The organism is Photorhabdus akhurstii (assembly GCF_018448925.1).
Lineage (GTDB): Bacteria > Pseudomonadota > Gammaproteobacteria > Enterobacterales > Enterobacteriaceae > Photorhabdus > Photorhabdus akhurstii.
Window position 1 is genome coordinate 440,997 of sequence record NZ_RCWE01000001.1, and the last position, 115,343, is coordinate 556,339.

Below are 115,343 nucleotides of genomic sequence, written 5' to 3' on the forward strand. Positions count from 1 at the left end.
TATGCCTTTTGTGATATTAAAACCAATGGCGTAACGGGAATGGATAACCGAGATTCAGCCCGTGAAGGCCGGGGACTTGGTACCGCCAGTACAGCTTCCATGCTATTAATGGCAAATGGTGAAAATGAAGTCAGTCTGGAATTTGGCGCATTGGGTTGGTTTTCCTCAGATGCGTTATCAGATAAAGACCGCAATCACTTTAGCCCTGAGGCCAAATGCACTCTGGAACTGACGGCTATGCGTGGTAAAAAGAGTGAGGTGTTGACAGCGATAGAAGTGGCAATTGATAAAAATGGTCAGCCTGTGGCAATAACACCCGCGAATGAAGCTAAATATGCTGCAATTAGCACACCGGTGGTACGCCATGTGGTACAGGCTCAAAATGTAGAAGATGGGCATGTAGAGAAAAAGTATTTTAATCCGAAAGAATTTCCTCCTAATATGACTTTGTACCGATTTAGCCGTAGTGTAAAAATCAGTGGCTTACCTGATTGGGAATGGGTGAAAGCAACCCCTTACACGGATACACTTGAACAGCGTCAGCAATTGCAACAGGCTTATATGGCGGTCTGGCAGGCTTATAATGCTAAAGATATAAATACTCTTAGGAAACAACAAAAAATTGCGCTTAAAGCTTGGGCTTGGGCGACTGATGAAAGTGAAGAAAGTATTTTTGCTGATCAATCTGCTTACAGTGATATCAATGAAAAAGGTTTCAAGATGAAACCAATTAATTGGAATGACTACACTGTTAAAATAATGAACCAGGGAAGAATGGTCAGGTTGGTGAATAAATCAGACCCAGAAAGTTCCCCAATATCCTACTATTACGTTGATGAGGAAGATGGAGATACGATTTTGGCTACTGTTGCGCCGATTTTCTCATTAATTAATGGCCGTTTTGTTCAGGTAATTTAATGGGTAGCAATATCGGGTTATTTGACCCGATATTTTTACTTGATGGGAAATGCAATAAAAGTCGGTAATATCGATACGGCATTTTGTGATTGTAAAACGACACTGGGATTGTGGGTTTGGTTAATATTAAAGTTGAATAATATTCCACTTATCACCGGGTTACCCGGAATGTGAGGATAAAATGAAATTAAAATGGGTATTGCTATTATTAGGCGTAATTACTATATCAGGGTTAGGTGTGGTAGTAATGCAAGGTGCTAACGCAAATGAACCGAGGTTGTATATTCGTAGCTTATTCGATATTCAATATGCCTTTTGTGATATTAAAACCAATGGCGTAACGGGAATGGATAACCGTAATTCGGCTCGGGAAGGCCGGGGATTTGGTACCGGTAGTACAGCATCTATGTTATTAATGGCTAATGGTGAAAATGAAATCAGTCTGGAGTTCGGGGCACTAGGCTGGTTTTCTCGGGATACTTTGTCAGATAAAGTCCGCAGCCATTTCAATCCTGAAGCGAAGTGCAAGTTAGAACTGACAGCCATGCTCGGTAAAAAGAGTGAGGTACTGACGGCTATTGAAGTAGAGGTGGATAAAAATGGTCAACCCGTAGCAACGGTATCTGCGGATGAACCTAAATATGCCGCTATTAGTACACTAGTTGTACTTCGTGTGGTACAAGCAGACAGTATAGAGGCTGGACATAAAGACGAAAACTATTTTGATATTCGAACATTTCCACCCAATATGATCTTATACCGGTTTAGTCGTAATGTGAAAATCAGTGGCTTACCTGAATGGGAATGGACGAAGGCAACACCTTATACGGATACACCTGAACAGCGCCAGCAATTGCAACAGGCTTATATGGCTGTTTGGCAGGCTTATAATGCAAAAGATGTGAATACTATCCGTAATCAACAAAAAATCGCCCTCAAAGCCTGGGCTAGGGCTACTAATGAAAGTGAAGGGAATATCTTTGCTGACAAAGATTTTCATAATGATTTCAAAGAAAAAAGTTTCAAAATGAAACCGATTAATTGGAATGACTACCGGGTTAAAATAATGAATCAGGGTAGAATGGTCAGACTGGTGAATAAATCAGACCCGGGGAGTTCCCCAATATCTTATTACGTTAATGATGAAGATGGTGATACGGTTCTAGTTACCACTGCACCAATCTTTTCATTGATTAATGGCCGTTTTGTTCAGGTAATTTAATGGGTAGCAATATCGGGTTATTTGACCCGATATTTTTTCTGGATGGGAAATGCAATAAAAGTCGGTAATATCGATACAGCATTTGGTGATTGTAAAACAACACTGGGATTGTGGATTTGATTAATATTAAAGTTGAATAATACTCCACTTATCACCGGGTTACCCGGAATGTGAGGATAAAATGAGATTAAAATGGTTATTGCTATTATTAGGCGTGATTACTATGTCAGGTTTAGGTGTGGTGGTAATGCAAGGTGCTAACGCAAATGAACCGAGGTTGTATATTCGTAGCTTATTCGATATTCAATATGCCTTTTGTGACATCAAAACCAATGGCGTAACGGGCATGGATAACCGTAATTCGGCTCGGGAAGGCCGGGGATTTGGTACCGGCAGTACAGCATCTATGTTATTAATGGCTAATGGTGAAAATGAAATCAGTCTGGAGTTTGGTGCGCTGGGTTGGTTTTCTCCAAGTGAAATGCCAGATAAAACTCGCAATCACTTTAATCCTGAAGCTAAATGCACGCTGGAACTAACTGCTATGCGTGGTAAAAAGAGTGAGGTGTTGACAGCGATGGAAGTGGCAATTGATAAAAATGGTCAACCTGTGGCAATGACACCCGCAAATGAAGTGAAATATGCTGCTATTAGTACACCAGTGGTGCGTCATGTGATACAGGCAGAAAATGTGGAAGCTGGGCATAAAGATAAAAAATTCTTTAAGAGCCGGAAATTTCCACCCAATATGACCTTATATCGATTTAGCAGGAATGTAAAAATTAGTGGCTTACCTGAATGGGAATGGGAGAAAGCAACCCCTTACACGGATACACTTGAACAGCGTCAGCAATTGCAACAGGCTTATATGGCGGTCTGGCAGGCTTATAATGCCAAAGATATAAATACTCTTATGGAACAACAAAAAGTTGCGCTCAAAGCTTGGGCTTGGGCTACTAATGAAAGTGAAGAGAGTATTTTTGCTGATCAATCTGCTTACAGTGATATCAACGAAAAAGGTTTCAAAATGAAGCCAATTAATTGGGATGACTATACCGTTAAAATAATGAATCAGGGCAGAATGGTCAGATTGGTGAATAAATCAGATCCAGAAAATTCCCCAATATCCTACTATTATGTTGATGAAGATGGCGATACTATTCTGGCTACCGTCGCACCAATCTTTTCATTAATTAATGGTCGTTTTGTTCAGGTAATTTAATGGGTAGCAATATCGGGTTATTTGACCCGATATTTTTCCTAAGGATGGGAAATGCAATAAAAGTCGGTAATATCGATACAGCATTTGGTGATTGTAAAACGACACTGGGATTGTGGATTTGATTAATATTAAAGTTGAGTAATATTCCACTTATCACCGGGTTACCCGGAATGTGAGGATAAAATGAAATTAAAATGGGTATTGCTATTATTAGGCGTGATTACTATGTCAGGTTTAGGTGTGATGGTAATGCAAGGTGCTAATGCAAATGAACCGCAGTTGTATATTCGCAGTTTATTCGATATTCAGTATGCCTTTTGTGATATTAAAACCAATGGCGTAACGGGAATGGATAACCGTAATTCGGCTCGGGAAGGCCGGGGATTTGGTACCGGTAGTACAGCATCTATGTTATTAATGGCTAATGGTGAAAATGAAATCAGTCTGGAGTTTGGTGCGCTGGATTGGTTTTCTCCAAGTGAAATGCCAGATAAAACTCGCAATCACTTTAATCCTGAAGCTAAATGCACGCTGGAACTAACTGCTATGCGTGGTAAAAAGAGTGAGGTGTTGACAGCGATGGAAGTGGCAATTGATAAAAATGGTCAACCTGTGGCAATGACACCCGCAAATGAAGCGAAATATGCTGCTATTAGTACACCAGTGGTGCGTCATGTGATACAGGCAGAAAATGTGGAAGCTGGGCATAAAGATAAAAAATTCTTTAAGAGCCGGAAATTTCCACCCAATATGACCTTATATCGATTTAGCAGGAATGTAAAAATTAGTGACTTACCTGAATGGGAATGGGAGAAAGCAACCCCTTATACCGATACTCCAGAGCAACGTCAGCAATTGCAACAGGCTTATATGGCTGCCTGGAGGGCCTATAATGCTAAGGACTTGAATACACTCCGTGATCAACAAAAAGTTGCGCTCAAAGCCTGGGCTTGGGCTACTAATGAAAGTGAAGAGAGTGTTTTTGCTGATCAATCTGTTTATAGTAGGATCAAAATAAAAAGTTTCAAAATGATACCAATTAACTGGGATGACTACCGGGTTAAGATAATGAACCAAGGTAGAATGGTTAGGTTAGTGAATAAGTCAGACTTAAAGAATTCTCCAATATCCTACTATTACGTTGATGAGGAAGATGGAGAGACGGTTTTGGCTACTGTCGCACCAATCTTTTCATTAATTAATGGCCGTTTTGTTCAGGTGATTTAATGGTGGCAATATCGGGTTATTTGACCCGATATTTTTTCTTGATGGGAACAGCAAAAGAAAGCTATTATCGGTTACGCAAGATAAAGACTAATTATGTTAATTCTGCCAGATATGGGGGAAGAAATATGGGTAATGCGGTAAAGATTGGTGATATTGGCACAGCGCATGATGATTGTGGAGCGACATCGGTTATTTCGGGATCGACCAGCGTGAAAGTTGATGGTATTCCTTTAGCTCGTCAGGGCGATAGTTTAGCGCCACATTCATCTCATTCACGCATAATTGCCGGTGGTTCCAGTACCGTTTTTGTTGATGGTAAACCTGCGGCGAGAACCGGTGATGCAGTGAGTTGTGGTGGAGTTGTGATTGGTGGTGGTAGCGTTAATATTGGTTAAGGAAAAAATATATTCTCAGTTAATATGCGCAGCGCTGTTTGTGATTGTAAAACCCCGGACCCTTATATTCACAAAATTAGTGTTAAAAGTCGGGAAATGGGTTTTTCATTATAACCAGATTGAACCGATAGGGGATATTTGAGTGGTTGATGAAGCGGGGGGTATACCGGAAGCAATTTCATTGGTGGGAAAACAGCAGGGTGAGATCTCACCCTGGTCGTATTGGTAAATTTTTACTAACTTTAATCAATCGAGCACTAGTTGACTTATTCGGCAATCATATAAATCCGCTAATTTTTCAATCGTTGCTTTGCGTGGGCGATCTGATTTCTCAAACTGAGAAACGGCAGCTTGTTTTATACCCAGTTTTTCCGCTACCTCAGCTTGTGATAGTCCACGATAAATGCGCCAAGCGGCTTGTAGTGAAACTTCATCGTCTACCATGATAGAAACGACTTCATGAGGAATAGTTTCATCGTCATTTGGTCCCGTTGTATAGGGAATAATTTGATAATTTTCATCATGATCCGCAGCTGCCAACAGTCTTTCGTACTCGTCCATTGGCAAAATAACGGCTTGTTTTTTGCCATGCTCGTCTGTAATAAATTGAATACTAGCCATATTCTTTTGCTCCGTATATTTACGTAGTTACGTAGCCCTTAGAGGTAAATGGTTAAATGGGAAAATTCACCTATTTGTTAATAGGTTTTTATCTGGCGTCGCCTAATTTCCTGAATTTCTAGGATATTAGGTTCTCCATCCAGTAATTCAAACAAAACCCGATAATCGCCAACTCTGAGCCTATGTCTGTTATCGAATCCTGATAATTTTCTGATATCCAGGCCAACAAGAGGAAAATCTGTTAGCGAACTCACCTTTTGTTTTATCGTCTTCTGATATCGAGTATCGATCCTCGTTAGCTGTTTGATTGCAGCCTTAGACCAAATGACTTTAACCATTTCTTTCCCTATTTTAAAAGAGCATATCCGCTTTGGATACTCAAAATATAAGTATTTATTCTTATGTCATCAAGGGAAAGTCTTATATTTTAAGAAGAAAAATAAGGTTTCGCCCAGTAGAGTTCAATTTTTTATGATGAAATCAGATATAAATTTTATGATGATTGGAATTTATTTTTTAATAAAATTCTTTCTCTGTTTTAAATGTGATTATAGAAATGAATATTAGTTTCTATTTGTTTTTTTATATTGATTTTATTCCTAATTAAATTAAAGGGGTTTACCCCTTAAATAAAAGATTGTTGTTTATACCCATTATCTTTCAAGCTGCCTCTTTGTTGTTTGCACTTGCTCACCCCAGTCACATAGTTCGCTATGCTCCCGGGGATTCGCTCCCTTGCCGTCTCGATGCATCTTGAAATCCATAGAGTATATATGTTTATTTCCTCTGCTTTCTTTTCTTTTTCTTGGTATTATTTTTTCTTTCTATTTTCGAATGTCTTTGGCGCATGGCGTCATCCTCTTCAGCCAGTTCAAACACGGCTTCTTTATTAATAAACCAAAAAGACAAACAGGCTGTTTGGACAATAATCAAGCTCCAGAACAAGCGGATAATATCGTTTTTAAAGATTAAATAAATGACCGCGACACAGAGTAAATTAATAAAAGCAGAGGTTAATAGACTGATAGCCAGTGTCTGAATAACCTGGCTAATTACCGATATTCGAGCAAAGGGAATTAGGCATAACATTGCACCCACAGGGCCGAAAATCGCCGTGACGATTAAAATACCCGGATTACCACGGATGGCATCAACAAATCCGAATAAATCAAATGGAATGGTAAACATGGGTTTTATCCTTGCATGGGGTTCAGCATTGGGCTAGGTTTATATCTTAATATCCGGGCGAAAATGATATTGGGAAACTGCCGGATTCCGGTATTGTAAAGAGTAACACTTTCATTAAAGAATTCACGTCTGTCTGCAATCTGATTTTCCAGCAGAGTGATCTGCGCTTGCAAATGTTGAAAAGATGGCTGACTGATTAGGGCCGGATAGTTTTTTGCAATTATCAGAAATGACAGCAACTGGTGTGCTAATGTATTACCTATTTTCACTTTTTCATCAGTTATTTTTGCACTGGGGTAGTTTTTCCTGACTTCTGATAGTTGCAGAAAGAGCGATTTTTCATGGGCCATTGCTTGTTCTGTTATCGTGATAAGCTGAGGAATTAAATCAACCTGTTTTTTCAGTAAAATATCAATATTGGCAAACGCTTTATCCCGGTATCTTTTTAACATAACGATTTTATTAAAAACGCCTACGAGATAACGAACCGCGATCATCAGAATGACGGCCAGAATAAGAAAAGCGAGAATATATCCACCCATTGCTGTTATCTCTAAAATAACCATTTCAATAATGGAGATTCACGATAAAAAACCGTTAAATGATGAGACTGATACTCATAAGGAACGGTCAGAATAAAAGCAATCAGGATTGCCGCGCTAATGACAGTAATTGCAAGATTACGGCGCATTGGCGCAACTTCATTCCAGGCACCTAAATATCCTTTAGAGGCAATCCCCAGTAATCTGTGAGGAGCCGCCTGAGTAATAACAACTTGATCGTCTTTTTCAATAGCTGTACCAATAATTGAATACTCTTCATTTGGAAATAACAAGTACTCTTGGTAAGAAACGGAATCGGTTTCATAGTTCTGATAAGAAGAAAAATTCACAAGTGTCAACGTTTCTGGAGTTGCATCAATACGGACTGATCCTGAATCATCGGTTAAAGTAAACCGACGGATTTTTTCTTCCGAATGACGCAAAGAATAACGTTTATCGCCTTCTGAATCTTCTGTGATATCATATTCATAATAGCGATAGCCATAACATAGCTTTCTACTCAGAGGGCTTTTAAAGTGAGTTCCCGCTGTTATTCTTCCTTCTACTTTTACCAAGCCCATAGCGATTGAACGGATTTTTGATGTGGGCAAAATTTTCTGAAATTTAAGGAATTTTTTTTCCGGTGTTGTTTTCAGACCGTTATAGATAAATAGTAATAAAATTAAGCCAAATAAGGCGCCGGGTGAAACAAAAAAGGCAATCAGAAAAATGGCAATAGCCGCCGAGCCTAAAATCACTTTCCAAATTTCCTTGCTGGCAAATTTACCGGACTGCCGTGCTTGTCTATAATACTCTGCCGCGTTTTTCCCAAACGAAAAGATTAATACACAGGAGAAAACAAAAATAAAAGTAAAAAATATCATGGTCATCATAAGGTTTACCATCTGATTTATTTAAACTTGATACCGTCATAGGCTTTTTCTGCCTGACAGATTTCTAATAAAGGCAGCCTCTGATAATGAAACATGCGGGCAAAAATCAGATCAGGGAATAGATAAATCGCCGTATTATACTCCGTTACTGCATCATTAAACATTTCGCGGCGATGAGCAATTTTATTTTCTAGATCCGTCACCGATGTCTGCAATTGTGAAAATTGGGAACCTGAAATCAGTGTCGGATAGTTTTCAGCTACCGCCAGTACAGATCGGAATGCATTGTTCATTTCATTGGAAGCTTTGATTTTATCCGTGAGGGTATTGGCATTAAGATATCCCTGCCGTGCATCACTTAACCGAGTAAAAATATCACGTTCATGTTCCATAGACTTTTCCAGCACGGTCACAAGCTGCGGGATCTGTTCTGCACGCTGTTTTAAAATAACATCGATATTGGCAAATGTATTGCTTGTCTGCTCTTTCAGAGCAACCAGCCGGTTATAAATTGTGATCCCCCAGCCGATAAGTCCTACAGCAATGAGAGAGATAATAATAGTGGTTACTGTCATCTTTTTCTCCACGAAAATCCGGTTATATTTACTATATAAGTCATGCTCTCCCTGCTGACTGGGGTAGCCCCCCACTTGGTTTAACCTGCCATAATCATTTAGAAATGAGAATACAAGAGTATTAAGCATACTATATCGAGGACAGATTTAATTCAATAAATGCAATTTTTTAAAAGAAGATTTAATTGCATTTACTATGTGAATCTAAGGCAAGAAAAAAATTAAATCCCACCCTGGGCTTTATGACAGGCAGGTTTTAAACTGTTATTAAAAGTTATTGTTTTAATTATGGTTTTAATCGGTATAACGTTTTACCGTTGTTTTTATCGTTTTTAACACTTTGAAAAATGAATTAATGGATATGCAGAAAGGCGTGTATATCGTCAGGTTTGAACAATGGTACGCCAGTTTGAAAACGTGTCGTTGCTGTGGTGACAAAATACCGGAAATACCCTTAAAAGTGCGTTTCTGGCACTGCCCTGAATACGGTCTTGAACATGATAAGAGACATCAATGCCACATTAAATATCAAACAGCAGGGCATAGCTACTAAAGGGTTACTTGCCTCAATGTAGTTATATATTTCTTCACGGTCTTGAATGGCTTCTGGCGTCCAGAATAATTACATTACTTGGCCTCAAAACGGCGGAGTGTGGTTTTGCGGCGGGCTAAAAATTTAGCCTCAACTTGGTCGGCTGGCGCTAGATTGCCGGCATTGGCAGAAGCTTGGCCTATTTCTATTTGTCTGCGGAGCCAAGCATCATGAACGCTCGCTTCTTGTTGCTGACGCACGAAATCGCGCATGAAGTCACGTAGTAGCTGTGCACCTTTGCGATCGAGTGATTTCGCTGCCGTGGTAAAGTCATTTTTCAGGGTATCATCAACCCTAAAGGTAAAAGTAGTTTCGCTCATAGCTAATGATTCCATCGTAATGTGTTACAAAGTAAGTACAGTGTAGTGCTTAAATGGGTAGAATACTACCAGAGGGACGGTAAAATATAATATTTAGATAAAATTAAATCCGAATAGTGTCACCTATTGTAAAAAATTTATTATTGTCTCTTATTTATTCTCATAAATAATATTGTGAATTATTTATTTAAAGTATCTTTAATAAGTTAAATAATATATTGAAAATCCTTAGTTAAATTAATAAATGAAGATGATAATTATTGTTTTAATTCTAGTTTATTAAAGTTTTAAATTAACATATCTTGATGATTAATTTATTGGTTTAGTATCTTGGTGATAATATTTGTTAAAATATAAAGATGATTGCATTTAATATAACCAAGTATTAACCATTGGAAATAGTTAATACTTGGCGATAAAGTAAGTCACGGCAGAGACATAAAGAGTGTGTTACCGCTTCATTCAGTTTATGGGCTTCTAAATAGGCGCCTATTTCCATACAAAAGTAGAATCCCACCTTCGGGGTAGGGTTGAAGGTGAAGCCAGAACTAGTCGGCTTTATTTTTTCGCTTACAATTTGCTCTTATCACTACTTTTCACAGTAAATCGTCATTTTGGTCATTAATTGGCATACAGATGAATATGATTTTGACATTATTCCATACCGTTTAAATGTTGCTTAACTAATGATTGATGTCAGTTGATGGTTATATAAAACCTCGGTTTAGTGGAAATCGTGAAAAACATGGAAAAAGCTATTGATGGGAAAATGGATATTGGGGCTTTTGGGTTGGGAGGAGCACCGATTGAGTTAGAGCCAGCCCAAGCATTAGCAAGTTTGGCGGGAACAAATGGGTTTTATTCAAGAGGTTCAGTTCCGTTACCGCCCGACAACCCAGAGAGCAAGGCAATGAAATATATGAATATAGGAAGCAAAGCTTGGTCTACACAGCTAGCTTTTAGTGCATATAAAAATATCATCTATATACGATCAGCAAAAACTGATGGCGTCTCGTGGAATAACTGGGAACATGTTTGGACAGGATCTACTGCAACACCCGACGCTAATGGATTCCTTAAGAAATCCTCCCCGATAGTAGAAATCTACTCAGACGGTTCATTCACAACGAACGACGAGTCAAAAGGTGCAACAGTCGAGCATCTTTCAGAGGGCCTTTACATTATCAAGGGAGTTCTTGGATTTAATGCTGATGCGATGTGGGGTGGTGTTGATGGTGGAATTGAAATACCGTTATGCAAAAATAAATTGCCGCTGATTTGGGTGGATTACGAAGTACTGCCCGATGGTACAATCAAATTGATGACTTACCACCGAGAGCACCCAGACGCGCCAGTATTCGCCATAAATGCGAGAGAGGGCTATACTAATGGTGATTTGATTGATATTCCTCCCGGAAGATTTGTATCAGTCCGTGTTCAAATGCCTGGCGCTGATGATGAGAAGTTATCGATTTAACTTTTCTGCTACCCGTTGCCGCTGATTTCAAATTGAGTCAGTTGGCATCTGGACACGAACATCTAAGCGACAATTCTTTGGAATATCACAAGGTTCTCCGTCTTCGTAAAATACTCTGTCTCCATTGTCATCAATAGATTTGAGGCGCCAGTTCTGGAATCTTTCAGGTAAATGTGAGTGTTGACGGTGGAAGGTTTCAATGATGATAGAGCCGTCACATTGAACTCTATCATCGACAAAAATCAGCTCTAACCCATTATTATCCTTCGGTGCTGAGATACCACCGTGTACACCCCATCCTTTATCTACGTTGTAACCGGAAATATTTGATATGCGGTAGGTGCCTGTTCCCTCTTTTGTGACTTTTGTACCTTTTGATTCATCGTTCGTTGTAAATGTGCCATCGGGGTAAATTTCTACTATCGGGGAGGCTCTCTTGAGGAATCCATTAGAGTCAGGTTTAGCGTTGAGTGTTGACCAGATCATGTACCACGGATTCCATTTGCCAGCGCCATCGCCGTTTTTCGACCTGTAATATAAAGTACCGCTTCCATACGCTGAGTGGATCATTAAATCGTACAATTTAAATGGTCCAGTCGCTGAATGTGAAAATCTAATTCCTGCTCCGGTCTCAGCCGGAGCATTCATTGTTTCATTAGCATAGCCGAAGTATGTTGAGTTCGGGCGAACATTATCAAAGTTATCGATTGTAGAATATGAGTTTTTCCCAACAACTCCACCATCCGTGTTAATTACATCATTAAGTGTTGCTAACGTACCGGATTTCTTCTGTAAATTTGCGTAATAGATGGTATTACCTGCATTGTCACGATAATAGATGGTTAGCGGGTCCTGCCCATCGGGATTAGTTGCTATCTGTACATATTTTCCGTCCTTTTTTATCAATCTCAATCCTGCATATTCATGATCTGCGTCTACGTCTAGACTGCCACATGTAAACGCATCACGAGATTTTTTCGGAGCAGCGCTTTTAGCCAATTCCACGGTTTCCATTAAACCGAGGTTTTTCACAAACTCATTTTTATCAGGAATGTCTGCGCCGTTTTGGTCTTTTGCCAGTTTATTATTAGCATTATCATTTATATCGGAAGCCAGCTTCTGCGTTACCGCGAGTGTGTTACTATCGCCTGTCTTGTTAGTAAGTTGAACAATCCCTTTTTGTGTTAATGAGGTATTGGGAATTTCTGTTGTGATTTTTTTCTCTAACGCACTATTTAATTGGGCCGTGAGTTTAGCTATATCACCATCATCCAGAACATCATCTCCTCCGGAGTGTGTTGCGATAAAGTTAGCAACAACAGAGGATATCGTGGACGACTGACGTAACACCTTATTTAATTCATGAGTAGTCACATTATCTGGTGGAAACCCATTTTTTAAACTCCGGCTTTCTTCATATCTTTCTTGGCTTACTACATTTGCATTATTACTGATAGAAAAGGCTTTAAAATCATTCTGGGGCTTGAGACTCATGTTTTTTCCTTAAATTATATAATATTATTTCATAAGCAACATATTGAATTATGGTAGATGATTTATCATAATTCGCGTTAATTATAGTTTAATTCACAAAAGGAATAATTAAATGTTCTTATAACTCAGATGGTTAACTATTTTTGTACAGTTGGTAGTAATAAATAACCTAATATTTTACAATCAAAATATACCCGAAATATTTAATGCTATAGCCATAGAAATTAAAAATCTGCACTTCTTTTGATAATTGGAATGCTTAGAATCTGAACGAATTAAGCTTTCCGATGAGTGTCTATTTTGTTGAAAAAAGAAAATACAACTGTGGTACTGAGTATTAATTATTTGGAATACTTAAAAATAAAAGAAAATAATTAAGTTAAAATAAATCACATATATTAGAGCTTTTCTCCATTAACGGCTGACCAATGATAAGGTTGCAGTTCACGTATGGTTTTAAATAACAGCTCGTTTTTCTCATTAGTTACCGCCGCTTTTACGGAGCCTCCCCAATGAACCAGACGTTCTTGACATATTCCACAGGGTGTCAAAATGATATATTCACAACCGGCATCTTCGCGGCAGAGACATAAAGAGTGTGTTACCGCTTCATTCAGTTTATGCGCCTCTAAATAGGCGCCAACTTCCATACAAAGGGATAAGGCGTCATTTTTGGTATCAGGGGCAATGCTGGTTAAGATTTTGCCCGATTCTGTCCGTACCGCGGCAGCGCCACCCCATCCCTTTGGGTATCGTTTTTCAATTAAGTTAACTGCGGCATGATATAGCTCTTGTTCTATATTCATTAATTTACTGCTCCTATCTCGTTAACCTATTTTATTTTTCTGTGTTAATAAAATCTCTGAAAGTAATTAAAACACGCATTCTTTTACTTATCGATAAGATATTATAGCATAAAACAGTACGATTTATATCGTATAAAATACGGAAGGTTTTTTCTAGATAAACTTTGTTTTAAAAAATATCTTTAAATAACCATCCCACTTATAATGACTGCCAGCCGATTAAATAATTCACTAAACATACGCTCGGTAAATGGCGCTAACATCGGGATTAAAAGCGTGAGTACTAATATACCGGTAGTCAGTGTTAACGGAAAACCGACCACAAAGATGGAGAGTTGTGGTGTCATCCGGTTTAAAATCCCCAATGATAAATTCAGTGTTAATAACAGCGTAATTAATGGCAGAGCCAGCATCATGCCGTTGATAAATATCATACTGGCGCTTTGTGCTAGTAGTAAAAATCCTTGGGCGCTGAGTTGCAATGGTTGTACGGGAATAATGCGGAATGTATCTGCCAGAACCGATAATAGCCATAGATGACCGTCAAAGGCCAGAAATAACAGTAAGGTCAAGAGGTTAAAGATTCGTGCCAAAATAGGCATATTGGGGCCGCCGGAGGGATCAAAAAAGGTCGCGAATGAAAGCCCCATCTGTAAACCAATTATTTCACCGGCGTGACGCACGGCGGCAAAGGCAATTTGCATCGTCAGGCCAAGGGATGCCCCAATCAGGATTTGTTGGAGCATCACCCAGAATGCCGCAACAGAGAAAATAGGCACTTGCGCAGGTTGCAGGTTTGGCATCAAAAGCAGTGTTACCATCACTGCCAGCCCGATTTTGACTTTCTTAGGCGCCTGTTTTTCACTGAATAATGGCGCAGTGCTGAACAGCGCAAGCACCCGAACCAGCGGCCAGAAAAATTCACTGACGAACTGGATCAGCATCTCACTGTTAAAAGCGATCATAATTAGCCAATTATCACCGGTATGCTGCTGTAGAGTTCACGCATGTAGTCCAGAAATAGGTTTAGCATCCAAGGTCCGGCGATAACGGTAGTGACAAATACCGCCAGAATTTTGGGAATAAATGAGAGTGTCATTTCGTTAACCTGTGTTGCCGCTTGCAGCAAGCTCACGATTAAACCACATAATAAAGCCGCTAACAGCAACGGCGCAGCCAGCGCCAGCGCGACTTTCATGGCTTCTGTTCCCAATGCCATGACTGATTCAGGAGTCATAATGTTTGCCTCTTTTCAGGTTAACCGTAGAAACTCTGTGCCAGAGAACCCAGTAGTAATTGCCAGCCGTCAACTAAGACAAATAACATCAGCTTGAAGGGCAGTGAGATGGTGGCGGGAGGCACCATCATCATCCCCAATGCCATTAATACGCTGGCGACCACCAGATCGATAATCAAAAATGGGATGAACAGCGTAAAACCAATCTGAAAAGCGGTTTTCAATTCGCTGGTGATAAATGCCGGCATCAGTACTCGCATAGGAACGGAATCGGCGGTTTCAAATGGCGGTTGATCAGCAAGACGAGCAAATAGCGCTAAATCGTTTTCCCTTGTCTGACGCAACATAAATTGCCGTAATGGTTTGGCGCCATTTTCTAATGCGGTTTCCAGACTGATTTTATCTTCACTGAAAGGCAGATACGCATCTTGATAAACTTTATCGAAAACCGGCGACATAATGAAAAACGTCATAAATAGCGCCAGTCCAAGTAAAACCTGATTAGGCGGTGCCGATGGGGTGCCTAAAGCATTCCGCAATAAACCCAACACGATAATAATGCGGGTAAAACTGGTCATCATAAGCAAGGCGGCGGGAATAAAAGTCAGGGCGGTAATGAAAACTAACGTCTGAACCGGTAGTGACCAACTTTGTCCGCCGTTTGCCAGCGGTTGACTGATTACGCCCGGCAACTGTGCTGCGGCATCCATCGGTAAAATAAGCGCAGTGAGTATCATCCCCAGGCGGCATGACAATGCAAACTTATCCCTTGTCATAAAGAGAGAACTACTTTTTCTCATCATTCTTGCCTTGTCGCATCAGCGTGTTTTTTAAAATCTGACCAAACAGTGCCGGTTTTATAACTTGTCCTTCGGCGTTATCCCGGCTGGATTCAGGTATTGGCATCTGGTGTAATAAATTAATTTGCTGAGCAGTGACGCCCAGAACCAACCAGTTATCTTCAACTTCCACAATGACGACGCGTTCACGCTGTCCCAGAGAACAACTGGCTTTGATACTTAATTGTTGCTGGCTTTTTCCTTTGTTGGCAAACAGCCCCATGCGGCGTATTAACCAAGTGAGGGTGAAGATTAACAGCAACACTCCCGCCAGCGCGCTGCTGACTTGCATCAGCGTCTGACCTGTGGGAAGCGGCGCGGATGTGGCGACTTGAGTAACCGCTTGGGTTTGCGCGGCAGGTTGTGCCGCGCCATTATGCAGAGAGGGCTGGAAAGCCATATTAACGACTCAGGCGACGCATACGTTCAGAAGGGGTGATGATATCGGTGATACGAATACCGTATTTATCGGATACAACCACAACTTCACCCTGAGCAATCAGATATCCATTGATTAAAATATCCAACGGCTCCCCGGCAAGGCCATCAAGGGAAACCACGGAGCCTTGAGATAGTCTCAGTAGCTGTTTGATGGTCATTTTGGTCCGGCCCAACTCTACGGATAGTTTGACCGGAATATCCAGAATCAGGTCGATATCCGATAGGTGAGCCAGTGTATCCTGAGGCTCCAGAGATTCAAATATTGCCGCGCTACTGTCAGAGGTTTGTTGTTGTGCGGCCTGTTGTTCCAGAGCTTCTGCCCACATATCTTCGGCAGATCCGGTTGCAGCGGTATCTGTGGGTTGCTTAGCATCACTCATTGGGCTTTTCCTCATCCAGAGCATTTAAAACAGGGTTAATAAGATGTTCGACACGCAGGGCATATTGCCCGTTTAATGTTCCGTACTGACTGGTGAGTACGGGCACGCCATCGACGTGAACGATCAGGCGTTCGGGTTTATCGATAGGTAAGATATCGCCCGGTTGAAGTTGCAAGATTTTTGACAGCCTCAGCGGGATATCAGCAAAGTTAGCGATCAATTCCAGCTCAGAATGTTGAACCTGTTTTACCAGACTTTCCCGCCACAGGCTGTCTTCTTGCCGCACATTGTCCAGCGGTGGATTGGTCAGGCGTTCCCGTAGGGGTTCGATCATGGCAAACGGAATACAGATGTTAAATTCACCACTCAACGCGCCAATTTCCACTTGAAACGGCGTTGTCACCACAATATCGTTCGGTGATGTCGTAATGTTGGTGAATTTCACCTGCATTTCAGAGCGAATGTATTCCACTTCAATTTTGAAGATGGCGCTCCAGGCGTCACGATAGGAATCCAGCGCCATGCGTAACATCCGGTTAATCACTCGTTGCTCAGTGTGGGTGAATTCACGGCCTTCTACTTTGGTCGGGAAACGTCCGTCACCACCAAACAGGTTATCTACCGCGATGTAAACCAGACTTGGGGCGAATGCAAACAGCGCTGTCCCTCTCAACGGTTTTAGATGAACCAGATTAAGGTTGGTCGGTACTGCCAAATTACGGGCGAATTCATGATAGGGCTGAATTTTTATTGCGCCGACGGTAATGTCAGGACTACGGCGGAGCATGTTAAACAACCCCATTCTGAACTGACGGGCAAAGCGTTCATTAATAATTTCCAGTGCTTGCAGACGTTCCCGAATAACACGGCGTTGGGTATTGGGATCATAAGGGCGAATCTCATTTTCCTTGGACGCGGTATTTTCTGCGTCGTCACTGGCGCTGTCGCCATTGAGCAGAGCATCAATCTCTGCCTGTGAAAGAATATTGTCACTCATGGTGATTATCGCAGAATAAACGTGGTAAACAGCACATCGGTGATGACCTGATCCGGCTCACCGGGCACCAAGGTTGGGCGAAGTGTTTGCTTGATGTCGTCCATCAGACGCAATTTACCGCTGTCATGCGCCAGATCTGCCGATTTCTGGCGTGATAGTAGTAACAACATACGACTACGAACTTCCGGCAGATACTCGTGGAAGCGCTGACGAGTTTTTTCATCGGCTAAACGTAAAGTCACGCCGATATAGAGCACTCGGTCAAAGTGATCTTCATTGTCGATCAGGTTGACGGTGAAAGGTTCCAGAGTCATAAAGACAGGGACTTTTATGACTTTGGATGCTGTAGAATCACTCTCTTTTGCCTGTTTAAGCGCCCACCAACTGTATCCCCCGATGGCGACGCCGATAACGGCAATCAGTACTAACAGTATCATCCCAAATGGATTTTTGCGTTTATGCTCGTAGCTATAGTCAGACATGGACAGACAAATTCCTGTTTTTGTTGCGGATAAGTGTCCTCGCGTTCCGTGGTGGACTGACTTATCCATCAATATCGATAATCATTATCCCGCGTATTTCCGTCGGCAATAGCTGGAACAAACGGGGAAAAAACTACTAACTCGTTCGTTTGTTGTGAATCTGGTTTATACCCGTTATCTTTCAAGTTACCTCTTTGTTGGCTGCACTCACTATCAGGCGAAAATGTCCACACCGCCCCGTACTGACGCCAGTTGATGAGGGGTTAAATGTACGGTGGATTCAGTAGCGGAATGGTTTTCTGAGGCGGTGTCAGCATTGTGACTTGCGGTTCCGCCTGAATGTTGTGAACCAGAGCGTTGTTCTTGTTGCCACGGACTGGCGTTATCACTGCCGACACTGCTTTGGGTCAGTTGAATGCCGCTTTCCGCCAGTGCGTGGCGAAGTCCAGGTAATGCAGCTTCCAGTGCCGCCCGGACATGGCTGTGAGCCGATGCCAGATGTAATTGCGCTTGATTATCTTCAATGGACATACGGATTTGCAAGGCTCCTAGCTCTTGTGGATGCAGGCGTAACTCTGCTTGTTGCAGGCCGTTGCGATTGAACAAAATAATTTGCTGGTTTAATTGTTGTTGCCACTCTTCACTACCCAACTGGGCATTCAGTAAAGGGGTAGAGGCGCTGGATAATTGAAACTGGGCTGTCTGATTGTGCCCTGCGGAGAGTAGGGGAGAGGTTGTTACAGAGGAGATTTGCTGATTTTCAGTGGCGGCTGGTGCGTGCTGGATCTCAGCTTGAGCGGTAGTCTGAATCAGTGCGGATTCGCGTAGATGATTTTGCGTTGCACTTTCAGGTTGAATACCGTGTTGAATAGCTGCTGAGGCAAGCTTGGGTTTTACTGGCGAATGTTGCACCAGTCCGTTTTCAGGTTTGGCTTTAAAAAGCATTTCCGCTTTTTCTGCTTCCTGTTTTAGCTGTTCTGGAATCGTTGTCAGAGGGTTTTCCTCAGTCGATAATCCTGTGGCGACTAATTCTTGAGCGCTAATTTGACGGTTTTTATCATTATGCTTGATGAGCCTGTCAGGTTGGAGGCCGCTTTTCGGGTTTTCTGATTTGATGGCTAACCCGGATAATTGTATGGGTAAACTTGCCGCCAGTTCTTCCGCTGACATAAGTTTCTCATCAACAGGAACCGTTTGTTTGTTTGCATCTGTTTTTACATCGAAGGGAATCTGCGAGGAGGTAATAAACTCCGTTGGTATTTCATGTGGGATAGATAATTCGTTTGAGATCGATAGTTCATTTGAAATGGATAGTTCGTTGGAAATAGATAATAGTGGCGACAAACCGTTGTCTGTATCATCTTTAGTCTCTTCTTCCTTGGATGACGCTTTTTCTGGTTTGAGCGCACTTTTTTGCGCCAGTTCATTTTCCAAATTAAGAAACTGAGCAAAAGCCGAAGGCTGATCGGCATCAGTGAGTGAATCACTACGTGCTGGTTGGTTTTCTGTCGGTTTCAGGTCGGCAGGCAAAAGAGTGAGATTCATTATTTATTTCTCCGTTGTGCGCTACGTTGGGCATACTCATCCATCTGTTTCTGCTCCGTTCTGTTCTGATGTAATCTTCGGTTGTTATCTGCCCGTTGTTGCAAAGTATCGAAAGCATTGAGGCGTTGTTGTTTTTCCCGCCACTGTGATAAAGCTGTATCAAGCCGCTGTTGCCATTGATTGAGCTGTAATTTGTGCTGCTCAATCGCTTTTTCCAGCGTTTTCATGAATTGCTGATAATTTTGCCAGGTGGTGCACGGCATACCGTTACTCAACGTATCGTTCAGGCGTTCCCGATACTCATCCTGATAGCCCATCAATGCTGCGAGTTGTTGCTCCATTTGCTGATGGTTCTGACGAACTTGCGCCAGATGAGTGGCGGCTTTTTCCACTGCATTTTGTGCTAGGTCACGCAAGGTCATGAGAGGTGATTGTTGCTGCATCTTATTCCTCGCTTTAATGGCAACACACAGAAATCGTTACGTTACGTAGGTAACAACTGTTGTAATTGAATGCAGGCCGCTTCATATTCACTACGTTCTTCAATATCTTGTTGTAGAAATTGCGCCATGTAGGGATAAAGTTCAATGGCTTTGTCCAGTAGCGGATCACTGCCAGCCGCATAAGCACCGACGTTAATCAGATCACGGTTACGTTGATAGCTTGCGAGTAGTTGTTTGAACTGCTGTACCCGTCGGTAGTGTTGCTTATCAATGAGTGAGGTCATCGCGCGGCTGATAGAGGCTTCAATATCAATGGCCGGGTAATGTCCTGATTCTGCCAGCGAACGGGAAAGGACGATATGACCATCCAGAATTGCTCGGGCAGCATCGGCTATCGGGTCTTGTTGATCATCACCTTCGGTGAGTACGGTATAGAACGCGGTAATTGAGCCGCCACCGTTTACCCCATTCCCTGCACGTTCCACAAGCGCTGGCAGTTTGGCGAAAACCGAAGGCGGATAACCTTTGGTTGCCGGAGGCTCGCCAATTGCCAGGGCAATTTCACGTTGCGCCATACTGTAACGGGTCAATGAATCCATAATCAGCAATACATGTTTACCCCGATCACGAAAATCTTCGGCGATACGGGTGGCGTAGGAGGCGCCTTGCATGCGCAACAGAGGCGAGATATCGGCGGGTGCGGCGACAACCACTGAACGAGCTAAGCCAGCGGCGCCAAGGATGTTTTCAATGAAGTCTTTAACTTCGCGGCCACGTTCACCGATCAAGCCGACGACAATCACATCAGCCTGTGTGTAACGGGCCATCATGCCAAGCAGGACACTTTTACCGACCCCGGAACCGGCAAACAACCCCATACGCTGCCCGCGACCTACGGTCAGCAGGGCATTAATCGCCCGCACGCCGACATCCAGTACGTCACTGATTGGCGTACGTTGTAGAGGATTGATTGGCGGTGTGGTGAGTGGAGCGCGATAGCCGGTATCCGGTGAAGGAAAACCATCCAGTGGACGACCGGCGCCATCCAAAACCCGTCCTAACAGTTCCGGGCCAAGGGGTAACTGGCGGCCACTGCCGCAATCTTCGCTGTACGGACGGGCGTATACCCGGGCGCCGGGTACAATGCCTTCCAGATCTTCCAGTGGCATGAGAAGAAGTTTTTCGCCATTAAAACCGACAACTTCACTTTCAACTTCTTCAATATTGCTGCCATTTTGTCGTTCGATCAGACAGGTTGCCCCCAGAGGCAGATGTAAACCTGTTGCTTCCATAACCAGCCCGGTCGCTCTGGTCAGACGCCCATAACGACGAACCGGCGAGGTTTTCGCTAATTTCTTCTCAAAAGCATCCAGTGTCGCCAGCCAGCGCCCGAGTCTTGCCGTCATTACAATTCCCCCGGTGCGGCCAGCCGACATAACTCATGCCAGCGGGTTGCCAGACTGGCATCTAAATCGCCTTCCTCTGCGCTGATTTTACAACCGCCAGGATGTAGCTTGTTATCTGCCAGTAAGCGCCAGCCGTGTAGTGAGAGCGTATTGCCTAGCTGTTGTTCAACCATTGGCATATCTTGTGGGTGAACCCGCAATTGGGGTTTACCGCTCAACATCGGTTCCTGTTGAATAAATTCACGGATCTGATTGAGCAGGGCAGTGCCATCACAGATCGCGGGCTGACCTAAGATCTGTTTCGCCGCGGTCAGTGCTAGTTGCATCAAGCGGGAGGCAATGATCGTGTCCAGTCCTTCCAGTGAATGTTGGAAATCCGCTAGCAGATTTTGCCATTGCTCGGTGATAGGTTGCTGCTGCTGAATGGCATCTTTTCGTCCCTGTTCCAGACCAGCCTCTAAGCCGGTTTGGTAGCCTTTTTCATAACCTTGTGCTTGACCTTCGGTAAATCCCTGTTCATGACCTGCCTGTCGAGCCTGTTCTTTCAGGTTATCCAGCATTGCCGCCTGTTCAAGGATTTCATTACGCTCAGAATCTTGCTGTGAGTCATCAACGGGCTCGGGTTTGGCACGCAGTTTTTCCCACTGTGTCAGCTCGTTTGGTTTCCAGGGTTGCCAGTCAGCCTTGTTTAACTTATCAGACATAGCTATCGTCGCCACCATTCAGGATAATCTCGCCGCTTTCTGCCAGACGACGAACAATAAGCAGAATCGCTTTCTGTTCGCTCTCCACTTGCGACATCCGCACCGGACCACGGTTTGCCAGGTCATCGCGCATAATCTCTGCGGCACGTTGAGACATATTGTTGAGGAAATGATCGCGCAGTTGCTGGTTGCAGCCTTTCAGTGCAATGAGCAGGGAGTCAGTGGTGATTTCCTGCAACAGGCGCTGGATACTGCGGTCATCCACATCGATAAGGTTTTCGAACAGGAACATTTCATCGATGATTTTTTGTGCCAGTTCGTTGTCGTAGGCGCGCATAGCTTCGATGACATTCTCTTCCTGCTGGCTTTTCATCAGGTTGATAATTTCAGCCGCAGTACGAATGCCGCCCATTTTGCTGCGCTTGAGATTCTGGCCGTCCAACAGGTTATTGAGCACTTCTGTCAGTTCAGCCAGCGCCGCCGGTTGTACGCCACCGAAAGTGGCAATACGCAGCATGATGTCGTTGCGTAATTTGTCATCAAACAGCGTCAGGATATCGGCTGCCTGTCCGCGGTTTAAGTGAACCAGAATGGTGGCGATAATCTGTGGATGCTCTTCACGGATCATATCGGCTGCCATTTGAGGCTCCATGAAGTTGAGGGTCTCAATACCGGTGGTGGTTTCACGGGATTCGAGAATATCCTCAAGCAGACTGGAGGCGCGTTCTTCACCTAGCGCTTTAATTAACACTGAACGCAAATAGTCACTGGCGTTGATACTCAGGGCCGCATACTGGCCGGCATCTTCTTCAAATTCTGCCAATACATCCACCAGTTGCTGGTTAGAGATTTGGCGCATGCCTGCCATTGTGATACTGAGTTGCTGGACTTCCCTGGAGTTCAGGTGTTTAAACACCTCGGCCGCCTGATCTTCTCCCAGGGTCATTAACATGACGGCGCTTTTTTCTGTTCCGTTCAGGCTCATTGTTCGTTACTCATCCATTGACGGATCACCAGCGCCACTACGCGAGGATCTTTTTCTGCCAGCTCGCGAATGCGTTGGCTTTGAATTTCAGCACTGACTCGTTGACGTGTCAGTTTCTGGCGCGTTTTTTCATCCATTTCCGCACTAGATTCAGTCACTTGTCTCTTCTGAACTTTTTGTGCTTCGAGGGCGGCTTTTTCCGCGGCGCGTTTTTTGGCAAGTTGAGGAACCACCATTTTGCGCCACAGCAGCCATGCTGCCAGAATCAATAGCAGGTAGCGGCCAAAATCGAAGGCTTTTTCCAACAGAACCGGGTTCTGCCAGACAGGAATAACCTCGATATTTTCTTTGCTTTCAGTAAATGGCGTGTTAACCACATTCAAACTGTCGCCACGCTCTTTAGAAAAGCCCATCGCTTCTCTGGTCAGCGCTTCTATTTTTGCCAATTGCTCAGGGGTTAGCGCCTGAGTTTCCGGGCCATTTTTGCCTTCTACCGTGACATAATTGACGACAACGGCGACGGATAAGCGTTCAACACCGCCGGCTTGCTGTTGCACATGACGAATAGTCCGGTCCACTTCATAGTTTGTGGTTTCGTCACGGCGGTTATTGCGATTATTGTTCACCATGCGCTCATTACTGTTACCGGCGGATGATGTTTTCTTATCGCTCTTGTCGCTTTTATTGTTCTCTTTGGCATTCGGTTTATCAATCGGCGCACTCGGCGGCGGGCTAGGTTGATTGGAAAGCGCACCGGGAATACCGCCAACCTGAGGGCCGCCGCTCTGCTCGCTTTCACTCAACTGTTTTGAGCGAACCGCAGCCTGATTAGGGGGTTGATTAGGCTTATATTCTTCCGCCGTCTCTTCACGGCGTGAAAAATCCACCTGCGCCGTCACTTGTGCGTGAACGTTACCACGACCGACAACCGGGGTTAGAATCGCTTCGATACGATGCTGGAAACGATTTTCCACTTCCTGAATGTATTTCAGTTGACTGGTATTGAGATCGCGCCCGGTTGCATCGGCTTGGGTCAATAGACGTCCGGTCTGATCAACGATGGTGACATTGCCCGGTGGTAAGCCAGCGACACTGCTGGAAACCATATGGACGATGGCGTTTATCTGGCCTTCATCCAGAGTACGGCCTTGCAGTAATCCGACAGTAACGGAAGCTGAGGGCGATTTCTGTTCACGAACAAACAGCGAGGGTTTGGGGAGTGCCAGGTGAACACGGGCATTTTGCACCGGCCCCAACGATTCAATGGTGCGTGACAGTTCACCTTCCAATGCCCTTTGGTAGTTAACTTGCTCACTAAATTGGCTGATGCCAAACTTTTCTTTATCGAGTAGTTCGAATCCAGCAGCTCCACCCTTAGGCAACCCTTGTTGTGCCAATCTTAGCCGTGTCTCATGCACCTGTTCGGCAGGGATCATGATCGCAGCGCCATTTTCGGCAAAACGGTAAGGGATATTTAATTGGGTTAATTGGGTGACAATATCGCCACCATCTTTATCGCTCAGATTACTGTAAAGCACCCGATAATCGGGGCTGCGTAACCACAGGAAAAGGGCAATGACAATCGCAACGGCTGCGCTGCCGGCAACTAATAATGGCACTTTAGGATCAGCTTTTATCTGGTTAATGATAGCACTGAAACCTTTAGTTTGATTTTCAACGTCGGTTGTTGCGGCACTCATAGACGATCCTTGCCTTGCTGTTCAACATGAATACTAAAAGCGTGGCGTAACAAAACAGACTCCCCATACGCAAGCGAAAAAATTCTTCCTATTTTCAGTTTTGTCATTATTCGCTGTTCACTCATCTTTTAATGGCACAATAAGCCCTGACTTTTTACTTTAATTACCCGCTTTAGATCGAGAGGGCTATGTTAGGGTGGCGGTCTGAAAATATGCCGTATAAACCTTGGGTTAATATGGCATTGAATTGCGTAGGATATAGGGTGGTTTAACACGAGGTTTTTATGTCAATTCAAGCAATTGAAGGCGTGCTGCAACAGATGCAGGCTCAGGCGCTACAGGCAGCAAGTATCGCAAAACCCATGCCGTTACAGGGTGGATTTGCCAGTCAACTAACGGCGGCTATTGGTAAAATTAATCAAACACGTTTAAATGCCACAAAACAAACTCAGGATTTTACCCTGGGTGTACCCGGTATTGAATTGAATGATGTGATGGTGGAGATGCAGAAATCCAGTATCGCTTTGCAAATGGGCGTCCAGGTAAGAAATAAGCTGGTGGCTTCTTATCAGGAGATTATGAATATGCAGGTGTAGGTATATTAAGCTATTGATGTCTATAGTTTAAGACAGATCGCGAGTGTCGTGGATAAATTCCGCGGCGCTGCAAACAGGATATTCCATCGGTTTTATTTCTGGTCTTTTGTGTTGAGATTGCATTTCTGTCCACATTTCAGCGCTGCCCATTTTGTTATTCCTTAGTTAATCCTTCCTAGGAAAGTAGTAAAATTCATTATCAATAAAATATTTAAGGTGTCACGGTTTCGAATAATAATTTTCAACTCCAATTTCTGAGGTTAATGTTAATTTGTTGATAAGTGTTAAAAAACGATAAGGAGAATGAGCGGTATATCCTGTTATAATTGAATCTTAGTTTTATGCCGGTTGCATTAATTCATAAAAATTTACTGAATGTTTAATAATAGATTAAAAGTTAAATCATGTGGTTTAATTTTTAATTATTTATAGATATAAGGAAATAATATGTCTGAGGTTATTAAGCCTGAAAATGAATGCCAGTTTGATCCTAAGCAATATGAATGCCACGGTGTTATCGCTCCGGTTGGTTCTTTTTCTTGGGCTTTGATTCAATTAAAACTACGCAAGCTTGTCGCTCGTTCTGTTTGGCGCGATAAAAAGGTATATTTGGCTATTACTCCTCGTGTGAATGATTTAACAATAGAAGAAGGTAGTGCTTACTCTGTTGATGGTGTCGCCGTTGGCACTAAATATGATTATTTGACGCATATTGATCTACGCAATGAGCACGGTAACTTTGTACCGTGGCAGCCAACGCAAGAAGATATGATGGCTTGTGATTGGGAATTTGTAAAAGAAACAGTGAAGCCTAAACCAAAACCACCTACCAAACCTGCATATCAGCTGAAAGCGCGATTGACTGTCGGTGAACATAAATCCCAGTATTTCGGTTATGCTGATATACATGGTACTACCAATGATTATAGTATGGGAAAGTGGGAAGAAATTAGTAATAATACATTAATTCCAAAAAATATTAGAGAATTCAGTGTGGTTCATTCTAATATTTCTCCGCCACCTTTCTTTGTTATTGATGAAAAAAATAATTCTAGTGAAATTAAAGAGCAACTTGGTTCAAAAAGATTAATCATCAAATGTTTAAATAAAGAATATGACTTAGGAGTGGCTGAAATATATTATTCTAGTACTCTATTGTATAAGCAGACTGAAGGTTCATCAGCGTTAGAAGAATTATTTGTTTCATCAGTCGGTAAAACCTTTGAAATTGAATTCGATTTTTTTGATGATTAATTTAAATAAATAGCCATATTTTTAATTTAATGCTGTATTAAAACATTTTAAGGCTGCTTTATAGCGGCCTTTTTCGTATCTGTTGTCACAAGTTAAATCCAATTTACATTTTTTCTGATGAGAAGTTATTTCTCTTCGTGGATATTGGGAAGCTTATGATGAAAATTGTATTTATCCTTAATAAACACAAGATAAAGTTAAGATTTTCATGTTCAATAGACGCAATTTAATCACCAAGATTTCTTATCTATTCCTTATAATCTGAATTGAAATCAATACATCCTAAACCAAGCTCACAAAACAAGTAAATAATGGTGATGAGAGTACATCACCTTTATTTCTCAATTACTTTTGTTCCGTAGAGTTCATAAGGGTATTATGATAGGGTTCAACAGGGAATTGGCCGTAGCTATCATTTACTAATTGCTGTTGGCTTGCTTGTTTGATGAGTTTACTTAATTCATCAAGTCTTTTCTGTAGTAGTTTTTTAATCTCATTTTCATTATCTAAAATTATCTGCAAAATGTTGGTCATTTTTTGCTGTAACGAAAGAGAAGTCGTCGATGATATTGAAGAGTGGCTGATCACTTCTACTGCTTTGAGGTAGGTGATTTCCATATCAACAAGTTCATCCCATTTTTCATTTTTAGCTAAATTAAGCATTTGCTCACTTAAACTTAGGATCTGTTGGTAAGCTGACAAAAGATCCATTTTATTATCCATTAAACAATATCCTGACTGGCGTTGTAATGAGGGCCAATTTGCCGCCAAGCGTCTGAAATCTCGGTGAGTAACTTTATTACTTCGGTAATGGCTGGCTCATCATTGCGTAAATTAGCGTGGAGTAAACGTTGGGTCATATAGTCATAAAGGGAAGCGAGATTGTGTGCCAGCTCTCCACCTTTTTCATTATCTAACCCTTGTTTGAGGCCATTATCGATGATATTGATCGCTTTGGAAATAGCTGCGCCTTTTTCCGCGATATTACCTTGTTCCATCAGAATAATTGCTCGACGCAGGGCGCTAAGCGCCCCGTTGAACAAAATCTGAATCAACTGATAGGGGGAGGCGTTCATAATTTCGCTCTCCATATCTATCTGGGCATATAATTGACTTGCCGAACGTTGATACATAATTTCCTTTAATTATCTCATTTTCTGTAATTGTGAGAGGAAGTTACCGGTTTTTCCCAAAGAAGAGACCATTTTATCCAGTTGTGAAAATTGGCGTTTATAACGTTCAATTGTTTCGTTAATATTCTGTTTCGTCCTGTCTACTTGTTGATCAAGGTTTTTTAGACGCTTGTTAATGCCATTAGTCGCGGTAACTAAAGTACCTTCATGACTATCCAGTGCAGTTTTTAATAGCTTATGTGTCTGAGTGGCAAAACCCGTTTCTTTACCGTCACCCATAAAGAACGCTTTCACATTAGCCGGCTTTTCTTTTAGATTTTTTTCCAGTTTTTCGTTATCAATTTCCAGCTTACCGTCAGGCTTTTGTTTAATGCCCAGTTTATTCAGGGTTGGAATATCATTAGCCGCCTGAGAGCTGAAAATCTGGCCTCTTAGTTGATTCTGTATTCCGCGTAATGTGCTGTCGCCTAATAAAGCGCCATTATCTTTCGACGGTTCTTCACCCTGTTTTACTGGCTTAAATTTGGTCAGTGAATCAAATGTCGTTTGTAATTCATTATAAGCATCAACCCAATTTTTAATCGCCTCTTTCATCGGCTCAATATCACGGGATATGACCAGTATTTCTGGCTTATGTTCCCCTGGTTTATCTTTATCCTCAGTCGTTTTTTTCAGATCCAGCTTAACGCCTTCGGGTGCATCGGTAATATGGTTTGTCTGACGCTCAATTTCGATTTTGTTGACGGTCAATTTCGCATTTTTCGCTTCAACCGTTTGAGTGAGTTTACTCGTTGTACCCGGATAGTTTAGAAACTCGCTAAGTTTGTTATCACCTTCAACAGTGATGGTCATCACCGATTCAGTGCCCGCTTTTTTGGCCGTCAGCACTAAATAGTTTTCGCCATCTTTGGCTTTAATAATACTGGCGTTGACATTACCTTCCTGCTTATTAATGGCATCACGGATCTCAATAATGGATGTTTGTCCGTCTGTCAGCTCGATTTTCATCGGCTTTTTTTCGCCAGGCTGAGTAATGGTAATTGTCCGGGTTTTACCTTCGCCCAAAGATTCACCGATATGCTCTTTGATATTACGAACTTTTTCTGTCTGTAATGATTGCGCCTGTGCCAATTGTTTAACTTCAATACTGTAGTTACCTGGACTGGCTTTAGAATCAGTACTGGCAACGAATGCATCATGTTTTTCGCTGGCAGTGGTTGTATTAAGTTTATCGAACTTTTTCAGTGACTCAGACGCGGTTTCCAGCTTTTCTAAACTGCCTTTTAACGTACCAAAAGCGGTTAGCTTACCTTTATAACTGGTTTGTTGCTGTGTCAGAGGGACTAAACGCTTTTGTTCTGCTGCCTGAAGTTTATCCAATATAGAGCCCAAATCCATCCCCGATCCGGCGCCTAATGAAGAAATGCTAGCCATTTATTGACTCCTTTATTAGTAAATCTTTATTGAACCGGTTATCGGTAAGTTTTTAGAAAAGTTTACTAATAAAAATAATTTTTCTATGGTAGGAATAGTCGTGAAGAACCGACGCTGTTTGGCTTATCAAGGCAATGTGATAAAAAAGAAAAAGTTTTTTCAAGAAAAATTAAAGGTTCTTTGAGGGGCGCCGATAAAACTGTTGGCGGTGATGAACACCGTGGGTAAACCCCAAACTTATATATCGACTTGATTTTAAAAAGGAACTCTAACTATGGCACAAGTCATCGGAACTAACATCCTCTCCCAGCTGACTCAGAATAACCTGAATAGATCCCAGGGTACTTTGGGTAGCGCTATCGAGCGTCTGTCTTCTGGCCTGCGTATCAACAGCGCGAAGGATGACGCAGCTGGTCAAGCGATCGCTAACCGTTTCACTGCAAATGTTAGAGGTTTGACCCAGGCGGCACGTAACGCTAACGACGGTATCTCTATTGCACAGACTACCGAAGGTGCGCTGAACGAAATTAATACCAACTTACAACGTATTCGTGAACTGGCTGTTCAGGCGACAAACGAAACCAACTCTGCGAGTGATACCAAATCTATCCAGGAAGAAGTTACTGAGCGTTTAAAGGAAATTGATCGTATTTCTAAACAGACTCAATTTAACGGTGTTCATGTTCTAAGTGAAAAGAACGAAATGACTATTCAGGTTGGTGCTAACGACAACGAAGTTATCAAAATTAATCTGGAAAAAATTGACAGCGAGGTTCTGAAACTGGGTAAATTTACTGTTTCTAAGGAAGTTCCGCACGGTGATAAAATTACAGAGGTTGACGATGGTGCTGGTGGGAAGAAAACTATCGATCACACTGCCGACATTAAAGTTAAGGACCTGAAAAATGTAGAATTCTATAAAGCCGTTAATGATAAAGGTGAAGTTGATCCTGGCAAATATGTTGTCAAAGGTACTGACGATACAGATGGCAAAGTGAAATATTTCAGCGCAGAAATTAACAAAGCTGATGGTAAGTTGAAAGCAACCGATGAGATTACTGCTAAAGCATCAAAAGATCCTCTGGATACTTTGGACAAGGCTCTGGCAAAAGTTGACAGCCTGCGCAGTTCTTTGGGTGCTATCCAAAACCGTCTGGAATCTACCGTTAACAACCTGAACAACACCGTTAACAACCTGAGCGCAGCTCGTAGCCGTATCGAAGATGCTGACTACGCGACCGAAGTGTCTAACATGAGCCGTGGTCAAATTCTGCAACAAGCGGGTACTGCGGTTCTGGCTCAGGCTAACCAAGTGCCTCAGAATGTAATGTCTCTGCTGCGTTAATCGCTCAGTTAGGGCAATATGTGAACCTGATTCACATAAAAATCCAAATAAAATCAAGGATCGGCTCGCCGGTCCTTCTTTTTTAGGAGTTTATCAGGAACAGCCTAAAATTTGTGATACTATTAGGCAGACAATAAATTTCGCATAGGTGAAAAAGAAGCGTTTTTACTACATTGTTCAAACGATTGCCCTTGTTAGGGGATTGGATAATGATGGTTAGTCTCTTTTTCCAAAGGTGTCTGTTGTTGTGAGCGATTTGTATACCGCCGAAGGCGTGATGGACAAAAACAGCCTCTGGAAGCGCTACGTACCATTAGTTCGCCATGAAGCGTTAAGGCTACAAGTTAGGTTACCCGCGTGTGTGGAGCTGGATGATCTACTTCAGGCCGGGGGAATCGGCTTACTAAATGCGGTGGAACGTTTTGATTCCTTACAAGGAACCGCGTTTACCACTTATGCGGTACAACGCATCAGAGGTGCAATGTTGGATGAGTTAAGGAGCCGCGATTGGGCTCCGCGTAGCGTGCGCCGTAATGCGCGCGAAGTGACGCAAATCATCCGTAAACTTGAGCAAGACTTAGGCCGTCCAGCCAGTGAGCAGGAAGTTGCTAAAGAATTAAAGATTGATCTGGTAGAATATCGGCAGATACTGTTAGATACGAATAACAGTCAATTGTTTTCGTATGACGAATGGCATGAAATTCATGGTGAAAGCTGTGAACCTGTCATTGAAGAGGGGCATGAAACTAATCCCTTACAACAATTGCTGGAGAGTGACATTCGTCAACGGGTAATTGAAGCTATTGATTCGTTACCTGAGCGAGAAAAAATGGTTCTGACGCTGTATTATCAGGAAGAACTTAATCTGAAAGAGATTGGCGCAGTACTTGAAGTCGGGGAGTCCCGTATAAGTCAGCTACACAGCCAGGCGATTAAACGCTTGCGGGCACGCTTAAATCCGGAAAAGTAACTTTTTTGCTTATTTGTTTTTTGTTTAAGACTACACACAGGGCTTATCTCTTATGTCTGTTACAACACAAAAGAAACGGCCGCTCAGCCGTTACATTAAAGACTACAAACATAGTCAAACTCATTGCTTGCATTGTCACAAAGCTCTTGACCGTATCTCTTTGGTTTTTAATGGCCAAGTGATCAACAAAGAGTCCATCTCCGAGATGACGGAGTTGATTGATGACAAGACTTGGGATGAGCTGCAAGATAAATTTGTCGCGTTATGTCGTTTTTGCAGTGAGATTTATTGCAATAGCGAGACAGATTATTTTGACATCATGTCGTTCAAACAGTACCTGTTTGAACAGACTGAAATGAGTCATAGTACTGTTCGTGAGTATGTGGTTCGTTTACGACGTTTGGATGAATTGCTCACTTCAAGCAATTACCCTGTAAAAGAGTTCACAACAGAGAAAATTCAGGAAAAACTGAGTGAAAAGCTGTCACAGTCGGCATTCAGTAACTACAACATTGCTTTGCGCAAGTATGAACAGTATTTGAGCTGGCAACAGGGCGGTCACTAAGCTGGAAATATAAACAGCAAAGAGATGATTAATTTTGGGGGAACACATTTTGGTGTGTTCCCCTCGGATCGTTGCTGACAAAGGTTGTTAAAAATAACGGGGTTTGTTTTTTCATGGTGAATCATGAGCCAACTCATTTTTCTCATTAACCCGGTTCAATCGCCCACTGGGGTGTGTAGAAGAATTTATATGTTGGGTAAATAAAAGGAAGTATCATCTCGATCAGAGAATATCTGCATACTTTTTATTTTTCAGACATGAAAATAAAAACTACACTTAGTTTCTAATAACAGGGACGATAATAGGCTTAATTGTTTGTTTATATGGGATAGTGAATTACCTGTTTATTACAGGATTTTTTTCTGTTATTTCAATTAATTAAAAATACATAAGTGATGAAATCAATTTTTTAAATATCGCGATAGGTACCAATTTCTTTCACCTCGTTATTTTTTCAATCGCCTCACCACTAATTATCGCAATATCATTCGAAATCTTATTGATTTTTGTATGTAGTAATATATGGTATATGCTAATTTCATTAATATGGTATTCGCTATGGAAAAAGAGGTGTTTATTTTTAGAGAAATTAACGTAGAAGACGCGAATAATCTCATTGTTTTTTTTAATGATTTGGATAACACATCGGAATTTATGTTGCTTGAACCGGGAGAAAGAAAAACCAGTGTTGAAGAACAGGCGGATATAATAAAAGGATTTGGAAAAGACAGGCAAATGTTAATATGCGAAGATAACAAAAACATTGTTGGATTTATTGTTATCTCTAGAGGAGTATTCAATAGAAACAGGCATTTGGGTTCTATTGCTCTTGGAGTAAAAAAGGAGTATAGAAACAAAGGTATAGCGAGAACCCTAATCGACAAAGCACAAGATTGGTCACGGAAAAATGGAATTAGCAGACTTGAATTAACCGTTGCAATAAAAAACACATTGGCAATAAAGCGGTATTTGTCATCAGGTTTTATTTTTTCTGGTATCAGAACTGGCTCACTATTTATAAATGGTGAACTGATAGATGAATACTATATGAATAAAGAAATAATGACTAAAGAAATATCTGATGGAAATTGATGTAAATGATTACACTATTATTCCTACATTCGATAGGAATTAACAGAGTTTTGAGGTTGATTGCTAATCTAAGGGGAACACCTTTTTAATGTGTTCCCCTTAACTACAGCCGAAATTAACCGATAGTCATCAGGCTGGCATTACCCCCCGCCGCTGCGGTGTTAATGCTCAGTGAGCGTTCATGTAGCAGACGTTCTAACAGCAGATTAGTTTCTCCACGGGCAAAACCTTGTACGGAAATGATAACGCCTTTACGTTGAGCGATTTGTTCGCAAACTTGGCGCAATTGATCAGAATCGCCGTGGTAAATAACCGCTTCGAATACCGTATCTTCACTTTGCCAGTCCTGAACCAAATTGATTGATTTACGGACGCTATCTGGCAATTGACGAAACAGTTGCTGATGTAGTTCATCATTTTGCCATAGCAACTGACAGCCTACAGATAATGTTGCTGCCAGTTGAATGAATGTATCCTGTTGATTATCCGCCAGACACAACACCTGGCCACGAGGCAACAGGGTATAAGTATTGCGTTCGCCGGTCGGCCCCGGCAACAGGCGGGTGGTGCCGCCTTGTGCCAACAATTTATATTGTTGAATCAACTGATTTAGCTCTTCGTTGTGCTGCTTGGTTGCCCATTCTGTCAGTGCATCAAAAGAGGTCATCAGCGATAGACGAATATTGGCATCCAGTGGATATTCAGCATCTTGACGTTCCAACGTTTGGTTGATCGCGTTTTGAGGACGGCAAGAGAGCAGACGGTACAAATAGAGTGGGCCGCCTGCTTTCGGCCCGGTACCGGATAAGCCTTCACCACCGAACGGTTGCACGCCAACAACAGCGCCTACCATGTTGCGGTTGACATACAGATTGCCGACTTTCGCTTTGGCGGTAACTTGTGCAATCGTTTCATCAATACGGGTATGGACGCCCAAGGTCAGACCATAGTTGGAGTTATTAATCTGATCCAGCAATTTATCCAGCTCGTTACGTTTAAAACGGACAACATGTAGAACCGGGCCGAAAATCTCTTGTTTTAATTCATTGAAATTTTCCAATTCAATCAGTGTCGGTTTAACGAAAGTGCCTTGATCCCACTCTTGATTGTCAACCACATTATCTTGTGCTGCCTGATAAATCGTGCGTCCTTTGGTACGCATTGTTTGAATATGGCGATCAATGCCGGCTTTGGCTTCCGCGTCAATGACCGGGCCGATATCGGTAGACAGGCGTTCAGGATTACCCATCCGGCATTCAGACATGGCGCCTTTCAGCATGGTAAGGGTTCTTTCTGCCACATCATCTTGAATACAGAGGATACGCAGGGCAGAACAACGTTGACCGGCGCTGTCAAAAGCAGAGGCGACCACATCAGTAACAACTTGTTCTGTCAGCGCGGAAGAATCGACAATCATGGCGTTCAGACCACCGGTTTCGGCAATCAGAGGGGTTGGGCGCCCTTGTGCATCAAGTCGTCCGGCAATGTTACGTTGTAATAGACTCGCCACTTCGGTGGAGCCGGTAAACATCACGCCGCGCACTCTCTCATCTCCCACCAGAAGAGAACCAACGGTTTCACCTCGGCCAGGTAATAATTGCAATGCATCGTGGGGAATACCTGCTTGATGCAGTATTTTGACTGCCGTTGCCGCAATTAATGGGGTTTGCTCCGCAGGTTTTGCTAATACACTGTTACCGGCAGCCAATGCAGCCGCTATCTGCCCGGTAAAAATGGCTAATGGGAAATTCCACGGGCTGATACAGACAACCGGCCCCAGTGGACGATGGGTATCATTAGCGAAATCATGACGAACTTGTCCCGCATAGTAATAGAGAAAATCGACCGCCTCGCGTACCTCGGCAATTGCATTATTAAAGGTTTTGCCGGCTTCTCGAACCAAAATACCTAATAACGGTTGCAGCTGGTTTTCCATCAATTCCGCAGCGCGAACCAGAATAGCAGCTCGTTCTGATGGGGGAGTCGCAAACCAGATTGCGCCGGCTTCTGTTGCGACATCCAGCGCATGACCGACTTCCTGTTCAGTGGTTTCACGAACATAGCCGACAATATCCGAAGGTGCCGCTGGGTTAATAACTGGTTTAGCGGCCGGTAACTCACCTTGATGGTGATAATTGCCGCCCAGTAGTGGCTCGCTATACCGTTCTTCGGTGGCAGAACTTAATAGCGCGCTGGAAAGAGATGCCAGACGATGTTCGTTGGCAAGATCCAGACCGGCTGAGTTTGCGCGATCTTTGCCATACAGATTGTGAGGCAGAGGAATTTTCGGATGTGGAAGACCGATTTGGCCTTCGGTTTCGGCCAGCTTCTGAACCTTGTTCACCGGATCGGCGACCAGTTCATCCAGTGGTAATGTGGTATCGGCGATACGGTTGACGAAGGAGGTGTTAGCGCCGTTCTCCAACAGGCGACGGACCAGATAAGCCAACAGTGTTTCGTGAGTGCCTACTGGCGCATAAATACGGCATGGGCGGTTTAATTTACCGTCAGCGATTTTCCCGACCACTTGTTCATACAAGGGTTCTCCCATGCCATGCAGACACTGGAACTCATATTGACCAGGATAATAGTTTTGGCCAGCCATATGATAAACGGCAGCTAAAGTATGAGCGTTATGGGTAGCGAACTGAGGATAAACCAGATTGGGTACTGACAATAATTTGCGGGCGCAAGCCAGATAAGAAACATCAGTATAAACTTTGCGGGTGTAAACCGGATAGCCTTCCAGCCCATCGATTTGAGCGCGTTTAATTTCGCTATCCCAGTAAGCGCCTTTTACCAGTCGCACCATCAACCGACGGCGGCTGCGTTGTGCTAAGTCAATGACTGCATCGATAACAAAGGGGCAGCGTTTCTGATAAGCCTGAATAACGAAACCAATGCCATTCCAGCCAGCCAGTTGTGGTTCAAAACAGAGTTTTTCCAACAAATCGAGGGAAATTTCCAGACGATCGGCTTCTTCGGCATCAATATTGATACCAACATCATATTGGCGTGCCTGTAATGTCAGGGAAAGCAGGCGTGGATATAGCTCGTTCATAACGCGTTCATATTGAGCACGGCTATAACGCGGGTGCAGCGCAGAAAGCTTAATAGAGATTCCAGGTCCTTCATAAATGCCGCGGCCGTTAGATGCTTTCCCGATAGCATGAATCGCTTGTTGATAGGAAACCATATAATTCTGAGCATCTTCCTCAGTTAAAGCGGCTTCACCTAACATGTCATAGGAGTAACGGAACCCTTTTTCTTCCAGTTTACGTGCACTTGCCAGCGCTTGAGCGATGGTTTCTCCGGTAACAAACTGTTCACCCATCAGGCGCATTGCCATATCTACGCCTTTACGCACTAATGGCTCGCCGCTCTTACTGATAATGCGATTCAGCGAATTGGAGAGTTTGGCTTCGTTGTGGGTAGAGACCAGTTTGCCGGTAAACAGCAGCCCCCAGGTTGCTGCATTGACAAACATGGATGAACTTTGGCCCAGATGGGAATGCCAGTTGCCGTTACTGATTTTGTCGCGGATTAGCGCATCGCGAGTGGCTTTATCAGGAATACGGAGCAAGGCTTCCGCAAGACACATTAGCGCAACTCCTTCCTGAGATGAGAGCGAGAATTCCTGTAATAACCCTTGAACCAGACCTGAACGACCAATGCTGTTTTTTTGGTTACGCAGTTTTTCTGCAATGCTGTAAGCCAGTTTATGAGTCGCTTGTGCCTGATCTTCTGGTAATTGCGCCTGTTGTAGCAGCATGGGAACTGCCTGTGTTTCTGGCAGGCGATAGGCCGCAGTAATTGCGGAACGTTTTACTGATTGAGGCAGGATATGCTCTGCGAAGTCGAGGAAAGGTTGATGAGCAGAATCTGGTGCCGTTTCTTCTGTGATTATCTTCTCTTCTTTAATATCTTGATTAGCAGAGAGTTCAGCGATCTGTTCATCATTTTCAAGACGTTCAAGGTAATTAAAAATAGCTTGTTTAATTAGCCAATGTGGAGTGCGGTCAATCCGTTGTGCCGCAGCTTTAATGCGATCGCGCGTTGCTTCATCAAGCTTCACGCCCATTGTTGTACTACCCATCCTCGCTCCTTAATAGGTAAGGTTTATCTAAAATTGCATGATAATATCTGACATGTTGCAACTTTGTGCAACCTTATGAGAAGCGCTTGTTTTATTTTTGTGAAATTAATCTAGTTATTATAATTAGGTGGATATATTTATTTTTGTGACTTTATTTGATTGATACACATTGGTTTACTATTTTATAGCGAAATATAGGGGTGTAACCCTGAAATGGTTAAAAAGTATAATTTTTAAAGCAAATAAATGTGATTCAGTAGACGTTTCTTGTAAAAAATGGCGTTAATTTGTTGTTAAATTACCTGATGCTAATCTAGGATTCACTGTAACTTTCTAATTGGTTACAAAAATAATTATTTCAATTTAGAATTATGGACCATTTTTAGGTGCAATCAGGTGCAACGTTCCTGAACCTGACAGGGAAAACTCTGTGTACCCAGGAGAACTGCGGATTTGCAAAACACAGATAACACTATGGAGAACTTGCATGACAGTAAATACACCAATGCTAATCACCTTTATTGTCTACATTACTGGTATGTTGTTGATAGGTTTTTTGGCTTATCGCTCAACCAAAAATTTTGATGATTATATTTTGGGAGGAAGGCGATTAGGTAGCGTGGTAACGGCTTTGTCTGCCGGTGCTTCGGATATGAGTGGCTGGTTATTAATGGGCTTGCCTGGCGTAGTCTATTTTGCGGGGATTTCAGAAAGCTGGATAGCCATTGGTCTTGCTTTAGGCGCTTACCTGAACTGGAAATTGGTGGCAGGCAGGTTACGAATCCAGACCGAAGTCAATAATAATGCGCTAACATTGCCGGACTATTTCACCAGTCGTTTTGACGATAGCAGTAAGATCCTACGTATTATTTCTGCGTTGGTTATTTTGATCTTCTTTACTATCTATTGTGCTTCTGGCGTCGTTGCCGGAGGATTGTTATTTGAAAGTACGTTCGGTATCAGTTATCAGAAAGCCATGTGGCTCGGTGCAGCCGCAACGATTGCTTATACTTTCCTTGGCGGCTTCCTGGCGGTCAGTTGGACCGATACGGTTCAGGCTTCATTAATGATCTTTGCGCTTATTTTGACCCCAATTATCGTTATTTTCTCTGTAGGCGGCATTGATACCTCTCTGGCTTTGATAGTGGCAAAAAGTCCGGCTTATTTAGATATGTTTAAAGGGTTGAACTTTATCGCCATTATCTCGTTATTAGGTTGGGGGTTGGGTTATTTTGGTCAGCCGCATATTCTCGCGCGTTTTATGGCGGCAGATTCCCATCACACTATCCGTAAGGCTCGTCGTATTAGTATGACTTGGATGGTGTTATGTCTGGCAGGCACTATTGCTGTCGGTTTCTTCGGTATTGCTTATTTTGAAATGCATTCTGAACTGTCTGGCCCGGTTACAGCCAACCGTGAGCGTATCTTTATGGAATTGGCGGTTGTTCTGTTTAATCCGTGGATAGCAGGCATTTTACTCTCCGCTATTTTGGCCGCGGTGATGAGTACCTTAAGCTGTCAGTTGCTGGTGTGTGCAAGTGCTTTGACGGAAGATCTTTACAAACCCTTTATCCGTAAATCTGCCAGTCAGAAAGAGTTGGTGTGGGTAGGGCGTTTCATGGTGTTGCTGGTGGCGGTTATTGCGATGGTGATAGCAACCAATCCGGACAATAAAGTACTGGCTCTGGTTAGTAATGCATGGGCTGGATTTGGTGCTGCGTTTGGCCCGGTGGTACTGATTTCTGTTATCTGGAAACGTATGACACGTAATGGCGCATTAGCGGGGATGTTGGTAGGGGCCGTTACGGTATTGGTATGGATGAAGTACCAATGGTTTGCGTTGTATGAAATTATTCCTGGCTTTATCTTAGCTTCTATTGCGATCGTGGTTGTGAGTCTGTTGGGTAAAGCGCCGAGCAGAACAGCGCAACAGCGTTTTATTGATGCTGAGGCGCAATACAAGACTAAATGAATTGAGATAAAGTATTGAAATAAAGGTAAAAAAGTGTGAAGGCGAAATGCCTTCACCAGACCACTAACAAACCTCGTTTAAAATAGCGAGGTTTGTTTTTTTCATCATGAAAAATTATTGGATGCCGGTAACTTTGAGTCATTCACTGGGAGAATTATCGGCGGTCAATGTTTCATACTTTCACCTCTGGATATTCAGCAGTCAACAGAGATAAATAATCTTGATAAAGCACGTCATATAATGCGGCTGTTTCGGGAGTTGGAACGGTGCGGGTTTCCTCATCAAGATGAACAAAGCGTTGGCAAAGGTGGGCGAGCTGCGCTTGTTTGTCTTTTTCTTCTGTCAAGGAATCACACCACATCGCTTGAATAGCAGCACCTAGGGCGGCAGCTTCTTGATTGGTGACACAAATAACCGGCGTATTCATGATATCAGCCACAATTTGTCGCCATTTTTTGCTGCGAGCGCCGCCGCCGGTCAAACGGATCTCATTAATTTCAATCCCTTGTTTGCGAAATAATTCAATACCAAAACGTAGCCCGTAGGTGGCGCTTTCAACTGCCGCCAAAATGAAATTTTGTTGATTCATATTGCTAGTATCCAAGTTATGGAGGCTCGCTTTGGCGTGGGGAAGTGGCGGGACACGTTCACCATTAAAAAATGGTAGCATCATCAAACCATTAGCACCGGGTTTACTCTGGTTCAATGTGTCATTAAAAGCCTGAATATCCATATTAAACAGCTTTTGAATAGTGGTTGTTGTTGAAGTCACATTCATCGTGCAAATCAATGGTAGCCATCCATTATTAGAGGAGCAGAAACCCGCGATCATTCCAGAATCAGCGACAATTGGTTTGTCAGAGTAAGTGAATAGGGTGCCAGAGGTACCTAAACTCATGGTCGTGATGCCGGGAACGATATTGCCCGTTCCAATTGCAGCCATCATATTATCGCCCCCGCCAGACGCAACTTTGGTTGTCGGTGAAAGCCCTAATCTTCTTGCTATTTCGGGCCTTACTGTGCCAATACAGGTCTCAGCGGAAACCAATTCAGGCAGTGCATGCCAAAGACGGCCATCCGGATCAATTAATTGGGCAGTTTGGTTATCCCATTCGCGTTTACGAATATTCAGTAATCCGGTTCCTGAAGCATCACCATATTCGGCAACTAATCTGCCTGTTAGCCAATAGTTGAGATAATCATGAGGTAATAAAACGGTATCCAGCTTTTCCCATAATTCAGGATGGTATTTTTTGAACCAAAGAATTTTTGATGCGGTATAACCTGTTTGCGGCATTAATCCGAGTTGTATTAAAGCGGCTTGGATACCACCGAGTGCGTCAATAATTTCCTGATTTTCGACCGCAGTTTCAGTGTCACACCAGAGTTTTACCGGTGCTAAAACATGGCCTTCTGCATCCAGAGGAACAAAACCGTGTTGTTGACCTGATACGGCAAGAGCGACAATTTCTGTACCAGAAATTCCGGCTTGCTCAATCGCTTGAGAAAAGGCACTCTCCAATGCCTCCGTCCACCAGTGAACCTGTTGTTCACGACGGCCGTTTGAGTCGCTAATTATTGGGTGAGGCGAGCTGCTTTCACCCAAAATATGCGTTTTTTGGCTATTGACAATAATGACTTTAGTACTTTGTGTACCGCAATCGATACCAGCGTAGAGCGCCATGCGTTACTCCATTTCCAACATAATTTTGATATCTGTCGGGCGACCCTCTGCGGCTCGTTCATAAGCTTGAACGCTGTCTTTAAATTTATAGGTTGCGGATAATAAGGGGGTTACTTTGAGCTTGCCAGAACTCAGTAAACGGATAGTACGAGGATACATATTTGCGTAGCGGAAAATAGTTTTGAATGTGATCTCTTTAGCTTGAGCAGAGACAATATCAAGTGGCGCCGGATCAATAGGCATACCGACCAGAACAGCTATTCCTCCCGGCGCAATGTGCTCTGAAATAGTGGCAATGACCGGTTTTGCGCCACTACATTCAAAGAGAATATTGACGCCATTACCATCGGTTAATACGTTAACTTTCTCAGCAAGTACTTTGCTATTAACAGGGTGGAGACCTGGATACTGCTTTGCAATTTCTAGTTTTTCATCGAACACATCACAAATAATGACATCAGAACAACCACCGGCTAATGCAGCAAGTGCGGTAACAATTCCGATCGTGCCGGCGCCAACAACTAATGCGATATCTCCAGGTTTAATTTCTGCTTTTGTGGCTGCTTGCATACCGATAGATAATGGTTCAACCATTGCACCTTCGGCAAAACTGACATTATCAGGTAATTTGAACGTAAATGCCGCTGGGTGAATAACTCTTTCTCGTAAGCAGCCATCAATAGGGGGCGTCGCCCAGAAACGGATTTCTGGATCTAAGTTATAAATACCTGCCCGTGATTGTGGTGATTGCAGATTAGGAATGCCAGGTTCCATACAGACACGATCGCCGATTTTTAAGTGAGTCACATTTTTACCTACTGCTGTGATGACACCTGATGCTTCGTGCCCGAGGATCATCGGTTTTTCGACAATAAATGGCCCAATGCGCCCGTATTGGTAATAATGCACATCGCTGCCGCAAATTCCCACCGAATGAATTTTTATCTCAACATCATTTTCACCCACTATTTCGGGGGCTTCCCAGTCTTGAATTGAAATCTGACCTGCTTTTTCTAATACTAATGCTTTCATGATCTGTCCTCTTATTTTGATATTACCGATATCATTTATTTGGAGGGATATTAGACCGAAAATTATTATATTTATGTGATTTAAGTTAAGGTCTTATTAAATGGTGCTGTTTTTATGTTAATATTAAAAAACGAATTGTCCACTTGGTCACTATTTTAATATGTATATTGACAATATAATGATATCAACTTTAATAATAAGAATATAAGCATGAGTAAACAAATTTATATTGAGAAAATAATAGTTTCTTTTAAAAGGCATATTTAATTTAAGAGAAAAGTGTTTGGATATTTGAATTCGATATGTTCAGGTCAGCCATAAAGGGGCGGCAAAAAAAGACGAAGGTGAGCACAACCGACTCGGAAAGTGGGTTTATGCATCGCATCAGTAAGCCTTACCTCCAGAGTCTGGCGCGTCAGCTCAGTCGCTTCGTCTTGATATCATGTTAATCTTTCAGTTTTTTAGCGATTTTCGCTACATGCTCACCTTGATAACGGGCGATCTTCAATTCATTTTCATTGGGGATGCGAGAACCATCACCGTCAGCAATAGTACTGGCGCCGTAGGGTGTTCCTCCTTGCATCTGCGAAATATCGCCAATTTCAGGAATACCATAACCAATCGGTACAATAATAAAGCCGTGGTGGGCGAGTGTTGTCCAGGTTGAAGTAATCGTCATCTCCTGACCACCGCCAACGCCTGTGGAAGTGAAGACGCTAGCGACTTTGCCGTACAGTTTACCTTCGACCCACAGGCCGCCGGTCTGATCTAGAAAGTTTCTCATTTGGCCGGCCATATTACCAAAGCGGGTTGGGGTGCCGATAATTATGGCATCATAATCAACCAGCTCTTGTACGGATGCAATCGGAGCAGATTGATCTACTTTACCACCTGCTTTGGTAAATGCTTCTGGTGGAATGGTTTCTGGCACGCGTTTAATCGTGACTTCTACGTCAGCGACTTTTTTAGCGCCTTCTGCCACTGCGGATGCCAGCGCTTCAATATGACCATACATGGAATAATAAAGCACAAGAATTTTAGTCATATTACTTTCTCCTACAAGGTTAAAAAGTGGCTGCGAAGTTTACAATAATAGCAGCCTGTTATTTAAATTCATCAATACCCTTCATCTTTCAAGTTGCTTCTTTGTTGGCTGCACTCACTCACCCCGGTCACATAGTTTGCTATGCTCCCGGGGATTCGCTCCCTTGCCGTCGCGATCCATCTTGAAATCCATTGGGTAAATATTATTGATGGAATAAGGTGAAATGATCATGTTATGAAAATTGCCTAATGCTTTTATAAGGAAGATTTTCTTAACCGGTAGAGTAAGTGTAGTGGGAATTTTTCAGCTTGCAGCAATAAAAAAGACCTGCGGAGTATTATTCCAACAGGTCATATAGATATTAAGGATTTGAATAAGTTAACTGTACAAACGTGTTCTACGTTTTTTTACAATTTGAAAACCGATAATTAAAACCATAAACCAGATTGGCGTGATGATTAATGCCTGGCGGGTATCATCCCGTAAAGTGAGTAATATCAGAACAAATGCAAAAAATGCCAGACAGACCCATGACATGATAATACCCAATGGCATTTTATAGGTTGAAGCCTTATGTAATGCCGGGCGACGTTTTCGGTAAACCAGATATGAGCATAGGATCATACTCCAGATAAACATAAACAGAATGGCTGAAACGGTGGTTACTAAGGTAAACACATGCATAACATCAGGAATTAAATAAATCAGCACCACACCACAGGATAAACATAAGCAGGTGAAAATTAACCCCGATGCAGGTACGGAACGGCGTGAAAGGCGGCTGAATTGCTGTGGCGCATCGCCTTCTTTTGCTAACCCAAATAGCATACGGCTGGTGGAGAAAACACCGCTGTTGGCTGAAGAGGCGGCAGAGGTTAATACCACAAAGTTCACGATACTGGCGGCTGCGGGTAAACCGATGAGAACAAACAGCTCAACAAAAGGACTTTTGTCTGCAATGATTGAACGCCACGGTGTGACTGACATAATAATTATCAGCGCCAGCACGTAGAAGGTGATAATACGAATCGGAATGGCATTAATGGCTCTGGGAAGGGATTTCATTGGATCTTTAGTTTCCGCGGCGGCAGTACCCACTAATTCAATGCCCACAAAGGCGAATATGGCTATCTGAAATCCGGCGAAAAATCCGCTTAACCCTTTGGGAAAGAATCCACCATCATTCCATATATTTGCCAGTGAAGCGGTATGACCGGCTGGAGATTGAAAATTCATGCCAATCAGAACAGCACCTATCGCAATTAGGGCGACAATTGCAACGATTTTTATCATGGCGAACCAGAATTCCATTTCTCCGAATAATTTCACTGTAGCCAGATTCAGGGAGAGCAATAGTGAAACGCAGAGTAGGGAAGTGAGCCATTGTGGAAAATCCGGTTGCCAATAGCTGATATAAGACGTGATCGCGACCACATCGGCGATACCGGTAATGACCCAACAGAACCAGTAAGTCCAGCCGACGAAAAAACCTGCCCAAGGCCCGAGTAAATCAGCGGAAAAATCACTGAATGATTTATAATTCAGGTTCGAAAGCAATAGTTCACCCATTGCTCGCATCACGAAGAACAGCATGAAACCGATAATCATATAAACGAATATGATCGATGGTCCGGCGAGAGAGATTGTTTTCCCTGATCCCATAAACAGACCTGTGCCGATGGCGCCGCCAATAGCGATAAGTTGTATATGCCGGTTGCTTAGATTGCGTTGTAACTGCGTTTCCCCGGTTTTAGCGGAAAGTGAAGTGTGTATATTTTCTGCCATAGTATGTAGTATCCAATATTTTCTTCGGTAAATTGTTACGGCTCTTTAAGTGGCCTTATATATGATGATGTTTGCGAAAAATATTGTGACACAGATTACTATAGTAATAACAGCCTGATCTCACTTTAAAAACAAATTGGTTACAATTTAACTTGTTAGTGCTGTTGGAATTGAGTATGAATTATTCGTTCAGAAAAAAGTGGCTATAATATATTGACGACAGCTTTGTATCGGGGAATAATTACTCGTATTGGGTTGTTAGCTCAGTCGGCAGAGCAGTTGACTCTTAATCAATTGGTCCGGGGTTCGAGCCCCCGACAACCCACCAATCAAATTAATGAGTTGTGAATATTTCACTGACAACTTATTTTTCTATGTAACTTATTCGTGTCATAATCGTACCAAGTCTTATTTAACATTCTCCGTATGTTCTTAAGATGATTTAGTGATAAATACATATATCTTCTGAATTTCTTTCGCAGTTACCATTTCTTGTAATGTAGGTAATGATACCTGAAGTTCTTCTATGATTTTTTGTGATAATGTTTTCTAACTTGATTAAAGTGAATAGTGCAAAAACACCTATAAGTTATTGTTTGTTTTCTCTAGGTTCCTATTAGTTTTAAAATAAATAATTATTCCTATTCAATATTTATGAAAACACCAAGGTTGTAAATACGATATTCAACCTTGGTGATGATACATTGAACATTAATCAAGTTAGAAACGATAGCCGACAGTTATATTAAAACCGTTAGTAGATAAATGATCTTTCTCGTTTCCGTCTTTAATACTAAAGCGGCTACCTTCATAACCGGCGGTAATTGAAGTATTGGTGGTTGGATTAATAATAAAACCCGCTCCCCAACCTAAAGTATTTTTGCTTGCTTCATCCTTTTCGGTATCTCCAGTACTAAAGTGAGTGGAAAATTTTGTATTAATCCTAGATAATCCCAGTTGGCCATATAAGCTAATATAATCATTAATCCTATAGGTTGGGCCCGCCATTAGGGAATAATACTTAATATCACCTTTTGAGTGGTATTCCTTTGTTGTTTCTTTTTCATCTCCTTTAGCAAAGGTAAATGATGATAATAGCCCCCATTGATCATCAAGCTCATATCGGTAACTCAATGTTGCACCATTTAGTGCGCTTACATCTTGTGGTTTCACGTAGGCGTATCCGATAGAAGCTGTATTTTGTTCAGCTTGAGCAGGTAAAGTTATCACAGATACAGAAAAGATAACTCCACAGCTTAATAACAATTTTTGCATTTCATTACACTCTATATACTTCTAAAATAAACGACTTTATAACTCATTTAAACGATTTGCTTACTAGCAGTTGTGATAAATATCATAACTTACATCATCAGTATATATTTTTTGATTAAATTTAGACGTTATTTTCAAATCATTACATTATTGCTGGTTTTTTAAGGATAGAAATAGTGATATAGAAATTCCAGTAAAAATGTGGAAATAATAAATGGCTATTGCAGTCGATAGATATTATCTCTATGGTTGAAATACTTATTTATTACCAAGGGGTTAAGATTAACTTAATAAGACTGGAATTTTGTAGAAGACTGAATCTTGTCATCAGGAAATGAATTAATAAATTTCCATTTTTCAGTAGAGTTAGAGGAATTATCGACAATTTTGACTTTCAGTCTGGGAAATTATCAACAATATTTACTTTGTAGTCATGAAATTATTCAATAATTTTAATATTTTCAAAGATCTTTGAGACATCGACTTGACTTTTAGCAGCAGCGCTAAATGAAATAACTGTTACTAATAATAGGGTAGAATCCGGTGTCAAATTTCTGTGGCGATTCACTATCGCCACTTAAAGCTCAATCACCACTTAAAACAAGGCAGGTTTATTATGTTCGTTAATGGCTGGCTATATTTTTATTCGTCTATAGTTGATTTTAGCCATTGGATAAAGGCATTGACTTTCTCATTCTGTTGTTGAGGCAGGGTACAGGTATAGTAATATTGTTTACATAATACTTCAGTGTTGGGAAAGGGGGCGACTAATTCATTGTTTTCAATTTTCTCCCAAATCATATTTTTTCTGCCCATTGCAACACCCGCATGGTGTATTGCGGCAACGGCAGCTAAATCGGAGCGATCAAAGACAATACACTTGTGTGATGGGTCCAATGTAACGTTAAAGTGTTCTGCCCATGTATTCCACTCTTTGGTATCGGAGTCATAGCTCCATGCTTGTTTATCGTGTAATAGTGTGCAGTATTGTAGATTATCGATATTTCCCATTAGGTTATGCTTTTCGGCATATTGTGGGCTACATACCGGGGTAATATATTCGCTCATCAGATATTGATGTGATAACTCGTTGGATATAATATCATCAAAATAAATCGCAAGATCGATACCATAACCGCGGAAATTCACATTTTCGTTACCGACTAAGATGTTCAGGTTGATGGATGGATATAGCTGATTAAAATCAGCCAATTTAGGCACTAGCCAGCATTGAGTAAAGGTCGGGCGGGAGTAAATAGTCAGATTACCCGATAACTCCTGATTTTTTATTTCCAGAATTTCCTGATTTAGATGTTCCAGCGTCGATTTAATTGTCCAAAATAAACGCTTTCCTTCACAGGTTAATTCAATTTTTCTGTGAAAACGTTGGAAGAGTTTGAATCCCAACTCTTGTTCCAGAGAACTGATTCGATGGCTGACCGCACTGGCACTGATAGCTAATTCGTCAGCGGCCAGAACAAAGGAGCAGTGGCGAGCGGCTATCTCAAATGTATGCAGCTTTGATAACTGGCTTCCATTGAGTAACTTATTTACAACCATGAAATTATCATCTGTGTACATATTTATAGTGTTTCTAATTCATCGACGACGGATAATGCAACCGTATCATTAAGGCGGTGTGTTTCAGATAGTTTTAGTGATTTAAATCGCAAATAAAGTGAAAATTTTGATCAGTATCACTGAATTGGCTCAATCTGATTCATGCATGGCTATGTATTAATCATTTGTCAAAAATTGAATATTCATATTCAATAATGAAAATTCGTATGACGAACAGAGGCTGACTGTGGGGAATGATTAAGTGGATTCACAACCTTGGGTGATTGGTACGTTACTTACAAGTATTGTGTTAATCGTATTTACGATAATTAAATTAAAAATTCACCCTTTTCTCGCGCTATTGTTAGCCAGTTTTTATGTCGGTGTCTTAATGGGAATGAACCCTGTTGAAATGGTGAGCGCCATTCAAAGGGGGGTCGGAGATACGTTAGGTTTTTTGGCTGTAGTGATTGGTCTGGGAACCATTCTTGGTAAGATGATGGAGATATCCGGCGCGGCAGAGCGTATTGGTATCACATTGCAAAAATGCCGGTGGTTGTCACCTGACATCATTATGGTGCTAATTGGTTTGGTTTGTGGTATTACGCTGTTTGTCGAAGTAGGGGTGGTATTGTTAATTCCACTGGCATTTTCTATTGCCAGGAAAACCAATACGTCACTGCTGAAATTAGCGATCCCATTATGTACAGCGTTGATGGCGGTTCACTGTATTGTTCCTCCACACCCGGCTGCATTATTTGTGACGAATAAACTGGGTGCGGATATTGGTTCGGTGATTGTTTATGGGCTGATAGTTGGTCTATTTGCAGCTTTGGTAGGTGGTCCATTATTTCAGAAGCTTCTCGGCAGCCGTCTGCCTTTTAAATCGGTTCCGGCTGAATTTTCTGAAATTGCAGTTCGTAAAGAAGAGAATTTACCCTCTTTAGGCATGACATTGTGTACGGTGTTATTGCCAATTGGGTTGATGTTGATTAAAACGATTGCTGAATTAAATATAGAAAAAGGCACCATGTTTTATGCGGTGCTGGAATTTATTGGTAATCCTATTACAGCTATGTTCATTGCCGCCTTTGTTGCCTATTACACCTTGGGCATCAAGCAAAATATGGGAATGAGTACACTGTTGACGAAAACAGAAGATTGTTTCTCCTCTATCGCCAATATCTTATTAATTATCGGCGCGGGCGGAGCATTTAATAGTGTTTTAAAAGTAAGCGGCCTTAGTGATACGTTAGCCGTTATTTTGTCGAGTCTGGATATGCACCCAATTCTTTTGTCTTGGTTGGTTGCTATTATTTTGCATGCGGCGGTTGGTTCAGCAACAGTCGCAATGATGGGCGCAACAGCGATTGTTTCGCCTATGTTGCCGTTATATCCAGATATTAGCCCTGAAATCATTACATTGGCAATTGGTTCTGGTGCTATCGGCTGTACTATTGTGACTGATTCACTGTTTTGGTTGGTTAAGCAATATTGCGGAGCAACGCTCAGTGAAACTTTTAAGTACTACACAACTGCGACATTTATTGCGTCTGTAGTTGCGTTGGTTGGGACATTTCTTCTTTCTACTATTGTGTAATGGAAAGAAGTAACAGCTCAACTTGAAAAATAAGAATAAGACGTGCGAAGTGTCAATACCAGGGAAGCCTGTAAAACAGGCAGCTTTTATAGCTAAAATAATAAACAAAATGAACATTAACGTAGTAATTAAAATAAGGGGAAGATAAAAAATAAACAAAGTATGATGTGCTGATATATTGTAGGAAGTTATAGTAAACATAACATATTGAATATAATAAAAATTCTAATAATCAAGCAAGTAAGAGTTGTTTTATATACCAGGGAAACACTTATCTTGGGTTAATACATACATGAAAAGTACTGAAATTCAGCAATTACTAAATGAATATCCGTTAGTAAAAAATTTAATGGAATTAGAGGAAATCTTTTGGTTTAACCCTTGTAACACCACCTTTAAAGAGGGATTGCCTTTTGTCAGTTTGGACGCTGATGATGTCAGGGATGCTAAAGCACGCCTGGATCGTTTTGCGCCTTATTTATGTAAAGCTTTCCCGGAAACAGCCGTCACACATGGCATTATTGAATCAGAAATAGTGGCTATTCCTACGATGCAGAAAACACTGGAACAATATTATGGTGTGGGTATCACGGGAAGAATTTTGCTTAAAAAAGACAGCCATTTGCCAATTTCAGGTTCGATTAAAGCCCGTGGTGGAATTTATGAAGTGTTAGCTCACGCGGAAAAATTGGCATTACAGGCGGGGCTGCTTTCTAAAAACGATGATTACAGCAAACTATTCTCGGAAGAATTTAAACGGTTCTTTAATCAATACAGCATTGCTGTAGGTTCTACCGGCAATTTGGGGCTGTCCATTGGTATTGTCAGTGCGAAACTGGGTTTTAATGTCAGTGTGCATATGTCTGCCGATGCTCGTGAATGGAAGAAGCAAAAGCTACGTTCGCATGGGGTCAATGTCGTGGAACACGAACTGGATTATGGGGTAGCTGTAGCCAGAGGGCGTAAAGAAGCCGAATCTGATCCGAACTGTTTCTTTATCGACGACGAAAACTCCCAAACGTTGTTTCTGGGATATTCTGTCGCAGGTGGACGGGTAAAGGCGCAGTTTGAGCAGATGAATATTGTGGTTGATGAAGATCATCCATTATTCGTTTATTTGCCGTGCGGCGTTGGTGGTGGTCCCGGTGGTGTTGCATTTGGACTGAAATTGGCTTTTGGTGATCATGTGCACTGTATTTTTGCTGAACCTACCCATTCTCCCAGTATGTTATTGGGGGTATATACTGGTTTGCATGACAATATTTGTGTACAGGACATCGGTATCGACAATATCACTGCTGCTGATGGTCTTGCGGTAGGCAGGGCTTCTGGCTTTGTTGGGCGTGCGATGGAACGTTTGCTGGATGGATTTTATACTATTCAAGATCAGGAAATGTATAATCTGTTGGGGTTACTGAATCGTGATGAGGGTATCCGGTTAGAGCCGTCGGCATTAGCTGGTATGGCGGGTCCCGCTCGTGTGAGTGGAAACCGTGATTATCTGAATAACAAAAACCTTTCAGTAGAACAGATGAAGCAGGCTACACATCTGGTTTGGGCAACCGGCGGCGGTATGGTGCCCGATGATGAAATGACAAAGTATTTAGCGACAGCCAAAATCTAATTGGCGTCTTTCACAGGGGCGATCCGGTTATCGGCATCTGGTTTCTCAGGTCCAATGTCCTGCTGGCCTCCAGGTTATTACTGAAAAACGCGTTGATTTGGTTTCCTACGTTGAAAAGTCATTTTCTTAATATTTTTCAAGTTATACCCTATGGATTTCAAGATGCATCGCGGCGGCAAGGGAGCGAATCCCCGGGAGCATAGATAACTATGTGACCGGGGTGAGTGAGTGCAGCCAACAAAGAAGCAACTTGAAAGATGACGGGTATATATTCCCGCCAGCAGTTGGCGGGAATATATCAGTACACTGGTTGCTTACATCAAACATTTTTGTAATTAAATGAATGTGTTCTTGAATATTTCCACAATGGTTCCCAGTAGGATTCGATGAAAGTTTTTACCGCATCTTTTCCCTCAATAAGATAGTTGAACTCTGAAAGATATCCCGGGTAGAGATTATCAGAACCAACCACGTAGAGTTCATCGTCAATTATTGTTACTTTTGCATGATTCCCAGGAGCAGGGGCAACTTTGGGATATACCGGACCACTTGCTTTAATTAAAGACCGGAATGGGCGTCCTATAGAACCTACCTGTGGAGGTCTTTCAGCAAGAGGCGGTTCTTTTAGCGTAGCAGTATAAGAATTTTCATCCGGGGTTGGCCATTTGTATGTAGTACCTTCAATCGAAAGCTCTTCAGGTACTTTGTCTGTAAAGAAAAAAGGGGCAATCTCTATTCTTTTCAGTGCGGCTAGCCTGATTCCATCCGGATCTTCCAGCTTCTCATCGGTGTGCTCGTCATGTGTTAAATAGTATTTAAATATTTCAAACGTTCTTTTGGCTCCAGAACCAAAAGAATATTGATCACCAGCGGCGCCTGCGGCTGCATCAAGTGGCGATACAACAACTTGAACTTCCAGCTCGGGGTTGGCAAGTAATGCTTCGATCAACCATCGGCACACATGATGATCTCGCCACTGTTTTTTCCATGCACTGACAAGATCCTGTTGGGACATGCGAATTTTCTTCTTTGCATTCTTTATTATAAACTCTTTCATTATTTCAGAGCCTTTTTTATAATCTGTTCGCATATCAGGCCCAGACCAATATTTACCTACGGATAATATCCTGCTTGCTTTCTTATATTCTGGGTCTTTAGGTGGATTTTTTAGGCATTCTTCTTTTTTTCTGTCTATATATTTAGTAATGTGCTCTTTTTTTAATGGATCTTTTGGCTTTCCCACAATACCATTTGCATTAACCCATTTATTTTCATCTATATCAAAGAATTCTTTAGTTAAGAGGTCTGTATCAGACTCCCACATGTTATTTAAAAATAATTGTGAGCTTAATGATGCCGTTCCTATAACTTTAACAGAGACATCATGAACTGGAGGGTAATTTTTAAAGAGATCCATATTTAAATTATGGCCCCCGACAAATGACTCAATTCCATCAACTGCGATAATTTTTGTATGATTCCATGTCATTCTGGTGTCATCTTCTGGAAACATTTCCTCTGGTAGCACCTTCTTCTGTAATGATACTTTAAGCCCATCTACTATTCTGAAAAACCGACCAATCCATATTTCAGGTATACACTCCCAATGCTTTCTCCTTTCCTGAATTAATTGAATAATATCACTTTTCAATGCCAGATATTCAGGGGTGCCTTCGAAGTATGAATTCACACCGTTTAACAAAGATGTCGGTGTTTGAGCAAATAAGAACCTTATTTGAGTTCTGTCCTTCCTGTTTATTTTTTTGGTAAATGCGCGATCAATAGCTGATAGGATAACTTTTCTCCACTCTGCATCCGGGGCATTTAAGGAGGAAATATCACAGCGATAACGCATTTTTTCCAGAATACTTACAATAGCATCCTCAAATTCTGCTTCCCTTTTAATAGCCTGTGGCATTATCTCTTTTCCAAAAGGAAATCCCCATATTTTGGGAGTATCAAATATTTTTACATAGTTGATTTCACTTGTTTTATGAAAGTAACCGTCCAGTTTTTTTTGTAAACCATCCAATAAATTCATATATGTATCCTCCGGCAACAATTTTTTTACATATCAACCAACAGCCTGCCAGCATCAGACAAACCATTTATAATCATAACTAATTTTTGATAGGGGGAGGCTAAAAAAGATAAAACTGGGATCACGTATTTTCAAATTAGGTTATTGCGTCTATTCATTAAAGGATGTTTATCATGGGAATAGACATATCGAAATCAATGATTGCATAGTGCGATAAAATGTTGCATTTCATACAAATGCGTTTTATATCGCATGTAGTACAAAATCTCAGAGGGGCAAATTAAACTATGGCTATCAGTATAAGTTTGGATGATGATTTCGTGAATGATGTAAAAATTCATGCAGAAGCTTCAAGCAGAAGTGTACCTAAGCAAATTGAGCATTGGGCTAAAATTGGTCGCATTGCGGAGAATAACTCTGATTTGCCGTACTCTTTTATCCTTGATTCTTTGCTGGCAAAAAGCGAAGTCAATAATGGTAAGGTATCTCGTTATGTCAGAAGGACAAAAAGATCCAAAGATTGACGTGTATGAAATAAGACGTTTCTCTAAGGCTAACCAGTTAACATTGCTTGGTTATTATTGGGTTGAAGAGAAAATAGAGTTATATCTGCTGAATTTTGGCTCTCATGAAAATTTTTATCAGGAACAAAAGCGACACAGAAAAACGGATTTAAAACTCATTGGATAGGGGTTCTATCTATTAAAGAGCGTTTCAAGGCTGCGTATTGCGTGGCCTTTTTTATGCCACTCATTTATTAACTCAAATCAAAGGCTATAAGCAGCTTATATCATGCTCAAGCAAAGTCATTGTTGTGTCATAACATTATTATCTTGCAAATATTTTAATATCTGACATTTTTATTTTGTTGTATTATGTAACTGTGTAAGTTACATTAATTCATGTCAGAGAAGCAGCCTGCTACTAAAGACTCGGGAACAGAATCAAGAGAAACAGAATCAAGAGAAACAGAATCAAGAGAAACAGAATCAAGAGAAAAAGTTCACACTCCCTAATTAACGCTGTTTGTTTCTGGTATGACCTGGCTATGCATCTATTGATGATTTGCAACGAAGTGCATTTATTAATCTATATGAGAGAAAAAATATGCCTACACTTTTTGACCCAATTCGCATTGGTGATCTCGACTTGCCAAATCGCATCATTATGGCTCCTTTGACACGCAACCGTGCAGAAGGAGAGGGACGTGTCCCTAATGCGCTGATGGCGGAATACTATGCTCAACGCGCTTCCGCGGGTTTGATTATCAGTGAAGCGACCTCAGTAACTCCGCAGGGAGTTGGCTACGAGGATACGCCGGGTATTTGGTCGGATGAACAAGTTGCTGGTTGGCGGTTGGTCACGGATGCCGTGCATGCTGCCGGTGGGCGTATTTTTATACAGCTTTGGCATGTGGGGCGGATATCGGACCCTATTTTCCTTAATGGAGAACGGCCAGTGGCGCCAAGTGCAATTGCGGCTGATGGTCATGTTAGCTTATTACGTCCAAAACGTCCTTTCGTAATTCCGCGGGCGCTTGAGTCTGAGGAAATTCCCGGTATTGTCGAAGCATTTAGGCGCGGAGCGGAAAATGCGAAAATGGCAGGGTTTGATGGAGTAGAAATACATGGCGCCAATGGATATTTGCTCGATCAATTCTTGCAAGATAATGCTAATCTGCGCACAGATCAGTACGGAGGCTCAGTCGAAAATCGGGCGCGATTACTGCTGGAAGTGACAGATGCTTGTATTTCGGTTTGGGGAGCATCACGTGTTGGTATGCATTTATCCCCACGTGGCGGTTATTATTCTATGGCGGATTCCAATCCTGTGGCGACGTTTGGATATGTAGCACGTGAACTTGGTAAACGAGGTATTGCTTTTATCTTCTCACGTGATGCTGTGGTTGATGGTGATTTAAGTAAGGTGATAAAAGAGGCTTTTGGGTCAACTTATATTGCTAACGAGGAACTTACTAAAGAAAGTGCCGAGCAAGTTCTTGCTGACGGCCGGGCTGATGCAGTGGCTTTTGGTCAATTATTCATCGCCAATCCAGACTTACCTCACCGGTTTTTAATTGAAGCGCCATTTAATGAACAACAACCGGAAACTTTTATGGTTCCTGGCGCTATAGGCTATACTGATTATCCAGCGCTTACCTAGGTAAGGGGATATCTTACCCGCAATGGATAGCCTAACATGAAAGATGTTCGAATTGTTTTCCGGGGATGTTAATTTAAAGTGTCAATGGCGCTTTTTGGTTGAATGTCCCAAGATATCCGGCCGGCTCATTTTATAAGAGCCGGTCATATTTCATTGCAGGATAGTTTGAAGGAGAATGATAATGTCAGATTCATTAAATGTATCTATTGTTCGCCGTTTTTATGACTCTATGGGCGATATTGATGTTCTTCGCCAGATCATGGCAAGTGATGTTATTTGGGATATTACCGAAGGATCTCGGTATGGTGGGATTTATGAAGGAATCGAAGATATACTAAATAATTTCTTTGTGCCATTTTTAAATGATATTGATGATTTTGTTGTGGACAGTTCTGAATATTTTGAATCAGATGATCATGTCATTGTTCTGGGGAATTATTTGGGGCGAGTGAAGAGTGGTAAGCGGTTCATTGCTCGTTTCGTTCATATATGGACAGTGCGGGATGGACGGTTAGTTAAATTACAACAAACTGCCGATACGCTTAAAATTGAGCGTGCTCATGCAGATTATTCTATTCGGTAACGTCGGTTGCCATGCTTGTAATATTAACTGAGCCGAACAATGGCATACGGTGGCAAAACGGGAGGAGTAGGAATGTTAATCAGGCAAGTTAACATTCTGAATTTCATTTCTTGTTATGTGACGAAATTAGTGACATACTACGCGGCCTTTTTGTTCATATTTTGCTATTCTTCCGTAACATCCTTCAGGTATACAGGATTTTCTAGTGCCAACATCTACCCGTTTTGCTGTTGCTATTCATATTCTCACCGATATCGCTCTTCACCACGGACAAGCTGTGCGTTCTGAGGATATCGCAAAAAGTGTGAATACTAACCCGACTGTTGTTCGTCGGCTCTTAGGCGCCCTTGCGGAGGCTGGTCTGACTTATTCGCAAATGGGGCAGGGCGGTGGAGCGTTACTCGCCCGGCCGTCGAAGCAAATCTCATTGTTAGATATTTATCGCGCAGTTGAAGATCCTCAGTACTTTACCTTGCACCGTTCTAAACCTAATCCCAAGTGTTATATTGGGCACAATATCACGCCAGTATTAGAAGATGAATTTTCGCGTGTTACCTGTGTGCTAGAAACCGCTTTAGCTGAAACGACGGTGGCTGACATAGTAAATAAGGTCGAGGATTGCGCGGGTTTTCCTTTCACCTCGCATGACCTATGCCAGCAGGTAAAATAGTTACCACGATTACAGGCTTTAATCACAATGGATGTCTCATTATGGCGTTATCATTTTGTTAAGCGCTTTTTGTTAAGCACTTTGCCTGGGCTCGAACTTATACGAAAATAGGTGATATTGGTTGTTTTGATGTTTTGTTTCATCTTCACCTTGTTGATTGAGCAGTTTTATTAGTAATTTTCCGGTGTCCCTGCCTATTTGGGGATAATCAATGCGAATTGATGTTAGTGTTGGTTGTGTATGGTCACAGTTATCTGAACCTTCCAGACAAGCAACAGCCAAATCAGTAGGTATTTTAAGTAGACGTCGCTGACATTCAAATATGACACCTAAGGCAATCACTTCATGACTGCAAATTACACCTTCCAGTTCAGGTTGACGTAATAACATCTCAGTAACTGCCTGGCGGCCAAATTGCATGCTAGCCGTATCCGAGGTAGTGATATTTTGGTCAGCATTCTGATAGTGATGCAGCATGGCTTTATGCCAGCCATTAATTTGCTGATTGCGTAAACGGCTGTCCATTTGGGCGCCAATATAACCGATATGCTTGCGGCCATTATTTAACATATGTTCAGTCAACGTATAGGCGGCCGCGGAAAAATCGGTTTCTATATTAATTGCTGTTTGTTGTTGATGAGAGCCTGCAACATTAATAATGGGAATATTGATATGAGAAATATTGCTGTAGGTTTTATCTGCCAATTGTGAACTGAAAATCACCAGTGCTGCTGCATTGCTTTGCAGTAGTGTCATGATAATTTCGGCTTCTTTATTATGGTCATATTCATGACATCCAAGCAAAACTTGAAAAGCATGTTTATTCAGCACTTGTTGCAGTGACTGTATAAATGTAGCGCTGGCTTTATCTGTCAGTGAGGGCACAAGCACCGCGATAATATTACTTTGACCTGAAGCGAGTACGCCGGCAGCGCCATTTGGGATATATCCCAATTCCTGTATGGCTTGTTCAATTTTTTCTCGTAATTTATCCGATACCATTTCTGGTGTTCTCAATGCGCGTGAAACTGTCATTGAACCGACACCGGCATACTTAGCAACATCTTGTAATGTTACTCGCCCTGTATTACGGCGTTTTCGTGTCTTTTTCATCAAAATATTTTTCTGTTTTTTTAATTAACTGCTATGAATTTGACGATGGGATTCTACCTGATCTCAGGCAATTCGTGGGAAAAAACCATGAATGTACTTTCGCTTTTTGGTGAATTAATCAGATAACAAATGATAGCGCTATCACAATAATGAATTACGATCATAGATAGCGCTATCATTTGTGACTAATATCACTAGCAGAAGACAGAGGGCAGAAAGTAGGTAGAGCGGAATGAGATTTTTGTCAGGGGGAATTGATGCTAAAGAGGTTACTTACCCAGGATGTGATCCAAGTGATACCGGATATTGAAAATTGGCGCGAAGCAATCGCGATTGCTTGTCAGCCTTTGGTGGAAAATGGTGCCATTTCTTCTCGCTATATTGATGCTATTTATCGTTCGCATGAGGCAATTGGTCCCTATTATGTTGTCGGTCCCGGAATCGCTATGCCACATGCCAGACCTGAGGAAGGGGTCAATAAATTGGCTTTAGCCTTAACCGTGATTAGTAATGGAGTGGGGTTTGGGTCTGCGGAAAATGATCCGATCAAGTTGTTGATTGTCCTAGCAGCAACTGACAGCCATAGTCATATTGAGGTGATCGCTCAGCTTGCTGAGTTGTTTGATAATCAACAGGATGTTGCATTGTTGATGAGTGCCAAAAGTAAAGAAGAGATTCTTGCCGTGGTTAACCAGTATTAAGTCGCTATTTTTTGCTATGGGGAAACAGTATGAAAATCACAGTCGTTTGCGGGCATGGGTTAGGTACCAGTTTGATGATGGAAATGAGTATCAAAAGTATTCTGAAAGAGATGGGAATCGATGCCAGTGTTGATCACGTTGATCTGGGGTCAGCAAAAGCAACTCAAAGCGATATTTTTGTCGGTACTAAAGATATTACGGAACAACTAGTTGTTCAGGCCGTCGATGGCAAAATTGTTGCGCTGGACAATATGGTGGATAAATCGGCAATGAAAGTACGTCTGTCCGCAGCATTAGCGGAACTTGGTGCTCTGTAATCGGGAGGACGTTATGGAATTTTTCCATTTTCTGATGAGTGTCCTATCAGAACCTGCGATTTTGGTTGGTCTTATCGCGCTTATTGGTTTGATCTTGCAAAGGAAACCGGTGACGGAATGTATCAAAGGCACTATAAAAACCATTATGGGGTTTGTGATCTTGGGAGCGGGGGCTGGATTAGTCGTCTCTTCGCTGGGGGATTTTGCTGAGATTTTCCAACACGCTTTTGGTATTCAGGGGGTAATGCCAAACAACGAAGCCATTGTTTCTATTGCGCAAAAAGGTTTTGGTAAAGAAATGGCAATGATCATGTTCTTTGCTATGGTGATCAATATTTTGATTGCACGTTTTACCCCGTGGAAATTTATCTTTCTGACCGGGCATCACACATTATTTATGTCCATGATGGTCGCGGTGATTCTGGCGACAGCAGGGATCAAAGGCACTATGCTAGTGGCTATTGGTTCTGTGGTTGTTGGTGTTGCTATGGTTTTCTTCCCGGCGATTGCCCATCCATATATGAAGAAAGTAACAGGTTCTGATGACGTTGCCATTGGGCATTTTTCCACGCTTTCCTATGTTTTATCTGGTTTTATTGGCAGTAAACTGGGAAATAAAGCGTATTCAACAGAAGAGATGAATGTTCCGAAAAGCTTGCTGTTTCTGCGTGATACACCAGTTGCCATCTCTTTTACGATGGCGATTATTTTCATGATCAGTTGCTTATTCGCTGGTAGTGATTTTGTGAGAGAAGTCAGTGGTGGGAAAAATGGATTTATGTTCTCGCTAATGCAATCTATTACTTTTGCCGCTGGTGTATACATTATTCTGCAAGGTGTGAGAATGGTCATTGCAGAAATCGTTCCCGCGTTTAAAGGAATTTCTGACAAACTGGTACCAAATGCTAAACCAGCATTAGATTGCCCGGTTGTCTTCCCTTACGCGCCTAATGCAGTATTGGTAGGGTTCTTGAGCAGTTTTGTGGCTGGTGTTATCGGTATGTTTATACTGTATGCACTAGGTATGACGGTCATTATTCCCGGCGTAGTGCCACACTTCTTTGTTGGTGCAGCGGCTGGAGTTTTTGGTAATGCGACAGGGGGGCGTAGAGGCGCTATTCTCGGGGCTTTTGCTCAGGGCTTTCTGATCACCTTTTTACCCGTGTTCCTGTTGCCCGTCTTGGGGGATATTGGTATTGCCAACACGACATTCAGTGATGCTGATTTTGGCGCATTGGGCATTCTGTTAGGGATTATTGTTCGTTGATTGTGGATTTGGCATTGAAACAGGGGGTTATAAACACCCTGTCTCTTGCCAAAATGTTGATGTAAACCATTTGACTGTGGTAAGGCATCGGTCAATGCTCATAAAAATCTCTTGGTTTCATCGTTTTTTATATAAAGTCTTCAACAGAAATAAGAAAGTAAATTTTCAAAAAAATGATTATTTAGTCACGTTTTTAGCCCTTTATTTTAATTCGTCAAATTGTTATCCATATATCAGTTAGGGGAACTTAAGCAAAATTCAGGTTAATTAAACAGGTCAGAGAGAAATATGTAGCAATGAAATCTATTGTTTATAGCAAAATATGGCCTATGGATTGAAGGTATTTGGGGGGAATATAAAGATCATAATTATTCTCTTTGCAAAGTGTTCTTAGCTCAATGGCTGAGTTAACTGATAGTTTCTCATAGATACTTTCGAAATATTTTTCCACAGTGCGATATGAAATTTTCATTTCGTCAGCGATATATTTATTGCTAACTCCACGGCAGAATAAAAAAATGATTATCCATTCTTTCTCTTTTAATAGATTGTTAGGTTGCTGAAATCGGATTGATATAGCAATATTGTTCTCCATATAATGAGATACGGTAAAGTTATGTATTTCTCTGGCATGAGAAATTATGCCAATACACTGTTTATTTTCATCCATTAATGGATATTTATCACAGAAATAGGATGTAGTTTGCTCGTTTTTGGTTTGAGGGAAAGTGCTAAGAGATGATATTCGTTGCATACCCTGCAATACCTTATGATCATGTTCCTCAAAAAGATGAGCAAATTGATTAACGGGTGAAGGTAACTCTTTATCGGTATACCCAATAATATCAAAATTTTCAGGTAATTTATTAGCCCTAATAAACATTTTATTTGCATAAATAAAGCGGAACTCCTTATCTTTTACAAACCACGGTTCTGAGCTTTTATCCCACATATTAGTTAATTGAGGAGTAATAAAAGGGACTTTTTTACATCCTGATTGACTCATATTTGACCTTTATAACATTATTACCTTATAAAAAATTTGAATAAGTAGACGGTATTTATAAGTAAGACAATAAGAACCTTTTTGGCGCATAGAGATCAAAACTATTTAGTCGGCAATATTCCTCCAATTGTGAATCTGAGTTAATTTTCAATTTATTATAAATCTTTCTTATATATTCTTCTATGGTTTTATCTGAGATTTTGAGTAATTGACAGATTTGTGTCCTACTATATTTTTGTAGAAAAAGAAAAACAATTTCCCATTCCTGTTCAGTAAGGAGATGAGTTGGTGATTGAAACCTAATAGAAGCAGGCAGTTTACTATGAAATAGCCGAGTCAATGAATTATCCTGAACTTTCCAGGCATGGAAAAGAATACCGATGCATTCATTGTTATCATCATAGAATGGAAATTTCTCTTGGAAATAAGATGATAAAACTTTATCTCGGCCAAATACATGTGTCTCTAATGATAAAATACTTTCTCTATTTTTTATGACCTGCAAATCATGTATAATAAAATCTTTGGCAAATTCATTACCTTTCCAGGGGATATCACTATCGTATTTACCTTCATAATCATAGTTTGCATTCATATTTTGGAGTTTAATTAATGCATCATTACCATAGAGAAAGCAGGAAGATTTATCCTTTATTCCCCAAGGTTCATTGCTTACTTCCAGGGTATTGATTATTTGTAGCGAAGTAGTGGAATTTTTTCTAGTCATATTCATGTAATATTTTGATTTAGGAAAACATCATGCTTTCTTGTTGCAAAAATTTCTCTGGTGCGTTGAGCTCAAAGTCATTGAGATAACGATATCCCTCTAGTTTTTGGATAGTATATTTTTGTAAAAAGAGGAAAATAATAGCATGCTTAACTTGAGTAAAAAGTTCATATGGTGTTTGGTACATAACGGATGCTAGTAATTTTCCATAAAACAGACAGGTTAGAGAAAAAACTTTTGCTTTATTTACATGAAAGAGAGTACCAAGACAGTGCTGTGAATCCTGATCTTCTGTAATCGGTGCAGGTAATTCACTTGCTGAAAGTTCGGTAATATCAGAGTTTTTAGATAAGTTGAGTTGTTGGTAAAAAAACGGATTGGCACAGATAGATTTTGGCTGGCAATGTTTAGCTTCCCAAAGATTATAGTTTTTTTCTCTCAGGTAAACTAATTGCGGAGTGATATTATTTTGTTTGTTTTTTATATTTAACATGACAACTCCTTAATGAGTATTTTAATCATTATCTGAAGAGTTTTTCTATTGATTCCATTTAAAATAACCTGATTATATAACAGATTGCAATAATTAATTCGTATAAAGATAAAATTTATCGATTTTTACCTGAATCCGTTAATCAAATAGTTTATTATTATATGTAAAAATACCTCTATATGAGAATATATAAACATCAGTATTGTTTAGTACTAAAATTATTTAAATCATTTCATGCCAGTTTGATTTAATAGTTAACATCCCTTCCTGTACTTTTATTTTCCTTGGCTGTCGAGATCATATTGTATGGTTTTTGTTCTGTGAATTAAGACGTTGCCTGTAATAATAATAAATCAATGAGCATGATCAGATTAGACTCGAATGAAGTGATCTCGTTGATTTCCGCATCAAAATAAATTGCCTCGTCATATAGTGCAAAGTGCACATCAGCTAGTGAAGCCAATGGATTAGCAGATGAGCGGGTGAATGCAATGACTGTCATACCAATATTATGAGCAATGCGTACTTTATCCAACACTTGTTCTGTCTGACCGCTGCGAGAGATAGCGATAAAAACTTCATATTTCATCGCATTACTTAGGAAGATCTTACGGCTATCTCCTGGGTCGGATCTGAAAGCCGTTTTCCCTAGTACTTGCAATTTTTGCGTCAAATAATTGACAAATAGCCCGGAAAAACCAGCACCATAGAGAAAAAAACTCTCTTTCTCACGTAGCAGCGTGCTAAAACATGACATTCTTTCTGGTGTGACCAAAGTGAAAGTTTTACGGTAGTTAGCCACGAAGTGTTCAAATGCATCAGGAATTATCTCATCATGATGGGGTTGCGTATTCCCGAAAATGGGCATTCCACCGGACAACAGTTGTTTGCAGTACCAAATAAATTCACTATAGCCACTGAACCCCAGTTTCTGGCATAGACGCATAATAGTGGCGGGAGAAATGAACGTGGCTTTTGCCAGCTCACGTACTGTAATCTGCCCAATTAACAATGGATGCGCGGTTAAATAAGATAATACGCGGTATTCCGCGCGAGTTATTTTTTCGCTGCGCTGTAACAAAGGGGCTAACCGATTATCCATTATCTATTATCCATTATTTATCCAGTGATAGCAGGCAGCCATATCATATACCCGTTATCTTTCAAGTTGCCTCTTTGTTGGCTGTACTCACTCACCCCGGTCACATAGTTATCTATGCTCCCGGGGATTCGCTCCCTCGCTGTCGCGATGCATATTGAAATCCATAGGATATGTATGTTCGGCTGTTCGATAATCGAATTGTGGTGAATTTTCTTAATCTCCACAAGATAATGATTGCCGGACAGTGAGCCGGCTCGCATAAAAATCTTCTTTTTTATGTAAAAAAGGCAGATTATAGGTTAAATATTGGTTAAATTGCTTCACCTTGGTGCCAGGCTTGGTTAAGTGTAGGCCAATAACCTTGGTTAGCTTCGATCATTTCATCCAGAATCGCTTTGGCTTGTTGCATAGTAGGTACGGTACGATTCAGTGTGAAGGCTTGCAGCACTTTCTCATAGCTACCTTCTAATGCGGCTTCCACTAACAACTGTTCTGAAGCCAGTTGTTGCGCTAGCAGCGCCTGATGAAACAGGGGGATGTTCCCTATACGTACCGGTTCAGGACCTTGAGCGGTAATGTAAGCGGGTATTTCCACCATTGCATCGTAAGGTAAGTTAGCGATAGCGCCCCTATTCTCGGTAATCACCAGATGGCGCTGACGCAAATCAAAAGCCAGTGAGCATGCTACGTCAACAATAAAAGCGCCGTGTACCCCGACATGGAAAGCGTCGGGTAAAATGCCTGTGCGTTTAAACTCAGCCGCTGCTTTAAACAACTTCTTTTCCCGACCGTCCATCACTTCGTTGGCACGGGTATAGTCAGGATTTTGGTGCTCAACAATGTGGTTTGGCATCAGATAGTATTGCAAATAGGGATTAGGCACATAATCAGGAAAATGGTCCATGATCGGCTTGATATTACGCCAGGTTTTAACCCATGACGGATCAGCATGTTGCGGGTCTGTCTGTGCCGCATCAGCAGTCAGCAGGCCATGCTGAGCGATATGACGACGTAATTCAGGCAAATGATCTTTTCCGTTCACCCATACTCTGGTAAACCAGCCGAAATGGTTCAGACCAAAGTAATCGACGGTGATATCGTGACGATCCACACCTAAAATTGCTGCCATATTGCGCATAGCGGCCACTGGCATATCACAGATGTTGAGTACTCTGGCTTGTGGACGTAGACGGCGTATTCCTTCAGCAACGATAGAGGCGGGGTTAGAGTAATTTACGATCCAAGCGTTATCTGCATAGCGCTCCACCAAATCGATCAGTTCCACCATTGGCATGATAGTACGCAGGCCGTAAGCCAATCCGCCAAGACCACAGGTTTCCTGACCAATTACGCCGTGACGTAAGGGGATCTTTTCGTCCTGTTCTCGCATTTTGTACTGACCAACGCGTATTTGGGCAAAGACAAAATGGGTGCTGCTAAAAGCGGTTTTTGCCTCGTTTGTTACGACAAAGCGAATCGTCTGGCTATGCTCACGTATCACTTTTTCCACTACCGGCGCAATGGTGTCTTGCCGGTGAGTATCGATGTCATACAAACGAATTTCCGCTAGTGGGAAGTCGTTTAGCCGTACCATCAGGCTTTTTACGATACCTGGCGTATAGGTACTACCGCCGCCGGCGATAGTTAAAACGAAAGGGGCGCTAGCCATATTTATGCTCCTGTTAAAGTGCTTCTTCTACAGCTTCACGTATCTTTTTGACGTGCAGACCGTAAATTACCTGAACGTTATTTCCCTGACAGATGACACCTTTTGCGCCGGTCGATTTAAGCCTGTTTTCGTCAATGAGCGTGGTGTCATGTACCGTTATGCGCAATCGGGTATAGCAGTTGTCGATAGCAACAATATTCGCTGTACCGCCTAATCCGCAGATGATTTGTTGTCCTGGTTTGTCATCATCGGCAACTTGATACTCTTTCTTGCTATAGAGGCGTGTTTCTTGATCGTCACTTTCTCGTCCAGGGGTTTTCAGGTCGTAATGTAAAATCAGGAAACGGAATGCGAAAAAATAAATCACCGACATGATTAGCCCTACGGCGATATACATTGGCCAGTTAGATTTTTCGGTGCCGAGCGGTAAGTTATATAGTATGAAGTCGATTATACCGTTAGCGCCGATAGCATGTACGCCGAGTAGATAGAACAGCATAAAACCTAAACCAGTTAACAGGGCATGAACGCCAAACAGTAGCGGAGCAACAAACAGGAAAGAAAATTCAAGTGGTTCGGTTACGCCTAACAAAAAAGTGGTCATAGCGGCAGGGATGAGAACAGCTTTTGCCGCACTTTTCTTTGCTGGGTGGGCAGTCACATACATTGCCAGCGCAGCGGCAGTCAGGCCAAACATCTTACTGATCCCTCGCGCATCCCATACCACACTGTTACTAAGTTGATGTACAGTTGGGCAGGCCATTTCAGCGAAATAGATATTGCGTGCTCCTTGATGTACAGTGCCGCATACCTCTGTAACGCCCCCTAATTCGGTATACAAAAAGGGCGTATAAACCAGATGATGTAAGCCTAATGGGATCAGAATGCGTTCCAGAAAGCCGTATATGGCGACGCCAAATGGCCCGGACTCATGAATACCGTGAGCAAGGGCGCTGATGCCCCGTTGTGCGTAGGGCCAAATATCGCTCATTAAGTAACCCGATATAACGGCCAGAGGGATCATCAGAATGGCGACAAAACAGTGCCCGGAATAAATTGCCATCACACCATTAAACTGTTTTGACGAATAGCGGTTATAGCAATAACCAGCCAATGCACCGATCAGTATCCCGGCAAAAGCGCCCATTTCCAACACTTGCACACCCAGAACCATGCCTTGGCCAACATTGCGCATTTGCGTTTCTGCCGCCAATTTTCCCTGTAATGCTAAAGTAACGTGCATAGCATTGATAAAAATAACGAAAGTGACCAGACCGATCAATGCGGCATAACCTTTATTGCGTTTTGCCAGCCCGATAGGGATTCCAACAGCAAAAATCAACGCCAGATTGCTCAATATTGAAACAGCAGATTGGGAGATCAATTTCCCAGATTGCTGAACTAACCAATGGTTTAAAAATGGAAAATATTCTGCAAGGTTACCGTTTCCCAATACATTGCCAAAAGCAATAAATAGCCCGACGATAGGGAGAATTAGCACCGGGCCGTACAAAGATTTGCCAAGGTTTTGCAACGCATTAATGATCCTTTTCATTAAACTTCTGTTCCTTGCTAGAAATATTATTTGGTTACATAAAACTAAAGATACAGATTAAGAATAACAGCTCAGGAAGGTAAAATGACACTTATCCGATTGTTTTAAATAACAAATGACTGAAAAAGTAACATGTAACTTTTAAACGTGTGAGTGCATTCGCAAATCAATTTTTGTTACAAAGGATTGGCGGAAGAGGACAATAATGAGTCATAATGTTCGGGGTTTAGATAGTAAATAACATCATTGTGGTGACATGGCTGAAATCTGGAGGTGATTTGGAAAGCTGAATATTGTATCTAGCTGATATACCAAATCATTCTACATAGAGGATCATCTACTCATGTTACCAGTTTGTTAAATTTACTGTCGGCTGGGTTTTCTTCGGCAAGATAGAGAGATTGAATGTTTATCGAAAGCCGACAAATATCGCTGCATCAACATCCTTCCTTAGTGATTTGAACCAGAAATTAATCGACTGATACGTCCTTTTGTTAAAATGGTTATTGAACTTATTGCAGTGATTTTTGTTGGTAATTCTAGCCAAAAAGCCTTATTTGGTGGGAATCGGTTAATTGAATCACTATTTTTCTTTTAACCTAGGGATGGTAAGAATAGGGGGGATTACCGGAGAACAGACATTGAATATCTATCCGTTACGCAGCTTGAACATAGATCAAGTACAGAAACAGAAGTTTCATACAATCATCTGCCGCCATTCCGGCGCAGGTTTATTTATTATGGGGGATTTAGGGTTGGTTCTGGGTCTCAATCAGTTACAGATAACGCAGTGTGTTACATGCGTTAAAATAAAGAATATTTGGGATAGACCATAATGGGTCAACGAAGACATCTAACGCAATACGAAGTGGAAAGAATACTGGAAGTGGCGAAAAAGAGTCCTAATGGGGCGCGCGACTATTGTCTGGTATACATGAGCTTTGTTCATGGCTTACGTGTTAGTGAAGCCAGATATCTACGGTTATCTGATCTGGATTTGGATGATGGCAGTTTGTATATCCGGCGTTTAAAAGGCGGATTTTCTACTATTCATCCTCTTTTGGGTTATGAAATCCAGGCGATCAAAGAGTGGCTAAAAGTCCGTAAAACCTTCCGAGGGGCAGAAAGTGATTGGTTGTTTCTGTCACGTAGCGGAAACGCACTGACTCGCCAGCGCGTTTATCAACTTATTAACCAATTCGGACGATTGGCTAAGATTTCCATAGATTCGCATCCGCACATGTTGCGCCATGCCTGTGGTTTTGCGCTTGCGGATAGAGGGATAGATACTCGGTTGATACAAGATTATCTTGGGCACAGTAATATTCGCCATACTGTACGATATACCGCCAGTAATGCGGAGCGTTTCCACGGTGTTTGGGGTGTAAAAAGGAATCGGCAACGAGAATTACACTTTGATTATGTCCCACAGGAAAATGCTTGTTCAACTGAATAAGCGGTTCTGATGTATGCGCCTGTTAAGGCGCATACATAAAAACCCTCTTAAACAGCGTGATTGTATCTAGAGAATAGGGATGACAAGCTCTGTCTGTAAAAATAAAGCATCGCGTTGACAAATTTCTGACATAATATCAGACCTTTCATACAGCATTTTTTCAAATAATTGTTCCTGATCTTGGAAAAAATGATATTTCTCCGGCGTAACTCATTCTGCTAGTCGTTCCCTAATATCTTATCGATTTTGGTTTAATAACTTATTTCTTTAACTATCCGTGCTGACGTAGGTCTGTACCAATTTAGGAGGGTTGGTGAATGGCAAAGTTATTGGTTTACCAAATCCCTTGGGGGAGGTAGGCAAAAAGTGATGGCAGGAAAAATGTGAGTAATCTCAAAAAATTGCGATTTTATTTCACATAAGTATTGAATGAAAATTATTCATGTTTCACACTCATTGAAACGTTTCAGTTTTTTATCTCTTTTTCTTTTTATGGACTTAATGCTTTTTTCTCTGCGTAAACTGAAACGATTCTATTTTTGGTAATAGGGAGAAAATTATGTTCCAGTTGGCTCTGCAAAATATCCATACTGACGCAATTGCAACCAGTAAAGAGGATGCCATTCGTCAGGTAGCGGCTATGCTAGCCGCTAATGGTAATGTCAGCGATGCCTATGTTGACGGCATGTTGCAACGTGAAAATCAAATTTCTACCTACCTTGGCAACGGTATCGCCATTCCACATGGCACGCTAGATACTCGCGATCTGGTTATGAAAACCGATGTACAGGTATTTCACTTTTCACAGGGTGTTGAATGGGATCAAGGGGCGATGTGTTATGTGGTTATTGGTATCGCCGCACGTTCCGATGAGCATTTGGCACTACTGCGTCAGTTAACACACCTACTGAGCGATGATCGTATTGCTGAACAGTTAAAAACTGTTAAATCGGCGCAGGCGCTGCATCGCTTGCTGATGGGTGAAGTTCAGCAAGCTGAATTTAAATTCGATACCAGTCTGATTACGCTAGATGTTAACGCCCGCGATTTGATGACGCTACAGGCATTAAATGCCGGGCGGTTACAGCAAGTGGGGGCGGTGGATACGACTTTTGTCAGCAAAGTGATTAACAGTAAGCCGTTGGATCTTGGACAGGGCATTTGGTTAAGCGATAGTTCCGACGGTAATTTAACCAGCGCTGTGGCAGTGAGTCGATTGTTCACGCGGGACAACGAACCGGTGGTGATGTTATTGACCGTTGCGGTTGCCGACGACCAGCCGCTAAACGTGTTGCATCACCTGGGTAACTTGTTATTAGCACAAAAAGCAGAATGTTTGCTGAAAGCTGATGCGCCGACCGTGCTGGCATTACTGACCAGTGGCGTACAGGCGCGGAGCGCGATATCCAGTGGAGAATTTGTCCTGTGCAATGAACATGGCTTACATACTCGCCCTGGCGCCGTGTTGGTTAATGTTATCCGGCAATTTTCCAGTGAAATTACCATCATCAACCTTGATGGCGCCGGTCAACCGGTAAACGGCCGCAGTTTGATGAAAATCATGGCATTGGGCGCTAAAAAAGGGCACCGGCTTCATATTACTGCTAATGGCGATGATGCGCAGCAGGCGATAGCTGCCATTGGTGAAGCGATTATTTCCGGTTTGGGGGAAGGGCCGTGTAAGTAAAAATCCCCAGTTGGCTGTGAAAATGGCGCGCGTCGATCTACAACCCTTTTAGCTAATAGCAGGAGAAGCATGATGAAAACATTGCTTATCATTGATCCTTCACTCGGACTTGCCGGAAGTTATCTGGTGAAAACAATTCTCAATGCCTCTGCGGAGGAAAACGGACTGATACTAACAGAAGATCCAGCCGAAGCCGATTTGGTGGTCGTGACCGGCAATTGCGTTCCCACCGATAACGCACTGAACGGTAAGCTTGTTTATCTCGGCGATACGGAACAGGCATTGCATGCGCCGAAAGATTTCTTTCAGCAGGCAAAAACCGATGCACAACCGTACCAGATACCGGCAACTGACAGCGGTGGTGATATAAAACGCATTGTCGCGGTTACTGCCTGTCCTACTGGTGTGGCACATACCTTTATGGCCGCGGAAGCTATCGAAATCGAAGCCAAAAAGCGCGGCTGGTGGGTAAAGGTGGAAACCCGCGGTTCGGTAGGGGCGGGCAATGTTATTACACCGGAAGAGGTGGCAAAAGCGGATCTGGTGCTGATCGTGGCAGATATTGACGTAGATCTGGAGAAATTTGCAGGAAAACCTATGTACCGTACCTCCACCGGGCTGGCATTGAAGAAAACAGCGCAAGAGTTTGATAAAGCGCTGGTCGAAGCTAAACCTTTCCAGCCTACGGGGCAGAATAGTATTAAAACCGGGCGAGGAGAAAAGAATAGCGGCATCTATCGTCACTTGTTGACCGGCGTCTCTTATATGTTGCCGATGGTGGTGGCGGGTGGTCTGTGTATCGCGCTCTCATTTGCTTTTGGCATCACTGCATTTAAAGAGCCGGGTACATTGGCAGCCGCGTTGATGCAAATCGGGGGTGGTTCAGCTTTTGCCCTGATGGTCCCCGTATTGGCAGGTTACATTGCTTTCTCGATCGCTGATCGCCCAGGTCTGACGCCTGGTTTGATTGGCGGCATGCTGGCAACTAGCACGAACGCGGGATTTATTGGCGGTATTATCGCGGGTTTCCTCGCTGGTTACGTAGCGAAGTTTCTCAGTACCAAGGTGAAATTGCCGCAGAGTATGGCAGCGTTGAAACCGATTTTGATCATTCCGCTATTTGCCAGCCTGATCACCGGTCTGATTATGATTTATGTTATTGGTAAACCCGTCGCCGGTATCATGGCGGGGCTAACGTACTGGCTTTCTAATATGGGGACAACCAACGCGCTCCTGCTGGGGGCTATTTTGGGTGGAATGATGTGTGCTGATATGGGGGGAGCGATAAACAAAGCGGCCTATGCGTTTGGTGTCGGTTTGCTTAGTTCGCAAGCCTATGCGCCAATGGCTGCCATTATGGCCGCGGGGATGGTTCCACCGCTGGCAATGGGGGTGGCGACCCTGATTGCCCGGCAGAAGTTCGATAACGTTCAGCGGGAAAGTGGTAAAGCCGCATTGGTGTTGGGCCTGTGTTTTATTTCCGAAGGCGCGATTCCTTTTGCTGTCCGCGATCCGATGCGTGTGCTCCCATGTTGTATCGTTGGCGGCGCGGTGACGGGAGCGATCTCTATGGCAGTGAGTGCGCAGTTGATGGCGCCGCACGGGGGCCTATTTGTGCTGTTGATCCCAGGAGCTATCACACCAATATTGGGTTATTTGATGTCGATTATTATCGGTACCCTGTTGGCAGGATTGATCTATGCACTGCTTAAGCGCCCAGAAATTGAGCGTCCAGAAACGACCACAACTAAAGCATAAAAAACAGAAATTATTAGTTGTTGAATTAAACTCATTGAAATTACAGGAAATTATCTACTTATTCGTGACCTCATTCGCATTTTTGCTATTTTCCGATTGTTATTTGCCTGCTTAAATTAGATATAAATACATTCAAAAAAATGAAGAATTATTATGAGTCGCGGTTTGTTAAAAAAAGAGGGGGTTGCTCAGGCGTGTCTGGCGCGTTATCTGCTAGGTGAGCATTGCGGTAATCGGTTGAAGACGATTGAAGAGCTGTCATCTGACTATGGGTTATCTGTTGGGCTAGTTCAGTTTGCATTAAAAAAATTGGAGAGTTCTGGCGCGGTTTACGTGGAACGGCGGGGGCGCAATGGCAGCTATTTGGTTAGTGTGGATCACAAAGCGCTGTTAGCCCATGCTGACATTAGTAACGTGGTTTGTGCGATGCCGCTGCCTTATACCCGATTGTATGAAGGATTGGCGAGCGGCTTGAAAGCGCAATTTGAGGGCATTCCGTTTTACTTCGCTCATATGAGAGGTTCAGATGCCAGGATGGAATGCTTGCGTAGCGGTATTTATGACTTGGCGGTGGTATCACATTTGGCGGCGCAGACTTATCTGGAGCAGGGTGATGTCCGCGTTGTACTTGAATTGGGGCCACAGACCTATGTTGGCGCACACCAACTGATTTATCGCAAAGGGGGTGAACATAATATTCGTCGTGTTGGGCTGGATCATCGTTCTGCCGACCAGAAGATCATGACTGAAGTGTACTTTGCCGGGCAGGATATCACGTTGGTGGATATTTCTTACCACGAGAGCTTGTATAAAGTGGCGAAAGGTGACATTGACGCGGTGATCTGGAACGTTAGCAGAGAAATTGAACTTAGTTCTAGGGAGCTTATCGCAGTGCCGCTCCGTGGAAGCGCATGTTTTATCCAAGCTTCCGAGGCGGTGGTTTTAACCAGAACTGATGACATTCTGATTCAACAACTTGTACGTACTATGGTGAATAAAACAGAGTTGTTATCCCATCAACAACGTGTATTGGCAGGCCAGCAGGACCCAAGTTATTAATTTGGCATGTAGGGAGGTTCACGAAATGGAAAATCGACTGAATCTACTCTGTCAGGGAAATGTCATTGATAAGGATATCTATGATGGCATGCTACAGGTTGTGGCGCAGCTTGAAAATGATTGGAAAATTCCAGTCAGGAATGCGCTAGGGGAAACAGTAATAACACATATGGCTAATGCGTTGATGCGCTCACGCCGGGGAGAACAAATCAGTTCAATGGATATTGAGCTGTTGATGGAAGTGCGTCAATCGAGTGTCTTTTCTCATTTGCAAGAGATTAACGCTTCGCTGTTGGCACATTTTGACGTGCAATTACATCCCTGTGAGGAGGGGTACCTTCTGGTAAATTTGTTTAGCCTTTGGGCGGCGAAGGGGCAGTGACAACTCCAACAGAGATGAGGGAAATTTTTTTTTCCATCAAATATTCAAAAAAATGATGATTTAACATCTAGGTTCTTATAGTGGCATTGATCGCCGAAGAAGTACAGGAGGTACAGCATGTTTATGCATGCGCTGAACAGACAAAATCCGGCATTGATTGAGGCAGCCCAGATGTTATGGGCGCAAGGAGCCTTACTACCAGATACTTATGTTATTGACGTTGATCAGGTTTTAGACAATGCCAGACGATTACTTGCGGTAGCGGAGCATCATGGTATTGCTCTCTATCTGATGACCAAACAGGTTGGTCGTAACGCCTGGTTGGCACGTAAACTGCTAGAACTGGGTTATCAGGGCGTCACTGCGGTGGATTTTAAAGAAGCCAGAGTCTTGATGAACGGGAAGATCCCGGTGACTCATGTAGGCCATCTGGTACAGATCCCTCGCAATATGCTCTCTTCAGTGATGCAACAACATCCGGAAGTGATCACAGTATTTTCGTTAGAAAAAGCGGAGGAAATTTCCAGTCTGGCTCAACGTGAGGGAAATGTGCAACGTATTATGCTGAAAGTCTATGATGATCATGATCATTTATATCCTGGTCAGGAAGCGGGTTTTCATTTATCGGAATTGAGCACTGTCGTTCAGCGCATTATGGCGATGCCTGGTGTAAAACTGACAGGGTTGACACATTTTCCTTGCTTGTTGTGGCAAGACGTCCAGCAGCAGACACTGCCGGCGCCAAACTTATTTACTTTACTGAAAGCAAGAGACATTTTACGACAGGCAGGGGTTGAGGTGACGCAAATAAATGCGCCGTCGGCGTCAAGTTGTAGCACACTGCCGTTACTGGCAAAGTATGGTGTTACCCATACCGAGCCGGGACATGCGCTAACAGGAACAATCCTTGCCAATTATCGTGGAGAACAGCCAGAACGCATTGCTATGCTCTATCTGACAGAAATATCTCACCGATTTAACGGCAACAGCTACTGTTATGGCGGCGGTTATTATCGTCGTGGGCGGGCGCATAATGCACTGATATTCCTGCCAAACGGTCAGATTACCACCACTCGCCTGTTACCGATGGATGACGCCAGTATTGATTACCATTTCCCCCTGAGCGGTGAATTTCCGGTCGGTTGTGCTGTTATGTTGTGCTTTCGCACCCAGATATTTGCTACTCGCAGTGATGTGGCGTTGGTTAGCGGTATCCAGTCAGGACATCCGGTATTGGAAGGGCTTTATGACAGCCAGGGAAACCCTATTCTGATTAATGGAGAAAAAATGACCTGTGAATAGATGCACTTCCATCCTCTTCACCTTTATCCTTTTCACCTTCATCTTCTTTATTTTCGGACCGTCTTACTTATGACTCAGCAAAACAGAATTGACGCATCTGGCTATACCTATGCGCATGAGCACCTGCACCTCGATTTATCATCATTTAAAAACAACATTGACTGCCGATTGGATCAGTACGACCTGATTTGTGAAGAGATGAAAACACTGGTCAGCTTGGGTGTACACAATATTGTGGAGATGACCAATCGTTACATGGGACGTAACCCACAGTTTATGTTGGATCTGATGCGGGACTCCGGCATTAATGTAATAGTTTCTACTGGCTATTACCAATCTGCCTTTTTTCCTGAGCATGTAGCACATACCACCGCTCGACAACTGGCGGATGAAATGATCACTGAGATTGAACAGGGTATCGATGGTACAACGTTGAAAGCCGGAGTAATTGGGGAAATTGGTTCCAGCAAAGGAGTTATTACGCCTGATGAAGAGAAAGTATTTCATGCTGCGGCTATAGCCCATCTGGAAACTGGGCGGCCTGTTTCGACGCATACGACATTAAGCACGATGGGTCTTGAACAACTTAAATTATTGAAAAAGCACGGTGTAGATGCTGAACGCGTAGTTATTGGTCACTGTGATCTTAAAGATAATCTGGACAATATTTTGCGCATCATTGAGCAGGGTGCTTACATCCAGTTCGACACGATTGGCAAAAACGATTACTACCCGGATGAAAAGCGGATCGCTATGTTAAAGACCCTGGCCCAACGTGGCTTACTTAACCGCGTCATGTTATCGATGGATATTACCCGTCGTTCTCACTTAAAAGCCAATGGCGGTAATGGTTTTGCCTATTTGATCACCACCTTTGTGCCGATGTTAAAAGAGGCTGGATTAACGCAAACCGATATTAATTTGATGTTACGTGATAACCCAACGCTATTTTTCAACTAAAGGAAAAACATATGAGATTTGTTATTGGAGGACAAATTGAGAAAGAAAAAATTGCTGAAACTTTACGCCGTTTGGCCGAGGATAAAGTCTCATCCATTACCGTGATGGGAGACATAGATGCCGCTATAGCGCTTAAGAGTGGTAATGCGGATTACTATTTGGGGGCCTGTAATACAGGTGGAGGCGCTTTGGCAATGGTAATTGCTATTGTTGGTATTGATAAATGCGTCACCGTTAGTATGCCAGGCAAGATCCTGCCTGATGAAGAAATTATTGCACATGTTAATGCGGGGAAAACCGCGTTTGGTTTTACTGGTCAGGATATGGACGCAGTTATTCCGGTGATTATCAAAGCTATTTTTTCTTTATGAGGGCAGGGAAATGGAATATGAGTTTTTTACCCGTTTAATGGAAATTGATCCATTTAAGGCCGGTTTGTTAGCGGTGATCGGTGGGATATCTGCCATGATGGCTAACCGTGGTATTGCGGTATTTCATGATGGGCTACGTCCTTTAATGCCGGAACATCTGGAAGGGCGTATGAATCGTAAGACCCTGGCGGCCACCAGTTTTGCCCTAAGTTTTGGTCTGGTTATCGGCTTTGGTATTCCGTTCTCGCTGACCGCTCCGATTATTTTGGTGCATAGCTTATTACTGGGAACCGATGTTATTGGGACCTGGTGTGCAAACAGTAAAAAAGGTTTCATACTTTCCGCTATCTTGGGGGCGCTATATGCCGTTGCCCTGATGACCGGTTTACGATCTGTTGTCGATATCTTTGCCCATTTGCCGGTTAATTTCATGGGCAACCTGAGTAAAGTCGGCGATCCTATCGTGGCCTGCTTTGCACTGTTTCCTGCGATTGTTGTGGCCTATCAATATGGATATGGCAAAGGAATATGGGTGCTGATTGCGACATTGGTGGGGTATATCGCGACGAAAGCCGTAGGATCATTGAGTTTTGGCGGCGCCCTGAGCAAACCGGTGCAATTGGACCCTAACGGGATGGCCCTACTGATTTCGATGATAGTAATGTTCTATTTTGCTATGAAACAGCGTGCACCCAAAGCTGGCGAGGGATCTACTTCGGCCAAGGGCGCGAACGAGATGCTGGTTGGATTATTTTCCACGCGGATACAGCGTATTCAAAATAACATCTGGTTGCTGGTATTCAGTGGAGGATTGACCGCTGTAGCGGCTTCGATGTCGCTTAGTCTGCTGGCGGAAGGGCCGGTATCACTGCAACTGATGGCGCAGGGGGAAGGGGCTAACGCTATGCTGGTGGCGCTTGCCAGAGCGATCAGCTTTGTGCCGTTGGTTGGTATGACTGCCATTGCTACTGGAGTTTATAGCCCGGTCGGCATGAAATTTGTATTTGTCGCGGGATTAGTTACCAATAATCTGTGGATTGCCTTCATTGCTGGCAGTGTGATTATGTTTGTGGAAATCAAACTACTGGCAAGAATTGCTATCTGGTTGGATAAATATCCTGGAGTTAAAGCTTGTGGTGAACATATTCGTACCGTTATTACCCGCATGTTGGAAGTTGCCCTATTGGTGGGGGGAATGATGGCTTCCAATGCCATTTTGCCGGGCATGGGCTTCATGGTGGTGGCGGGCATTTATTTACTCAACCGCACGGCTAAACGTCCTTTGGTTGAAATGGCGATTGGGCCTATTGCAACGATTGTGGTGGGTGTACTAGCTAACATCATCTATCTGGTGGGCATCAGTTAATTGAATTAATTTCCCCTTTATTTTGTGATGATAAAAATAGAGGGGGGAAGTTAGGGAGAACAGATAGTGCGAGAGAACAGATATTGAACACATATCCATTACCAAGTCTGAGCATGGAACAGGCGCAGCACAAACAGTTTCGTTTAGTTGATATTATTTGCCGCCATTTTCCCGGCGCGGATTTTCTCACCACCGGAGATTTAGGGCTGGTGCCGGGATTGAATCGTCCACAAGTGACACAACGAGTTGAGCAGGTTATCGCAGATTTCTTTTCCGCCGAAGCGGCTGTATTAGTGCAAGGGGCGGGAACCGGCGCAATACGTTGTGGGCTGGCGGCATTACTTAACGCGGGCGATAGCCTGCTGGTTCATGATGCGCCGTTATATCCTTCGACAGCGGTTACTGCCGAGCAAATGGGTTTGCATCTGGTTCGGGCCGATTTCAATCAATCTGAACAGATACGGGCTGCGATTTTGCAACATTCGCCGGTGGCGGGGTTGGTACAACACACGCGACAGAAAATTGATGATGCTTATGAATTGGTAGAAATTATATCACTGCTAAATGCTGCATCACTACCGGCTCTGGTTGACGATAACTATGCAGCCATGAAAGTGGAACATATCGGTTGTGAATGGGGGGCTGCGTTATCGGCCTTCTCCAGCTTTAAACTATTTGGTCCGCAAGGTGTTGGTGTTGTAGTCGGCCAGCAAGCGGCAATAGAGCGCATCCGGCGTAATATGTATTCCGGTGGCAGTCAGGTTCAGGGATTTCAGGCATTGGAAGTATTGCGTGGATTAGTATTTGCCCCGGTGATGCATGCTGTACAGGCTCAGGTGAGTGAAACATTAGTGGTCCGGCTTAATCAGGGAGTTATTCCACAGGTAAAACGGGCGCTTATCGCCAATGCGCAATCGAAAGTATTGCTGGTGGAGTTTTATGATGAGATTGCCGAACAGGTACTTCATGTTGCTCATAAGCTTGGTGCGCTGCCTTATCCGGTGGGCGCCGAATCGAAATTCGACATACCGCCGCTGTTTTACCGGTTGTCCGGTACATTCCGTCAGTCTGATCCCACGTTAGAGAAACGGATGATAAGGATAAATCCCAATCGAAGCGGTGCTGAGACGGTGATAAGGCTCCTGAGTCAAAGCTGTGCGCAGGCCGTCGCCTTGTTGTAATAAAAGGCTAAAATAGAGGCAGAAGATTGTTCTGGATGCAGCAACATCCGCCGCAATCGGCGGTATATATCGTCTGTCATCCAAAATATGTGCAATATTTTCTGAGTATGGGGAAATCGATATCAAGGCTTATAAACCTTGAATTAATGTAAAAGTCGGCGATATCATTAATTGCATTCCTAATTATCAATAAAATTAATCAATGAGGTGAGTAACAGTTAATAGTAAAATAAATCACTTATAATATAAAATGGCCTATAGATAGAAAATACCTTGGTGGCATATAGAGATCATAGCCATTCTCTTTGCAAAGTGCTCGTAACTCTGTCAGTGAATTGACCGATAATTTTTCATAGATACTTTCAAAATGTTTTTCCACCGAATGGCATGAAACATTCATTTCAATGGCCGTATCATTATTATTCATACCGCAGCAAAATAGAAAAATAACCACCCACTCTTTCTCGTTTAGTAAATCATTAGGTGGTCTGGGACAGGCAGATATTGGGGTATGATTCTTAATATAATGGGACACTGTGAAGTGTTCTATTTCTCTGGCATGGGAAATAATGCCCATACATTGATTATCTTCCCCCATTAATGGGTACTTCTCGCAAAAATAGGATTTAGGCGGTCGACCATTACCTTGAGGATAAGTGCCGACAGAGCATACTCGTTGCATACATTCTAAGACTCTGCGATCGTGTTCTTTAAAATAATGGGCGAAACCATTAACTGGTGTTGGTAATTCATAATCGGTATACCCGATAACATTAAAGTTTTCCGGTAACTTATTGGCTTTAATAAACTTAGTATTTGCGTACATAAAACGCGATTCCTTATCTTTTACAAACCAAAGATCAGGGCTTTTGTCCCATATATGTGTAAATTGAGGCGTAATCAAAGGGACTTCTTTTAATCCTGATTTATTCATAAATATCCTTTAAGATAATTATTGCTTTTTTAAACTATTGGATGGAAATTTTCCGTTGAAAAAAGCCTATTTCCATAGGGCCGTATATTTTATCAATAAATAATTAACAAAGGTAGTGTGTAGAAACTGGGAAATAATACGTAATCTAAGACAATAAAAACCTTTCTGGGATGTAATGGTTAAAGTTGTTGGTACGGCAATATTCTTCCAACTGCTGACTAGAGTGAATCCCGATTTTACGATATATCCTTGCCGTATGTTCTTCAACCTCACGATAGGCGATATTCAATATTTCCCCGACCTGTTTTCTAGATTGCTTCTGTAAGAAGAGAAAGATAATATCCCACTCCCGTTGAGTAAAAAGATCCGAAGGTGGTTGAAGTAGAATGGATGAGGGTAATTTATCATAATATTGGTATAGGTAGGTCAATGAATACTCCTTGGCTTGCCACATATGGTACATAATTCCCATACAATTACCATCGTCATGATAAAGAGGCAATTTCTCACAGAAATAGGATGACAGAGTTTGCCCTTGTCCAAATACATGGGTTTCAAGTGAACAGACTCTTTCGCCTTTAGCCATGACATTTTTATCGTGGATAATAAACTCCTTGGCGAACTCAGCACCATCCCAAGGCAGCTCATGATCATAAAGCCCTTCATAATCAAACGACTCTTTAAAATTATGAATAAACTTCTTTGTAGCTGGATTACCGTAGATAAAGTTTGAAGAACTATCCTTTATTCCCCACGGTTCATTGCTTATTTCCATTGTATTAATAACTTGAAGTGATATTGCATTGTTCTTCTTCATATCAGTAACAATCCCTTCTAATCTAAAGGTTAAAGAAGCATTCTGGTTTTTGGATGGACAAAACTTTTTGGCATATAGAGATCATAATCATTGGTGCGACAATACTCTTCCAATTGGTAACTAGAGTGAACACCAATTCTTTCATATATTCGTGCAATATGGGTTTCAACAGTACGGTGGGAAATACTTAACATTCTACCGATTTGTTTACTAGTATACTTTTGTAGCATGAAGAAAATAACATCCCATTCACGTTGAGTAAAGAGATCGGTTGGTGGCTGAAATAATATAGATGCCGGCAGTTTTCCATGAAATAGCCGGATAAATGAAAAATCCTGAGCTTGCCAACCATGATATATAATGCCCATACAGCTCCCGTTTTCATGATAAAGAGGATATTTTGCAAAAAAGTATGATGACAGAATTTGTTCTTTTCCATGTACATGTGTCTCAAGTGAACATATTCTTTTTTCCTGTTTCACTACTTTTCTATCATGGGCCATGTATTCTTTTGCAGATTCGGCTCCATCCCAGGGCAATTCATGCTCATAAAGCCCCTCATAGTCAAAAGAACTTGAAATATTTTGAAGACGCTTACATGCCCGATTGACATAAATATAGCGTGTATTTTCATCCTTTATTCCCCACGGCTCATTACTTTGCTCCATTGTATTAATAACTTGAGGTGATATTACATGGTTGTTTTTCATATTGATAGAACTCCTTTTAATCTAATGGTTAAGGGAACATTCTGCTTTCTGGATGCACAAATCTTTTTGGCATATAGAGATCATAATCATTGGTACGACAATATTCTTCTAATTGATAACTAGAGTGAACACCAATCCGTTTATGTATACGCGAGATATGGGTTTCAACCGTACGATAGGAAATATTTGACATTCTACTGATTTGCTTACTGGTATACTTTTGTAGCATGAGGAAAATAATATCCCATTCCCGTTGAGTAAAGAGAGCGGTTGGTGGCTGGAACATAATATTTATTGGTAATTTTCCATGAAAGAGTCGAGTGAATGAGAAATCCTGAGCTTGCCAGCCATGATATATCGTTCCCATACAGATTCCGTCTTCATGATAAAGAGAGTATTTTTCAAAAAAATAAAAGGAAAGAATTTGTTCTTTTTCAAATGTACATGTTATAAGTGAACGTACTCTTTCTTCTTTTTCTATCACTTTTTGATCATGAGTTATGTACTCTTTGGCGAATTCGGCTCCATCCCAGGGTAATTCATGATCATAAAATCCTTCATAATCAAATGATTCTTTAAAATTATGAATAAATTTTTTTGTAACTGAATTATCGTAGATGAAATTTGAAGAACTATCCTGTATTCCCCACGGTTCGTTGCTCATTTCTATTGTGTTAATAATCTGAGGTGATACTGCATAGTTCTTATTCATATTAGTAACAATACCTTTTAATTTAAAGAATTAAGGAAACGTTCTACTTTCTGGATACACAAACCTTTCTGGTACATAGAGATCATAATCATTGGTGCGACAATACTCTTCTAATTGGTAACTAGAGTGGACTCCAATCCGTTTGTATATACGCGAAATATGGTTTTCAACCGTACGGTAGGAAATATTTAACATTCTACCAATTTGCTTACTGTCATATTTTTGTAAAAAAAGGAAAATAATATCCCATTCCCGTTGGGTAAAGAGTTCGGTTGGTGGTTGGAACATAATATTTGCTGGCAGTTTTCCACGAAATAGCCGGGTGAATGAGAAATCCTGAACCTGCCAACCATGATATATCGTTCCTATACAACTTCCGTCTTCATGATAGAGAGGGTATTTTTCAAAAAAATAAGATGACAGAATTTGTTCTTTAAAAAATTTATGAGTTACAAGTGAACATGTTCGTTCTTCTCTTTCCATTACTATTTTATCATTGGTCATGTACGCTTCAGAAAATTCGGCACCATCCCAGGGAAGGTCATAGTCATAAAGACCTTCATAGTCAAAGGAGCGTGAAATATTTTGAACACGATTACATGCCTGATTGGCATAAATAAAGCATGAGTTTTTATCTTTTATTCCCCAAGGCTCGTTACTCAGCTCCATTGTATTAATAACTTGAGGTGATATTACATGGTTGTTTTTCATATTAGTAGAACTCCTTTTAATATAATGATTAAGGGAACATTCTGGTTTCTGGATGCACAAATCTTTTTGGTACATAGAGATCATAATCATTCGTGCGACAGTATTCTTCCAATTGATAACTGGAATGAACTCCAATTCTTTGGTATATGCGTGAGATATGATTTTCAACCGTACGATAGGAAAGATTTAACATTCTACCGATTTGCTTGTTGTTGTATTTTTGTAAAAAAAGGAAAATAACATCCCATTCCCGTTGGGTAAAGAGATCGGTCGGTGGCTGGAACATAATAGATGCTGGCAGTTTTCCTCGGAATAGCCGGGTAAATGAAAAATCCTGTGCTTGCCAGCCATGATATATCGTTCCTATACAGCTTCCATCTTCATGGTAAAAAGGGTACTTTTCAAAAAAATAAGATGACAGAATTTGTTCTTTTCCATGTACTTGTGTTATAAGTGAGCGCACCTTTTCTTCTTTTTCCATCACCATTCTGTCGTGGGTCATGTATTCTTTAGCAAATTCGGCTCCATCCCAGGGAAGGTCATAATCATAAAGTCCCTCATAGTCAAAAGAGCTTGGAATATTTTGAACATGTTTACATGCTTGATTGGAATAAATAAAGCATGAATTCTTATCTTTTATTCCCCACGGCTCATTACTTTGCTCCATTGTATTAATAACTTGAGGTGAGATGACATAGTTCTTTTTCATATTAGTAGAACTCCTTTTAGTCTAATGGTTAAGGGAACATTCTGGTTTCTGGATGCACAAATCTTTTTGGTACATAGAGATCATAATCATTTGTGCGACAATATTCTTCCAATTGACGACTAGAGTGAACACCAATACGTTTATATATGCGTGAGATATGGGTTTCAACCGTACGATAGGAAAGATTTAACATTCTACCGATTTGCTTACTGGTATATTTTTGTAACAGGAGGAAAATAACATCCCATTCCCGTTGAGTAAAAAGATCGGTCGGTGGCTGGAACATAATATTGGCTGGCAATTTTCCATGAAATAGCCGAGTGAATGAGAAATCCTGAGCTTGCCAACCATGATATATCGTTCCTATACAGCTTCCATCTTCATGATAAAAAGGGTATTTTTCAAAAAAATAAGATGACAGAATTTGTTCTTTGAAAAATTTATGTGTTACAAGCGAACATGTTCGTTCTTCTCTTTCCATTACTATTTTATCATTGGTCATGTATGCTTCAGAAAATTCGGCGCCATCCCAAGGAAGATCATAGTCATAAAGACCCTCATAGTCAAAGGAGCGTGAAATATTTTGAACACGATTACATGCCTGATTGGCATAAATAAAGCATGAATTTTTATCTTTTATTCCCCACGGCTCATTACTTTGCTTCATCGTATTAATAACCTGAGGTGATATTACATAGTTCTTTTTCATATTAGTAGAACTCCTTTTAATCTAATGGTTAAGGAAACATTCTGCTTTCCCGATGCACAAATCTTTCTGGTACATAGAGGTCATAATCATTTGTACGACAGTATTCTTCCAATTGATAACTGGAATGAACACCAATTCTTTGGTATATGCGTGAGATATGATTTTCAACCGTACGATAGGAAAGATTTAACATTCTACCGATTTGCTTGCTGTTATATTTTTGTAGAAAAAGGAAAATAACATCCCACTCCCGAGGAGTAAAAAGATCTGTCGGTGGCTGGAATATAATAGATGCTGGTAGTTTCCCACGAAATAACCGGGTAAATGAGAAATCCTGAGCTTGCCAACCATGAAATATCGTTCCTATACAACTTCCATCTTCATGGTAAAGTGGATATTTTTCACAAAAATAGGATGACAAAATTTGTTCTTTTCCAAATGGATGTGTTTCAAGTGAACATATTCTTCCTTCTTTTTCTATCACTATTTTATCTTGAATAACATGTTCTTTAGCAAATTCGGCTCCATCCCAGGGAAGGTCATAATCATAAAGCCCTTCATAGTCAAAAGAGCTTGAAATATTTTGTGCGTGTTTACATGCTTGGTTGACATAAATAAAGCATGAGTTTTTATCCTTGATTCCCCACGGCTCATTACTTTGCTTCATTGTGTTAATAACCTGAGGTGAGATAATATAGTTCTTTTTCATATTAGTAGAACTCCTTTTAATTTAATGGTTAAGGAAACATTTTGGTTTCTGGATGTACAAATCTTTTTGGCACATAGAGATCATAATCATTAGTGCGACAATATTCTTCCAATTGATAACTGGAATGAACTCCAATTCTCTGATATATGCGTGAGATATGATTTTCAACAGTACGATAGGAAAGATTTAACATTCTACCGATTTGCTTACTGTTATATTTTTGTAAAAAAAGGAAAATAACATCCCATTCCCGTTGAGTAAAGAGATTAGTCGGTGGCTGAAACATAATATTTGCTGGCAATTTCCCACGAAATAATCGGGTGAATGAGAAATCTTGAACTTGCCAACCATGAAATATCGTTCCTATACAACTTCCGTCTTCATGATAGAGAGGGTATTTTTCAAAGAAGTAAGATGACAGAATTTGTTCTTTAAAAAATTTATGTGTTACAAGTGAACATATGCGTTCTTCTTTTTCCATCACTATTTTATCATTGGCCATGTATTCTTCTGCAAATTCGGCTCCATCCCAGGGAAGATCATAATCATAAAGGCCCTCATAATCAAAGGAACGTGAAATATTTTGAACGCGATAATTAGCCTGATTAGCATAAATAAAACATGAATTTTTATCTTTTATTCCCCAGGGTTCATTACTTTTCTCCATCGTATTAATAACCTGAGGGGAGATTGTATAGTTCTTCTTCATATCAGTAAAAGCTCCTTTGTAACTTAAGTGTTAAAGAAACATTCTGCTTTCTGGATGTACAAACCTTTCTGGTACATAGAGATCATAATCATTGGCGCGACAATATTCTTCTAATTGACGACTGGAGTGAACACTAATCCGTTTATATATACGTGAAATATGGGTTTCAACGGTACGATAGGAAAGATTTAACATTCTACCGATTTGCTTACTGGTATACTTCTGCAATAGGAGGAAAATAACATTCCATTCCCGTTGAGTAAAAAGATCGGTCGGTGGTTGGAACATAATATTGGCTGGCAATTTTCCATGAAATAGCCGAGTGAATGAGAAATCCTGAGCTTGCCAACCATGATATATTGTTCCCATACAGCTTCCGTCTTCATGATAAAGAGGGTATTTTTCAAAGAAATAAGATGACAGAATTTGCTCTTTTCCAAAAGTATGTGTTAAGAACAAGCATACTCTTTCTTCTTTTTCCATCACCTTTTGATCATGAGCGATGTACTCTTTGGCGAATTCGGCTCCATCCCAGGGTAATTCATGGTCATAAAGCCCTTCAAAGTCAAAAGAACATGAAATATTGAGAAGACGTTTACATGCCTGATTGACATAAATGTGGCATGAGTTTTTATCCTTTATTGCCCAAGGTGAATTACTTTGATCCATTGTGTTGGTAATCTGAGGCGATATTACATAGTTCTTCTTCATATCAGTAAAAGCTCCTTTGTAACTTAAGTGTTAAAGAAACATTCTGCTTTCTGGGTGCACAAACCTTTCTGGTACATAGAGATCATAATCATTGGTGCGACAATATTCTTCTAATTGGCGACTAGAGTGAGCACCAATGCGTTTATATATACGTGAAATATGGGTTTCAACCGTACGGTAGGAAATATTTAACATCCTACCGATTTGCTTACTGGTATATTTTTGTAACAGGAGGAAGATAACATTCCATTCCCGTTGAGTAAAAAGATCGGTCGGTGGTTGGAATAATATAGACGCCGGAAGTTTTCCATGAAATAACCGGGTGAATGAAAAGTCCTGAGCTTGCCAACCATGAAATATGGTTCCTATACAGCTTCCGTCTTCATGGTAAAGAGGATATTTTTCACAAAAATAGGATGACAGAATTTGTTCTTTCCCAAATAGATGCGTTTCGAGTGAGCATATTCTTTCTTTTTCTTCCATCACTATTTTATCTTGAGTCACGTGTTCTTTAGCAAATTCAGCACCATTCCAAGGAATTTCATCATCGAAAAGCCCTTCATAGTTAAAAGAACTTGGAACATTATGAAGAGATTTTAATGCCAAATTAACATAAATAAGGCATGAATTCTCATCTTTTATTCCCCAGGGATCATTACTTTTCTCCATTGTATTAATAACTTGAGGGGAGATTGTATAGTTCTTCTTCATATCAGTAAAAGCTCCTTTGTAACTTAAGTGTTAAAGAAACATTCTGCTTTCTGGATGCACAAACCTTTCTGGTACATAGAGATCATAATCATTGGTGCGACAATATTCTTCTAATTGGCGACTAGAGTGAGCACCAATGCGTTTATATATACGTGAAATATGGGTTTCAACCGTACGATAGGAAATATTTAACATCCTACCGATTTGCTTACTGGTATACTTTTGTAACATGAGGAAAATAACATCCCATTCCCGTTGAGTAAAAAGATCAGTCGGTGGTTGAAATAATATAGACGCCGGAAGTTTTCCATGAAATAAGCGAGTGAATGAGAAATCTTGGGCTTTCCATGCATGGAGAAAGATACCGATACATTCGTTCTCATCATTATAAATTGGATATTTTTCCGAAAAATAAGATGATAGAAATTTATCTTTCCCATATGTATGTGTTTCAAGTGAGCATATTCTTTTCTCTTGTTTCATAACATTCTTATCGTGAATAACGAATTCTTTGGCAAATTCAGCACCATTCCACGGAAGTTCACTATCATATTTCCCTTCATAATCAAATAAATCTGGGAGATTTTGGATTTGTCTAAATGCCAAATTGCCAAAAATCCAACATGAGTTTTTGTCTTTGATTGCCCAAGGCTCATTGCTTTGCTGCATGGTATTAATCACTTGAGGTGAAATAATTAATTCATTTTCCATGTTATTACTCCTATTTTTCTGGCCTTAAAATTAGATTTTCGATGTTTGATCTTATAATCAATTTAACTCACGACTATCCCAGGCTTTAAGGTAGTTCATGATCATAAAACTCTCCATAATCAAATGATTGTTTAAAGTTACGAATAAATTCCTTTGTAGCTGAATTATCGTAGATAAAATCTGAAGAACTATCCTGTATTTCCCACGGTTTGTTGAACACTTCTATTGTGTTCATAATCTGAGACGATATTACATAGTTCTTCTTCATATTAGTGATAACTCCTTCTAATCTAATAATTAAGAAAATATTCTGATTTTGGGATGTACAAACCTTTCTGGTACATAGAGATCGTAATCATTTGTGCGACAATATTCTTCTAATTGATAACAAGAGTGAACACCCACTCTTTTATATATTCGTGAGATATGTGTTTCAACGGTACGGTAGGAAAGATTTAATATTCTACCGATTTGCTTGCTGGTATATTTTTGTAACAGGAGAAAAATAACGTCCCATTCCCGTTGAGTAAAGAGATTGGTCGGTGGCTGGAACATAATATTTGCTGGTAATTTTCCACGAAATAGCCGGGTAAGTGAGAAATCCTGAGCTTGCCAACCATGATATATAATTCCCATGCAGTTACTATCATGGTAAATAGGTGACTTTTCAAAAAAGTAAGATGATAGAATTTGTTTTTTCCCATATGTATTAGTTTCAAGGGAGCATACTCTTTCTTCTTTTTCCATCACCTTTTGATCATGAGCAATGTATTCTTTGGCAAATTCGGCCCCAATCCAAGGTAATTCATGATCATAAAGCCCTTCAAAGTCAAAAGAACATGAAATATTGAGCATGCGTTTACATGCCTGATTGGCATAAATAAAGCATGAATTTTCATCTTTTATTCCCCAAGGATCATTACTTTGTTCCATTGTATTAATGATTTGAGGTGAAATAATTAATTTATTGTCCATATTTATTACTCCTCTTTTCTCTAGCCTTAAAATCAGGTTTTTGCTGTTTAATCTTATAATCACTTTAACTCACGACTGTCCCATAACTTAGGATAATTCATGATTATAGAACCATTTATGATCAAATAATTGTGTAAAAGTATGAATAAATTTTTTGTAGCAGAGTCATTGTAAATAAAGTTCGAAGAGCTATTCTGTATTCCCCACGGTTTATTGCTCATTTCTATGGTGTTAATATTTTGAGGTAATATTGCATAGCTCTTTTTCATATTAGTAAAAACTCCTTTGTAATCTAAGTGTTAAAGAAACATTCTGCTTTCTGGATGCACAAATCTTTCTGGTACATAGAGATCATAATCATTTGTGCGACAATATTCTTCCAATTGACGACTAGAGTGAACACTAATCCGTTTATATATACGTGAGATATGGGTTTCAACGGTACGGTAGGAAAGATTTAACATTCTACCGATTTGCTTACTGGTATATTTTTGTAACAGGAGAAAAATAACATCCCATTCCCGTTGCGTAAAGAGATCGGTCGGTGGTTGAAATAATATAGATGCCGGAAGTTTTCCATGAAATAGTCGGGTGAATGAGAAATCCTGAGCTTGCCAACCATGAAATATCGTTCCTATACAACTTCCGTTTTCATGGTAAAGAGGGTATTTTTCAAAAAAATAAGACGAAAGAAGTTGCTCTTTACCAAATTTATGTGTTAAAAGTAAACATATTCTTTCTTCTTTTTCCATCACTTTTTGATCATGAACGATGTATTCTTTGGCAAATTCGGCCCCACCCCAAGGAAGTTCATCATCGTAAACTCCCTCGTAGTCAAAAGAGCTTGAAATGTTTTGAACATGTTTACATGCCTGATTGGCATAAATAAAACATGAGTTTTTATCCTTTATTGCCCAAGGAGAATTACTCTGTTCCATTGTGTTAATAACTTGAGATGAAATAATTAATTTATTATCCATGTTATTACTCCTCTTTTCTCTAGCCATTGATATTTAATCTTATAATCAATTTAACTCTAAACTACCAATAGTGACGAATCTTGCTGGAATATAAAGGTCAAGTTTATTTTCTCTACAGAAATCTTTCAATTCTGCATGTAGTGGCAAATTAAATTTTTGGTAAATCGATTGAATATGATTAACCACATCTTCGGTACTTATCATTAACTCTTCACCGATTTTATCTTCATCTAATGAGCGCAGGGTCAGAAAGAGAACTTCCCATTCAGTTTGCGTCAATTTGTCATTAGGGGCGATAAATTCCAACGTTGCCGGAGGAGTTTTTTCATGGTAGTAAGCAGTAGAAAAGTTTTGGGTTTTGCACATATGAAAAATGATCCCAATACAATTGCCATCTTCATCACAAAGTGGGTATTTATTACAAAGATAGATTTGTTTAATCTTATGTTCTTCAAATGGATGCGTTTCCAGTGAACTAACGCGTTGCATTGTTTGAATAACTTTTTGATCCTGACTGTGGCATTCTTTTTCATATTCTGCAATAGGTGAAGGTAATTCACCTGTTGAAAGCCCGCTAATATCTAACTCTTCCGGCAAATTGAGTAGTTGATAAAAGGCGGAGTTGGCATAAATGAATCTTGATTGGAGATCTTTAGCTCCCCAAGGTTCATCACTGTTTTCCCACATATGAATTAATTGTGGAGTGATATTGTTAGGTCTGTTTTTTATATGTTGCATTGGTGACTCCTGAACGATTATTTCGGTTGTTATCTGACATGTTTGCTAACTAATTATACTTAGAATGCCTTGGTAATATAATAGAATATAATAACTTGCTCGTCAAAATACATATATTTATTAATTAAACCTTTTATTGTTAAACAATGAGACTTTTAACATTAATGAATATAACGTAAAGTACTATTTTGTATGGAAACATTTTAATTTGATTACTAAACAGTAAAATTAATGAATGGGATTTTTAAGTCATAATTAATTAAGTGATGTAGGTCAAAAACTTTCTGTCATTAACCGAAGTATGAAAGAGTGGTTGTTATAACGATGACCGGTAATAGAATGAAATAGAAGGTGTTATCTTTGGAGCAGAATAAAGGCGAAAAAATGGCATTTAATCGGAATAATATTCGATCAATTAAAGAATGCTTTTTAAACGGCATATATTGGTCATTTTAATCTGGTAAAATATATTGTGGAATTGTCAGAATAATCAACTATATGGAGTTTTCAGCCTAAAAACCGCGTCTGAATTTGTCTGCTGTTGACAATAGTTATTCTTAAATAAAATTAAGGTTAGGTAAATTCTATGAAATTAAATTTTTGAAGAATAATTAAATAAAAAACTTACTTAAAATGGTATAGCTCGAGATATAAAGTTGCATTTCAAGTTCCACTTAGATGTTTGTCACAATCAGATTCTTACCCTATTTCTTGCGGTTTTTATCAATGATTTTCTGCTTTGACGATACTGGTGGGGTAACGTCAGAGACAAAATATTGACTCGATTTTCATCAATTTCAGAATATTCCTATATTTATTAACAAAAATTTTTTGCATTATTAATCATAAATTAATGCTTAAGTGGTAATAATATGGTAAAAATTTAGATTAGATCCACGTTTAATGTGATTAGTAAATAAGGCGTGAATAGATGGCAATAGGGTATTATCTACTCGTTGGTGACAAAACCACCTGTGGTAAGCGTCCCGGCACGTATATTATTGCCGGTGGCATATCAGATTTCGCGTCAGTAACGGCGCCAAAGCGCGAACAGCCTCCGCGGGGTAACAAACACCTGCCCAAATCAGATAAACCGTAGGATAAAAAATTACCGTGGTATAAACGGTGTTTAGCGGTGGCAAAAATAAGGCCGAAGCCGTTGTTACCGCTGTGGCTGCAACTACCCGCAATGTGGTGAGGCATTGCTGATGCGTATCAGTGCTGGTCGCAGGATGGAGGTACCGAATTCGTTGACAGTCGGATTAATGGAACTGTTTTATTTATCAGGATTGAATGAGGGCGAAGAGGATTACTTAAATCGATATCATCTTAGTGAAATTGTCGAACGGTTCGATAAGGCACCGACTCGTGTTCATTTTTACTGGATCAGAAGATGAAAAAATCGGCAGGATGACGGCTCTGGGCTATCATGTCAGCCCAGAAAGTGGTTTGGATAAAGTTGGTAGTGATGCTCCCTATTCCTAATATGCTGCCGGTATATGTATATTTGAATGAACCACCGGTGAAATTGTTTGAAGTGGATTTAAGTTTATCTTTATAAAGCCCTTTGTAGTCAAAATAATTTGGAATATTTTGAACATGTTTACATACTTGATTAATATAAATAAAAAATTTATATCTTTCCTTTATTCACTACGGCTCATTATTTTGCTTTAACGTATTAATTATTTGAGGTGAAACAATTATTTTTCTACTTATAATATCACTCCTCTTCTTTTGGACATAAAATTTAATTGTTAAGATTTGAATTTATAATCCATTTAACTCACTAATGAAAATAGTGACAAATATTGCTGAGATATAAATTTAAATTCAGTAAGTTGATTGAATATAGTTATCCAGGTAAATTCATACAATAGAGGATGATAACTTGCTCGTCAAAAAATACATGCTTATTAATTAGATGTGTAACTGTTTTATAAAGAGGATTTAAGAATGAATAAATATAATATAGAAGACTATTTTATATAAAATTATTTATCTTGCTAAGTAAATACACTTAACGGTAATATTTTATTCTATTGTATACGAAATTATAGCTATGAATAATGACAATTAGTATTAACATGTAATAAATAAATTATTTGTCCGCAAGGAAGCTGGTAATAAAATCCATATTAGCTTGATTGTGAGCGATTTCTTTGGCGTAAGAAATGATTAACTAATGTAGATAATTATTTTTCTGTATACTCAATAATATTAAAGTTTTTAGGTAACTTATTGTCTCTAGTAGGTTCAGCATTTGTATAAATAAAATAGAATTCTTTCTCTTTTATAAACCATCATTATGAATATCTATCCTATGCATTTGTTTGCTGAATGATAATAAGGAAGGGGTAGCCCTGTTGGGTTTATATATAACCTTCAAAAATTATTGAGTATAACTATCATATTTCTAAATAAAAATATCCCAACAGAGCTGGCTATTTTCTCCATTAATAATGGATAAGAATAGCATGTAAAAAACGGGAATAAATACGTAATCTAAGACAATAAGAACTTTTCCGGTATATAGTGATTAAAATTATTGGTTCGGCAATACTCTTCTAGTTGTTGGCCAGAATGAATACCTATCTTATGGTATATCCGAGTCATATAAGATTCAACAGTGCGATAGGCTAGATTTAGTATCCGTCCAATCTGTTTTCTGGTATTTTTCTGTAAAAAGAGGAAAATGATATCCCATTCACGTTGAGTAAAAAGATCGGTTGGTGGTTGGAGCATAATTGAAGCGGGTAGTTTATCATGGTATTGATGTAAATAGGCTAATGAATAATTTTGCGCTTTCCAACCATGATATATGACTCCGATGCAATCTCCATCTTTATGGTAAAAAGGTAATTTTTCGAAAAAATAAGATGATGAAATTTGTTCTCTGCCAAATACATGGGTTTCGATTGAGCATATTCTCTGCTGTTTTTCTATTACTTTTTTGTCATGATTAATAAATTCTTCCGCAAATTTAGCACTATCCCAAGGAAGTTCATTTTCATAAAACCCCTCAAATTCAAATGAATTTGGAAAATTTTGGAGAGATTTTAATGCCATATTGCCGTAGATAAAGCATGAGTTTTTATCTTTGATTCCCCAAGGATCATTGCTTGAGGTCAGTGTGTTAATAATTTGAGATGATATAGTTATGTGATTACTCATCTTATTATTCCTTTTTACCTGATTTGTGTTTAATTTGTGATATGTTTGAATCATACTGTCAGTTTAATACTTTATTACCCGCAATGACAGACTTTTCCAGAAAATAATTATCATGGATATTTTCATTACGAGAATAGTTTAATTGTATATGTCATTGTAGATGTTATTTGGGGTGAATCTTCTTAATATAATTAACGGCATTTTCTACAATAGATGGGGGTAATCTATCAGTTGAAAATCTCAAAATATCGTTATTTTTAGAAAAATGTCGATATTGGTAGAGAATCGGGAGGGGGGGATAATCACTTTTCCCGGGAGATTATTACTTTCTTGTACAGGTAAATTAGTTCAACAACGGTATTGTTTTGATTGTATTTTTTAGTTGGTATAATACCATTTAAATAGCGTTTCATAATTCTGCTACACATAGCCTTATCCAACCCGTTGTTATACATGGAATTATGAGTGGTATAAGGTGTAGCGCTATTTTAGAATCTTATTTAACTATTCAAGTGATTATTTAAATGATTTACTTATGGTGTTTAAAATAACAGTATTTTATTATAGAGAGAAAAGGCCGATTATTTCTGTTAATGAAATTTATTTTCATTTAATAGGTAATCTTTAAATGTGATGGAATATAACAGAAAATGATTATTTATCTTAGAAATAAAATAAGCGTTAAGTGTTTGTGTAACTAATGTTTTTATATATGAAAATGCTGCCAGTATAATTTGAGATAATATCATTATCCATTGATGATGGGATTACATCATACTGGCAGAGATAAACTATGTAATCATGTTTTTTATGACTAAAAATAGGAAATAGTGTTATTAAGATAGTAAAAACCTTTCCGGTACATAGCGTTTAAAATTATTGATGAGACAATATTCTTCCAGTTGCTGACTGGAGTTGACACCTATCTTGTAATATATATTGGTCATATGGGATTCAACTGTACGATAAGCAATATTTAATATTTTTCCAATCTGTTTCCTGGTGTATTTTTGCAAAAAGAAGAAAATAATATCCCATTCACGTTGGGTAAAAGTATCTGTTGGTGGTTGGAATATAATAGATGTGGGTAGATCATTATAATATTGATATAGATTAATTAATGAAAAATCTTTGGCTTTCCATCCATGAAAAAAGATACCTATGCACTCTTTTGCATCGTTATACAGTGGTAATTTCTCTTGGAAGTAAGACGATAAGATTTTTTCTTTTCCATATGTATAGGTTTCGAGTGAACAAACTCTTTCTCCTTTTGTCATTACAATTTTATCATGATCAATAAATTCTTTTGCAAACTCCGATCCACTCCAGGGAAGTTCGTCATCAAAAAATCCTTCATAATTAAATGACATTGGAATGTTTTGAACAGATTTTAAGGCCAGGTTACCATAAATAAAGCGTGAATTTTTATCTTTGATTCCCCACGGTTCATTGCTTGCTTCCATTGTGTTTATTATTTGTGGTGAAACATATGTTCCATTAATTTCTTTCATGATTAATGCCTGTATAGCTGATGATAGGTTTATAATACTTTGCGACCCTAAGTGATCAATATTGATAAGGTGTAGAAGAGGGTGGTTATTTCTCTTGCGGTAGCTTCCGAATGAGTGAGTTTTTAGTAAGATGACTTGGCATCGTTTCAAAGTATGTTTTATCTTGGTGGAGGTATTGTTATTCATATTCTAATATTATCAAATATAATTTATGTTTTTAAATGACTCTATTTTTATTCTTAATTTAACTTAAGGTTAAAGTGATACTGCTCAGTTTACTTTTTATATTTCGCATAGTAAATCCTTGCTGATTACTTAAGAGATTATCTAAATAATTTGAGTAATAATTTCACTTAAAATAGATTTATTCTATGGCATAGAGAAACAATTTGTTTTTAAAGAAAAAATATACTAATAATTAAATTATTTATTCTTTAACCGAAAAATTTTAAATAAATGAAAATATATTTTTAAATATTATTTTTTAGAGAAATTATTTAATCATGATATTTTTTCTGAATGGTCAATGATAGTCGGTAATACTTATTTTTTCGATAACAGTTATTGGTGAACGGTTATCAATGTTTTATAGGGATTTTCCCTGGCAGGAAAATATCTCATGTCATCATATATAACGATGGATTTGATATTGAAAAGTCAGGCTGATATGAAGGATATATTATTACAGAGGAGCATCTGTATAAGGTAAAATTCAGATCTTACAGCCGTTATTACCTTGTATCACCGGATGGGAAGAAATCGATTCCGCTGAGTGATGAATGGAATAAGATGGAAGATTTCTTGAAACGTAGTCGCTAGCTAAGAAAATTGCGTCAATGGTAACTTAAAAACTTGCGCATTCCCGAACCTAATTTTTAACCCTTTTTTAGCAGTCAATCGTAACTTATTGATTCTGAATTAAATGTTATCTCTTTTGTAAAAAAGGGTCTTTTGGGCTTTTTATAAATATATTCTTTGATAGTCAGTGGGTTGGAGTTAATATGTAACAGTGAACTGCCGTACAGGCAGCTTAGAAAGGAAGGTAAAACAATTTAGCTTAAGTCTATCAGTGAACTGCCGCACAGGTAGCTTAAAAAACCAACATTCTCACTTGCCAATCCATTTTCAGAACTGGCGGCTCAAGTGTGTCGATGAGAACAATGAATGTGTGTTTTATGAAGATAGGGATTCCTGTGACATTCCAGAATGCTTCGTTTAGATATTCGTGTCCGAATGCCGGAAGATTCAGTTTGGAATTTAAAACAGAATGAGTTGCAGGAAGAGATAGAAGGAATAGGAGAAAAATAGTTTCCAGATATTAAATATAAATGGTTTGGATATATTTCCGATTTTAAGATATTGAATTGCTTATTGCTGCTAATGATATAAAAACAGTCAGTCTCCTAATAAATAGGAATACTGTATTACTCCTCTTTCTGCACTAGACTTTAATTTTAATAAATTACAGTCGGATTGTTTTTACAATAATTAAATATGTTGATTATAAAAAATATTATTCTGCTTAAGGAGGAATTACATGAGTCAAAAAAATGATTTTAAGGCTTTTTCTATTGGCAATAATGCTAATATAATTAGCCAAGAAAAATATGAAGAAAATCAGAATTTGCAGACTGGGTTTCCACGAGATGGTATTACCACTGATATGCTAAATAAGGCATTACGTCAGTCTTCCACGATATCCTCTGTAGTCGCTAATTTTATCGCCACACACTCTGGCAATGATGTTCTGGATGATGGAAATATAGAGAAACTCAACGCCCAATTAAATGGAGCGCTGGAACAAAAAATGGCAACAAAGGTTCCCGATGCTTCATTAACACAAAAAGGTATTGTTCAGCTTACAAATGTGATTGGCAATAGTAATACATTGGCTGTTACACAAAAGCTTGCTCAGGAAATAATAAGTTCGTTACGTGAAGAAATTAATATACCTGTGGGTTCTCCCATTCCGTGGCCGTTACCCTATCCACCTATCAATTATCTCGTTTGTAACGGTGCATTTTTCAATAAATTGCAGTACCCAAAGTTAGCAGAAGCTTATCCTGACGGTAGATTACCGGATCTAAGGGGAGAGTTTATCCGTGGCTGGGACAGTGGTAGAAATGTAGATCCATCGCGTTCAATATTGTCGTGGCAGGAAGGGGCTTATTTGATACAGAATGCTGATCGGGCCAGTCATTTTATTATTACCCCTTCACTCAATGAGCGCAAAAAATTGCAGTGGGATATTCCCCAAAATAACAATATTTCGGTAAGAGCTGTATATTATAAAGCTCAGACAGACTGGACTGCGAATTCCGCATTTATAGGGGTATCAAGGCCCCGTAACATAGCATTTAACTACATAGTGAGAGCAGCAGCATGCAGCGTAATGACAGAACAAAAAAACTTTTTAGAGCAACATGAAGCAGCCGTATTGGGTGAAGACGGATTAGCAATTCAACCCGGCTGGATAAAAGTTTATCATACTAATCAAATAACAAGAGAATTTACTAACGCTGATATTGAATATGTTATGCTCGGCGTCAGTTTGTCAGCGCATTCTTATTTAGATGCACCAGATTTTCCCGATACTGATGACCTGGCTGTTTGTCGCAGTGAAGATGGTAAGCGTTGGGAAATAGTACCTGATTATCGCGGAAAAATCGCTTACGACACGTTAACACTAACTCAACAGGAAATCACTGAATTGGGTGAATTACCTGAAACTCTGACCTTTAAGCAACCTACCACCGATTTTGATAAGTGGGATGGCACACAATGGGTCACTGATAATGTCGCTCTAAAAGCAGATCAGATTGAACAAGCGGAGCGGCAGCGTATGACTTTGTTGCGACACGCTAATGAATCCATTGCATTACTGCAAGATGCTGTTGATTTAGATATCGCTACCGAAGCAGAGAAAGCTGCTCTGTTGGAATGGAAAAAATACAGGATAATGCTCAATAGAGTAAATATTTCGTTGGTTTCCGACATTGAATGGCCAGAACAGCCGAGGTAAAAAGTATAATGAAAGGATATAGTGAATAGTGATTTCCATCACGAAAAAAGAAACAACCCTCGTTATTTTAAATGTAGTTTGTCAGCGGTCTGAGCCACCTTGCGGTGGCCTTTTACTGCTGTATTTTTCAGATAATTAAGGAGTAATTATGGGGTGGGAGCTTCATATAACAAGAGCTGAATGCTTCTCAATGAATGAAGATTGCCAGATTAGTAGCGATGAGTGGCTCGCATTAGTGGCTGAGGATGACGAATTATTCATTGATGAAAGAAATGGCCAGTTTCATGCTAGATGGACAGGGAAGAGCGTCTATGAAGAACCTTGGCTGAATTGGTCTGATGGGAACATATATACAAAACACCCCGATACAGCCCTATATTGTAAGATGTTACAGATAGCCGAAAAACTTAATGCAAAAGTTGTTGATGACGATGATCGTCTGTACTTACTTCCAACCGATTTAGAAAATCCGTCATGGGCTAAATCAAACCAACCTGAAATAAAAAAATTGTTCCTACAAAAGCTCATGAACTACATAAAAAGATAATAATTTTCTGCTAACTCTGTCAGTAAATAGGTTTCACAGCAATGTAGCAATTATTACTTAACTTTTTTATGTGAAAAATATTTTTCTGATGATGTTTTGAGGGGGAAGAGATTGCCTGAAATAGATAATGTATATTTATACAGCGCCGCCAAAGTGCCGCCATTTTGCCGCCACTTCATCATTTTCAGGCCACCGCAGAAAGCAAAAAAGCCACCTTGCGGTGGCCTTTTCTTTTTCCTAACTCACTGTTTTACAGCAAGCTTTTATTTGGTGCCCAGGGCGGGACTTGAACCCGCACAGCCTTACAGCCGAGGGATTTTAAATCCCTTGTGTCTACCGATTTCACCACCTGGGCTGAATCTGGAGGCGCGTCCCGGAGTCGAACCGAGGTTGACGGATTTGCAATCCGCTGCATGGCCACTCTGCCAACGCGCCTTTCTATCTTTAGTTACTTGCCACAATCCTGACCAGTAACTTGGAGCGGGAAACGAGACTCGAACTCGCGACCCCAACCTTGGCAAGGTTGTGCTCTACCAACTGAGCTATTCCCGCACCGCTTTGAACTGGCTGATTTACTTATTTGTTTTCGTAAATCTCATGTGCCGTTCGATGCGTTGCATTCTACTTACTTCACGTATCGAGTCAACACAATTATTGTTACGCTGTGTTTGTTCGATGGTTTTTACGTCATTTCGATCAAGCTTCACGCAAATCAGACCAGGCCGCGTTTACATATTGAAACATTGACCAAAATGTCATCACCGTGGCAACATAAAGTAATATGAATCCGCCCAATTCGAATTCAAAATTAGGGCGCCATAATAAAGCAACTAACGCTGCCATCTGCGCTGTCGTTTTTACCTTACCCATCCAAGAAACGGCAATACTACTGCGTTTGCCTAATTCGGCCATCCATTCTCTGAGAGAAGAGATGATAATTTCACGCGCTATCATGGTTGCTGCCGGGAGGGTTATCCACCACGTATGATAATGCTCGGAAACTAAGACTAATGCGGCAGCAACCATGATTTTGTCCGCGACAGGATCAAGAAATGCGCCAAAGCGGGTTGTCTGCTTCCAAAGGCGGGCGAGAAAGCCGTCAAACCAGTCTGTCGCCGCAGCGACAATAAAAATTGTGGCACAAACCATCGGCGCCCATGTAAATGGCAAATAGAATGCCAGGACAAAAAATGGGATCAGGGCGATACGAAATAGAGTGAGCCATGTTGGTATATTTAATTGCATAGTGCTTCTTAACTATCTGGCTATAGTGGAATTTATAAGTATGGTGCATCAATGTACTTAGTGTTTCAATGCATTATAAATTTTTTCTGCTAATGCATAAGAAATAGTCGGTACTTTTGCGATCTCTTCGACACTTGCGTTGCGTAAAGGCTGCAAACCTCCCATATATTTCAGTAACATTTGTCGGCGTTTGGGGCCGACTCCTTCAATAGATTCCAGTGTACTGGTGTTTCTAACTTTAGCTCTGCGCTGGCGGTGCCCGGTTATTGCATGATTATGTGATTCGTCACGAATATGCTGAATTACATGCAGAGTGGGAGAGTCCGGCGGTAATGCGATACCTTTATCCTCCGTCGTGAAAAATAGTGTTTCAAGCCCAGCTTTGCGATCACTGCCTTTGGCAACGCCTATCAATTGAGGGCGCGTTTTATCCCATCCAACATCAAGAGATTGAAAGACATCTATTGCCTGAGCTAATTGCCCTTTACCTCCATCGATGAAAATAATGTCGGGAATTTTTGACTCATCTAATGCTTTTCCATATCGACGGCGTAATACTTGATTCATGGCAGCGTAATCATCACCGGGAGTAATACCACTGATATTATAGCGCCGATATTCGGAACGTAGTGGGCCATTGCTATCAAAAACGACACAGGATGCAACAGTTTGTTCCCCCATAGTGTGACTAATATCAAAACATTCCATTCTCTGAATTTTGGCTAACTTAACCAATTTGGCGAGAGAGTCTAATCTTTGATGAATGGTTGATTGTTGCGATAAGCGGGTAGTTAGGGCGGTGGTTGCATTTGTGCGAGCAAGTTTCAGATAACGGGCTTTGTCTCCACGAGGGCGGGTTTGAATATGAATTTTCCGCCCGGATATTTCAGATAAAGAATCAGACAAAATATCTTTTTCCGGCAGAGTAAAATCCAGCAAAATTTCTGAGGGCAAAGTCCGATTCTGGCTTCCCTGTAAATAAAATTGGCCAAGGAATGTTTGTACAATCTCATCAAGCTTTGTCCCTGTCGGGACTTTAGGGTAATAACTCCGGCTGCCCAGTACTTTGCCTTGACGTATAAACAGTACGTGTAGACAAGCCATGCCCGCATCAAAGGCAACACTGATAACATCCAGGTCATCGTCTGTTCCTGAAACAAATTGTCTTTCAGTGACCTGACGAACGGCCTGGATTTGATCACGGTATCTTGCTGCATCTTCAAATTTCAGTTGCTGGCTGGCTTGTTCCATTCGATTAATTAATCTGGTTAAAACTTGCTGATCTTTGCCTGAAAGAAACAGACGAATATAATCAACTTGTTGCTGATACTCTTCTTCACTTACCAGCCCGTTAACGCAAGGCCCAAGGCAGCGGCCAATTTGATATTGCAGGCATGGCCGCGAGCGATTGCGGTAGACACTATCCTCACATTGTCGGATAGGAAAAAGTTTTTGCAGTAAGATTAATGATTCTCGTACTGCATGAGTATTTGGAAACGGGCCGAAATATTCGCCTTTAGAATGTTTAGCTCCCCGATGCATTGCCAGCCGTGGGTGTTTATCCGCGCTGAGAAAAATGTAAGGGTAGGATTTGTCATCTCGCAGTAAAACGTTATATCGGGGCTGATAGAGCTTAATGTAATTATGCTCCAATAGCAGTGCTTCTGTTTCGGTATGCGTGACAGTAACATCTATTTGAACAATATTTTTAACCAGAGATTCGGTTTTACGATTGGCGACCTGCGTACGAAAGTAACTGGCAAGCCGTTTTTTTAAATCTTTGGCTTTACCAACATAAATAACCGTACCTGAGGCGTCATACATACGATAAACACCAGGCTGACTGGTTACTGTTTGTAAAAATGTTTTTGAATCAAATTGTTCCGTCACTATTTAATAGACTCTCTGTGTCAAATAGCCCATAACGTATTGCCATATGTGTTAATTCTACATCGCCGCTGATATTGAGTTTACTAAACATTCGGTAGCGATAGCTATTGACGGTTTTTGGGCTAAGATTAAGTTGTTCGGAGATATCACTCACTTTTTGTCCTTTCGTGATCATCAGCATAATCTGTAATTCACGATCAGACAGACAACTTAATGGATTGTCTTTCTGTGGACTAATTTGGCTAAGGGCCATCTGTTGAGCAATATCGGGAGCGATATAACGCTGGCCGGCATTAACTGCGCGAATTGCATTAATCATGTCCTGAGGGGTAGAAGCTTTACTGAGATATCCTCTGGCGCCGGCCTGCATCACCTTCATTGGCAAAGGATTTTCAGTATAGATAGTCAACATGATGACTCGGACATCGGGACAATAACGCAGGATTCTTTTTGTTGCCTCCAGGCCGCCCATGCCTGGCATGTTCATATCCATTAACACGATATCTACTTTATTAGCCCGGCACCACTTTATCGCTTCTTCACCACAGTTAGCTTCTCCTGTTACTGTTATCCCTTTTACGTCATCAAGAATACGTTTTACACCAACCCTGATCAGCTCGTGATCATCGACTAACAAAACATTTATCAAAAAAGTATCTCCAACTGGCTCTATGCTCATACATGAGCTTCATTGACATTGCTTGTGTATTGAATTTGTTTCAAAAGAGTTAACTTCAATTGTCTATTTTTTGACTTTTAGTAAAGATTATATAAAACAATAGAATAGATAAATTATCCTAAAAGTTCATCAGGAATGTGAATATTATACTTATCTCTTCCAAAGACAAAAGAGAATTATTTTATACGATGACAAGTACTGTTTATTTGTAATGGGAATATTCTGCCTATTCTGATTATGATGAAATTAATAACTAAATAAATATTTATAAAATAAATGGTTTTAACAATAATTTAACGCTTTTTGGCGTAGATCTATTTGGAAAATGTATAAAAATAGGGGATGAATTATGTGGTATAATTATTATTTTCATAACGTAATTAATACGTAAACGGGTAACGACTATGAATAAAATCGTTTTAATTCCTTCATCCGATACTGAAACTCTGGCAACAGAGGTGACATGTTTGAAAGTTCTGTTGGCTTCCATTCTTAAAACTATGGGGCAAGCTCATGCAGGGAAAGTTGTACTGAATTTGGAGCGTGTTATTGCAGAAATGGGAGATGAAAAACAGGCTAAGATATTTGAAAATACGGTTCATCAAATAAAAGCGTTATATCGGCAGTGAGGTAGGTTTCAGGGGTTAATGTTATTGCCCCTGTACATCCCACTTTTGCTACAGGTTGAAATGAACAGTATTTATTTTCATAATGTTTTTTTGTAAAATATATTATTATGCGCATTAAATTAGTATAACTATATGAAACTAAAGATGTAATATAAACAAATTAAAAATAATATTAATTGTCCGGTTATAGAGAAAGGGGCGCTAAGGAGAATGATTTGTGACAAATCTTTAAATTATAATTGTTATTTTATCGTTATATACAGAATGATATATTGAAAAAAGGTATCAATTAACTTTTTCTTTTGCAGATAAGTAATGTAATCATCATTGATGACAAACAATAATAGATTCATTGTTATGATAATGATTAGTTTTTACTTTTATAAATGTTAATTCTATGTGAATGGTATGGGTGATGTCTTTATATCGATATGAAATATAAGTGATTTTCTTGATTTTTATCATTGCATCTATATAGTTGAATAACTCATAGTAATTAACAGGATATAGAGTATACTAAATGTAGTAGTCTGGTTTGGTATGTAAATGTGGTATGTAAATATAGGAGCGTGCGTATGTACAAAACTATTTTAGTACCGGTAGATATTTCAGAAGATGAACTAACGAGTAAAGCGGTTAAGCATGCACTGTCTTTGGCGAAAAAAACAGGTGCGAGGCTCCATATTCTTCATGTACTGCCAATTTCATCAGCAATTGTTAATGCATATTCGTTGGGATATGATGAAATTAAGGATAAAGCGACAATTAAAGCCGAAGATGATTTGAAAACGCTGCTTGATACCATCGATTTTCCTGATGACAGGTTATCCTATTCCATTGCATTTGGGTCGCCAAGAGATGAAATAACAGCAGCAGCGACAGAAATTAATGCTGATCTTATTGTTATTGGTTCTAGAAGGCCCAATATTACAACGCACTTGCTAGGATCTAATGCATCTGGTGTTGTTAAATATTCGACAACATCTGTTTTGGTTATCAGATAAGGTAATTGAAACGTAATGGTAGAGATTGGCTAGCCATCTTCGGATGGCTTGCTAGATATTTTCTAGTTAAGGCTGTATTGCTCTATTTTTACTAAATTTGCTCTGACTTCATTTTCATTGAGATTGCATAAAGTTTCGTAGAATTGTTGAGGATGCAATGATTATGGAAAAATTTACCGATAAACTGATTCGTTTGGACCATTTCTTACTGCGGGTGGTACGTTTTTACCTTATTGCTGCAACGTTTTTCTTTATTGGGATAATTCCAGGTGTCCTGGGGTTCTACCTGATAGAAGGGCATACATTTTCTGAATCTCTGCTTAACGCTTTATCTATGCTGGGATCGCAGGGTTTAGATCCCGCTCCTGTTAGTTTATCCGGTAAATATTTTATTGCGATATATGGGGTATTTTTGGAAAGTGTGTTCTTTATTACCTTGGGGCTTGTTGTAACGCCTTTCATTCATCGAATATTGCATAAATGGCATCTTGACTCTGAGTGATTGAAAATAGAGCTATACTGTAATTTGTTTGATTTAGTTAAACAACTCACAACAAATAATGGAATATTTTATATACTCATTAAAGTAGTTAGGTTTGGTATATAAATATAGGAGTGCGTATGTACAAAACGATTTTAGTACCGGTAGATATTTCAGAAGATGAATTGACCGATAAAGCGATTGCACATGCAGAGTATTTGGCGAAGTTATCTGATGCTAATATACATCTTTTCCATGCCGTTCCTGATATATCAAGATTTTCAATTAGTTATAGTTACCAATATGACTTGCTCAACTCTTTTGCCAAGAAATCTATTGCAAGATCAGAAGAGGAATTGTCAAAAGTGGCTGAGAAAATAGACTTGCCAAAAGAGCGAGTCTCTTTCTCCGTAGCCTTTGGATCACCGAGGGATAAAGTATTATCGACAGCAGATGAGATTAAAGCAGATTTAATTGTTATTGGTTCCCGGCGACCTAATATTTCCACCCATTTATTGGGTTCAAACGCTTCAGGGATTGTCGGATATGCAAATATTTCAGTTTTGGTAGTCAGATAAATGACTTGTTCAGCAGTGAAAAAACCAGTTTTCACATAGTACTCGTTGCTTAATAGGTATTATGTTATTCAATACTGACGTGATAATCCGGTGCAGGTATTTTGCATCGGATTTTTCTATTGTTAAAACAGAATATTGAACTTATTTTGGCGATAATTGATTTTAAGTTATCCATTTTTCACCGAAAACTTGATCTGTACAGGATAGATGTTGCTTTAAATCACGGTTTGAAGTGAATATCAGGCAAAGATACCACAAAAATCAGTGGCTTATACGGTTATAGTAAAAATAAGCATGATTTTAATTTATTGGCTATAGTTAATTTCAGCAAGGTGACTCGTTTTGATAACTGGATGAGGACAAAACATGTTAAGAAAATTAGCAGCTGAATTGCTTGGAACTTTTGTTCTGGTTTTTGGGGGATGCGGTAGTGTTGTATTTTCTGCTGCATTTCCTGAATTAGGGATTGGTTTTGTCGGTGTATCTTTGGCATTTGGTTTAACAGTATTAACGATGATATATGCTGTTGGGCATATTTCTGGCGGGCATTTTAACCCCGCTGTAACAATTGGTCTTTGGGCTGGTGGTCGTTTCAAGGCAGTAGAAATTATTCCTTACATTATTTCTCAAGTTATCGGTGGTATTCTTGCCGCGGCAGTATTATATGTTATTGCCAGTGGGCAGGTAGGTTTTGATGCGACTACGAGTGGCTTTGCATCAAATGGTTTTGGCGAGCATTCACCGGGTGGATTCTCACTTCAATCAGCTATTGTAGCTGAAATTGTTTTAACGGCTATTTTCTTAATTGTCATAATTGGTGTGACAGATAGACGAGCACCTCCGGGTTTTGCACCATTAGCAATCGGCTTGGCGCTGGTTTTAATTAATTTGATTAGCATTCCTATTACCAACACATCAGTCAATCCAGCACGAAGCACGGCTGTTGCTATATTCCAGAATACCTGGGCTTTAGAGCAGTTATGGTTTTTCTGGGTGATGCCGATTATTGGTGGGATTGTTGGCGGGGGAATTTACAGATTATTTTTCGCTGAAAAACAATAATTTTTACTGGTGAGTTACCTTGCTTAAGGCCACGCTGTAGTGTGGTCTTTTTTGTCATTGTTATTTTTTCGTCTGTTTTAATAAAGGTAGGAAACATTATCATGAAGATTTGCAGTTATAAATGGCAAAGATAAGGTAACAGATGACAAATGCAAATAAATCTGGATGTATTTTATTGCAATGTGTTGGAGTGTTGGATGATTTATTACTGCCAATTATATAAAAATAATTAACCCTATAAGTTATAAAATAAATTTCATTATTCTTTTCCTGAACTAGACTATAATTAGCGTCAATTGATAGAGGCTATCTGTACGATTATTTAATATATTGATTACTGGATGATATTATTGAATGTAAGAGGAGTATATGAGCCAAAAAAATGATTTTAAAGCCTTTTCTATTAGTGATAATGCTAATGTAGTGAGTCAAGAAAAATATGAAGAAAGTCAGAATCTAAGAACGGGATTTCCACCTGAGAATGTTTCTACTCATGTATTAAATAAGGTATTACGTCAATCCTCAACAATATCATCTGTTGTGGCTAATTTTATTGCGACACAATCTGGTGAGGATGTACTGGATGATGGTGATATAGCTAAGCTTACTGTGCGATTCAATAGCGCTTTAGATAAAGCTTTAGAGCAGAAAGTTTCAAATATTTCCAGCACCCCTGTTGGCTCTCCTATTCCTTGGCCGTTGCCTCATCCACCTTCCGGTTATTTCACTTGTAATGGTTCCGCTTTTAGTCGATCACAATATCCGAAGTTAGCAGAAGCTTATCCTGACGGCAGATTGCCCGATTTAAGAGGAGAGTTTATTCGTGGCTGGGATGATGGGCGTGGTGTTGATAATGGTCGTGGAATTTTAACTCATCAGAGGGATGCTATTAGGAACATTATTGGTAGTGTAAGCGGACGAACTGTTGGAGTTTCATCACGTATGTTCAGTACCGCCGGTGGTGCTTTTTATACTTCGGGAACCGACCCCAATAGTCATTTTAATGTCGGTACTACATATGAATCTATGGCCCAGGACCGATTTAGTGAATTGGGAATCGATGCTTCTCGCGTTGTACCTACTGCGAATGAAAATCGTCCCCGTAATATCGCATTTAACTATATCGTAAAAGCAGAATAATATCGTAAAGGCAGAATAATAATGACACAAGAAAATATCTTAGATACTAAAACCGCTGTATTAGGTGAAGACGGATTAGCAATTCAAGCCGACTGGATAAAAGTTTATCATGTTAATCCCTATTCGAGAGAATTCTCTGGCTCTGATTTAGAATATGTTGCGGAAGGTGTAGGTGTGTCAGCGCACTCTTATTTAGACGCGCCAGACTTGCCCGATTCTGATGATATGGCTGTGCGTCGCAGTGAGGACGGAAGTTATTGGGAAATTGTTCCTGACCACCGTGGAAAAATAGCTTACAACACGCAAGCGGGTGCGCAAGAAGAAGTGGCTGCACTGGGTGAATTACCAGAAACATTAACATTCGAGCAACCGTCCACCGATTTTGATCAATGGGATGGTGAAAAATGGGTAACGGACTTTGAAGCTCAAAAAGTCAGTCAAATTGAGCAGGCAGAACAACAACGTGCTATTTTCCGTCGGCAAGCTGAAGATGCCATCACTGTATTGCAATATGCGGTTGAAACTGAAATGGCATCGGAAGCGGAAAAAGCGCTATTGTTAGATTGGAAAAAGTATTTGGTATTACTGCGTCGGGTTGATGCTTCATCGGCGCCAGATATTGATTGGCCTGAACAGCCGCAAGAATAATATCATTAAAGTTTTATAATCCTCAGATATTAACAAAGCACTGGTTTTTTATCAGTGCTTTGATTAAAGAAATTCGTATAAAAGTCCATATAACTATGAACTCTGATTTGTAAAATTGATTTAATTATCGATTTTAAATTTATTTTCGCCAAAAGTGGAGGGAGGTCAATAAGGATATTTTAAGATGTTGAATATTTTTGACTATAAATAAACATTATTTAATTTGGGGAAGGTATATGAGTAAAAATGATTTTAAAGCTTTTTCTACTAGTAATAATGCTAATGTAGTGAGTCAAGAATGATATGAAGAGAGTAGGGATTTACTGAGTGGGTTTCCACCAAATGATGTTCCCACTCATTTGTTAAATAAAGTATTACGTCAATCGTCAACCATAGCTTCTGTCGTGGCTAATTTTATTGCGGCACAATCTGGTGATGATGTTCTGGATGATGGTGATATAGCTAAACTTACTGCGCAATTAAATCGAGCATTAGAACAAAAAATCACAGCAAAAATTCCCAGTGCCTCATTAACACAAAAAGGTATTGTTCAACTTACCGATGTAATTGGTGATAGTGATACATTGGCAGTGACGCAAAAGTTGATTAAGGAAATAGTCAATTCATTAGTTTTGGGACGATAAGAACGCTAAACCAGACGCCAACGGAAACCTCAAGGTAGCCTCCCCGATAATAGAGAAATCTACCCTGATGGCATATTCTCGACTAATGACGAATCCGAAGGTGCAGAAGTAATAAAAGAGGGAACCGGCATATATCATGTATTAAATATTTTGGGCTATAACGCTGATGGTGGTTGGGGGGTGAATGGGGGCATTTCCGTTCCCCGCGACAACAATAATCTCGAACTGATTTTTGTTGATGATCACGTTCAACCTGACGGCTCTATTATCATTGAGACTTTCCATCGTCAACATGCGCATTTACCGGAGAGATTTCAAAATTGGCGACTCAAATCTATTGATGACAATGGCAACAAGATCTTCTATCAAGATGGAGAGCCTTGTGATATTCCCGATTCCTGCCGCTTAGATATTCGGGTCCAAATGCCAGAAGATTCACTCTGGAACTTGAAACGAAAGAAGTTACAGGAAGAAATGGAGAGTACCGGCGCTTCTAGGTAATAAATGCTTCTGGTAGTAAATTGCAGTAAGACGGGGCCATATATCGGCCCTGTATCTTAAGCCGATGTTGAACATCATTCTCTATTTTTTCATGTCGGTGGTGAGTGATATAACCGCTTGTTTTTGAAACATATGGTTTATATATCGATCTCATAATACCCGATTAATCATTCCACAATAATGGAATAACGGCCATCTTGTGATATCTCAACTTGTTCATTGAATAGCCTTTCTTTTTAAAAGAGAAGCTAAGAAGAAATGCAAAGAAATAATATTTGTCTTATAGGTCGATTATGAGGCAACATAAAAGCGTAAAATCAGAATGATATTTTTGCATAAGTAGGGTTTATCATTGAAACGTAAAGTTATTTTTTGGACAATTCATATTGGGTGTTTCAGTTTAATTGCTCCTTTATCTTCTTTTGCCGCTCCGACCACCTTTGAACAAGCTAAAGTTGAATTGCGTAAACGCATTTACCATGATCAATTTAAGTCAGGAGAAGGGACATTTTATTGTGGTTGCGATTGGCAATGGACAGGTAAGAGCGGTGGACGCGCAATTCTTTCTTCGTGTGGTTATCAAGTCAGGTCACAACAGAATCGAGCTGAACGAATTGAATGGGAACATATTGTTCCTGCCTGGGTTTTTGGGCATCAGCGGCAATGTTGGCAAAATGGAGGGAGGAAGAATTGTGTCTCTTCCGATCCGGTTTTCAGGGCAATGGAATCCGATATGCATAATTTGGCCCCATCAATTGGCGAGGTTAATGGCGATCGTAGTAATTTTGGTTATGGAATGTTACCGAAAAATATGCCAAATGATTATGGTCGTTGTACCAGTAAAGTCGATTTTAAATCTCGTACATTCGAGCCTAGAAATGAAGTAAAAGGGCAGGTTGCGCGGATCAATTTTTATATGCACGATCGTTACAATCTTTCTATGTCCCGTCAACAACAGCAATTATTTATCGCTTGGGATCGTCAATATCCACCGAGTAAATGGGAGCGGGAGAGAGATAATCGAATTGCCGGTGTTATGGGGCATCATAACCCTTTTGTTACCGGTGAACAAAAATGGCAATTGTGGCATAAAAACTCTGCTGCTGGCATTCCCAAAAACGAGCAGAGAACAGGGCAAAGAAATAGTCAAACAGATATCCAGAGACAACGGGTGTTACCTGATGCATCCTCCACAGGATTAATTAAAGGGAATAACAACAGCAAAATCTATCATTTTTCTCATTGTTCAGGTTATAAGGTGATGCAGGAGAAGAACGCGGTCTATTTTAAAACAGAAACGGAAGCAAAAAATGCGGGTTTTCGATTGGCTGGAAACTGTAAGGGTACTTAACAAAACAGATAATTAACTATTTACTCTGTTGTCATCAATAATAATATTGTTGCCATCTGGTGGAGAAGAGTACTTTCAGGTAGTAACTTCTTTGTCGGATGGCAACTGAATGTATCAATACAATAGTAGCCAAATCAATAATGGCTACTATGATGTTAAGTCATTAGCTTATATTAATGAATGCTTATCATTGTAAATATTAAGTCATATTATTCAATGAATTAAGTTTCTGGCAAAAATAAATAAACGATAATGTCGATGATTTTTAATCAAGAGCTTCTGGCGCGTTTGTCATAACTTAGAAATTGTCATTATACTGTCATAATGATTCGTTAGTTTTCACTAAATAGAAATAATGGTGAGTAGTGTTAATGATTGATATTCCGATGATATGCGAACCTGTGGGAGTATCAAAGTCATTAATATATGCGACGGTTTTACCATTGTTTTTCTATGGGGCTGAATAAGCGAAAAGGAGGCGCCTATCTGTTTGAAATAATGTAGTTATTATATCGGTGATATGACACCGGATGGGTGAAAACAACGATAAGGTGATACTGCTATGAGTAGACAGAAAGCAGTGATTAAATCACGTCGAGAGGCAAAACGGATGATGAAAAGGGATTTGCGTCATCATCAATGTTATCAGGATGATAATGTAACCTCTCTGGTACAACTCGGTGGCGTAGAAGCCATTGGTATGGCACGTGATAACCGGGATACTTCGGAAATTTTGCCACGGACTGAAACGCAATGGCGTTATATGCGCGCAATAAACTATAAAAAATTGATTATTGCCAGTGGGGAGGCGGGCTGCGGTAAGACGTTTATCAGTGCGGCAATGGCTGCGGATGCGTTGATTAATAAGGAAATTGATAGGATCATCGTCACCCGCCCTGTATTACAGGCGGATGAAGATCTCGGTTTTTTGCCCGGAGATATGGCTGAAAAATTTGCGCCCTATTTCCGACCAGTTTATGACGTTTTATTAAAACGCATGGGAGCATCATTTCTGCAATATTGCTTACGACCTGAAATTGGCAAAGTGGAAATTGCGCCTTTTGCCTATATGCGAGGTAGAACATTTGAAAACGCATTTGTGATTCTGGATGAAGCCCAGAATGTCACTGTTAATCAAATGAAAATGTTTCTGACCCGGCTTGGGGAAAATGTTACTGTGATTGTAAATGGTGATATAAGTCAATGCGATTTGCCGGTTGGAGTCGTATCAGGATTGCGTGACGCACTGGAAAGATTTTCAGATGATGAAATCGTCAGTGTTATCCATTTTAATCAAGAGGATTGCGTTCGTTCTCAATTGTGCCAGAAAACGTTATTGGCTTATTGTGAATAAATTGCGGAAATACGCCGTTGAGGACTTTTGTAACAGCGCCTCACGGCGTAATCCTTGATTATTCCGCCTATTTTAAATCCTTACCTTTATTGTTTAATTCTGGATATGGATAAACTGGTGATATGACCTTAGTGGCGCTACTTTATTTTCCAGTAATGTGGTTCGGAGCGCTTAAACAGGGGAGCTAAACGGGCGTGTAATGTATGCAGCTCCTGTGTCCACAGGGTCAACGGTATTTGCATCGAATCTTTCGCTATGTTGGCGTGAAAACTTGGCGTATTATTACACAACATCTACGGCTGTAGTACTAGGCCGATTTGTGGGGCTGAGGAATGAACCCCCCACAAATCGGCGCTAATAAACCAGCACCATATTAGGAATAGTGGACCGGGGTTAATCTAACTCCCGCTGCACGTGTTATTTCAGTAATAGTGCTCAATGTCGGATTGCCATTAGCGGATAACGCGCGGTAAATATGCTGTCGGGCAAGACCGGATTTTTTGGCTATCTCACCAACGCCGCCACGAGCCTCAATGATCTGGCGTAATGCAATAAGGAACGCACCAACGCCACCCGGCTCGTAAATGTCTTCTAACGCCGTCTGTAAATAGATTTCAGCGTATGCAGGATCGGCGCGCAACTCTTCAATCATTGCAGTATCGTGATCGATTGAAGCTGGGATATTAGAGTCACCTGCTTCGCAGGCTACTTTCATTTTGATTTTATCTGTCATTTTTTATCCTCACATGAAAATCTTTAAGGTAATTAACGGCTTTGTCTATATCCGTTTGTTGTGAGCCTTTGTTGCCTCCGATGAGTAAGAGGATTATTTGTCCAGCTTCCATCGAATAATAAACGCGGTAGCCTTGCCCGTAATCAATTCGTAATGCCCAGACACCATCCCTTTCAAATTTGTGATCCCCGAAATTTCCGGCACATGCGCGGGATACTTGAGTGTCAACCTTAGCGGCAGCGCGGGGATCTTTTTTTCTAAGTTTTCTTATCCATTCAGTATAAGGAACTTTTTTGTTACCGTCCTGATAACGTAGTGTTGTATAAGGCATTCAGCTGCCCTCATCACAATGACTTATACTTATTGTCTCTTATAAGTTACATCTCATCAAGCATCCATCATGAATTTTTATATTTTATTCCCCGCAGCAGTTGACCGCGTGGCTTGACTGGAAGCTGAATTGGCGGTACTGCGTGAAATCGTGGGTGAACATGCCCGCCGCGAATAGCAAGGAAAATTTTCATTTTTTTAATTCACGAAAAAATAAATTTGTAACAAAATGTTACAAACTCAAGAGAAATTGAATTATCGTCAATCGCATTTCTTCGATTTTAAAAACCTCGTTTTAAGTGATGTTGCGGATAATATCCGTATCGTTGATTCCCTCACCCACGAATTTTAGTAGGAGAGGGGATCAAGCGAATATAAATATATAAGGTTCTTAATCGTCGCTATCCATCACTTCATGACGCAGGACATGATAACCTTCCTCATCAAAGCCATGTCTCCAGTAAGGAATGGCATATAGCTGGTGGCGTTCATAGCCTTTTTCTCGGCGAATATAGCGACGAATTTCTTTTACCAGCTTATCTTCACCGGCAAGCCAGAAAGTGACATCTTCTGTTGGTAATGACCAGGATTTGAATTCAGATACGATTTTGTCAGTTATTTCAACATCACCGGTGATCCAGTGAACCGCTATTCCAGCCGGTTTTTTTAATTCCTGAATATCTTGCTCACTTTCGATACGAATAATGATCTGCCCGGTCGCGTCTGGTTTTACTGTTTCCAAGAGCGCGGCAATAGCAGGCAGGGAACTTGGGTCGCCAGCCATATAGTAGTGGCTGACTTTTGGTAGTAATGGATCTGGGCCGCCGGGGTTAGTGATACCGATCCAGTCACCGATTTTAGCGCTATAAGCAAATTCCACCGCCGGGCCGCCATTGTGGTGTAATGCGAACTCAATATCGATCTCTTTTTGTTCGGTGCGGATGGCGCGAACCGAGTAAGTACGGACAATGGGACGCAGTTCACTCGGTGGCCATATTGGGCCTTCTGGGGATAAAGTCGGTAATACCGGTTTGGTCTGCCCCGGAAGCGGTAAGAATATCTTTAGGTGCCCGCCTTCACATTCAGTGGGGTAACTATCCAGACACTCGCTGGTGAAAGTAATGCTGCGCATATTAGGTGTTACGTCGAAAATATTTTTTACCTGAACAAGCCTCGGTGGTGCAGGACGGTAAATATTTTTTTCTTCAATTGTGCTATTAGTCACGTAAAATTCCTCTGGAAAATTTACCGAAGGTTATTGTCTGATAAAGCCAAAGTTAGTGTAACAGCAATTAGAGAAAATGATAATTATTATCATTCAACAAATTACGTTGCTGTCGATAATGGAATTTATCCGCCTTTTTCAATCCAGTGAAAATTGAATTTCTACCTCTGTACCGCCATGTTTTCGATTCTTTATCTGTAATTGTCCACCCAGGATAGAAACTCTATCTTGCATAATAGCCATGCCAAATTTGTTTTTATTAGCGGAGTCCAGATTGATACCCTGACCGTTATCACTAACAACTGTAATAATTTTGTCATCAATAGGGTAAATGCGGACACTGATCCAATTGGCGTCGGCGTGCTTATAACAGTTGTTCAAACACTCCCTAATGATTTGTATCAAATGCTTGCTGTAACTGTCAGGAATGTGCTGATGTGTCAGGCGGTAATTGAATTCAATGTTGAAGCCTAGACGGTGGTTAAATTCATTAATCAAGTCCTGTAAAGATTCTTGTAGATTACATTGAGGTTGTTCATTCCTGAAAGTTGCCAGTAATTCTCTTAGCTGGCGATAGGCAATATTCAACTCATCTTTAATCATATTCAGCGAGGTTAAACTTTGCTTGGGTAAATTATCACTGCCGATATATAGGCAATTAACTTGAATCTTAAGGAAAGAGAGGGATTGAGCAATGGAATCGTGGAGTTCACGGGAAATAGCGGCTCTCTCTGCGGCTAACACACTCTGGTGTTGGCATTGGAGCTGATTTTCCCGTAATAGTTTATTTGTCATTAAAGTTACCACATCTTGAACCAGACTTTTTTCATCGGGAGTAAGATCACTATTTCTGTGTGTTTTTATCCAGAGTGTCCCATAGTTATCAATATTGTCATCTAAATTCCATCTCGTAATAAGCGGCATATCGAAATAGGGGCATTGATGAGGATTACGGAAGGAATATTCTTGTTGTGATGGATAAAAGATGATTTTGGCTTCACAGAAAGGGATCAGGCGATTGAGGTGGGAAAAAATCTCCTGAAGCTTTTCAGGTAGCAGTTTACAATTTTGCAGTTTGAAATGGCTTTGACAGAGAAAATCCAAATAGCCATTTTTTTGTTTCAGGGCGTTAATTTCTGCTTTGTATCTTGCATGTTGCCATTCTTTAATAGGAGCAGAATTATGTACCACTTTTATCAGGAAGTAGACATTTGTAATGCTTAACATTATCAATAACGGTAAAATTAAATCTGGGATCGACGGTTTGTTAATCAATAACAGTATAAAAAGTAAAAATAAATTTATAATAGAGTTGATTACAAACAGTTTTTGATTTTTGAAGATGGAGTTATTTGAGCTTGTTTTCATCAGGCTAAGATTCCGTTCTGCAATACTGATGAAAACTTTAGCTCAATTTATTAAATAGTGTTAATAATTACTTCAATTTCATACCGGCTGCTGTCATTAACAGGCGAAATAGTGTGGAAACAGCAAAAAGAGCCATCACACTGCATAACCAGATCATTGCCATCCAACCTATCCGTTTCCATACAGAAGGGCGTGGCGTGTTTTGATTAATGGTAGCCTTGTTCATGATTAACTTTCCCCCGAAAAACGTAGTAGCTCCAATAGGTGTAAACCAGGATCACTGGGATGATAAGTAGAGCGCCGACCAGCATAAAACCTAAACTTTGTTGTGGCGCCGCCGCCGCTTCGTAGCTAATTGCCGGTGGGATCAAGTTAGGCCAGATACTGATGCCTAATCCACTGTAGCCAAGGAAAACTAACAATAGCGCTGATAGAAACGGTGTGTAATGAGTCTGACGTTTGATTGAATGTAGTAGTTTCCAGCCCGCCCAGACCACTAATAGCGGCACAGGGAGGAAGAACAACAGGTTAGGCAGACTGAACCAACGTGCAGCGATGGTCGGATGAATGAATGGCGTCCATAAACTGATAATGGCGATAACTGTCAGCATCAGAAAAATGAGCGGACGGGCGATACGGTACATCTCTTGTTGTAAGTGACCTTCGGTTTTCATAATTAACCAGCCACAGCCTAACAAGGCGTAAGCAACTACTAGTCCAAAACCACAAAATAAGGGGAAGGGTGAGAACCAATCAAAATAGCCGCCGGCGTAGGCTCGGTTTTCCACCGGGAATCCTTGAATAAAGGCGCCCACCACCACGCCTTGAACAAACGTCGCCATCACAGAGCCGCTGATAAAAGCTTTGTCCCAGATATGACGATGCTCAGGCGCGCTTTTGAAACGAAATTCAAAGGCGACGCCACGGAAGATCAGGCCAAATAACATTAATGTCAGGGGAATTGTTAATGCATCAAGTATAACGGCATAAGCCAAAGGGAAAGCACCGAATAAACCTGCGCCGCCAAGCACCAGCCAGG

General features: G+C 40.6%; 115 protein-coding genes, 4 tRNA genes and 2 pseudogenes (1 of these 121 only partly in view). 51 read left to right on the top strand and 70 right to left on the bottom strand.

Features of this window, described 5'->3' with window-relative positions:
- From EAE93_RS01935 to EAE93_RS01955, 6 genes are all read left to right on the top strand, one after another.
- Positions 1 to 918 (top strand): hypothetical protein (locus EAE93_RS01935; RefSeq protein ID WP_214038962.1); only part of this gene is annotated, 918 nt, incomplete at its 5' end.
- A gap of 181 nt (positions 919 to 1,099) precedes the next feature.
- Entirely contained in the window at positions 1,100 to 2,140 is a 1,041-nt protein-coding gene (locus EAE93_RS01940) for a hypothetical protein (RefSeq protein WP_214038963.1), read from the top strand.
- 181 nt (positions 2,141 to 2,321) lie between these two features.
- The gene (locus EAE93_RS01945) at positions 2,322 to 3,362 is read left to right on the top strand and encodes a hypothetical protein (RefSeq protein ID WP_214038964.1); all 1,041 of its coding nucleotides are present in this window, start codon (positions 2,322 to 2,324) and stop codon (positions 3,360 to 3,362) included.
- Positions 3,362 to 3,484 carry a hypothetical protein gene (locus tag EAE93_RS24995; protein ID WP_265340068.1) on the top strand — a complete coding sequence of 41 codons (123 nt, stop codon included), beginning with the start codon at positions 3,362 to 3,364 and terminating at the stop codon, positions 3,482 to 3,484. Before EAE93_RS01945 ends, EAE93_RS24995 begins: the two co-directional genes overlap by 1 nt.
- Positions 3,485 to 3,545: 61 nt before the next feature.
- Entirely contained in the window at positions 3,546 to 4,589 is a 1,044-nt protein-coding gene (locus EAE93_RS01950) for a hypothetical protein (protein WP_214038965.1), read from the top strand.
- 125 nt (positions 4,590 to 4,714) lie between these two features.
- A complete protein-coding gene (locus tag EAE93_RS01955) occupies positions 4,715 to 4,984 on the top strand; it encodes a type VI secretion system PAAR protein (protein ID WP_036783358.1) in 270 nt (89 codons plus the stop codon).
- A 246-nt stretch (positions 4,985 to 5,230) separates the two neighbouring features.
- Here EAE93_RS01955 and EAE93_RS01960 read toward each other — a convergent pair whose 3' ends face one another.
- From EAE93_RS01960 to EAE93_RS01985, 6 genes are all read right to left on the bottom strand, one after another.
- On the bottom strand, positions 5,231 to 5,605 hold the full coding sequence (locus tag EAE93_RS01960; RefSeq protein ID WP_011146193.1) for a helix-turn-helix domain-containing protein: 375 nt from the start codon (positions 5,603 to 5,605) through the stop codon (positions 5,231 to 5,233).
- Positions 5,606 to 5,682: 77 nt separating this feature from the next.
- Complete coding sequence (locus EAE93_RS01965) at positions 5,683 to 5,943, bottom strand: type II toxin-antitoxin system RelE family toxin (protein ID WP_036807473.1); 261 nt, start codon at positions 5,941 to 5,943, stop codon at positions 5,683 to 5,685.
- Positions 5,944 to 6,382: 439 nt separating this feature from the next.
- Entirely contained in the window at positions 6,383 to 6,793 is a 411-nt protein-coding gene (locus tag EAE93_RS01970; RefSeq protein ID WP_036807474.1) for a hypothetical protein, read from the bottom strand.
- A gap of 5 nt (positions 6,794 to 6,798) precedes the next feature.
- Positions 6,799 to 7,335, bottom strand: a complete 537-nt coding sequence (locus EAE93_RS01975; RefSeq protein ID WP_214038966.1) for a LemA family protein — start codon at positions 7,333 to 7,335, stop codon at positions 6,799 to 6,801.
- 11 nt (positions 7,336 to 7,346) lie between these two features.
- Positions 7,347 to 8,228: a hypothetical protein gene (locus tag EAE93_RS01980; RefSeq protein ID WP_214038967.1), complete on the bottom strand. Its 882-nt coding sequence runs from the start codon at positions 8,226 to 8,228 to the stop codon at positions 7,347 to 7,349.
- Between the two features lie 17 nt (positions 8,229 to 8,245).
- On the bottom strand, positions 8,246 to 8,803 hold the full coding sequence (locus tag EAE93_RS01985) for a LemA family protein (protein WP_110087125.1): 558 nt from the start codon (positions 8,801 to 8,803) through the stop codon (positions 8,246 to 8,248).
- A gap of 355 nt (positions 8,804 to 9,158) precedes the next feature.
- Here EAE93_RS01985 and EAE93_RS01990 point away from each other — a divergent pair, with 355 nt between their 5' ends.
- Positions 9,159 to 9,356, top strand: a complete 198-nt coding sequence (locus tag EAE93_RS01990; protein WP_157297619.1) for a zinc ribbon domain-containing protein — start codon at positions 9,159 to 9,161, stop codon at positions 9,354 to 9,356.
- Positions 9,357 to 9,430: 74 nt separating this feature from the next.
- Here the strand turns inward: EAE93_RS01990 and EAE93_RS01995 are convergent, their stop codons facing one another.
- Positions 9,431 to 9,715, bottom strand: a complete 285-nt coding sequence (locus EAE93_RS01995) for a CopG family ribbon-helix-helix protein (protein WP_110087124.1) — start codon at positions 9,713 to 9,715, stop codon at positions 9,431 to 9,433.
- A 745-nt stretch (positions 9,716 to 10,460) separates the two neighbouring features.
- Here EAE93_RS01995 and EAE93_RS02000 point away from each other — a divergent pair.
- A complete protein-coding gene (locus EAE93_RS02000) occupies positions 10,461 to 11,192 on the top strand; it encodes a phage tail fiber protein (protein ID WP_214038968.1) in 732 nt (243 codons plus the stop codon).
- Positions 11,193 to 11,219: 27 nt separating this feature from the next.
- Here EAE93_RS02000 and EAE93_RS24275 read toward each other — a convergent pair whose 3' ends face one another.
- The 15 genes from EAE93_RS24275 to fliF form a co-directional block, all read right to left on the bottom strand.
- The gene (locus tag EAE93_RS24275; RefSeq protein ID WP_250150840.1) at positions 11,220 to 12,686 is read right to left on the bottom strand and encodes a phage tail protein; all 1,467 of its coding nucleotides are present in this window, start codon (positions 12,684 to 12,686) and stop codon (positions 11,220 to 11,222) included.
- A 398-nt stretch (positions 12,687 to 13,084) separates the two neighbouring features.
- On the bottom strand, positions 13,085 to 13,492 hold the full coding sequence (locus EAE93_RS02015; protein ID WP_040154662.1) for a cytidine deaminase: 408 nt from the start codon (positions 13,490 to 13,492) through the stop codon (positions 13,085 to 13,087).
- Positions 13,493 to 13,674: 182 nt separating this feature from the next.
- Positions 13,675 to 14,457: a flagellar biosynthetic protein FliR gene (gene fliR / locus EAE93_RS02020; protein ID WP_214038969.1), complete on the bottom strand. Its 783-nt coding sequence runs from the start codon at positions 14,455 to 14,457 to the stop codon at positions 13,675 to 13,677.
- A gap of 2 nt (positions 14,458 to 14,459) precedes the next feature.
- Positions 14,460 to 14,729, bottom strand: coding sequence for a flagellar biosynthesis protein FliQ (fliQ, locus tag EAE93_RS02025; protein WP_011146199.1), 270 nt, complete (start codon positions 14,727 to 14,729; stop codon positions 14,460 to 14,462).
- 20 nt (positions 14,730 to 14,749) lie between these two features.
- Positions 14,750 to 15,466 carry a flagellar type III secretion system pore protein FliP gene (gene fliP / locus EAE93_RS02030; RefSeq protein WP_214039016.1) on the bottom strand — a complete coding sequence of 239 codons (717 nt, stop codon included), beginning with the start codon at positions 15,464 to 15,466 and terminating at the stop codon, positions 14,750 to 14,752.
- A 49-nt stretch (positions 15,467 to 15,515) separates the two neighbouring features.
- Positions 15,516 to 15,968, bottom strand: a complete 453-nt coding sequence (gene fliO / locus EAE93_RS02035) for a flagellar biosynthetic protein FliO (RefSeq protein WP_214038970.1) — start codon at positions 15,966 to 15,968, stop codon at positions 15,516 to 15,518.
- A gap of 1 nt (position 15,969) precedes the next feature.
- Positions 15,970 to 16,389: a flagellar motor switch protein FliN gene (gene fliN / locus EAE93_RS02040; RefSeq protein ID WP_036807499.1), complete on the bottom strand. Its 420-nt coding sequence runs from the start codon at positions 16,387 to 16,389 to the stop codon at positions 15,970 to 15,972.
- A complete protein-coding gene (gene fliM / locus EAE93_RS02045) occupies positions 16,382 to 17,386 on the bottom strand; it encodes a flagellar motor switch protein FliM (protein ID WP_036807502.1) in 1,005 nt (334 codons plus the stop codon). The genes fliN and fliM overlap by 8 nt, the downstream gene beginning before the upstream one ends.
- Positions 17,387 to 17,391: 5 nt before the next feature.
- The gene (fliL, locus tag EAE93_RS02050) at positions 17,392 to 17,868 is read right to left on the bottom strand and encodes a flagellar basal body-associated protein FliL (RefSeq protein ID WP_036807505.1); all 477 of its coding nucleotides are present in this window, start codon (positions 17,866 to 17,868) and stop codon (positions 17,392 to 17,394) included.
- A 213-nt stretch (positions 17,869 to 18,081) separates the two neighbouring features.
- A complete protein-coding gene (locus tag EAE93_RS02055) occupies positions 18,082 to 19,413 on the bottom strand; it encodes a flagellar hook-length control protein FliK (RefSeq protein WP_214038971.1) in 1,332 nt (443 codons plus the stop codon).
- On the bottom strand, positions 19,413 to 19,856 hold the full coding sequence (gene fliJ, locus EAE93_RS02060; RefSeq protein ID WP_046393985.1) for a flagellar export protein FliJ: 444 nt from the start codon (positions 19,854 to 19,856) through the stop codon (positions 19,413 to 19,415). Before fliJ ends, EAE93_RS02055 begins: the two co-directional genes overlap by 1 nt.
- A 41-nt stretch (positions 19,857 to 19,897) precedes the next feature.
- Entirely contained in the window at positions 19,898 to 21,262 is a 1,365-nt protein-coding gene (gene fliI, locus EAE93_RS02065) for a flagellar protein export ATPase FliI (RefSeq protein ID WP_036783283.1), read from the bottom strand.
- Positions 21,262 to 21,966, bottom strand: coding sequence for a flagellar assembly protein FliH (gene fliH, locus EAE93_RS02070; RefSeq protein ID WP_105395737.1), 705 nt, complete (start codon positions 21,964 to 21,966; stop codon positions 21,262 to 21,264). Before fliH ends, fliI begins: the two co-directional genes overlap by 1 nt.
- A complete protein-coding gene (gene fliG, locus EAE93_RS02075; protein WP_214038972.1) occupies positions 21,959 to 22,951 on the bottom strand; it encodes a flagellar motor switch protein FliG in 993 nt (330 codons plus the stop codon). The genes fliH and fliG overlap by 8 nt, the downstream gene beginning before the upstream one ends.
- Positions 22,948 to 24,651 (bottom strand): flagellar basal-body MS-ring/collar protein FliF, encoded by a 1,704-nt coding sequence (gene fliF / locus EAE93_RS02080; RefSeq protein ID WP_214038973.1) that lies wholly within the window; start codon positions 24,649 to 24,651, stop codon positions 22,948 to 22,950. Before fliF ends, fliG begins: the two co-directional genes overlap by 4 nt.
- A 284-nt stretch (positions 24,652 to 24,935) precedes the next feature.
- Between fliF and fliE the strand changes: the two genes are divergently transcribed.
- Positions 24,936 to 25,247, top strand: a complete 312-nt coding sequence (fliE, locus tag EAE93_RS02085) for a flagellar hook-basal body complex protein FliE (protein WP_036807524.1) — start codon at positions 24,936 to 24,938, stop codon at positions 25,245 to 25,247.
- A gap of 27 nt (positions 25,248 to 25,274) precedes the next feature.
- Here fliE and EAE93_RS02090 read toward each other — a convergent pair whose 3' ends face one another.
- Positions 25,275 to 25,397, bottom strand: a complete 123-nt coding sequence (locus EAE93_RS02090; RefSeq protein ID WP_214038974.1) for a type II toxin-antitoxin system MqsA family antitoxin — start codon at positions 25,395 to 25,397, stop codon at positions 25,275 to 25,277.
- Between the two features lie 297 nt (positions 25,398 to 25,694).
- Here EAE93_RS02090 and EAE93_RS02095 point away from each other — a divergent pair, with 297 nt between their 5' ends.
- Complete coding sequence (locus EAE93_RS02095; protein ID WP_214038975.1) at positions 25,695 to 26,501, top strand: DUF2829 domain-containing protein; 807 nt, start codon at positions 25,695 to 25,697, stop codon at positions 26,499 to 26,501.
- A 345-nt stretch (positions 26,502 to 26,846) separates the two neighbouring features.
- Here EAE93_RS02095 and fliT read toward each other — a convergent pair whose 3' ends face one another.
- Genes fliT through fliD form a run of 3 tightly spaced genes read right to left on the bottom strand, consistent with a single transcriptional unit; the run spans position 26,847 to position 29,068 of the window.
- The gene (gene fliT, locus EAE93_RS02100; RefSeq protein WP_036807533.1) at positions 26,847 to 27,224 is read right to left on the bottom strand and encodes a flagella biosynthesis regulatory protein FliT; all 378 of its coding nucleotides are present in this window, start codon (positions 27,222 to 27,224) and stop codon (positions 26,847 to 26,849) included.
- Entirely contained in the window at positions 27,224 to 27,634 is a 411-nt protein-coding gene (gene fliS / locus EAE93_RS02105; RefSeq protein ID WP_036807537.1) for a flagellar export chaperone FliS, read from the bottom strand. Before fliS ends, fliT begins: the two co-directional genes overlap by 1 nt.
- Before the next feature lie 12 nt (positions 27,635 to 27,646).
- A complete protein-coding gene (gene fliD, locus EAE93_RS02110) occupies positions 27,647 to 29,068 on the bottom strand; it encodes a flagellar filament capping protein FliD (protein WP_040151359.1) in 1,422 nt (473 codons plus the stop codon).
- 274 nt (positions 29,069 to 29,342) lie between these two features.
- On the opposite strand from fliD, the gene EAE93_RS02115 reads away from it, so the two are divergent.
- The 4 genes from EAE93_RS02115 to EAE93_RS02130 all read left to right on the top strand — a co-directional run bounded on the left by EAE93_RS02115 (position 29,343) and on the right by EAE93_RS02130 (position 33,040).
- The gene (locus EAE93_RS02115; RefSeq protein WP_214038976.1) at positions 29,343 to 30,413 is read left to right on the top strand and encodes a FliC/FljB family flagellin; all 1,071 of its coding nucleotides are present in this window, start codon (positions 29,343 to 29,345) and stop codon (positions 30,411 to 30,413) included.
- Between the two features lie 247 nt (positions 30,414 to 30,660).
- Entirely contained in the window at positions 30,661 to 31,383 is a 723-nt protein-coding gene (locus tag EAE93_RS02120; protein WP_036807546.1) for an RNA polymerase sigma factor FliA, read from the top strand.
- 52 nt (positions 31,384 to 31,435) lie between these two features.
- Positions 31,436 to 31,948, top strand: coding sequence for a flagella biosynthesis regulatory protein FliZ (fliZ, locus tag EAE93_RS02125; protein ID WP_011146218.1), 513 nt, complete (start codon positions 31,436 to 31,438; stop codon positions 31,946 to 31,948).
- Between the two features lie 558 nt (positions 31,949 to 32,506).
- Positions 32,507 to 33,040 carry a GNAT family N-acetyltransferase gene (locus EAE93_RS02130; RefSeq protein ID WP_181147768.1) on the top strand — a complete coding sequence of 178 codons (534 nt, stop codon included), beginning with the start codon at positions 32,507 to 32,509 and terminating at the stop codon, positions 33,038 to 33,040.
- Positions 33,041 to 33,155: 115 nt separating this feature from the next.
- Here the strand turns inward: EAE93_RS02130 and putA are convergent, their stop codons facing one another.
- A complete protein-coding gene (gene putA, locus EAE93_RS02135; RefSeq protein ID WP_214038977.1) occupies positions 33,156 to 37,136 on the bottom strand; it encodes a trifunctional transcriptional regulator/proline dehydrogenase/L-glutamate gamma-semialdehyde dehydrogenase in 3,981 nt (1,326 codons plus the stop codon).
- Between the two features lie 487 nt (positions 37,137 to 37,623).
- Between putA and putP the strand changes: the two genes are divergently transcribed.
- Complete coding sequence (gene putP, locus EAE93_RS02140; protein WP_214038978.1) at positions 37,624 to 39,108, top strand: sodium/proline symporter PutP; 1,485 nt, start codon at positions 37,624 to 37,626, stop codon at positions 39,106 to 39,108.
- 172 nt (positions 39,109 to 39,280) lie between these two features.
- Here the strand turns inward: putP and xylB are convergent, their stop codons facing one another.
- The 4 genes from xylB to cycA all read right to left on the bottom strand — a co-directional run bounded on the left by xylB (position 39,281) and on the right by cycA (position 44,654).
- On the bottom strand, positions 39,281 to 40,792 hold the full coding sequence (gene xylB / locus EAE93_RS02145; RefSeq protein WP_214038979.1) for a xylulokinase: 1,512 nt from the start codon (positions 40,790 to 40,792) through the stop codon (positions 39,281 to 39,283).
- A 3-nt stretch (positions 40,793 to 40,795) separates the two neighbouring features.
- The gene (locus tag EAE93_RS02150; protein ID WP_214038980.1) at positions 40,796 to 41,824 is read right to left on the bottom strand and encodes an NAD(P)-dependent alcohol dehydrogenase; all 1,029 of its coding nucleotides are present in this window, start codon (positions 41,822 to 41,824) and stop codon (positions 40,796 to 40,798) included.
- Positions 41,825 to 42,269: 445 nt separating this feature from the next.
- Positions 42,270 to 42,869: an NAD(P)H:quinone oxidoreductase gene (gene wrbA / locus EAE93_RS02155; protein ID WP_036775494.1), complete on the bottom strand. Its 600-nt coding sequence runs from the start codon at positions 42,867 to 42,869 to the stop codon at positions 42,270 to 42,272.
- A gap of 378 nt (positions 42,870 to 43,247) precedes the next feature.
- Positions 43,248 to 44,654 carry a D-serine/D-alanine/glycine transporter gene (gene cycA / locus EAE93_RS02160; protein ID WP_036807566.1) on the bottom strand — a complete coding sequence of 469 codons (1,407 nt, stop codon included), beginning with the start codon at positions 44,652 to 44,654 and terminating at the stop codon, positions 43,248 to 43,250.
- Positions 44,655 to 44,906: 252 nt separating this feature from the next.
- Here cycA and EAE93_RS02165 point away from each other — a divergent pair.
- Positions 44,907 to 44,982, top strand: a tRNA-Lys gene (locus tag EAE93_RS02165).
- 392 nt (positions 44,983 to 45,374) lie between these two features.
- On the opposite strand, the gene EAE93_RS02170 is transcribed toward EAE93_RS02165, so the two are convergent.
- Complete coding sequence (locus tag EAE93_RS02170) at positions 45,375 to 45,929, bottom strand: Ail/Lom family outer membrane beta-barrel protein (RefSeq protein WP_214038981.1); 555 nt, start codon at positions 45,927 to 45,929, stop codon at positions 45,375 to 45,377.
- 642 nt (positions 45,930 to 46,571) lie between these two features.
- Complete coding sequence (gene dsdC / locus EAE93_RS02175; protein ID WP_105397776.1) at positions 46,572 to 47,510, bottom strand: DNA-binding transcriptional regulator DsdC; 939 nt, start codon at positions 47,508 to 47,510, stop codon at positions 46,572 to 46,574.
- Between the two features lie 241 nt (positions 47,511 to 47,751).
- Here dsdC and dsdX point away from each other — a divergent pair, with 241 nt between their 5' ends.
- Together dsdX and EAE93_RS02185 are read left to right on the top strand one after the other, a co-directional pair.
- Positions 47,752 to 49,089, top strand: a complete 1,338-nt coding sequence (dsdX, locus tag EAE93_RS02180) for a D-serine transporter DsdX (protein WP_110087440.1) — start codon at positions 47,752 to 47,754, stop codon at positions 49,087 to 49,089.
- 292 nt (positions 49,090 to 49,381) lie between these two features.
- Positions 49,382 to 50,713 (top strand): D-serine ammonia-lyase, encoded by a 1,332-nt coding sequence (locus EAE93_RS02185; RefSeq protein ID WP_214038982.1) that lies wholly within the window; start codon positions 49,382 to 49,384, stop codon positions 50,711 to 50,713.
- A 319-nt stretch (positions 50,714 to 51,032) separates the two neighbouring features.
- Here EAE93_RS02185 and EAE93_RS02190 read toward each other — a convergent pair whose 3' ends face one another.
- The gene (locus EAE93_RS02190) at positions 51,033 to 52,754 is read right to left on the bottom strand and encodes a phospholipase D-like domain-containing protein (RefSeq protein ID WP_046394686.1); all 1,722 of its coding nucleotides are present in this window, start codon (positions 52,752 to 52,754) and stop codon (positions 51,033 to 51,035) included.
- A 287-nt stretch (positions 52,755 to 53,041) separates the two neighbouring features.
- Between EAE93_RS02190 and EAE93_RS02195 the strand changes: the two genes are divergently transcribed.
- The 5 genes from EAE93_RS02195 to EAE93_RS02215 all read left to right on the top strand — a co-directional run bounded on the left by EAE93_RS02195 (position 53,042) and on the right by EAE93_RS02215 (position 56,170).
- Entirely contained in the window at positions 53,042 to 53,278 is a 237-nt protein-coding gene (locus tag EAE93_RS02195) for a TA system antitoxin ParD family protein (RefSeq protein ID WP_036807581.1), read from the top strand.
- Entirely contained in the window at positions 53,247 to 53,444 is a 198-nt protein-coding gene (locus EAE93_RS02200; RefSeq protein ID WP_036807584.1) for a type II toxin-antitoxin system RelE/ParE family toxin, read from the top strand. Before EAE93_RS02195 ends, EAE93_RS02200 begins: the two co-directional genes overlap by 32 nt.
- A 417-nt stretch (positions 53,445 to 53,861) precedes the next feature.
- Positions 53,862 to 54,917 carry an alkene reductase gene (locus EAE93_RS02205; RefSeq protein ID WP_110087368.1) on the top strand — a complete coding sequence of 352 codons (1,056 nt, stop codon included), beginning with the start codon at positions 53,862 to 53,864 and terminating at the stop codon, positions 54,915 to 54,917.
- A 181-nt stretch (positions 54,918 to 55,098) separates the two neighbouring features.
- Positions 55,099 to 55,500 (top strand): nuclear transport factor 2 family protein, encoded by a 402-nt coding sequence (locus EAE93_RS02210; protein ID WP_036807590.1) that lies wholly within the window; start codon positions 55,099 to 55,101, stop codon positions 55,498 to 55,500.
- A gap of 205 nt (positions 55,501 to 55,705) precedes the next feature.
- The gene (locus EAE93_RS02215; protein ID WP_036775476.1) at positions 55,706 to 56,170 is read left to right on the top strand and encodes an Rrf2 family transcriptional regulator; all 465 of its coding nucleotides are present in this window, start codon (positions 55,706 to 55,708) and stop codon (positions 56,168 to 56,170) included.
- Between the two features lie 72 nt (positions 56,171 to 56,242).
- Here the strand turns inward: EAE93_RS02215 and EAE93_RS02220 are convergent, their stop codons facing one another.
- Entirely contained in the window at positions 56,243 to 57,283 is a 1,041-nt protein-coding gene (locus tag EAE93_RS02220) for a LacI family DNA-binding transcriptional regulator (protein WP_036775475.1), read from the bottom strand.
- 257 nt (positions 57,284 to 57,540) lie between these two features.
- Here EAE93_RS02220 and EAE93_RS02225 point away from each other — a divergent pair, with 257 nt between their 5' ends.
- Genes EAE93_RS02225 through EAE93_RS02235 form a run of 3 tightly spaced genes read left to right on the top strand, consistent with a single transcriptional unit; the run spans position 57,541 to position 59,568 of the window.
- A complete protein-coding gene (locus EAE93_RS02225; RefSeq protein ID WP_214038983.1) occupies positions 57,541 to 57,984 on the top strand; it encodes a PTS sugar transporter subunit IIA in 444 nt (147 codons plus the stop codon).
- A gap of 29 nt (positions 57,985 to 58,013) precedes the next feature.
- A complete protein-coding gene (locus EAE93_RS02230) occupies positions 58,014 to 58,301 on the top strand; it encodes a PTS sugar transporter subunit IIB (RefSeq protein ID WP_036807598.1) in 288 nt (95 codons plus the stop codon).
- A gap of 13 nt (positions 58,302 to 58,314) precedes the next feature.
- On the top strand, positions 58,315 to 59,568 hold the full coding sequence (locus EAE93_RS02235) for a PTS ascorbate transporter subunit IIC (protein ID WP_214038984.1): 1,254 nt from the start codon (positions 58,315 to 58,317) through the stop codon (positions 59,566 to 59,568).
- Between the two features lie 310 nt (positions 59,569 to 59,878).
- Here the strand turns inward: EAE93_RS02235 and EAE93_RS02240 are convergent, their stop codons facing one another.
- The 6 genes from EAE93_RS02240 to EAE93_RS02265 all read right to left on the bottom strand — a co-directional run bounded on the left by EAE93_RS02240 (position 59,879) and on the right by EAE93_RS02265 (position 66,120).
- A complete protein-coding gene (locus EAE93_RS02240; RefSeq protein ID WP_036775469.1) occupies positions 59,879 to 60,574 on the bottom strand; it encodes a helix-turn-helix transcriptional regulator in 696 nt (231 codons plus the stop codon).
- A 55-nt stretch (positions 60,575 to 60,629) separates the two neighbouring features.
- Positions 60,630 to 61,307, bottom strand: coding sequence for a helix-turn-helix transcriptional regulator (locus EAE93_RS02245; protein ID WP_332008030.1), 678 nt, complete (start codon positions 61,305 to 61,307; stop codon positions 60,630 to 60,632).
- Positions 61,308 to 61,320: 13 nt separating this feature from the next.
- Positions 61,321 to 61,794: a hypothetical protein gene (locus EAE93_RS02250; protein ID WP_052105731.1), complete on the bottom strand. Its 474-nt coding sequence runs from the start codon at positions 61,792 to 61,794 to the stop codon at positions 61,321 to 61,323.
- A gap of 325 nt (positions 61,795 to 62,119) precedes the next feature.
- Complete coding sequence (locus EAE93_RS02255; protein ID WP_040149528.1) at positions 62,120 to 62,896, bottom strand: MurR/RpiR family transcriptional regulator; 777 nt, start codon at positions 62,894 to 62,896, stop codon at positions 62,120 to 62,122.
- 310 nt (positions 62,897 to 63,206) lie between these two features.
- The gene (locus EAE93_RS02260) at positions 63,207 to 64,565 is read right to left on the bottom strand and encodes a 6-phospho-alpha-glucosidase (protein WP_214038985.1); all 1,359 of its coding nucleotides are present in this window, start codon (positions 64,563 to 64,565) and stop codon (positions 63,207 to 63,209) included.
- Between the two features lie 13 nt (positions 64,566 to 64,578).
- Entirely contained in the window at positions 64,579 to 66,120 is a 1,542-nt protein-coding gene (locus tag EAE93_RS02265; protein ID WP_040152546.1) for a PTS transporter subunit EIIC, read from the bottom strand.
- An 835-nt stretch (positions 66,121 to 66,955) separates the two neighbouring features.
- On the opposite strand from EAE93_RS02265, the gene EAE93_RS02270 reads away from it, so the two are divergent.
- The 10 genes from EAE93_RS02270 to EAE93_RS02315 all read left to right on the top strand — a co-directional run bounded on the left by EAE93_RS02270 (position 66,956) and on the right by EAE93_RS02315 (position 77,642).
- Positions 66,956 to 67,576, top strand: a complete 621-nt coding sequence (locus EAE93_RS02270; protein ID WP_036775462.1) for a tyrosine-type DNA invertase — start codon at positions 66,956 to 66,958, stop codon at positions 67,574 to 67,576.
- A gap of 559 nt (positions 67,577 to 68,135) precedes the next feature.
- Positions 68,136 to 69,263: a fused PTS fructose transporter subunit IIA/HPr protein gene (fruB, locus tag EAE93_RS02275; protein ID WP_214038986.1), complete on the top strand. Its 1,128-nt coding sequence runs from the start codon at positions 68,136 to 68,138 to the stop codon at positions 69,261 to 69,263.
- 72 nt (positions 69,264 to 69,335) lie between these two features.
- Positions 69,336 to 71,021 carry a PTS fructose transporter subunit IIBC gene (gene fruA / locus EAE93_RS02280; protein WP_040152549.1) on the top strand — a complete coding sequence of 562 codons (1,686 nt, stop codon included), beginning with the start codon at positions 69,336 to 69,338 and terminating at the stop codon, positions 71,019 to 71,021.
- Positions 71,022 to 71,174: 153 nt separating this feature from the next.
- On the top strand, positions 71,175 to 72,080 hold the full coding sequence (gene yhfZ / locus EAE93_RS02285) for a GntR family transcriptional regulator YhfZ (protein ID WP_040152551.1): 906 nt from the start codon (positions 71,175 to 71,177) through the stop codon (positions 72,078 to 72,080).
- A 25-nt stretch (positions 72,081 to 72,105) separates the two neighbouring features.
- Positions 72,106 to 72,462, top strand: a complete 357-nt coding sequence (locus EAE93_RS02290) for a PRD domain-containing protein (protein ID WP_040152553.1) — start codon at positions 72,106 to 72,108, stop codon at positions 72,460 to 72,462.
- A gap of 117 nt (positions 72,463 to 72,579) precedes the next feature.
- Complete coding sequence (locus EAE93_RS02295) at positions 72,580 to 73,764, top strand: YhfX family PLP-dependent enzyme (RefSeq protein WP_040152555.1); 1,185 nt, start codon at positions 72,580 to 72,582, stop codon at positions 73,762 to 73,764.
- 69 nt (positions 73,765 to 73,833) lie between these two features.
- The gene (locus EAE93_RS02300; RefSeq protein WP_040152558.1) at positions 73,834 to 74,724 is read left to right on the top strand and encodes a phosphotriesterase-related protein; all 891 of its coding nucleotides are present in this window, start codon (positions 73,834 to 73,836) and stop codon (positions 74,722 to 74,724) included.
- An 11-nt stretch (positions 74,725 to 74,735) separates the two neighbouring features.
- Positions 74,736 to 75,095: a DUF2620 domain-containing protein gene (locus EAE93_RS02305; RefSeq protein WP_214038987.1), complete on the top strand. Its 360-nt coding sequence runs from the start codon at positions 74,736 to 74,738 to the stop codon at positions 75,093 to 75,095.
- Between the two features lie 10 nt (positions 75,096 to 75,105).
- Complete coding sequence (locus tag EAE93_RS02310; RefSeq protein WP_214038988.1) at positions 75,106 to 76,461, top strand: YhfT family protein; 1,356 nt, start codon at positions 75,106 to 75,108, stop codon at positions 76,459 to 76,461.
- A gap of 83 nt (positions 76,462 to 76,544) precedes the next feature.
- Positions 76,545 to 77,642, top strand: a complete 1,098-nt coding sequence (locus EAE93_RS02315; RefSeq protein WP_214038989.1) for an aminotransferase class V-fold PLP-dependent enzyme — start codon at positions 76,545 to 76,547, stop codon at positions 77,640 to 77,642.
- 238 nt (positions 77,643 to 77,880) lie between these two features.
- Here the strand turns inward: EAE93_RS02315 and EAE93_RS02320 are convergent, their stop codons facing one another.
- The 15 genes from EAE93_RS02320 to EAE93_RS02390 all read right to left on the bottom strand — a co-directional run bounded on the left by EAE93_RS02320 (position 77,881) and on the right by EAE93_RS02390 (position 89,188).
- Positions 77,881 to 78,576 (bottom strand): helix-turn-helix transcriptional regulator, encoded by a 696-nt coding sequence (locus EAE93_RS02320; protein ID WP_036807630.1) that lies wholly within the window; start codon positions 78,574 to 78,576, stop codon positions 77,881 to 77,883.
- Positions 78,577 to 78,721: 145 nt separating this feature from the next.
- The gene (locus tag EAE93_RS02325; protein ID WP_040152566.1) at positions 78,722 to 79,393 is read right to left on the bottom strand and encodes a helix-turn-helix transcriptional regulator; all 672 of its coding nucleotides are present in this window, start codon (positions 79,391 to 79,393) and stop codon (positions 78,722 to 78,724) included.
- A 29-nt stretch (positions 79,394 to 79,422) separates the two neighbouring features.
- Complete coding sequence (locus EAE93_RS02330) at positions 79,423 to 80,103, bottom strand: helix-turn-helix transcriptional regulator (protein ID WP_214038990.1); 681 nt, start codon at positions 80,101 to 80,103, stop codon at positions 79,423 to 79,425.
- A 28-nt stretch (positions 80,104 to 80,131) separates the two neighbouring features.
- Positions 80,132 to 80,815 (bottom strand): helix-turn-helix transcriptional regulator, encoded by a 684-nt coding sequence (locus EAE93_RS02335; protein ID WP_214038991.1) that lies wholly within the window; start codon positions 80,813 to 80,815, stop codon positions 80,132 to 80,134.
- 30 nt (positions 80,816 to 80,845) lie between these two features.
- Positions 80,846 to 81,526, bottom strand: a complete 681-nt coding sequence (locus EAE93_RS02340; RefSeq protein WP_214038992.1) for a helix-turn-helix transcriptional regulator — start codon at positions 81,524 to 81,526, stop codon at positions 80,846 to 80,848.
- 28 nt (positions 81,527 to 81,554) lie between these two features.
- Positions 81,555 to 82,235 carry a helix-turn-helix transcriptional regulator gene (locus EAE93_RS02345; protein ID WP_105395705.1) on the bottom strand — a complete coding sequence of 227 codons (681 nt, stop codon included), beginning with the start codon at positions 82,233 to 82,235 and terminating at the stop codon, positions 81,555 to 81,557.
- Positions 82,236 to 82,263: 28 nt separating this feature from the next.
- Positions 82,264 to 82,944, bottom strand: a complete 681-nt coding sequence (locus EAE93_RS02350) for a helix-turn-helix transcriptional regulator (protein ID WP_214038993.1) — start codon at positions 82,942 to 82,944, stop codon at positions 82,264 to 82,266.
- Between the two features lie 28 nt (positions 82,945 to 82,972).
- Positions 82,973 to 83,653 carry a helix-turn-helix transcriptional regulator gene (locus EAE93_RS02355; protein ID WP_105397800.1) on the bottom strand — a complete coding sequence of 227 codons (681 nt, stop codon included), beginning with the start codon at positions 83,651 to 83,653 and terminating at the stop codon, positions 82,973 to 82,975.
- A gap of 28 nt (positions 83,654 to 83,681) precedes the next feature.
- Positions 83,682 to 84,362, bottom strand: a complete 681-nt coding sequence (locus EAE93_RS02360; RefSeq protein ID WP_214038994.1) for a helix-turn-helix transcriptional regulator — start codon at positions 84,360 to 84,362, stop codon at positions 83,682 to 83,684.
- Positions 84,363 to 84,392: 30 nt separating this feature from the next.
- Complete coding sequence (locus EAE93_RS02365) at positions 84,393 to 85,073, bottom strand: helix-turn-helix transcriptional regulator (protein WP_040152578.1); 681 nt, start codon at positions 85,071 to 85,073, stop codon at positions 84,393 to 84,395.
- A 30-nt stretch (positions 85,074 to 85,103) separates the two neighbouring features.
- Positions 85,104 to 85,784 (bottom strand): PAS and helix-turn-helix domain-containing protein, encoded by a 681-nt coding sequence (locus tag EAE93_RS02370; protein WP_040152581.1) that lies wholly within the window; start codon positions 85,782 to 85,784, stop codon positions 85,104 to 85,106.
- Between the two features lie 30 nt (positions 85,785 to 85,814).
- The gene (locus EAE93_RS02375; protein ID WP_036807650.1) at positions 85,815 to 86,495 is read right to left on the bottom strand and encodes a helix-turn-helix transcriptional regulator; all 681 of its coding nucleotides are present in this window, start codon (positions 86,493 to 86,495) and stop codon (positions 85,815 to 85,817) included.
- A 297-nt stretch (positions 86,496 to 86,792) separates the two neighbouring features.
- A complete protein-coding gene (locus EAE93_RS02380; RefSeq protein WP_214038995.1) occupies positions 86,793 to 87,470 on the bottom strand; it encodes a PAS and helix-turn-helix domain-containing protein in 678 nt (225 codons plus the stop codon).
- 299 nt (positions 87,471 to 87,769) lie between these two features.
- Positions 87,770 to 88,450: a helix-turn-helix transcriptional regulator gene (locus EAE93_RS02385; protein WP_110086961.1), complete on the bottom strand. Its 681-nt coding sequence runs from the start codon at positions 88,448 to 88,450 to the stop codon at positions 87,770 to 87,772.
- 45 nt (positions 88,451 to 88,495) lie between these two features.
- Entirely contained in the window at positions 88,496 to 89,188 is a 693-nt protein-coding gene (locus EAE93_RS02390) for a PAS domain-containing protein (protein WP_105397807.1), read from the bottom strand.
- A gap of 931 nt (positions 89,189 to 90,119) precedes the next feature.
- Between EAE93_RS02390 and EAE93_RS25260 the strand changes: the two genes are divergently transcribed.
- Entirely contained in the window at positions 90,120 to 90,287 is a 168-nt protein-coding gene (locus EAE93_RS25260) for a hypothetical protein (protein ID WP_321192590.1), read from the top strand.
- Between the two features lie 1,406 nt (positions 90,288 to 91,693).
- On the opposite strand, the gene EAE93_RS02400 is transcribed toward EAE93_RS25260, so the two are convergent.
- Both EAE93_RS02400 and EAE93_RS02405 read right to left on the bottom strand, forming a co-directional pair.
- Positions 91,694 to 92,362 carry a LuxR C-terminal-related transcriptional regulator gene (locus EAE93_RS02400; protein ID WP_040152596.1) on the bottom strand — a complete coding sequence of 223 codons (669 nt, stop codon included), beginning with the start codon at positions 92,360 to 92,362 and terminating at the stop codon, positions 91,694 to 91,696.
- A gap of 836 nt (positions 92,363 to 93,198) precedes the next feature.
- Positions 93,199 to 93,873 carry a LuxR C-terminal-related transcriptional regulator gene (locus EAE93_RS02405; protein ID WP_040152597.1) on the bottom strand — a complete coding sequence of 225 codons (675 nt, stop codon included), beginning with the start codon at positions 93,871 to 93,873 and terminating at the stop codon, positions 93,199 to 93,201.
- A gap of 1,537 nt (positions 93,874 to 95,410) precedes the next feature.
- Here EAE93_RS02405 and EAE93_RS25465 point away from each other — a divergent pair.
- The 3 genes and pseudogenes from EAE93_RS25465 to EAE93_RS02420 form a co-directional block, all read left to right on the top strand.
- Positions 95,411 to 96,041: pseudogene (locus tag EAE93_RS25465) on the top strand (tail fiber protein); the annotation flags it as partial.
- A gap of 224 nt (positions 96,042 to 96,265) precedes the next feature.
- Positions 96,266 to 96,895: a tail fiber assembly protein gene (locus tag EAE93_RS02415; RefSeq protein ID WP_214039017.1), complete on the top strand. Its 630-nt coding sequence runs from the start codon at positions 96,266 to 96,268 to the stop codon at positions 96,893 to 96,895.
- A 148-nt stretch (positions 96,896 to 97,043) separates the two neighbouring features.
- A complete protein-coding gene (locus EAE93_RS02420; protein WP_036807686.1) occupies positions 97,044 to 97,442 on the top strand; it encodes a hypothetical protein in 399 nt (132 codons plus the stop codon).
- Between the two features lie 268 nt (positions 97,443 to 97,710).
- On the opposite strand, the gene EAE93_RS02425 is transcribed toward EAE93_RS02420, so the two are convergent.
- The 6 genes from EAE93_RS02425 to uvrY form a co-directional block, all read right to left on the bottom strand.
- Positions 97,711 to 97,797: transfer RNA gene (locus EAE93_RS02425), tRNA-Leu, on the bottom strand.
- Between the two features lie 6 nt (positions 97,798 to 97,803).
- Positions 97,804 to 97,877, bottom strand: a tRNA-Cys gene (locus EAE93_RS02430).
- Between the two features lie 41 nt (positions 97,878 to 97,918).
- Positions 97,919 to 97,994 (bottom strand) — tRNA-Gly (locus tag EAE93_RS02435).
- 144 nt (positions 97,995 to 98,138) lie between these two features.
- Positions 98,139 to 98,687, bottom strand: a complete 549-nt coding sequence (pgsA, locus tag EAE93_RS02440) for a CDP-diacylglycerol--glycerol-3-phosphate 3-phosphatidyltransferase (protein ID WP_036775416.1) — start codon at positions 98,685 to 98,687, stop codon at positions 98,139 to 98,141.
- A gap of 57 nt (positions 98,688 to 98,744) precedes the next feature.
- Positions 98,745 to 100,577 (bottom strand): excinuclease ABC subunit UvrC, encoded by a 1,833-nt coding sequence (gene uvrC, locus EAE93_RS02445; RefSeq protein WP_214038996.1) that lies wholly within the window; start codon positions 100,575 to 100,577, stop codon positions 98,745 to 98,747.
- On the bottom strand, positions 100,561 to 101,226 hold the full coding sequence (gene uvrY, locus EAE93_RS02450) for a UvrY/SirA/GacA family response regulator transcription factor (protein ID WP_036775516.1): 666 nt from the start codon (positions 101,224 to 101,226) through the stop codon (positions 100,561 to 100,563). The genes uvrC and uvrY overlap by 17 nt, the downstream gene beginning before the upstream one ends.
- 434 nt (positions 101,227 to 101,660) lie before the next feature.
- On the opposite strand from uvrY, the gene EAE93_RS02455 reads away from it, so the two are divergent.
- From EAE93_RS02455 to phoH, 11 genes and pseudogenes are all read left to right on the top strand, one after another.
- A complete protein-coding gene (locus tag EAE93_RS02455; RefSeq protein ID WP_036775413.1) occupies positions 101,661 to 101,885 on the top strand; it encodes a DUF2594 family protein in 225 nt (74 codons plus the stop codon).
- A gap of 575 nt (positions 101,886 to 102,460) precedes the next feature.
- Complete coding sequence (locus EAE93_RS02460; protein WP_036775411.1) at positions 102,461 to 102,889, top strand: universal stress protein; 429 nt, start codon at positions 102,461 to 102,463, stop codon at positions 102,887 to 102,889.
- Between the two features lie 163 nt (positions 102,890 to 103,052).
- Positions 103,053 to 103,391, top strand: coding sequence for a hypothetical protein (locus EAE93_RS02465; protein ID WP_040152609.1), 339 nt, complete (start codon positions 103,053 to 103,055; stop codon positions 103,389 to 103,391).
- 119 nt (positions 103,392 to 103,510) lie between these two features.
- Positions 103,511 to 103,948 carry a universal stress protein gene (locus EAE93_RS02470; RefSeq protein WP_036775410.1) on the top strand — a complete coding sequence of 146 codons (438 nt, stop codon included), beginning with the start codon at positions 103,511 to 103,513 and terminating at the stop codon, positions 103,946 to 103,948.
- 366 nt (positions 103,949 to 104,314) lie between these two features.
- Entirely contained in the window at positions 104,315 to 105,010 is a 696-nt protein-coding gene (aqpZ, locus tag EAE93_RS02475) for an aquaporin Z (protein WP_036775408.1), read from the top strand.
- Positions 105,011 to 105,379: 369 nt separating this feature from the next.
- Complete coding sequence (locus EAE93_RS02480) at positions 105,380 to 106,150, top strand: phage tail protein (protein ID WP_214038997.1); 771 nt, start codon at positions 105,380 to 105,382, stop codon at positions 106,148 to 106,150.
- A 21-nt stretch (positions 106,151 to 106,171) separates the two neighbouring features.
- Positions 106,172 to 106,798, top strand: coding sequence for a tail fiber assembly protein (locus tag EAE93_RS02485; RefSeq protein ID WP_214038998.1), 627 nt, complete (start codon positions 106,172 to 106,174; stop codon positions 106,796 to 106,798).
- A 236-nt stretch (positions 106,799 to 107,034) separates the two neighbouring features.
- Positions 107,035 to 107,427, top strand: a pseudogene (locus EAE93_RS24280) (tail fiber protein); the annotation flags it as partial.
- 126 nt (positions 107,428 to 107,553) lie between these two features.
- A complete protein-coding gene (locus EAE93_RS24285) occupies positions 107,554 to 107,943 on the top strand; it encodes a phage tail fiber protein (protein ID WP_462806107.1) in 390 nt (129 codons plus the stop codon).
- A 367-nt stretch (positions 107,944 to 108,310) separates the two neighbouring features.
- Entirely contained in the window at positions 108,311 to 109,294 is a 984-nt protein-coding gene (locus EAE93_RS02495) for an endonuclease (RefSeq protein ID WP_415186273.1), read from the top strand.
- Between the two features lie 562 nt (positions 109,295 to 109,856).
- Positions 109,857 to 110,648: a phosphate starvation-inducible protein PhoH gene (gene phoH, locus EAE93_RS02500; protein WP_036775400.1), complete on the top strand. Its 792-nt coding sequence runs from the start codon at positions 109,857 to 109,859 to the stop codon at positions 110,646 to 110,648.
- Positions 110,649 to 111,021: 373 nt separating this feature from the next.
- Here the strand turns inward: phoH and EAE93_RS02505 are convergent, their stop codons facing one another.
- From EAE93_RS02505 to cydB, 6 genes are all read right to left on the bottom strand, one after another.
- The gene (locus EAE93_RS02505; RefSeq protein ID WP_088776107.1) at positions 111,022 to 111,363 is read right to left on the bottom strand and encodes an addiction module antidote protein; all 342 of its coding nucleotides are present in this window, start codon (positions 111,361 to 111,363) and stop codon (positions 111,022 to 111,024) included.
- Positions 111,364 to 111,370: 7 nt separating this feature from the next.
- Complete coding sequence (locus EAE93_RS02510; protein WP_036814197.1) at positions 111,371 to 111,712, bottom strand: type II toxin-antitoxin system RelE/ParE family toxin; 342 nt, start codon at positions 111,710 to 111,712, stop codon at positions 111,371 to 111,373.
- Between the two features lie 390 nt (positions 111,713 to 112,102).
- The gene (locus tag EAE93_RS02515) at positions 112,103 to 112,936 is read right to left on the bottom strand and encodes a siderophore-interacting protein (RefSeq protein ID WP_040152623.1); all 834 of its coding nucleotides are present in this window, start codon (positions 112,934 to 112,936) and stop codon (positions 112,103 to 112,105) included.
- 138 nt (positions 112,937 to 113,074) lie between these two features.
- A complete protein-coding gene (locus EAE93_RS02520) occupies positions 113,075 to 114,163 on the bottom strand; it encodes a histidine kinase (RefSeq protein ID WP_229000842.1) in 1,089 nt (362 codons plus the stop codon).
- A 208-nt stretch (positions 114,164 to 114,371) separates the two neighbouring features.
- Complete coding sequence (locus tag EAE93_RS02525; protein ID WP_071647063.1) at positions 114,372 to 114,530, bottom strand: DUF2474 domain-containing protein; 159 nt, start codon at positions 114,528 to 114,530, stop codon at positions 114,372 to 114,374.
- Positions 114,511 to 115,343 carry the 3' portion of a cytochrome d ubiquinol oxidase subunit II gene (cydB, locus tag EAE93_RS02530; protein WP_214039001.1) on the bottom strand. It continues 175 nt past the right edge of the window, so only the last 833 of its 1,008 coding nucleotides appear in the window; its start codon lies beyond the right edge, outside the window; the stop codon is at positions 114,511 to 114,513. Before cydB ends, EAE93_RS02525 begins: the two co-directional genes overlap by 20 nt.

Coding starts and splice junctions, on each gene's coding strand:
- EAE93_RS01940 (WP_214038963.1), top strand. CDS start 1,100: ATGAAATTAAAATGGGTATTGCTATTATTAGGCGTAATTACTATATCA.
- EAE93_RS01945 (WP_214038964.1), top strand. CDS start 2,322: ATGAGATTAAAATGGTTATTGCTATTATTAGGCGTGATTACTATGTCA.
- EAE93_RS24995 (WP_265340068.1), top strand. CDS start 3,362: ATGGGTAGCAATATCGGGTTATTTGACCCGATATTTTTCCTAAGGATG.
- EAE93_RS01950 (WP_214038965.1), top strand. CDS start 3,546: ATGAAATTAAAATGGGTATTGCTATTATTAGGCGTGATTACTATGTCA.
- EAE93_RS01955 (WP_036783358.1), top strand. CDS start 4,715: ATGGGTAATGCGGTAAAGATTGGTGATATTGGCACAGCGCATGATGAT.
- EAE93_RS01960 (WP_011146193.1), bottom strand. CDS start 5,605: ATGGCTAGTATTCAATTTATTACAGACGAGCATGGCAAAAAACAAGCC.
- EAE93_RS01965 (WP_036807473.1), bottom strand. CDS start 5,943: ATGGTTAAAGTCATTTGGTCTAAGGCTGCAATCAAACAGCTAACGAGG.
- EAE93_RS01970 (WP_036807474.1), bottom strand. CDS start 6,793: ATGTTTACCATTCCATTTGATTTATTCGGATTTGTTGATGCCATCCGT.
- EAE93_RS01975 (WP_214038966.1), bottom strand. CDS start 7,335: ATGGGTGGATATATTCTCGCTTTTCTTATTCTGGCCGTCATTCTGATG.
- EAE93_RS01980 (WP_214038967.1), bottom strand. CDS start 8,228: ATGATGACCATGATATTTTTTACTTTTATTTTTGTTTTCTCCTGTGTA.
- EAE93_RS01985 (WP_110087125.1), bottom strand. CDS start 8,803: ATGACAGTAACCACTATTATTATCTCTCTCATTGCTGTAGGACTTATC.
- EAE93_RS01990 (WP_157297619.1), top strand. CDS start 9,159: ATGGATATGCAGAAAGGCGTGTATATCGTCAGGTTTGAACAATGGTAC.
- EAE93_RS01995 (WP_110087124.1), bottom strand. CDS start 9,715: ATGAGCGAAACTACTTTTACCTTTAGGGTTGATGATACCCTGAAAAAT.
- EAE93_RS02000 (WP_214038968.1), top strand. CDS start 10,461: ATGGAAAAAGCTATTGATGGGAAAATGGATATTGGGGCTTTTGGGTTG.
- EAE93_RS24275 (WP_250150840.1), bottom strand. CDS start 12,686: ATGAGTCTCAAGCCCCAGAATGATTTTAAAGCCTTTTCTATCAGTAAT.
- EAE93_RS02015 (WP_040154662.1), bottom strand. CDS start 13,492: ATGAATATAGAACAAGAGCTATATCATGCCGCAGTTAACTTAATTGAA.
- fliR (WP_214038969.1), bottom strand. CDS start 14,457: ATGATCGCTTTTAACAGTGAGATGCTGATCCAGTTCGTCAGTGAATTT.
- fliQ (WP_011146199.1), bottom strand. CDS start 14,729: ATGACTCCTGAATCAGTCATGGCATTGGGAACAGAAGCCATGAAAGTC.
- fliP (WP_214039016.1), bottom strand. CDS start 15,466: ATGATACTCACTGCGCTTATTTTACCGATGGATGCCGCAGCACAGTTG.
- fliO (WP_214038970.1), bottom strand. CDS start 15,968: ATGGCTTTCCAGCCCTCTCTGCATAATGGCGCGGCACAACCTGCCGCG.
- fliN (WP_036807499.1), bottom strand. CDS start 16,389: ATGAGTGATGCTAAGCAACCCACAGATACCGCTGCAACCGGATCTGCC.
- fliM (WP_036807502.1), bottom strand. CDS start 17,386: ATGAGTGACAATATTCTTTCACAGGCAGAGATTGATGCTCTGCTCAAT.
- fliL (WP_036807505.1), bottom strand. CDS start 17,868: ATGTCTGACTATAGCTACGAGCATAAACGCAAAAATCCATTTGGGATG.
- EAE93_RS02055 (WP_214038971.1), bottom strand. CDS start 19,413: ATGAATCTCACTCTTTTGCCTGCCGACCTGAAACCGACAGAAAACCAA.
- fliJ (WP_046393985.1), bottom strand. CDS start 19,856: ATGCAGCAACAATCACCTCTCATGACCTTGCGTGACCTAGCACAAAAT.
- fliI (WP_036783283.1), bottom strand. CDS start 21,262: ATGACGGCAAGACTCGGGCGCTGGCTGGCGACACTGGATGCTTTTGAG.
- fliH (WP_105395737.1), bottom strand. CDS start 21,966: ATGTCTGATAAGTTAAACAAGGCTGACTGGCAACCCTGGAAACCAAAC.
- fliG (WP_214038972.1), bottom strand. CDS start 22,951: ATGAGCCTGAACGGAACAGAAAAAAGCGCCGTCATGTTAATGACCCTG.
- fliF (WP_214038973.1), bottom strand. CDS start 24,651: ATGAGTGCCGCAACAACCGACGTTGAAAATCAAACTAAAGGTTTCAGT.
- fliE (WP_036807524.1), top strand. CDS start 24,936: ATGTCAATTCAAGCAATTGAAGGCGTGCTGCAACAGATGCAGGCTCAG.
- EAE93_RS02090 (WP_214038974.1), bottom strand. CDS start 25,397: ATGGGCAGCGCTGAAATGTGGACAGAAATGCAATCTCAACACAAAAGA.
- EAE93_RS02095 (WP_214038975.1), top strand. CDS start 25,695: ATGTCTGAGGTTATTAAGCCTGAAAATGAATGCCAGTTTGATCCTAAG.
- fliT (WP_036807533.1), bottom strand. CDS start 27,224: ATGGATAATAAAATGGATCTTTTGTCAGCTTACCAACAGATCCTAAGT.
- fliS (WP_036807537.1), bottom strand. CDS start 27,634: ATGTATCAACGTTCGGCAAGTCAATTATATGCCCAGATAGATATGGAG.
- fliD (WP_040151359.1), bottom strand. CDS start 29,068: ATGGCTAGCATTTCTTCATTAGGCGCCGGATCGGGGATGGATTTGGGC.
- EAE93_RS02115 (WP_214038976.1), top strand. CDS start 29,343: ATGGCACAAGTCATCGGAACTAACATCCTCTCCCAGCTGACTCAGAAT.
- fliZ (WP_011146218.1), top strand. CDS start 31,436: ATGTCTGTTACAACACAAAAGAAACGGCCGCTCAGCCGTTACATTAAA.
- EAE93_RS02130 (WP_181147768.1), top strand. CDS start 32,507: ATGGAAAAAGAGGTGTTTATTTTTAGAGAAATTAACGTAGAAGACGCG.
- putA (WP_214038977.1), bottom strand. CDS start 37,136: ATGGGTAGTACAACAATGGGCGTGAAGCTTGATGAAGCAACGCGCGAT.
- putP (WP_214038978.1), top strand. CDS start 37,624: ATGACAGTAAATACACCAATGCTAATCACCTTTATTGTCTACATTACT.
- xylB (WP_214038979.1), bottom strand. CDS start 40,792: ATGGCGCTCTACGCTGGTATCGATTGCGGTACACAAAGTACTAAAGTC.
- EAE93_RS02150 (WP_214038980.1), bottom strand. CDS start 41,824: ATGAAAGCATTAGTATTAGAAAAAGCAGGTCAGATTTCAATTCAAGAC.
- wrbA (WP_036775494.1), bottom strand. CDS start 42,869: ATGACTAAAATTCTTGTGCTTTATTATTCCATGTATGGTCATATTGAA.
- cycA (WP_036807566.1), bottom strand. CDS start 44,654: ATGGCAGAAAATATACACACTTCACTTTCCGCTAAAACCGGGGAAACG.
- EAE93_RS02170 (WP_214038981.1), bottom strand. CDS start 45,929: ATGCAAAAATTGTTATTAAGCTGTGGAGTTATCTTTTCTGTATCTGTG.
- dsdC (WP_105397776.1), bottom strand. CDS start 47,510: ATGTACACAGATGATAATTTCATGGTTGTAAATAAGTTACTCAATGGA.
- EAE93_RS02185 (WP_214038982.1), top strand. CDS start 49,382: ATGAAAAGTACTGAAATTCAGCAATTACTAAATGAATATCCGTTAGTA.
- EAE93_RS02190 (WP_046394686.1), bottom strand. CDS start 52,754: ATGAATTTATTGGATGGTTTACAAAAAAAACTGGACGGTTACTTTCAT.
- EAE93_RS02195 (WP_036807581.1), top strand. CDS start 53,042: ATGGCTATCAGTATAAGTTTGGATGATGATTTCGTGAATGATGTAAAA.
- EAE93_RS02200 (WP_036807584.1), top strand. CDS start 53,247: ATGTCAGAAGGACAAAAAGATCCAAAGATTGACGTGTATGAAATAAGA.
- EAE93_RS02205 (WP_110087368.1), top strand. CDS start 53,862: ATGCCTACACTTTTTGACCCAATTCGCATTGGTGATCTCGACTTGCCA.
- EAE93_RS02210 (WP_036807590.1), top strand. CDS start 55,099: ATGTCAGATTCATTAAATGTATCTATTGTTCGCCGTTTTTATGACTCT.
- EAE93_RS02220 (WP_036775475.1), bottom strand. CDS start 57,283: ATGAAAAAGACACGAAAACGCCGTAATACAGGGCGAGTAACATTACAA.
- EAE93_RS02225 (WP_214038983.1), top strand. CDS start 57,541: ATGCTAAAGAGGTTACTTACCCAGGATGTGATCCAAGTGATACCGGAT.
- EAE93_RS02230 (WP_036807598.1), top strand. CDS start 58,014: ATGAAAATCACAGTCGTTTGCGGGCATGGGTTAGGTACCAGTTTGATG.
- EAE93_RS02235 (WP_214038984.1), top strand. CDS start 58,315: ATGGAATTTTTCCATTTTCTGATGAGTGTCCTATCAGAACCTGCGATT.
- EAE93_RS02240 (WP_036775469.1), bottom strand. CDS start 60,574: ATGAGTCAATCAGGATGTAAAAAAGTCCCTTTTATTACTCCTCAATTA.
- EAE93_RS02245 (WP_332008030.1), bottom strand. CDS start 61,307: ATGAATATGACTAGAAAAAATTCCACTACTTCGCTACAAATAATCAAT.
- EAE93_RS02250 (WP_052105731.1), bottom strand. CDS start 61,794: ATGTTAAATATAAAAAACAAACAAAATAATATCACTCCGCAATTAGTT.
- EAE93_RS02255 (WP_040149528.1), bottom strand. CDS start 62,896: ATGGATAATCGGTTAGCCCCTTTGTTACAGCGCAGCGAAAAAATAACT.
- EAE93_RS02260 (WP_214038985.1), bottom strand. CDS start 64,565: ATGGCTAGCGCCCCTTTCGTTTTAACTATCGCCGGCGGCGGTAGTACC.
- EAE93_RS02265 (WP_040152546.1), bottom strand. CDS start 66,120: ATGAAAAGGATCATTAATGCGTTGCAAAACCTTGGCAAATCTTTGTAC.
- EAE93_RS02270 (WP_036775462.1), top strand. CDS start 66,956: ATGGGTCAACGAAGACATCTAACGCAATACGAAGTGGAAAGAATACTG.
- fruB (WP_214038986.1), top strand. CDS start 68,136: ATGTTCCAGTTGGCTCTGCAAAATATCCATACTGACGCAATTGCAACC.
- fruA (WP_040152549.1), top strand. CDS start 69,336: ATGAAAACATTGCTTATCATTGATCCTTCACTCGGACTTGCCGGAAGT.
- yhfZ (WP_040152551.1), top strand. CDS start 71,175: ATGAGTCGCGGTTTGTTAAAAAAAGAGGGGGTTGCTCAGGCGTGTCTG.
- EAE93_RS02290 (WP_040152553.1), top strand. CDS start 72,106: ATGGAAAATCGACTGAATCTACTCTGTCAGGGAAATGTCATTGATAAG.
- EAE93_RS02295 (WP_040152555.1), top strand. CDS start 72,580: ATGTTTATGCATGCGCTGAACAGACAAAATCCGGCATTGATTGAGGCA.
- EAE93_RS02300 (WP_040152558.1), top strand. CDS start 73,834: ATGACTCAGCAAAACAGAATTGACGCATCTGGCTATACCTATGCGCAT.
- EAE93_RS02305 (WP_214038987.1), top strand. CDS start 74,736: ATGAGATTTGTTATTGGAGGACAAATTGAGAAAGAAAAAATTGCTGAA.
- EAE93_RS02310 (WP_214038988.1), top strand. CDS start 75,106: ATGGAATATGAGTTTTTTACCCGTTTAATGGAAATTGATCCATTTAAG.
- EAE93_RS02320 (WP_036807630.1), bottom strand. CDS start 78,576: ATGAATAAATCAGGATTAAAAGAAGTCCCTTTGATTACGCCTCAATTT.
- EAE93_RS02325 (WP_040152566.1), bottom strand. CDS start 79,393: ATGAAGAAGAACAATGCAATATCACTTCAAGTTATTAATACAATGGAA.
- EAE93_RS02330 (WP_214038990.1), bottom strand. CDS start 80,103: ATGAAAAACAACCATGTAATATCACCTCAAGTTATTAATACAATGGAG.
- EAE93_RS02335 (WP_214038991.1), bottom strand. CDS start 80,815: ATGAATAAGAACTATGCAGTATCACCTCAGATTATTAACACAATAGAA.
- EAE93_RS02340 (WP_214038992.1), bottom strand. CDS start 81,526: ATGAAAAACAACCATGTAATATCACCTCAAGTTATTAATACAATGGAG.
- EAE93_RS02345 (WP_105395705.1), bottom strand. CDS start 82,235: ATGAAAAAGAACTATGTCATCTCACCTCAAGTTATTAATACAATGGAG.
- EAE93_RS02350 (WP_214038993.1), bottom strand. CDS start 82,944: ATGAAAAAGAACTATGTAATATCACCTCAGGTTATTAATACGATGAAG.
- EAE93_RS02355 (WP_105397800.1), bottom strand. CDS start 83,653: ATGAAAAAGAACTATATTATCTCACCTCAGGTTATTAACACAATGAAG.
- EAE93_RS02360 (WP_214038994.1), bottom strand. CDS start 84,362: ATGAAGAAGAACTATACAATCTCCCCTCAGGTTATTAATACGATGGAG.
- EAE93_RS02365 (WP_040152578.1), bottom strand. CDS start 85,073: ATGAAGAAGAACTATGTAATATCGCCTCAGATTACCAACACAATGGAT.
- EAE93_RS02370 (WP_040152581.1), bottom strand. CDS start 85,784: ATGAAGAAGAACTATACAATCTCCCCTCAAGTTATTAATACAATGGAG.
- EAE93_RS02375 (WP_036807650.1), bottom strand. CDS start 86,495: ATGGAAAATGAATTAATTATTTCACCTCAAGTGATTAATACCATGCAG.
- EAE93_RS02380 (WP_214038995.1), bottom strand. CDS start 87,470: ATGGACAATAAATTAATTATTTCACCTCAAATCATTAATACAATGGAA.
- EAE93_RS02385 (WP_110086961.1), bottom strand. CDS start 88,450: ATGGATAATAAATTAATTATTTCATCTCAAGTTATTAACACAATGGAA.
- EAE93_RS02390 (WP_105397807.1), bottom strand. CDS start 89,188: ATGCAACATATAAAAAACAGACCTAACAATATCACTCCACAATTAATT.
- EAE93_RS25260 (WP_321192590.1), top strand. CDS start 90,120: ATGGCAATAGGGTATTATCTACTCGTTGGTGACAAAACCACCTGTGGT.
- EAE93_RS02400 (WP_040152596.1), bottom strand. CDS start 92,362: ATGAGTAATCACATAACTATATCATCTCAAATTATTAACACACTGACC.
- EAE93_RS02405 (WP_040152597.1), bottom strand. CDS start 93,873: ATGAAAGAAATTAATGGAACATATGTTTCACCACAAATAATAAACACA.
- EAE93_RS02415 (WP_214039017.1), top strand. CDS start 96,266: ATGACAGAACAAAAAAACTTTTTAGAGCAACATGAAGCAGCCGTATTG.
- EAE93_RS02420 (WP_036807686.1), top strand. CDS start 97,044: ATGGGGTGGGAGCTTCATATAACAAGAGCTGAATGCTTCTCAATGAAT.
- pgsA (WP_036775416.1), bottom strand. CDS start 98,687: ATGCAATTAAATATACCAACATGGCTCACTCTATTTCGTATCGCCCTG.
- EAE93_RS02455 (WP_036775413.1), top strand. CDS start 101,661: ATGAATAAAATCGTTTTAATTCCTTCATCCGATACTGAAACTCTGGCA.
- EAE93_RS02460 (WP_036775411.1), top strand. CDS start 102,461: ATGTACAAAACTATTTTAGTACCGGTAGATATTTCAGAAGATGAACTA.
- EAE93_RS02465 (WP_040152609.1), top strand. CDS start 103,053: ATGGAAAAATTTACCGATAAACTGATTCGTTTGGACCATTTCTTACTG.
- EAE93_RS02470 (WP_036775410.1), top strand. CDS start 103,511: ATGTACAAAACGATTTTAGTACCGGTAGATATTTCAGAAGATGAATTG.
- aqpZ (WP_036775408.1), top strand. CDS start 104,315: ATGTTAAGAAAATTAGCAGCTGAATTGCTTGGAACTTTTGTTCTGGTT.
- EAE93_RS02480 (WP_214038997.1), top strand. CDS start 105,380: ATGAGCCAAAAAAATGATTTTAAAGCCTTTTCTATTAGTGATAATGCT.
- EAE93_RS02485 (WP_214038998.1), top strand. CDS start 106,172: ATGACACAAGAAAATATCTTAGATACTAAAACCGCTGTATTAGGTGAA.
- phoH (WP_036775400.1), top strand. CDS start 109,857: ATGAGTAGACAGAAAGCAGTGATTAAATCACGTCGAGAGGCAAAACGG.
- EAE93_RS02505 (WP_088776107.1), bottom strand. CDS start 111,363: ATGAAAGTAGCCTGCGAAGCAGGTGACTCTAATATCCCAGCTTCAATC.
- EAE93_RS02510 (WP_036814197.1), bottom strand. CDS start 111,712: ATGCCTTATACAACACTACGTTATCAGGACGGTAACAAAAAAGTTCCT.
- EAE93_RS02520 (WP_229000842.1), bottom strand. CDS start 114,163: ATGTTAAGCATTACAAATGTCTACTTCCTGATAAAAGTGGTACATAAT.
- EAE93_RS02525 (WP_071647063.1), bottom strand. CDS start 114,530: ATGAACAAGGCTACCATTAATCAAAACACGCCACGCCCTTCTGTATGG.